This is a genomic window from Methylobacterium nodulans ORS 2060 (assembly GCF_000022085.1).
Taxonomy (GTDB): Bacteria; Pseudomonadota; Alphaproteobacteria; order Rhizobiales; family Beijerinckiaceae; genus Methylobacterium; species Methylobacterium nodulans.
In genome coordinates this window covers 225,763-341,105 of record NC_011892.1, presented here as the reverse complement: position 1 = coordinate 341,105, position 115,343 = coordinate 225,763, and the positions used below count along the sequence as shown (strand labels likewise).

Here is a 115,343-nt window from a genome sequence, read left to right as displayed (position 1 = left end):
GGGTCGGCCATGTAGGCCGACACGGCGGCGTCGAGTTGCTCGAGCGGGACGATGTTGCGGGCGATCAGGGTGCCGACGGTGGAGGTGTCAGTCATGCACGCCTGCTACGAGCGCCGAGGCAAGGCGTTCATCCGGACAATCGGACGGCGGAAGCTCATGTCCATGATCTGCCAAGGCTTGCCGGTTGGGGGCTGATCTGACGGATGGGGGTTTCAGCGCTCGTCGCCGTCTTGGCTACCAGTAACCGGCGTACCGTGCTCGGCTCCCGGACTGACCCGCGATCTCGATGCCTCGAGCTCCCGGCAGCGGGCATGCGAGAGACCGAGGACGACGCGGAGCCGCATTGCTACAGCGGTGCGATCTTCATGCTCGACATATGAATCTCGTACATCGCCCCCGGCGCACTGCCTGCGGCGAAGGTTTCGATCCCCTCCCAATTCGCGAGGATCCGCTCCGCTTGCTTAATAAGAGGAGCCTTCAATAAACCTGGTGCGAGGAAGAAACCTACAGAACGTGAGGATCTAAAAACGTGATACTCCGCTTTCTTCTTCTTAATGGCTCGACCACCAGAGATGACGACCCATCGTCCTTGTTTGCTCAGGTCCGGGATCCAGTCGATGTCCTTCACCGCGGGACCATAGAGGTCTCGAATGTGGACGATCTCGTGTTCTCCGGCGAACAAGCCATTCAGGCCGCACGCGAGCGCCTTAGGAAGGTTCTCGTCGATGAGGACCTTCACGCTGCCAACAGGGACTCTTCGAACTTCACGGCACCGCGGACGACTGAGGGCGCGACCTCATAGAGGCGCGCCACCCGATCGACGGAGCCTTCGGCCTTCACGGCTTCCGCGAGAGCGATCGTCGAAACGCCGTAATCAGCAGCAATCGGCTGGCCGAAGGCGCGCTGCGGATCGATGACGATCGAGTCCTTCCCGTGGAACGGTCGCCAACGGGCAACGACGTCATCGTCGATGTCGAGATCCCTGAAGGTTCGCTCCATCACGGCCTTGATGACGTATTGACCCTGCTTCAGGTCGAGGAACTCGCTCGCCTCCGAGGCCTTCAGGCTCTCAAGGAAGATTGTTCGACCATCAGTCCGAAACCGCGGGGTCGAGAAAGGCCGGTCGTCCTGGACGCACTTCCGTGCGTAATCCAGGCAGCTCCGGATCACGCGGAGGTCGAGCCCCTCCTTCACGAAGGCGTTCACGAAGCGGAGCTCGATCAAATCCCGGAAGCCAAGCTCGAGGCGATCATCCTCAGTCACTGGGAGCTCTGGTGTCCAGAGGGGCGGCATCTGCCCAGGCTTGCCGCCGGACTTGAAGGAGTACCCGCCAAGCCAACGGTTGATGTTGCGCGCCGGCATGCGCAGCAGGCGCGCGGCCTCCGGGACGGTGTAATAACCGATCCCGAGCGGGGGCGCCTCCGGGGCGTGCGAACTGGTGCGCTGGTGCAACATGGCCGTGTCCGCTCAGATGTAGCGTATCGCTACGCCGGCCGCCACGAAATCTGCCGATGAGACACCTCGTGGGGGCTGATCAAGCCCTGGTGGGCTCCCATGGTCAAATAAGCCCGCATTTCCCAAATGCGCACGCCGTGGGGTGACCTGGAGGACCGAATTTTGGTTATCCTAAAGGGAGTAGTCGGGCTCAGCGGAACTGGAGATGGACGGTGCAGCGGGTGAAGAAAACGATGCCGCTCTCCGGGTCACGTTCGATCCCGCCTGAAGCTGGAGTTCGACGCCACGCCACTTTCGCGCCGCGGCGGAAAGGTATATCCTATTCACCTGAGTTAAAGTCCTGCGTCGGACTCAGGCTCCCGACGATTTGTCGACGTCGCTCCTGTACCGCGTGCTCGCGTAACCCCGAGGGAGGAGCACATGGACAGCCGCACGGTCGCTCCGCCATCGCTCAACGACCTGCCGCATCCCGCGCAAGTTCCAAAGCGCCTTCATCAGGAGGGAGCCATGACCAACAGGCCTTCTTCGCCTTCCCGCGGTTTACGAGCCGTTTCAGCCGCCGCATTTGGATTGGTGCTCGCCGTCTTGGGTGGGATCGCCCTTGCCCAGCAGGACAAGTACACCTTGAAAGTGCCGGGTGGGCTCGCGTTCTCCGAGTTCAAGGGATACGGAGGCTGGCCGGTTGTTTCCACCAGTCAGAACGACAAGCTCGTCGCTGTGATCCTCGCCAATCCCGAGATGATTGAGGCCTACCGGGCCGGCATTCCGGACAACGGCAAGCCTTTCCCAGACGGCGCCAAGATGGCGAAGATCCATTGGACCCCGAAGAAGAACCAGTACTTCCCGGATACGACGGTGCCGGGCACCCAGCATGACGTGGACTTCATGGTGAAGGACAGCAAGAGGTTTGCGGATAGCGGTGGCTGGGGATGGGCCGCGTTCAAGTATGACGCCGCGTCCGACACGTTCGCGCCCAGCACCGAGGCCGATCAGCCGCCGCAGGCGAACGACGCCAAGTGCGGGTTCGCATGCCACACGATCGTGGAGACAAGGGATTACGTTTTTACGGAGTACGGAAAGAGGTGACTGGGCACAGGAATGTCATTACTGCCTTCTGCTCCGATGGTGCCTCCGCACGGCCGGATGGCACGTAGCGAACCTGCATGCCTCGACCACCACGCCCCCCAATTCTGCTCCGTGAGGTCCGCAAGGCTCAGCTGACGCTCTTCGTCTGCTGCCCGATTTGCAAGCACACCGCCAACATCCCGACGATGCAGCTGCGCCTGCGGAACGATCTGGACATGAATCAGGTCGGGCACCGGATGCGCTGCACGAGCTGCGGCCGGCGGGGTGGGATAACCGTCTATCCCGACGAACAAGGGTGGGTGCGCTGCCTGCGGAAAACGGGCCTGTCGCAAACGCGATCGCGCCGGCATTCACGGGTCGTTAGGCATACCCACCGAGCTTGCCGTCTCCGCTCCGGAGCCGGCCCATGATCCTCACCGCCCTCGCCCTCACGCTGAAGCGCCAAGCCCGCGGCGACTTCAAGGCTCGGCACTCGCATGTTTCGCATGCCGCCCTGCGGGTCCGGGCGCGTCAACGAAACCTCTGAGGACCGCTGCGTCAAGCCTGTTCTATTGAGTGCTGGTCGTCATCGTCCCGGTCCCCCCTCGTGTTGGCATTCCGGGGTGCCGAGGTGGAGCTCCGCGCGGCGAGGGTGCCCTCGCCAACCTCGTATCCGGCGGGACGGTGTCCGCGCCACGATCCCTCATTCGGGTCGGAGGAGTTCCGAGGCGAGTGGCGCCACTCTCCAGCATCGGCGCTGTCAGGCAGCCCACGCTTCGTCCCGGCCGCCGCTCCCTCGGTCCCACCGAGCCAGTTCCGCCCGGCGGGTCTGGCCCGATCCGTCGATCCGCATTCGCCGGGGCTCCGCCGGCCCGTTTCCCTCCCACCGTGCCGCTCTGGGGATTCCCACCGTCAGGCCGGCTTCAGCTCCATCCCCTGCGGCCCGGCGCCGTCCTGGAGGTATCGCCAGAGCGCGATCAGGAGCTTTCCGGCCAGTGCGACGATCATGACCTTGCGCAGCCGGCCGCGACAGCCGCCCAGGCGATCGTAGAACCAGCGCGCGCGCAGCCTGGCTGGTAGCGCAACCACATCCAGGCGCGTTCAACGCGCCTCGCGCGCAGCCGCCTGTTGCCGTCCTTGCCGATCCCCTGCTCGCGTTGCATGCCGCCGCTGCTGTAGGGCGTCCCGGTCAGCCCAGCGTAGGAGCCGAGCGCGCGGGCGTTGGATCAGGTTGAGGCGATCGAGGAGGCGCTCGATCTGCGCCCGAGCGTGGGGAGGAAGAGGCTGGCCGAGGGCGGTGCGCACCTGCTCCAGCCGCTCGCGGCCGTCGCGCCGGAGCGGGTTGTACTCGCCCGCGCCGAGCACGGTCAGCCCCGCCTCGATCCGGTTAACGATGGCCACCCGCGCGCGGCTCAACGCCTCGCGCTCGCGCCTGGGGCGGCGGGCCTCCCCGGTGACCTCGTCCGGCCCCGGCACCATGGATCAAACCCGCGGCTCGCCGCGCAGCCAAGCCAGGAGGGTGCGCAGCAGCATGTCCGCGTCGATGCGGTCGGACTTGGCCCGGCGCATGCGGCGGTCCACCGGCACGCTGGAGGGTTGCATGACGTGCACCTCAATACCATGCTGCCGCAGCCAGCGCGCAAGCCAGAAGCCGCTCCCGCCGGACTCGTAGGCGACGATGACGGGCGACACGGAATGGGTGGACGCGCTCTACCCCGCTGGTCGTGAGTCGACCTCCTGATCGCGGAAGCCTACACGGCCGAGCGGCCCGTTCGATATCATCTCGACTGGGCCACGCTGCGGAAGCACCTGCCTGCCATGGCCGCGAAGTCCATCCTGCTCACGCACATGAGCCCGGACATGCTCGACCGCATACCGGAGGGTTGCACGGCGGCCGAAGATGGAGGTGTGATCCTCCTGTGACGGTACCTCGCGCGTCACTTCAGAGGACCTTCAGCCCTTCAGGCGCTTGTTGCACTCCGAGTAGTAGCCGCCGCCCTTCTGGATCCAGTTCAGGCCGCCGTTGCCGGCGCCGCCCGCGGCCTTGTTGGCGTTGTCCTGATCCAGGCACGTCTTCTGCCGGGCCTTGCCGGCGGACTCATGAGCGTACTTGGGCGAGATCGCGGTGGGGAAGATCGCGCCGCCAGGCGCGGCCGTGACTGGCTTCTGAGCAGGGGCCGGCTTTGGGGCGAGCCCGGCTCCGATTGGCAGGCCAACGGTGGCGCCCGGTTGCGCAAGAGCCGGGCCGGTGAGCGCAGCGACGACGGTCAGAGAGAGTGTGGTCAGGCGCATGGGTACAGGCCTTGATAGAAGGCCGACCCTAGCAGCACGGACCTGAACGGCTTCCTTGACCGGCTACCTGGAACAGTATGTTTACTATTTGTTCTCATAAGGGCAGTCGGCGGCGCGCGGGTCACTTGCCTCGCCCACTACCCCTTCGTGATCGTGCGCGTGGCTTGCGGGATCTGCGCCTCCCGGCGGGGCTCGTATCGCCTCGCCCGGCTCGCGGAGACGTTCGGCGCTGACACGCCCCTGGAGCGGGTGCTGGAGGGCATCGTGGCCGACTGTTCATATCCGCCGCCGGACAAGGTGCGCGGGAACCAGTAAGCAGTTACAACGCCGACAGATTTTGAAATAAGATCCTCACGAAACGGAGCATGCAACATGGATCCGGTTGTTCATTTCGAAATGCCCTATGAGGACCGTGACCGTATGGTCCAGTTCTACGAAAGCGCATTCGGCTGGAAGGCACAGAAACTTGGCCCAGAAATGGGCAATTATGTCATCGTCACGACAGCCAACGCTGACGTCAAGCCAGATGCCCCACGGGGTTCTATCAACGGAGGATTTTGGGAGAAGAGAGCCGATTGGCCGGCACAGGTTCCTGCTATTGTCATCGGTGTGGGCGACATTAGGGGCACAATGGAGAAAATTCTGCGTGCCGGTGGCAAGATCCTAGGAGATCCTATGCAGATTCCCGGCGTCGGAGAGTATGTGTCGTTTCTCGATACCGAGGGAAATCGGGCTAGCTTGCTTCAACCTTCCATGTGAACGGCCGAAGAAAGTGCCTCGCGCGAGGAGATAGCTCAGCCTCCTCGCGCAATAGGGTATACCCTATCAGACGCAAGTGTCTCGTAAGAGCTTCTGTGAGACATCTGAGACACGGCTTTCCGCTCTGCTCCTATGCGGCTCTTCGGATGAGGCCTATGCTCGAACATCCGCTTTTCTATGCTGATCACGCATATCGGCTGCGGGTGGAATCGGATGTCAGCGACTGTTTGTATTCAGCGCCACGGCCGCGCGGATGAGCGCCTTCAACGCCGTTTCGTCGATCTGGACACCTTTTTCGATATCAATCGCGCGTCTGATGTTGCTTTCAAGGCTGGAGTTGAAGAGGCCTGACGGATCATCAAGCAAAGCGCCCTTCGCGAACGTCAGCTTCACTTTATCTTTGTAAATCTCGCCGGTGCAGATGATCCCCGCGTGCGACCAGACCGGGACACCGGCTGGATTAGATGGCTTGCGCCATTTCACCTCCTCGATGACATCGAGGTCGGCCTCGCGGATGAGATTGCGGATGCGCGCGAGCATCTCGCCGCGCCAATCGGCCAGCTCCGTAATCTTGACGTCAATCAGCTGAGATGCAGTCTTCGCATCCTTGGCGGCCGTTGCATCTGCAACCTCGGTCTTCTTGTCGGCCATATCACGATCCTGCCCAAGCGGTTCACCACCTAGAGCATTTTCTGTTCAGCTTGCAATTGCACTGCTGGCTTCCCAGCTGTGCTCAGGAGTGACGCGCTGGAGGGAGAAGCGATGCCCGCCGCCCTGTCTGCCGACCTGCGTGCCCGCGTGGTCGCCGCCCTGGAGGAGGGCTTGTCCTGCTCGCAGGTCGCGGCGCGGTTCGGCGTGAGCGCGGCCAGCGCCAGCCGCTGGCGCGCCAAGGCGCAGCGCACCGGCTCGCCGGCTCCTCATCCCATGGGCGGTGATCGGCGGTCCGCCCGCCTGGACGAGCACGCGCCCTTCCTGCTCGACCAGGTCGCCCAGAAGCCCGATCTCACCCTGGCTGACCTTCAGGCCAAGCTGCGCGAGCGCGGGGTGACGGCGGCGCTCGGCACGATCTGGCGCCTGCTGTCCCGCCACAAGCTGACCTATAAAAAAAGACGGCGCCTGCTGAGGAGCAGCAGCGCGAGGACGTAGGCGCCGCGCGGGAGGCGTGGTTCGCGGGCCAGCTCGATCTCGACCCGGAGCATCTGGTCTTCCTGGACGAGACCGCCGCCCCCACCAAGATGGCGCGCCTGCGCGGCCGCGCCGCACGGGGCGAGCGCTGCCGGATGGCGGTGCCGCTCGGGCACTGGGCGACCACCCCCCCTGGTGATGGGGCTGCGCGCCAGCGGCTTGGTCGCGCCGCAGACGCGCCGCGGGGCGATGACCGGGACGGCCGTCCGGGCTTATGTGCAGCAGGTTCTCGCTCCGGTGCTGCGTCCGGGCGATGCGGTGATCCTCGACAACCTACCGGCTCACAAGGTGGCGGGCGTGCGCGAAGCGGTCGAGGCGGTGGGTGCGCAGCTGCTCTACCTGCCGGCCTACTCGCCGGACTTCACTCCGATCGAGAAGGTGTTCGCCAAGCTCAAGGCTTTGCTGCGCAAGGCAGCGGCCCGCAGCGAGGCGGCCCTGCAGACGGCGATCCAGCGCATCCTGCGCTGCTTCATGCCCAAGGAATGCCGCCGCTCCATCGCAGCGGCCGGCTATGACGCCGATTGACCATGAGCCTCTGCCATTGCTACTTGAACAGAAAACGCACTAGAAAACGATCGGATACTGTTGGCGAATTCCGATCAGGCCCGCCGCGGAGCCCGTGACGGGACCAGCCTCACGACCGTGCAATGGCTGCGCCAGACGCCCGGCCGAAGAGCCACCCGAATTCGCAACAGTATCCGACCGTTTTCTTTACAAACCTGACTGCTCACTCACAATTTATCGTAGCGATCACTTGAGTGTAAAGAAAATACTTCAGAAAATATACTGCCCGAAAAATCGTCTCATGAAACTATCTTGGCGGACATCGTCTGCGTCAGAACTCCGGATCTGAAGCACGGCCGGAGACGCGGAGGGCGTCCGCCCACAGCTCGTCGAGCCACGCGTGGATGGCCCGGATCCCGCGCTCCTCGAGGCGGTAGATGCGCCGCGTGCCCCGAACGGTGTCGGTCACGAGGCCAGCGTCCTTCAGCACGCGCAGGTGCTGGGACACGGCCGGTCGCGTCACCTGTCAAGGCGCATGGGTCAGCACTCCGGGAGGTTGACGGCGAGACCGCCGGTCGAGGTTTCCTTGTACTTCACGCTCATATCGAGGCCAGTCTGGCGCATGGTCTCGATGCAGGCATCGAGGGGCACGATGTGGATGCCGTTGCTCCGGAGTGCGAGCGAGGCGGCGGCGACGGCCTTGATGGCGCCGAGACCGTTGCGCTCGATACAGGGAACCTGGACGAGGCCACGCGCCGGATCGCAGGTCATGCCGAGGTGATGCTCCAGCGCGATCTCGGCGGCGTTCTCGATCTGGGCGTTCGTCCCTCCGAGGGCGGCGCAGAGGCCGGCGGCGGCCATGGCGGCGGCGGAGCCGATCTCGCCCTGGCAGCCGACCTCGGCGCCGGAGATCGAGGCGTTGGTCTTGATGATTCCGCCGATGGCGGCGGCGGTCAGCAGGAAATCGCGGACGCCCTCGTGGGACGCGCCGACGACGTGATCGCGGTAGTAGCGGATCACTGCCGGCACCACCCCGGCGGCGCCGTTGGTGGGAGCGGTGACGACGCGGCCGCCGGCGGCGTTCTCCTCGTTCACCGCCATCGCGTAGACCGAGAGCCAGTCGTTGACGGTGTGAGGCTGGGCGGCGTTGGTGCCACGCTCGGCAAGGAGCGCCTGGTGGATGGCGCGGGCGCGGCGGCGGACGTTGAGGCCGCCGGGAAGCGTGCCCTCGGTGGCGAGGCCACGGTCGATGCAGGCGTCCATGACCGACCAGATGCGATCGAGACCGGCGTCGAGACCGGGGCCTTCGTTGGCGCGCTTCATCGCGGCGATGGGCAGGCCGGAGGTTTCGCCCATGGCGAGCATCTCGGCGGCGGTGGCGAAGGGGTAGGGGCGCGGGGTGGGGTCGGGGGCGGCGTCGCGGTGCTCGAGCTCGCGCTCGGTCAGGACGAAGCCGCCGCCGATCGAGTAGTAGGTCTCGGCGAGGTGGAGGTTGCCGACGGCGTCGAAGGCACGCAGGACCATGCCGTTGGCATGGCCGGGCAGCGGCGGGCCGTAGTCGAAGACGACGCCCTTGTCGGGATCGAAGGCGATGAGGCCGAGACCGGGGACGTCGATGTGGCCCGTGGCCCTGAGGGCGGCCTCGCGGCGCTCGGCGTCGTCGGGGTCGAGGGTCTCGGGGCGGAAGCCGAGAAGGCCGAGGATGACGGCGCGGTCGGTGGCGTGGCCCTTGCCGGTGAAGGCGAGACTGCCGTGCAGCGACGCCTCAAGCCGGGCGGGAGCGCCGGAGCCGGGCACGCTGTCCCGGCCCTCGCGGAGAGCATCGAGGAAGCGGGCAGCGGCGAGCATCGGGCCCATCGTGTGCGAGCTCGAGGGACCGACGCCGATCTTGAAGATGTCGAAGACGCTCAGGAACATCGGGCTTCCAAGGGTGGGCGATGTGCGGGAGCCGCAAGCCTGCGGCTCCCGTCAAGCTATTGATATGGATTGATTTTCCAAGGGCCATCAACGGCCCGCAAGGGAAGGTCGACCCCTCAGCCGGCGTAGATCGGATGGGCGGCGCAGACGCGGCGGACCTCGGCCAACACCTCGGCCTCGACGGCTGCGTCGCCCTCGGGGCCGCTGACCGCGAGGGCCTCGACGACTTTCAGGACCAGCTGACCGACGCGGATGAATTCAGCCTCACTGAGGCCGCGGGTGGTGCCGGCGGAGGTGCCGAGGCGGATGCCGGAGGTGACGAACGGCTTCTCCGGGTCGAAGGGGATGGCGTTCTTGTTGCAGGTGAGACCAGCCCGCTCCAGCGCCCGCTCGGCGTCGCGGCCCTTCACCCCCTTCGGACGCAGGTCCACGAGCACCATGTGGCAGTCGGTGCCGCCGGAGACGATGTCGAGGCCGCCAGCCTTCAGCGTCGCGGCCAAGGCCCGGGCGTTGGCGATGACGCGGGCGGCGTAGTCGCGGAAGGACGGCTGCAGCGCCTCGCCGAAGGCGACGGCCTTGGCGGCGATGACATGCATCAGCGGGCCGCCCTGGTTGCCGGGGAAGACCGCGGAGTTGAGTTTTTTCGCGAGCGCTTCGTCGTTCGTCAGGATGATGCCGCCGCGGGGCCCGCGCAGCGTCTTGTGGGTGGTCGAGGTGGTGATGTGGGCATGCGGCACCGGGTTCGGGTAGAGCCCGGCGGCGATCAGGCCGGCATAATGCGCCATGTCGACCATGAGGTACGCGCCGACCTCGTCGGCAATGGCGCGGAAGCCGGCGAAGTCGATCTCGCGCGGGTAGGCCGAGGCACCGGCGACGATGAGCTTCGGCCGGGTCTCGAGCGCACGGGCGCGGACGGCCTCCATGTCGATCAGCTGGTCGGACTCGCGGACTTGGTAGTCGACGACGTCGAACCATTTGCCTGACATGGTGACGGACGAGCCATGGGTGAGGTGGCCGCCATGGGCGAGGGACAGGCCCATGATGCGGTCGCCGGGCTGGAGGAGCGCGAGAAACACGGCCTGGTTGGCCTGGGCGCCGGAATGGGGCTGGACATTGGCGTAGGCGGCGCCGAACAGCCGCTTCACCCGGTCGATGGCGAGGGTTTCGACCTCGTCCACGTATTCGCAGCCGCCGTAGTAGCGTTTGCCGGGGTAGCCCTCGGCGTATTTGTTGGTCAGGACGGAGCCCTGGGCGATGAGCACGTCGCGGGAGACGATGTTCTCCGAGGCGATCAGCTCGATCTGGTTCTGCTGGCGGCCCAGCTCGCGGCCGATGGCGGCGGCGACGGCGTTGTCAGAGAGGCGGGCGGTGTCGAGCATGGGCGTTTCCCTAAGGTCTCAGAGTCCGACCGCGAGTTCGCGGGCGGCGAGATCGAGGAGGGCGCGGACGTGCGGCGCGAAGGAGCGCCAGACAGTCAGGTGGAAGCGGTCGCCGGCCTCGCGGGTAAGGACGATCTGCACAGTGTCGAAGACGGTGCGGGTGCCGGAGCCTGTCGGCATCCGCGCGAGGTCGAGCGGGCAGCCGGTGGCGAGCAGGTCGAGGACCGCGGGGCCTTCGAGCCGATAGGTGACCTCGCGGTCCGAGACCTCGACGGCGCTCATCGCAATGCGCGTCGCGAGGTCGGCCAGGGTGGCCGTAAGCGCGCCGGCCTCGGCTCCGGGCGCTTCGATCAGCCACTCGTCGGGGCCGAGGCAGAGGGCGCTACGGTTGCCCGTGGCCGTGCGGGCGCCGATCTTCGCCGGGAGAGCGAGGGCGGGCGCGGCGCCGGGATCGGCGAGGCGCAGCGAGATCCGGGTGGCGGGCGGCAACTCGGCGATCGCCACCGGGGCGAACTGGGCATTCATGACGTTCACGGGCGCTTCCTCTCAGACGCTGAGGCGGGTGCCTTCGGGGTCGTAGAACACGGTGCTCTTGACGACGCGGGCCTTGAGAATCCGGTCCGGCATCGGGATGTGCAGCATCTCCCCGTCGCGGGCGCGGCCGTCGGCGATGACGGCCATGGCGATCGAGCGGCCGAGCGCCTCGCTCCAGTAGGAGGAGGTCACGTGGCCGAGCATGGTCATCGGCTTCGGCTGGTTCGGGTCGGCGACGATCTGGGCGCCTTCCTGGAGGATTGTCTTCGGGTCCTCGGTCAGGAGACCGACGAGCTGCTTGCGGCCCTTCGCCACCATGTCGGGGCGGACGAGCGAGCGCTTGCCGACGAAATCATGCTTGGCCTTGCCGATCGCCCAGGAGAGGCCAGCGTCGTCCGGGGTCAGCGTGCCGTCGGTGTCCTGGCCGACGATGATGTAGCCCTTCTCGGCGCGCAGCACGTGCATGGTCTCGGTCCCGTAGGGACAGATGTCGTACTGCCGCCCGGCAGCCATCAGCTTCTCCCAGAGGGCGCGGCCGTGGCGGGCGGGGACGTTGACCTCGAAGCCGAGCTCGCCGGTGAAGGAGACGCGGAAGAGCCGGGCCGGGAAGCCGGCGACCGTGCATTTCGCCACCGACATATGCGGGAAGGCGGCGTCGGAGAGGTCGAGACCCTTCACCAGCGGCTCGAGCAGTTTACGGGCGTTCGGGCCGTTCAGCGCGACGGTCGCCCATTGCTCGGTGGTGGAGGTGAGCCAGACCTTGAGGTCGGGCCACTCGGTCTGGAGGTAGTCCTCCATCATGGTGAGGACGCGCGCCGCGCCACCGGTCGTCGTCGTGACGTGGAAGCGGTCGGCGGCGAGGCGGCCGATGACGCCGTCGTCACGGATGAAGCCGTCCTCGCCCAGCAGCAGGCCATAGCGGCAGCGGCCGATTCCGAGCTTCGCCCAGGGGTTCGTGTACATCCGCTCCATGAAGGTGACGGCGTCCGGGCCGACGACCTCGATCTTGCCGAGCGTCGAGGCGTCGAAGATGCCGAGCGAGGCGCGGGTGGCACGGCACTCGCGGGCGACCGCCGCATGCATGTCCTCGTCCGCCTTCGGGAAGTACCAGGCGCGGCGCCAGAGGGAGACCGGCTCGAAGACCGCGCCGTTGGCCTCGGCCCAGGGGTCGATGGGCGTCTTGCGCGTGACCTCGAAAGTGGCGCCCTGGTGGTAGCCGGCGAAGGTGCCGAAGGTCGTCGGCGTGTAGGGCGGCCGGAAGGTGGTCAGGCCGACCTGCGGCGGCTGTTTGCCGAGCGCGTCGGCAGCGATCATCAGGCCGTTGATGTTCGACATCTTGCCCTGATCGGTCGCCATGCCGTTGGTGGTGTAGCGCTTCACGTGCTCGATCGAGCGCATGCCCTCGCGGACGGCGAGGCGGATGTCCTTGGCGGTGACGTCGTTCTGGAAATCGATGAAGGCCTTGGCGGCGGCCGGGTTGCGGTCGGTCGGGAGCTCCTTGAGCGTGATGCCCGAACCGGTGCGGTCGGCGGTGACGCGGTGGGCCTGCGCCTCGGCCGCGCGGCCGGCGTCGCGGGCGGCCCGCGCTCCGGCGGCGGCGCCGTCGGTGAGCGCGGCGGCGATGCCCCAGAGGCCGCGGCCGGCACCGGCGATGTGGACGGCCTCGGACTTCTTGTCCGCCAGGAACGCCTGCAGCGTCTCGTCCCAGGCGAGGCTGCCCTTGGTATGGGAGAAGAGGTGCAGGCACGGGGTCCAGCCGCCGCACATCAGCACCGCGTCGCAGGCGATGCGGCGGGCGGCGCCGGCCTTGCCGTTCCGGACCGGGTTGACGCGGAGGGACTTCACCCGCAGGCGGCCCTCGGTCCCGGTGACGGTGTGGCCGAGCAGGAGCTCGATCCCCAAGGCGCGGGCTTTGTCGGTCAGGGCCAGATCCACGATCGGGCGGATGTCGACGATGGCCACGGGTTTCGCACCGGCCTCGGCGAGGTCGAAGGCGGCGTACCATGCGCTGTCGTGGGCGGTGACGATCGCGGTCCGGTCGCCGACCCTCACGCCGTAGCGGTTGAGGTAGGTCTGCGCGGCGCCGGCCAGCATGACGCCCGGGCGGTCGTTGCCGTCGAAGACCAGCGGCTTCTCCAGCGCGCCCTGGGCGAGCACGACCTGGCCGGCGCGGACCTTCCAGAGCCGCTCGCGCGGGGCGTCGGCGGGTGGGGCGGCGAGGTGGTCGGTGAGCCGCTGGGCGAGGCCGACGAGGTTCTGGTGGTAGTAGCCGATCGCCGTCGTCCGAGTCATGACGGTGACGTTCGGCAGCGCGGCCAGTTCGGCGAGGGTGGCGGCGAGCCAGTCCCAGGCCGGCTTGCCGTCGATGGCGACGGCGGGTTCGGACAGGAGGCTGCCGCCCGGCTCGGCGGTCTCGTCGACAAGCATGACGGACGCGCCGGAGCGGCCGGCGGCGAGCGCCGCAGCGAGGCCGGCGGGGCCGGCGCCGACGATAAGCACGTCGGTATGGGCGAAGCGGCTGGCATAGCGGTCGGCATCGGGCTCGGTGGGCGAGACGCCGAGGCCGGCGGCGTTGCGGATCACCGGCTCGTAGACGCGGTCCCAGAAGGCGCGGGGCCACATGAACGTCTTGTAATAGAAGCCGGCCGAGAACAGCGAGCCCAGCCGGTCATTGATGGACCCGACGTCGAAGGCGAGCGAGGGCCAGCGGTTCTGGCTCGTCGCCACGAGGCCGTCGCGGAGTTCCTGGATCGTGGCGCGGGTGTTCGGCTCGAACCGGCCAGGGCCGCGGTGGGTGCCCAAGAGCGCGTTCGGCTCGTCCGAGCCGGCGGAGACCACGCCGCGGGGCCGGTGGTACTTGAAGGACCGGCCGATCAGGTGGACGCCGTTCGCGAGCAGCGCCGAGGCGAGGGTGTCGCCGGCAAGTCCCTGGTAGTCCTTGCCGTCGAAGCTGAAGCGGATCGGGCGCCGATGATCGACGCGGCCGCGGTTCGGGAGGCGGTGGCTGGTCATTCGGTCCCTCCCGTGAGGCTCGCGAGGTCGGGGCGGGGCTCACCCGCCTTGTAGGTGAGAAGGAAGCGGTCGGAGACGGTCTCGCGCACCGCGTTGAAGAAGCGGCCGCAGCCATTGACGTGGCGCCAGCGCTCGAAGTGGTGGCCGCGCGGGTTCGAGCGGATGAACAGGAAGTCGCGCCACTCCTCGTCGGTGAGCTTCGAGGGGTCCTGCGGCCGCGCGATGTGGGCTTCACCTGCGTAGGCGAATTCGAGTTCCGGGCGGTCTTCGCCGCAATAGGGGCAACGGATCAGCAGCATGGGGCGGGTCCTCAGTGAGCGACGGCGGCCGCGGCCGCCTCGTCGATCAGCCGGCCGGTGGTGAAGCGCTCGAGGGTGAACGGGGCGTTGATCGGATGCGGCTCGTCCTTAGCGACCGTGTGGGCGAGGACATGGGCCGCGCCCGGCGTCGCCTTGAAGCCGCCGGTGCCCCAGCCGCAATTGACGTAGAGGCCGGGCACCGGGGTCTTCCCGATGATCGGCGAGCGGTCGGGCGTCACGTCGACGATGCCGCCCCACTTGCGCAGCATGCGCATGCGCCGGAAGATCGGAAAAATCTCGCAGATCGCTGCGAGCGTGTGCTCGATCAGCGGCAGGCCGCCGCGCTGGGAGTAGCTCACATACTGGTCGGTGCCGGAGCCGATGACGAGCTCGCCCTTGTCGGACTGGCTGATATAGGCGTGCACCGAGTTCGACATGACGACGCAGGGGAAGATCGGCTTCACCGGCTCGGAGACGAGCGCCTGCAGCGGGTAGGATTCGAGCGGCAGCCGGACGCCCGCGGTTTCCATGACGACCGAGGTATGGCCGGCGGCGGAGACCGCGACCTTCTTCGCGCCGATGAAGCCCTTGGCCGTCTCGACGCCGATCACCCGTCCGTCGGGGCCGCGGCGGATCGCCGTCACCGGGCAGTTCTGGATGATGTGGACGCCGCGTGCGGCCGCGGCGCGGGCATAGCCCCAGGCGACGGCGTCGTGCCGGGCGGTGCCGGCACGGCGCTGCAGCGCCGCGCCCATGACCGGGTAGCGGGCCGAGGGCGAGATGTCGAGCGGCGGGCAGAAGCGCTTCGCCTCCTTGGCGCTGAGCCACTGGTTGTCGACACCGTTCAGGCGGTTCGAGTGAACGTGGCGCTGGAAGGACTGCACGTCGTGGACGTTGTGCGCGAGCATCATCACGCCGCGCTTGGAATACATGACGTTGTAGTTCAGATCCTGGGACAGAGTCTCCCAGAGGTCGAGGGCGTGGTCGTAGAGGCGCGCGCTCTCGTCGTAGAGGTAGTTCGAGCGGATGATCGTGGTGTTGCGGCCCGTGTTGCCCCCGCCGAGCCAGCCCTTGTCGATCACCGCGACGTTGGTGATGCCGTGCTCCTTCGCGAGGTAGTAGGCCGCGCCGAGGCCGTGCCCGCCGGCGCCGACGATCACCACGTCGTAGGCGGCTTTCGGCTGCGCGTCCGGCCACTGGGGCGTCCAGTGCTTCTGGCCGGTCAGCGCGCCCCTGATGACCTGCGCGAAGGAGAAATGCGTCATGCGGCCCCCCGAAGTTTCTGGGTGCTGCATGCCGGATCCGGACGAATCGGGGCTGAACGGATCCGTCAGAAATGCTGTATGCTGGCGACAGTGAGGTCGGGATGGCAAAGCTGAGCGTCGGATTCATCCTTGCTCGACGGTTCACGCTCTGCGCCTTCGCGAACTTCGTCGACGTGCTGCGGCTGTCGGCGGACGAGGGCGACCGGTCGCGGCCGATTCTCTGCACGTGGCGCGTCCTGTCGCCGACGATGGACCCGATCGCGTCGAGCTGCGGCATCGTGGTCCAGCCGGAGGAGCGTTTGGGCGACCCGGCGCGGTTCGACTATCTCGTGGTCGTCGGCGGCTTGGTCGATGAGATCGAGAACCTGCATCCCGACACGGTGCGGTTCCTGGGGCGTGCGGCGGCCGCAGGAGTGCCGCTCGTCGGGGTCTGCACCGGCACGTTCATCCTGCACCGGGCGGGACTGATGCAGGGATATCGCGCCTGCGTCAGCTGGTTCCACCACGATGACTTCCTCGAGCGGTTCGACGGGCTCAAGCCGGTCTCGGATCAGATCTTCGTCGTCGACCGCGACCGGCTGACCTGCTCGGGCGGGATCAGCTCCGCGCATCTCGCGGCTTTCATCGTCGAGCGGCACCTCGGGCGGGCGCGGGCGGCGAAGAGCCTGCACATCATGATCATCGACGAGGCGATGGCGGCCGAGGAGCCGCAGCCGGGCATGCCGCTGGCGCTCGCCACCGACGATGCGCTGGTGCGGAAGGCGCTGCTCCTGATGCAGCAATCGATGGACGCGCCGCTTTCGATCGGGCGGGTCGTGACGCAGCTCGGGGTGAGCCGGCGCAAGCTCGAGCGGCATTTCCGCGAGGCGCTCGGCATGACGCCGCTCGAGGCGGACCGGTTGATCCGGGTCGAGCAGGCGAAACACCTGCTGAAGACCACAGGGCGGTCGTCGACGCAGATCGCGGCAGATACCGGCTTCTGCGACCTGCCGCACCTCATCCGGGTGTTCCGGGCGGTGGAGGGGACGACCCCGGACGCCTTTCGGCGGATGAGCGCGCCCCCCTGACCAGGACGTATGCGGATCATCCGCATACGTCTTCGATTTCAAGTATTGCGCGTAAATACTAAAAGTAGTATCCGATATTTATATAGATTGAACTTTTCCATTTGTTGTCGCCGCCCTGGGCAAGGCCGCTTACGTATTGACCCGCACCAACGTAGGGGTCATTTTTTCCTGTTACGAGTTCAGTATAAATAATCAGGCCCGGATCAGCCTTGAGAGTCCAAGCTCCGCCCACAACGAAACGCTGAGAGTCACGAAAGTTTTTCTGATCTTTAATATATCTGCTATAACTGAAGTATGGGACAAGGTTGAATGGTCCAACATCATCTTGAAGTTTATAGCTGACCTCGGCGGCGATGAAATTTCCGTGGGTCGCCATGTTGTAGGATCCGTCGTAGCCGCCGATTGTGATCAAATCGTTACGGATCGGGTTTTTCGGATTGATGTCCTGACGCGCAAAGATGCTTTTAAAACCCCATTGACCGCGGGTCGCATTGACATGAATGGCCTCCAACTGCTTTGTACCAGTTTGGCGCGTGGTAAAATTATAAATATCGGAATGCCAGATGGAAACTCCGGCAGCGAGGGATGCAAAATCGTTCTTTATAAAGAAGTACTCCGCACGGCCGACGATCATATTTTGCTCGGCATTGTCGGAGCCGAACGGCACATAACTGTCCGCACGCACGATGTTTGTCGAATAACGTGCACTGTCTCTGCTGATACCGAATGCGTTCGGGTTTGCTCCAGGATAGAAGCCCAATTGATAGTTGTACTCCGGCTCGACATGGGAGTATTTAACGCCAAAATTATAGACCTCCTCAATTCCCATCGCGAAGCCAAGCGTCTCAAGCCATGTCGTCGAGAAGTAAGGCACCAAGCCGAACGGAACCTGGTTCAGGCCGAAAGTGATGCTGTCGAAAGGGCTTAACTTGTAGCCAACGTAAGCGTACATTGGGAAATTGACCTCGCCAGGATAACCTTCGTATCCTGATCGCCGGCTGTACAGGAAGCTTGCGCCATAGAAACGATATTGCGCAGCTCCAAAAACGGTGTCGGAATCATACGCGAGCTTGAGACCAAGCGTGTCCCACGAGAGATGGCTGGAGGTTCGCCGATCGCCGCCAGGACGCGCATCGTCAAACCGGGCATCGTAACGCAGACGGAACGTTCCCCCGAATGTCCACTTTCCAATGCTGTCGGATCTTTCCGGTAGCGGGGGCGTCGGGTCCGCGACAGTGACCGGCTGCTCTCGATTGAGCCGGTTCGGCTCTGCATCGACCTCGACCTCTTGTGCCCTCGCTGGCGTCAGAGATCCTAGAGACAATACAATTACAGCCGCACGAGCGGTTAGCGGCATGTAGGAAATGCGCAACTTCTCCCCCTATTGTTCGATAAGCCGGTTTCTTATTTCCTTGCTTAATCTTTTCTCTATCCGGCGTCAGAGAAAGGCATGGTTTGCTTTGGTCGAGCGTCTGAGAGCCCGTTGGGAAAGAGCTATTTCATAGTGAACTTCCCGAATGGGATAGGGCCGTGGTCGCCCAGTCCCCGCTGCAACTGGAAGCAGTGGCGCCAATGTCAGCCACTCTTCATTCGTCATACGCAGGGATAACTTTGATCGCGGCGGTCATATTGCGGCCTATTTTCAGTGGTCCAGACCACGGAAGAGCCATCGATTCATTCAAGAAGGGCAGACATCCTCTAGCATCTCGGATTTTCTCTTGGTCACCCTTTCCCAACGGACTCTTAGTATCAGGGGTTTGCTGCTGGCTTGCCGGGCGACCAACGTCCCGTCGGAGACGGCGGACACGTTGGCAGACATCGGCCACTCCGCGGCGCAGCTCTCGCGCACCTTGATGGGCGAGCTTGCCGAGCGGCGGCGGACGGGGCCAGGGTTGCAGTCCTTACAAGGCGGCTGACGGGTCAGAACGGGTTGGGGACGGTCTGCCGGGCCACTCGCTCGCGCGGCGCCCGCGGGCGCGTCGGCCTGGCGGTCCGCTCCCCTGGCTTGGCGCCCGGGCGTGCGTTGACCAACTCGGCCTTGCAGTGGGTGGTCGGCGGGGAGCCGCAGACCTTATCCAGCATCCGCCAAGACACGCACTGGCCGTTGGGCCCGCGATAGCCCGGCCCGCCCTTGCAGCCGCAGCCGGAGCAGAACTGCGCCTGGGCCGGCCTCGCGCAGCAGGTCATTGCGAGCGCCAGGAGGACCACGATCCCGAGTAGCGCCAGAAGCGTGCCGAGGATGCGGCCTCGGCGTGGCGGGCGATCGTCGTCCATCATCGCCGCCTCTGCGGGAAGCGGGTCCAATTTGTCCCAGCCCAGCTTCGTCGCGGCGAGGGACCAGCAGGGTCGGAGCATCGTCGGTCGCTTCACAAAACTTTACATGCGGCCGCGAGAGGCGAAACGTGCCGCCCTCATAGTCCGGTCCTGATGACGCGCTGAGCGTCGAGGAAGACACGACGATGAGCAACGGTGCGATTACAAGCGAGCCCATGGATGCGCAGGCGCCCGCGCCGGTCCCGCGGCGGCGTTATCTCCGCCGAACCGTGCTGGCACTCGGTATCTTGATCGGTGGCGGGGCAGGCGGCCTTGCCCTCGCCAGGGGCGGTCCCTTCCATGAAGGGTTCGCCTCCTGGGATCCGGGCCAAAGGCTCGCACGCCTGCAGTTCATGGCGAAGCACGCCTTGGACGCGGTGGGCGCGACCTCGGACCAGGAGAACCGGATCCATGACATCATCGCCTCCGCGTCCACTGCGCTGGTGAAGGAGGGCGCGCCGACCGCCGACATGCGCAAGCGGCTCATCGACCTGCTGAAGGCCCCGACGGTTGACCCCGCCGCGATCGAGGCGCTACGGGCCGAGATGGTCCGCAGTGTCGACGCGCGCTCCAAGATCGTCGCTGGTGCGCTGGTCGACGCCTCGGGGCAGATCAGCGCCGAACAGCGTACGAAGCTCGTCGACCGCTTCACCACTATGATGGAGCAGCATCGCGGCTTCGGCCGGTGGCGGCATCACTGGGACGAGGATAACGAGCATCGCGACCGTATGCCCGGCGAGGCCGGACCTGGCGCCAGACCGGAGAGGAACTGAGATCTAAGGTGCGACCGCGATGGCCGAACGACTCCTCATCATCGACGACGATCGGCGCTTGGCGGCGATGGTATCGGAGTATCTTTCGGCTGAGGGCTATGCGGTCGCCAGCCGGTTCACTGCGCGGGAGGGCCACGATGCCCTCCGGCGCGAGCGGTTCGATGCCGTGATCCTCGATGTCATGCTGCCGGATTGCGACGGGTTCGAGCTGTGTCGGCAGATCCGAACGCACTCCGGCGTCCCGATCCTGATGCTGACCGCCAAAGGCGACGACACCGACCGCATCATCGGGCTGGAGATCGGCGCCGACGACTACCTGCCCAAGCCGTTCAACCCGCGTGAACTCCTGGCGCGCATCCGCGCGCTGCTGCGTCGGCAGCGCGCCCCGCAAGAGGCCGCGCTGCTCGATTTCGGGCGTCTGCAGATCGATCCGAGTTCGCGCGTCGTGCGGCTCGACGGGGTGGAGCGCCGGCTCACCAGCCATCAGTTCGACCTCCTGCTCGCCTTTGCGACCAATGCTGGGCGCGTACTGAGCCGCGAGCGGCTGATGGATCTGGTCAAGGGCGAAGAGTTGGACGCCTTGGACCGGTCCATCGACGTCCATGTGTCCCGCCTGCGGGCAGTGATCGAGGATGATCCCCGGCATCCGCGGCGGCTCATCACCATTCGGGGCGCCGGCTACGTCTTCGCCCGCCAGCAGGACGCCGAGCGATGAGGCAAGTGCGGCGCCGGCTGTTCTGGAAGGTCTACCTGACCCTGCTGGCGAGCCTGCTCGGGGCAGCCTTCGCCATGGCCGGTCTGTGGTGGGCCCTCGGCGAGTCGCCCCACAAGCGCTGGGAGATGCTGGAGGCCCGGATTGCGAGTGAGGCCTCAGCCCTCAGCGGGCCCTCCGCCCTGGCAGATCCGGCAGTCCAGCGCCTCAGCGAGGCCTTTGGCGCGGACGTGGCGCTCTATGACCGCAGCGGCGGCCTCCTCGCCGCCCGCGGGACCCGTGCTGTCCTCCTGGGCGGGGAATCCACCGGGCCGCCCGTGCGATGGGTGCTCCGATCCGCACTGCCGGACGGACGGACGCTCCTGGTCAGCATCCGTCCATCTCCGGGCACGCGGATTGCCCGCATCGTCTCCCTGACCCTCCTGGTCGCGGCGTTCGTCGGACTGGCTGCCTTCCCGGTGACGGCGCGGCTGACCCAGCGACTCGAACGGCTGCGCTCCGGGGTGGCACGGTGGGGTGAGGGCGACCTGCGCGTCCGCGTGGACGAGAGCGGTGGCGATGAGGTCGCCGCGGTCGCGCGCACGTTCAACCTCGCCGCGGGGCGCGTCGATGCTCTGCTCGCAGCGCAGCGGACGCTGCTCGCCAATGCCAGCCACGAGCTGCGCTCGCCGCTGGCGCGCCTGCGGATGGCGGTCGATCTCTGGTCGGCTCGCCCCGAGGGATCAGCCCGAGCCGAGATCGTGCGCAACCTCGCCGAACTCGGTGCCCTGGTTGACGAGATTCTGCTGTCGAGCCGCCTCGAGCACGCCCATGCCGACCTCGATCGGAGCGAGAGCGTCGACCTGCTCGGGCTGGCCGCGGAAGAAGCCGCCCGGGTCGGAGCAGAGGCCGAGGGCGAGCCAGTGAGCGTCTTCGGCGACGCGGTCCTGCTCGGGCGCCTCCTGCGCAACCTGCTGGAGAATGGCTTTACCCATGGTGTGCCGCCGGTCCGTGTGCACGTCGAGCCGCGCGGCGAGAAGGCCCGCATCGTGGTGAGCGACCATGGTCCTGGCATTCCGCCGGAGGAACGGGAGCGGGTGTTCGAGCCGTTCTACCGTCCGCGCGGCCGTGCCGAGGCAACCGGTGGCTGGGGGCTTGGCCTCGCACTCGTGCGGCAGATCGCGGAACGGCACGGCGGGCGCGCCGCGTGCGAGGATGGAGAGGCTGGTCGCAGCCGCTTCGTCATCGATCTCGACCGCAAACCGTGACGACAGGAGCAACGCTCTTCGGTTGGCGCGCCGCGAGATCAGGCGCGTCCGGTCCCAAACCTCACGAAGCGGACCAAGTACTTGGTCCGCTTCGCTCGGATCACAAGCGCAGCGTAATCAGTGCATGAGGTGCATCACCGCAAGCACGACGTAGCCGGCTGCGATGAGAAGGTAGGTAATGGCAACGACGTCCATACCTGCCTCCTTTCTTCACAAAGACGGCGCCCTTCACCGCCTTGGAGCGGTGATTTCTTCCGCCTGACAGAAGTCCCCCCAGCCGCACACGTGTAATTGGGCCTGCCGGCGGTTGCGGCCTGGATAGGGGACTCGCCGGCACGGCGTGCGGGTTGGACACCACAGCGCCGCTTGTCCAGAAACTATCATGCTCCCGGCATCGGAGAATCTCAAGAGCTATTACTGACCTCTGCGGCCAATAATTTGTCTATTACAACACCTTATATGTATCTTGCGGTGGCGACGTGCTGAGCACCGATTCTAGCCGTCGAGTTGCATGCTATGCTGCCGAGTGATACCGCCGAGCGGAAGTCCTGACCCTCGGCCGTAGAGCAAGACCGTGCCAGACACCGGATATGATAACGGCTTCCATACTGCTCCTTACACCTGGTGAATGAGACGGCCACCAGGCCTTCTGCCATGGGTACTTCGACAACCGCTTCGCCTCAGGCGGCTGTCAGCTGGCCTGTGCGCCCGCAGAAGAGAGTTCAGGCCCGGATCGTGATCTCAATCTTATCCGGTGTGACAATGAACATGGTGGCGAGGTCCTCTTTCCTTTCTTGAAGGGTGGGCTTGCGCGACGAGGCTGTCTCCTGTTCTCGACCGCAGGCGCGGCTATAAGCTTTGGTGCGGAAGTCAGAGCAGGACACCAGTGACTTTGGGCAGAACAGATTCAGTCTTCGCCTCATAGACAAGGGTCGCGACCTCCAGAAGCACGCAAATCCCGGACTGCACTAAGCGCCAGGTTGTCATACCGGCGAGCCGAAATACCTGCCCATCTAACCTGGAGAGTGAAGGATCGAGGTCTGGGCTCTCGGACGAAGATGGTCACAGGGACGCCTTCGGCAGCCACCTTCTGCTTCCAGCGTTCAACGACGAGATCCGTCTCGCCCGGCTCGTGCTCGGGCGGCAGCTGGCGCCCACGGATCCGTACATTCATCATCTCGGCCTGAGGGTTGCAGTGCGGCACCTCATCGAGCTAAATCAGCACCTAGTGCTCACCGTAGGGCTCCTTTCCGCCTCCAGTAGCACAATCTCAGGATCATCCGCCATGCTCAGCCTGGCACCGCACTGATGCCAGCACCATATCGAGAATTCATCAGAGTTGCTCACCAGCCATCCTGGCCTGCGCGGGTCAGGGCAACACCTCTTTGAAATTGCTATCGATGCTGACCGACATCACACCAACTCATGATCGCAGTTCGGCCTCCTCGCATGCGCTTGGTCGTGCGGCTCCAGCCCTTGAGGAGCATGCCTCCCACGGAAATGCGCCGAACTACGTGCGCATGCCGCTCAAGCGAGAGCTGCAGAGCATGCCGTTCGGCGAACGCGTGCGTGCCTTGATGGCCTGTGCCGACCATCACCTTGAGGAAATGGATCGGCTGGAGGACCCGGATCGGACTGACCCGCTGACCGAATGGGACCGCAGGCAACTAGCGAGTCATCGCGCCAGTCTGCGCCGTGTCCTTGAGCGTGCCGCCGAGTTCGGGATCAAGCTGACTGTTACCGACGAGTGGGTTTAGGCTTTCGGAGGAGCCCCCTCTCCTCTTGGTACCGTTGGCCGAGTTGGTTTGTAGCCCACCCAGGGGTGGATGATGTGGAGGGTACGCTTGTGCAGCGAGCACCCCATCCCGACCGAGGATGCCGATCAGGGCCCGGGAACTTGATTTCCCGAGCCGAGGCTGCGCTCACGGCCGAACGAGCCAGAAGCACAGCAACGGACTGGCAGGAGCCGGACGGCTACGATCCGCCCCATGTGCGATCTCTACAGCCTCTCCCGGTCGCTCGACGAGATCCGCCGCAGCTTCGGGGTCGTGCGCGACGAGACCGGCAACCTGCCGCCGCTGCCCGGCATTTTCCCCGACCAGATGGCAGCGGTGGTCCGGATGGCGGACGGCGCGCGCGAGCTGACGATGATGCGCTGGGGCTTCCCGCCCCCGCCGAAGCTCGGCACTCAGCCGGTCACCAACCTCCGCAACGTGACCTCGCCCTACTGGCGGCCCTGAAGGCGGGGTTCCGCTGCCTCGTGCCGGCCTCCTTCAGCGAGTACGCCGACACCAAGCCGCGCAAGACGCCGGTCTGGTTCGCGCTCTCGCAGGAGCGGCCGCTGTTCGCGTTTGCGGGGATCTGGCGGCCCTGGACGGGCGTGCGCGGGCCGAAACGGGAGGAGCCGGTCGCGGAGGAGCATCGGCTGTATGCCTTTCTCACGACCGAGGCGAACGGGGTGGTTGCTCCGGTGCATCCCAAGGCCATGCCGGTGCTGCTCACGAGCGAGGAGGAGTGGCGCACCTGGCTCGAGGCGCCGGCCGATGAGGCCTTGCAGCTGCAGCGTCGCCTGCCGGACGACCGGATGATGGAGGTGGCGCGCGGCGAGCGGCGGGACGCGGCCGAGTGATGGCTTCCTATGCGGGCCTCGCCAGCAGGTTCGCACTGCGGAGAAACATCTTCCGCACTGTGGCTAGGCAAGGGGTTTGGATGCGCCGGCCCACGGACCGTGCGGCAGCAGAACCAGCTGCTCGCCTCCTGCTTCGGCCTTCCCGTCACGAACAAAGCGTGAAAACGGGGTAGCCGAGCCGCTTCTGCGGCCCCGTACCTGAGTTTGCGACAAGCCCCCTCCCGGGCCCCCGAGCCCGCCTGCCACCACATTGCGTGACAATACCGGTCGGGCGCATCGGATGAGCATGACGGCTGCCGATGGTGCGCGTGAAGCGATGCTTCTGACGGAGAGCATGAGGCAATTCTCATAGGAAGCTCAGCAGCGTTACTTGCAGCTGCCGCCGACAAACTCAAGCTGCGCCGTATTGTAGATAACAAACCACGCTTCGGACCGGCCGCGGATGAGGAAGCGCCTGGCAAGCAGGGTCGGATATGTTAAAATTGATTCAGTCTTGGAGGGTCTCTCCATGTCCGCTCAAGCTGAACAGCTCATCGCGAAGTCTTGCACGCCGTGCCGCGGCGGCATTCCACCGCTCAAGCCTGACGAGGCCGAGACGCATCGTCATCAGACCCCGGATTGGGCTTTGCTCGACGACGCACACCGCATCGAGCGCAGATTCGCGTTCGACAGTTTTGCGGACGCGTTCAAATTCGTGCAGCGCGTTGCCGAGCTAGCTGAGACTGAAGGCCACCACCCAGATATCACCTTCGGGTGGGGGTACGCGACCATCTCGTTGCAGACTCATAAGATCAATGGGCTCCACGAGAATGATTTCATCTTGGCAGCAAAGATCGACCAGACGGCCATGACGGAGCACTAAAACACCATCATACGGACCTGTACTTAGCGGTTTGGCTTCGCGCGACGAAGTATACTTCCTGATCGCATGCAGGGTCTATAGCTGCTCGACGGCGCTGTATATACACCCTGGAGCGTCTCGCCTGGTTCTAGACCTCTGTTACGGGGCGTAGCAAAACGCGTAGCTCGACCTTATGATCCCAACGGCCCGGGCTGCCGACGCAGCGGGTGCTGCCGCATCGGGCCGTTGACCCATTTCGAAGTGTCGATGCCAAGCCAAAGGCTTTGTGGAGAGGCTTGGCGAAAATTCGAGAACGGAACCACCGGTCATTGACAAGGCCTGTTGGTATGAGACGTGCCGAGGGGTGTCTCACGCCTGCGTCTCGGAGGGGCATGCCCATCCGATACCCGATCAGCAGCCTCCGATGCTGCGCAAATGCGCCAAGCTTCACGGCATGCGCAGTCTAGGAGCCGAGCGCGACAGAGCTCGTGACGGCGAAGCCGGGCATTCGCCGTCACATCCCTTCCAGCGTCCAGCAAGACCGGCCTTCAGACATCAACTGAAGCTGAAGTTGTCGGCTGTGAGAGCGCGCCGGAGCGCGGCGCATCGACGAGGCCCTCCAGCCGGTGCACGGCGAAGCGCTGGCGCCACAGCGCCACGGTCTGCCGGCTCACACCCAGCGCCGTGGCCGCGGCCCAGATTGGTCGCGCCTGGCTCGGCACAGGCGAGGACGATGCGCACGCGTTGGGCGAGCGCCTGACCCGTGCCGTGCCCCGCAGCAGGCGGTGCAGTTCGGTGCGTTCATTCTCACGAAGGTTCAGCACCACAGCTTTGGGTCCGCGCGCCATGGCGCACCTCCGGGCTCGGCGCGCGCCAGCCTGTTCCCGCAGCCCGCAAATGCAAATAGAGTTCTAACTCAGACCACTGGATCTGGAAGATCGCTTCATAGACGCGGCGGCATAAGAGGTGCCGACACGATTTTCTGTGAACATGATCCCTACAGAAGCCATTATGATTAATGAAATCGCTAAACATTGTATAATTGTTATGACTTCTTGGAGCAGCAGGAAGGCAACCAAGGCTCCCACGGCAGGCTGTAGGCTCATGAGAATGCCAAACACTTGCCCAGTGGTACGACGAAGAGCAAACATTTCCAGCGAATACGGCAAGACGCTCGAGATGACAGCGATACCTAGGCAAGCGATCACGATGGGAGCGGCGAAGAGTCCGGCACCTGCGCTTGCCACTCCAAATGGTGCAACGACGATCGTTGCAGCAACCATCCCTAGAGATACAGCTTGACCGCCATTGATTAATCCAGCTCGTCGACCAAAAAGGATATATAAGGCCCAACACAATCCACCCGCACAAGCGTAGGCAACGCCGTTCAAATCCAAAGCTATAGTACCCTGCACAGGTAGGAGCAGAAACAGACCAGACACCGCAAGAAATATCCAAACGAAATCAGTAATACGTCTCGATGTCAGAAGCGCAACGCCAAGAGGTCCAAGAAACTGGATAGAGACGGAGATACCGACCGGAATGCTCTCGATCGATAGGAAGAATAGAAGATTCATCAATCCCAACGCAGCACCGTAAATACCGATAATCCAAGCCTCACGCACAGTGAGAGGAAGTCGCCAGGGACGCCAGATTGCGAGAAGGATGCCAGCGGCGAATGCTGTCCTTAGTGTCGTGACGCCAGACGCTCCTACCGAAGGAAAGAGGCTTTTTGAGAGGGCACCTGCACTCAGTTGTGCGATCATGCTACCCAGAAGAGCAAGGATGGGAAGAAGACTCGAATGCATCCGGATGTGGCCTAATGCCATTTTCTCAAACCTTCACGAGTCTGGTCTACATAACGTACGAAACTGAGCATTCTATTTGGCTGTCTGGACATTGACGAGGCATGACTGTCTCGTTGCCAACACTAACCTGAGTCAACCGGATGAAGCGGCCCAGTGCCTTCTTTTCTATCATTCAGCTCACTCATCCGGCGCCGCAACCGCAGTAGGATTATCCAACCAGATGATTGCTGCGACAATGTTAGAGTCGTTCCCTCAGCTCTGGAGCAAATATGATCAGCGATCGAGCACGAGATCGCTCAGAGGTTTTGAGCAGCAAGGTAGAAAAAATCCTGCGTCTATCTCGCGTTGACGAATTCCACCCTGGTGTTTCATATCAACAGTCCCTGAGAGAAGTTTGGATTTGCATGTTCCGCAGAGGCCGGTGGTGCAAGATGCTGGCAGCCGAAGTCCTGCTTCACGAGCAGATTTGAGAACAAACTCGTCACCGCGAACTCGCACTGTTCGATTTGATTTGGCGAAGCTGACGGCAAAGGATGCAACCTCCTGAACCTCGGACGCGGTCTCCGCTTGCGCCACAGTCTGCGCAACGTCCGGTTCGACCGCCAGAAGATTATCGAAGTTGAAGCTCTCGTGATGGTACTTATCTAAAGGGACCCCCAGGTCTGAGAGTCCGTTGGGAAAGGGTCATTTCATAGTGATTGACGCGAGAAGCCGAGTTATAGAGGCGAAAAGCATAGCCGCCGCCGAGATGTGAAGCAGCGTATCGTAATCCAGCTTGAGACGGCGCGACACCGTGAGAGCGCCGATGCTTTGCTCAATCCGCCATCGTTTCGGCAGAAGCACAAAGCCCTTCCCAAATTGCGGCCGTACGACCACTTCCACGACACGGCTCGTGCCAGCCTGAACCGCCTCAATGAAACGGGCCTTGTACCCACCGTCCACCACGATTGTCTTGATCCAGGGACAGAGACGAACCAAGCGCTTGACGAGCGGGATCCCGCCCTCTTGATCCTGAACGTTGGCCGGAGTGATCATCACCGCAAGCAGGCGTCCGTCGCTGTCGACCGCCAGATGCCGCTTGCGCCCCAGCACTTGTTTCGCCGCATCGTACCCGCGCTCGCCTTGCGGGGCGTCACACTTCACCGCCTGGGCATCCACAATCGCCAGCGTTGGACTGGCTTCTTTCCCGGACTTCTCACGATCCCTCATCACGAGATGATGGTTGATCCGGTCCATGTGGCCGCCATCGGTGAGCAACCGCCAGTAATCGTAGCAGAGACTGGCGGGCGGCAGATCCTTTGGCATGGCATCCCAGGGAATGCCGTACCGCTGCACGTAGCGGATGCCGTTCATGATGTCCCGAATAGGATAGGTCCGGGGCCGCCCGATCCCCTCCGCGACAGGAAGCAGTGGCTCCAGGGTGAGCCACTCGTCGTTCGTCATATCACTCGGGTATCTCTGGCTGCGACGATCATAGCGCGGCCGATTTGCAGCGGTCCAGACCAAGGAGGGGCCATTCATCCATTCGAGACGAGCAGACATGCTCTATCATCCCGCATTTTCTCTTGGCCACCCTTTCCCAACGGACTCTAAGATGGCTGGAGAGGTTGAGGCGCGATCGCAGGCCCGTGAAGGGCGGAGATGCGCCAACTGCTCTTGGTAACGCTTGGAGCGGCGAACAGGCCTGATACAACAGCGAGAAGCGAAGCTGTCAAAGAGCAGGGGAGGGGGCCTATGCTCGCCAGCTGATACTGGTTGCGTAGAGGCCCATCCTGCTCGGAACCGGATCCTTCTGCTCAACGCCTATTCCACTGAAAACTCGCTACGGCTGCGAGCAGGGTTGGCGTGAGCAGCGTCGCATCGGCTGTATTGAGGCTGTTGCGATCTCCTCAGGCCGCCCTGGTGGGCTGCGGCATCCAGATGAGCTTGGGCAGACTCGCCTTGCGGAAGGCGGGCAATTTCAATCCGAGCTGTTATCTATAAGGCTCACGCCTTGCCATTGCCCCGTGGTAACGAGGTGCCGGGCTGTCTCGCGAACTTCGTTCGCGACGACGGAGGCTGCCGGCGAGAGCAGATCCGCATTAATCGAGTAGAGGTAATTCCGCCGACTGAGACGCGCGTCCGAGATCGAGAGAGCACGCCATTCCTTTCGCCGCTTTCCGCCCAGTTGCAGTGATGAGATCGGCTTAATGGTCGCGCCAATCCCGTCGTAAACGCAGCTCATCACGAGCGACAGCGAGTCGATCTCAGCCACCACATGCGCTGTGAGGTTGCGCTCCTCGAATTCTGCGGAAATGCGGCGGCGCAGACCATGCGTGCCAGTTGGCAGGATGAGTGGCAGCGCCGCGGCTTCGGCAATCGTGATGCTGGTTCGATCGTGCGGCACCAACGGGCTGTTGCTGGGCAAGATAACGAACAGCTCCTCATCCAATAGAACGGTTGACGGTAAATCAGACGCCACATCACTGTTGAACAGAATTGCCAAATCCAACTGGCAAAGTCGTATCATGTGGGTGAGATGGCCGCTCATCCCCTCCACGACATTCAGCATGATGCCCGGGTACTTGGTTCGGATGCGTCGCACCAGTGGCGTACCGATGGCCAGAACAGTGGTGGCAGGCAAACCAATCGACACCATTCCTTCGATTTGGCCTGACTCTTGTCGCGCGATCGAGAGTGCTTGATCGAGTTGGCGCAGCATGAAGCGCGCATGATGGTACAGTGCGAGACCATTCTCTGTGGGTGTCACGCCGCGCGTCGAGCGGTGCAGCAGCGGCTTACCGACCTCGTCCTCGAGCTTGGCCAACTGCTGGCTCAGCGCCGGCTGCGCCACGTAGAGGTTGCGCGATGCCTTTGAGAGGCTCCCGCTCTCGACGATCTGGGCAAAGTAGCGAAGCTGTCGAAAATCCATGGGCCGGAACCGATGCGGGATACCGACGCTATAGGATCCGCTTATGGCCCACAACGGAAATCGGTATTTCGGTTAGAGCCGGTCCTTCACCTAGTCTGCTCCTGGAACGAGAACAACCGCGAGGGGACGTTCGACGATGGCGGATAGCGCGCCACACGGGTCACCGGGCCAACGCCAAGCCACGGGTCGGCTGCTGATCGCCGGTGAGTGGACGACAGGCGAGGCGAGCGCGCCCGTCCTGGACAAGTATCGCCTGCAGCCCTTCGCGGAAGTGTGCCTGCCGGGGCGCGAGCAGGTGCGCCGATGCATTGCCCGGGCTGACGCAGCGTTCCGCGCAAGCACGCTCGACAACCATGCGCGCGGTGCCGTGCTCGACCGCGCGGCCGCGCTGATCGAGCAGCGCAGCGAGGAACTGGTCGATATCCTGCGCCAGGAGGCCGGCTTCCCGCGAAGCGATGCTGCCGGCGAGGTCCGTCGCTGTGCGGCGACGTTCCGCCTGTCCGCCGAGGAGGCGCGGGACTTCGGCGGCGAGATTGTGCCGATTGAAGGCGCCGGTGGGCAGACCGGGCGCATTGGCTTCACCCTGCGCGTGCCGCTGGGCGTCGTGTGCGCGATCACGCCGTTCAACGCTCCCCTCAACACAGTCGCGCACAAGGTCGGCCCGGCGCTCGCCGCGGGGAATGCGGTCGTGCTCAAGCCCTCGATGCACACGCCGCTCTCGTCCTGCCTCATGGCGGAGGTGCTGATCGCGGCGGGCCTCCCGCCAGGGCTGATCTCGGTGCTGCATGGAGGCGCGGAGGTGGCGCAGTGGCTCCTCGACGAGCCCGTCGTGCGCTTCTACGCCTTCACGGGCAGCACGGAGGTCGGTCGAGCCATCCAGGAGCGGGTGGGCCTGCGCCGCACCCAGATGGAGCTCGGCTCGATCGCCCACTGTATCCTCTGCGCCGACGCCAATCTCCACGTCGCGCTGCCGAAGGTGGTCAACGCGAGCTTCCGCAAGGCCGGTCAGGTCTGCACCTCGATCCAGGTGCTGCTCGTCGAGCGCTCCCGCCTCGACGAGGTCGAGACCCGGCTCGCGGCCTTGGTGACTGCTCTCCCCTATGGTGATCCAGGGCGCCCCGACACGGTCGTGGGCCCGGTCATCAGTGAGGAATCGGCGAGGCGCATCGAGTCCTGGATCGGGCAGGCCCTGGAGGGTGGTGCTCGGCGGCTGGCCGGGGGCGAGCGTGTCGGCGCGGTAGTCCCGCCGACGCTACTCGGCGACGTCGATCCTGGCACGCCCATTGGCTGCCGCGAGGTCTTCGGGCCGGTCCTGTGCATCGCGCCCTTCGATACGCTCGACGAGGCGATCGCGCGAGTGAACGCGACCCCGTTCGGCCTCGCGACGGGGCTGTTCACCAACCGTCTTGACGCGGCGCTGACGGCGGCGCGCCGGCTCGAGGTGGGAGGCGTCCACATCAACGAGACGCCGAGCTCCCGCGTGGATGTGATGCCTTACGGCGGCACGAAGGACAGCGGTTTCGGCCGCGAGGGACCGCGCTATGCCGTTCGCGAGATGAGCGAAGAGCGCATGATCACGCTCTTCCCCTGAGCGAGAGACAATCACGAAAAGGTTTTGGCAATGCCACGGATGAAGGGCGGCGAGGTCATCGCCGAATATCTGGTCAAGCAGAAGGTGCCGTACGTGTTCGGTATCTGCGGCCACGGCAATGTCGGCATCCTCGATGCAATGCATGCAGTTCGCGACGAGGTGACGCTTGTCTCGCCGCGCCACGAGCAGTGCGCCGGCCACATGGCGGACGCGTATTTCCGCATCAGGCATCAGCCGGTCGCCACCCTGACTTCGACGGGGCCGGGCTCGGCCAACATGGTGATGTCGCTGGCGACCGCCCTGTCGGACTCCTCGGCCTTCCTCGCCATCACGGCCAACGTACCGACCTCCCAGGCCAACCGCGCGCCATTCCAGGAACTCTACGCCCACAACCAGGCCGACTTCGCCCAGGTGCTGCGGCCGGTGGTCAAGCGCAGCTTCCAGCCGAGCCGCGTCGACATGCTGCCGCTGGCCCTGCGGCAAGCCTTCGACACGATGGTCACGGGCCGGCCCGGGCCGGTGAACCTCGACATTCCCTACAACGTCTTCCAGGAGGAGGCTGAGACGGAGGTGCCGCCGCTCTCGCATGTCCACGGCGCGCACCGGCCGGCGGCGAGCGAGGCCGACGTCGCCCGGGCGCTGGAGCTGCTGGCGGCGGCCAGGAAGCCGGTCTTCTTCATCGGGCAGGGAACGACCCTGGCCGATGCCGGCCCGGAGATCAGCGCGCTCCAGCAGCGACTGGGAATCCCGGTCATCACCTCGCCCAACGGCATGGGCTGCGTGCCAGCGGACGATCCCCTCACCCTCGGCTTCATCGGCCGCAACGGTGCCTATCCGGCCAACCAGGCCGGCCGGCATGCCGACCTCGTCCTGTGCATCGGCACGCGCTTCGACGACCGCTCCTCCTCGACTTGGCATCCGGGCTATTCCTGGAACTTCCCCACGACGAAGCTGATCCAGGTCGACATCGATCCGGCGGAGCTGGGGCGCAACTATCCGCCGACCCTCGGCATCATCGCCGACGCGAAGGCCTTCGCCGGCCAGCTCAACGACGCGCTCGTGAGCCGGAGCGATCTCTCCCCCGAGACCTGGGCGACCTGGCGGGCCGAGATCGCCGGCTGGCAGGCGGAATGGGACGCCTTCGTGCGCCCGAACTTCAGTGCCATCACGACACCGATCCGCCCCGAATACGTCGTTGGCACGCTGCAGGCTGCACTGCCGGACGACGTGATCCTGTCGCTCGATTCCGGCGTCCACCACAACTGGTTCATGCAGTTCTGGAGGCCGCGCCGGCCCAGAAGCATGCTCAACAGCTGGGGCTACTCGTCGATGGGGTTCGGCGTCTGCGGTGTGCTGGGCGCCCAGCTCGCGGCGCCGGACCGCCCCTGCGTCGCGGTGGTGGGCGACGGCGGGTTCATGATGGCGCCTTACGTCGTCGCGACGGCTGTCGAGTACAACCTGCCCTGCGTCTGGATCGTCTGGAACAATTTCGCCTGGGGCGCGATCCGCGACCTGCAATACGGGCTGTTCGAGGGCCGCGAGCACGGCACCGCCTTCTACAAGGGGAACCAGGGACCCGGCGGCGAGCGCTACAATCCCGATTTCGCTGCCTGGGCGCGCGCCTGCGGCGCCGATGGCGTCACCGTGACACGAAGCCAGGACCTGGCGGGGGCCGTGGAGGCTGCCGTTCGGAACCGGCGCCCCTGCGTCATCGACGTGCACGTCGACGCCGAGGTCCGGCCGCCCTCCACCGGCACCTGGCAGCTCCCGCCGATTCCGTTCAAGGAGCCGGTTTTCGGCGCACCGTATCGCCCGTCCTGACGCCCGGACCGGGTCTCGGACCCGACAACCAGAAAAAATCCAAGGAAACGCTCAATGAAAAAGCCCAGCATGACGCAACGGCGTGCACTCGCCGCGATTTCGGCTGCCCTGATGCTGTCGGTTTCCGGCCGGGCGGCGCTCGCGCAGCAGGACGCGGAGCCGGTCCGAATCGGCATGATCTACGCGAAGCAGGGCCCTGGCGCCTCGATCGGCGAGTACCTCCAGCGCGGCAGCACGCTCGCGGTGGAGCAGGCCGGCCGCAAGGTCCTGGGTCGGCCGATCGAGCTGGTCTGGCTCGATGAGCCGAACCCGCAGGTCTCGCAACAGAACATGCAGCGGCTCATCGACGAGAACAAGGTCGTGGCGGTCGTCGGCGGCAACTACAGCTCGTCGGCGCTGGCTATGATGAGCGTCGCCAACCGCGAGAAGATCCCGCTGATCCTGACCGGGGCGGCGGCGAGCGAGATCACCGGAAAGAATTGCAATCGCTATACCTTCCGCACCCAAGCGACGGTGCCGGTGCAGATGCGCGGGCTAATGCCGTTCGTGTCGCAGATCGGCAAGAAGGTTTACTTCCTGACCGCCTCCTATGCCTTCGGCCAGGATATCCTGCGCTCGGGGCGTGGCCTGCTCAAGGAGGTCGGCGCGACCGAGGTCGGCGTAGACGAGGTTCCGGTCAACACGGCCGACTACAGCTCGTACATCCTCAAGATTCGGCAAGCACGTCCGGACGTCATCGTGGGCGGCCTCGTCGGCGGCGACTTCTCCAACTATCTCAAGCAGGCGAATGAGATGGGGATGAAGGATCGCGCCCGCTTCGCAGCGATCGCGGTGACCGACACCGATTTCTGGGATGTCGGGCCGGCGGCCTCGACCGGCATCTACGTCAAGCCATGGTACTACAACGACCCGACCAACACGGCGGCCGAGAAGAAGATGGTCGCCGATTTCGAGAAGAAGTACAACCAGCCGCCCTCCGACAAGACTTGGTCGGGCTGGATCGGCATGCGCGCCCTGCTCGAATCGATCGAGGCTGCGAAGTCGACCGACGCCAAGGCGATCGTCACCGCGCTCGAAAAGTGGAAGAACACGGACGGCGACATCCCTGCCTTCTTCCGCGAGTGGGACCACCAGCTGGTCCGACCAGCCGTGATCGTGCGTGTGAAAAAGCAGATCACTGACAAGTGGGACTTTTTCGACGTCGTGAAGAAGACCTCCGACAGCGAAGCGGAAACGCTCAAGGCGTTCGGCACCAAGGACGAGATCGGTTGCGCGATGCCACCGCTCTGACTTGCGCCACAACTCGCGACGGGCCGGCCAGCCGCCGGCCCTCTCCCGACCGGAGTAGGTCATGCTCGACGCTCTCGTCTCACAGACCGCCAACGGGCTGGTTCTGGGCTTCATCTACGTACTGATCGCTGTCGGCCTGTCGATCACCTTTGGGTTGCTCGGGGTGATCAACTTCGCCCACGGCGCATTTTTCGCGCTCGGCGCCTACGTCGCGTGGCAGATGTACCAGGTATTCGGCTGGCCCGCGGTGGTGCTCGCGCCGCCGATCGTCGGCCTCGTCGGCATGGCGGTCGAGGTCACGATCATCCGGCGCCTCTACGGTAAGGAGCCGCTCCTCAGCCTGATCGTCACCTTCGCGCTGGCACTCCTGATCGAGGCACTTATCCGCTTCGTCTGGGGCGCCGACGGCAAGCCGTTCAACCCGCCGCCGGTCCTCGTCGGCATCGTCGAGGCGGGTCCTCTGCTCATTACGACCTACCGTGTGGCCGTGCTCGTCGCCACGACCGCGACCCTGCTAGGGCTGTGGGTGTTCCTCGCCTTCACGCCCTACGGCCGCATCCTGCGGGCGGGCAGCCGAGATCCCGAGATGGTGGAACTCCTCGGCATCAACCTGCCGCGGGTGCTGACCGCGGTCTTCGGCCTCGGCTGTGGGCTCGCAGCGATCGCCGGGGTGCTGGCGGCCCCGCTCTGGACCGTCTCGCCGTCCATGGCCGCCAGCGCCGTCATGCCGGCTTTCGTGGTCGTGGCGATCGGGGGCCTCGGCTCGTTCCGCGGTGCCGTGGTGGCCGGCCTCGCCGTCGGGGTCGTGATGTCCCTGACCATCCAGTTCAAGGCGGAGGCGGCCGCCGCATCGATGTACGCCCTCATGTTCGCGGTGATGCTCCTGCGCCCCCGCGGCCTGTTCGGCGAGCGTTGGGAGCGTTTCGAATGAGAACCGGACCATCCGCATCCCGCCGGCTCTGGGAGCATCCGATTGTCGTCCTGACGGCGGTCCTGCTCGCGGCCTCCGGCCTCGCCCTCGCCTGGGGCATGCCGATCCAGCGCATCACGCAGATCGCCATCTACACGCTCTACGGCGCCGGGGTGAACTTCCTCATCGGCTATCTCGGCCTAGTCCCGTTCGGCGCGTCGTTCTTCTTCGGCTGTGCCGGATATGCGCTGGCGATCACCTCAGGCGCGCTTGGCGGCAGCGAGATCAGCGGCCTCGTCATCGCGGCGGGTTTCGCTCTGATCCTCGCCGCCCTCGTCGGGTCGGTGATCCTTCGCCGCCGGGGGCTGTACTTCTCGCTCCTGACGCTCGCCTGCTCGCAGATCGCGTTCGAGGTCGCCTTCAAATGGACATCGGTCACCGGAGGCGAGAATGGCCTGCAGAACGTCCTCCGGCCGCTGTTCCCGAGCGCCCTGGCGTTCCACGCCTTTACGGTCGCCGTTGTGCTGGGGCTGCTCTGGGGGCTGTGGCGTCTCGCCCACGCGCCCTTCGGCCGCCTGATGCAGGCCTTGCGCGACAATGAGCAGCGCGTCGTCAGCCTCGGCTACGACACCTACCGGACAAAGCTCATCGCGCTCACCATTGCGGGTGGTGTCATCGGCGTCGGCGGTGGACTCATGGCGCTGCTGCTGCAGGGTGTCTACGCCAACAACCTCGACTGGCAGCATGCCGGCGACGCCGTGCTGATGGCGGCGCTTGGCGGCGTCCACCACTTCCTCGGACCGCTGTGGGGCGCGATCGTCTTCATCGTCCTCGAAGATCGCCTGAGCGCGATCACCGAGAACTGGTGGCTGATCTTCGCGCCGCTGATCATCGTGTTCGCGCTGCTGTCGCCGGAGGGCATCCAGGGCATCTTCCAACGGTTAGTGGGCCGCAATCGCTGGACGCTCACCCGCGACGGAATTCCCGAGCGGCCGGCCCGGATCGTCCCATACGCGCCAGGTGGCGCCGTGACGGGGCGGGACGGCGGCACGCCGATCCTCGTGGTCCGGGGCCTGTCCAAGCGCTTCGGCTCCATCGTGACCCAGAACGACGTCTCGCTCGAGGTAAGCCGGACCGGCCTGCACAGCCTCATCGGCCCCAACGGCGCTGGAAAAACGACCTTCTTCAACCTGCTGACCGGAATCATCCGGGCCGACGCCGGCAGCATCCAATTCGAGGGCCAGGAGATCGGCCGGCTGCCGCCGCACCGCCGCGCGCGGCTCGGCCTCGCCCGCTCCTTCCAGATCCTCAGCGTCTTCCCCCACCTCACCGCCTTCGAGAACGTGCGCATTGCCGTGCAGGCGGCGGAAGGGCACTGGTACGGGTTCTGGCGCGACGCCTACGACGACGAGGTCGCCAACGGCCGGGTGTGGTCGCTCCTCGACGCCGTCGGGCTGGCCGGGCGCGCGGACGAGCTCTGCGCCTCCCTCTCCCATGGCGAGAAGCGTCTGCTGGAGATCGCCGTGTCGCTCGCCACCAACGCCAAGCTCCTGCTGCTCGACGAGCCTCTCGCAGGCCTGGCGGAATCGGACCGCAAGGTCGTCAGCGCGCTGATCCGGCGGCTGGCGCAGTCGCACGCGATCCTGCTGATCGAGCACGACATCGACCGCGTGCTGGCGATGTCCGACCGCATCACGGTGCTGCACCAGGGCCGCCTGATCGCCGACGGAAAGCCCGCCGAGGTTGCCCGCAACCCGGACGTCGTCACGGCGTATCTCGGGCGAGCCCATGGTGCGCCGCCGCGCCGGGTCGGCCAGATGGCCACCCCGCCTGTGCCCCGCCCGGCCGCTGCTCCGCTTCTGCAGCTGGAGGGCGTCAGCGCCGGCTATGGCGGGGGTACGGTTCTGGACGGCGTGAGCCTGACCGTCCAGGCCGGTGAAGTGGTGGCACTGCTGGGCCGCAACGGCGTCGGCAAGACCACGCTCTTGCGCACCATCACCGGCACGCTGCCGGCGAGCGCCGGCCGGATCCTGCTGGACGGTCGGGAGATCGGCGCGCTGCGCCCGGATCAGATCAACCGGCACGGCATCGCGCTGGTGCCCGAGGGGCGCCGGCTGTTCCCGAACCTGACCGTGCAGGAAAACCTGAAGCTCGCGATGCGGCCGGGCGGCACCTCGCAGGAGGAGATCTGTGACCTCTTCCCGAAGCTCCGCGTGCTGATGCGCGCCCGCGCCGAGAACCTGTCCGGCGGCGAGCGTCAGATGGTGGCCATCTCGCGTGCCCTGATGATGCCGAGCCGGCTCATCCTCCTCGACGAGCCCTTCGAGGGGCTGGCCCCCGCGGTGGTGCAGGAGGTGCGCGAGGCGGTGGCCAAGCTCACTGCCCGGGCGAGCCTCATGATCGTCGAGCATCATGCCGAGAGCGTGCTGGCCATGGCGGACCGGGCGTACGTCCTCGTGAACGGGCGGGTGGCCTTCGGCGGCAGTGCCGGAGAACTCGCAGCCGATACTGCCCTGCAGGAGCGGCTGCTCGGCGTTGCCCAGGTTTCGGAAAGCGTCGCGCCGCGCGACGGCCTGATGATCGAAGGAGCCGCATGATGGCCGGTGCCATCGGGATCAACACCTACAGCTACATCTGGACGGTTCCGGCCGCGGAGAGCGTCCGGCGCCTCGCGGACCTGGGCTATCGCACCTTCGAGCTGGTGATCCATCCGGGCCACCTGCCCCTCGACGGGTTCTCCACGGCCGATCGCCGGCACCTTGTCGCCGTGCTGGACGAGGTCGGCGCGACAGACTGCGCCCTCAACTTGCCGAGCCTCGACCACAACCTGGCGAGCTCCACCCCACGGGTGCGGGCCGCCTCGGTGCAGATGTTCCGCGATGCGATCGACCTTGCCTCCGACCTCGGCATCGGCTGGCTCGTCACGGTCCCGGGGCGCATGAGCCCGCTGTTTCCACCGGGGATCTCTGAACGCACCGCCTGGATGCGGGAGAGCATCGAGGCGCTCCTGCCCCATGCCGAGGCGCGAGGCGTGGGGCTGGCGGTGGAGAACATCCCGATCGCCGCATTCCCCGACGCCGCCTCCCTCGGCGATTTCGTGCGCAGCTTCGCCTCGCCCAAGGTGGCCGCCTGCTACGACGCGGCCAATGCGCACTTCATCGGCGAGGATCCGGTCGCCGGAATGCACAGCCTGTCCGACTGCCTCCGCATCCTGCACCTCTCCGACACCGGGCGCACCGTCTGGCGGCACGATCCGGTCGGGACCGGCACCGTCCCGTTCGCGGAGGTGGCGCGGGCCGTGACCTCCATCAACTTCACGGGGCCCTGTATGCTGGAAATCATCGATCCAGAGCCGGAGGCCGCGATCCTGCGCAGCCACGACATCCTGGCCGCCCTCGGCTGCGAAGCGTGGCAGAAGGAAGCCCAGGCATGACCCGGCGCGTTCTCGTGACCGGCGCGGCCGGTCTCCTCGGGCGCTTCGTCGTCGACGAACTGCTTGCTCACGGCGCCTTGGTGCGCGGCCTCGACCGCCGGGCCGGTACGGCTCCGATCGAGTGGCACGTCGCCGACGTCACCGATCCACAAGCCGTGGCGAAGGCGGTTACCGGGACGGACGCCGTCCTGCACATCGCGGCGGTGCCCAACATCTGGTCCGGCGACGGCCAGACCATCATGCGGGTGAACACGCTGGGCACCTACACGCTGCTGGATGCGGCCGAGGCAGCGGGCCTCAAGCGGTTCGTGTTCTGCTCGAGCGACTCCGTGGCCGGCTACACCGTGCGCGAGGGCCGCATGCTGGCCCCGCTCTACGCGCCCCTCGACCTCGACCATCCCTTGCGCGCAACCGATCCCTACGGGGTCAGCAAGGTGCTCGGCGAGGATCTCGCCCGCGCCCATGCCTATCGCGGCATGGCGGTCGTGGCGCTCAGGACCGTCTTCGTCGCCTATCCGGAGATGGCGGGCGAGATCATCGCTCGAGCAAGGGACCCGGAGAACTATCGCGGCCCTGCGGTCGGCGGCCCCTCATCGGCCGGCGGCGGCCCGCTCCACCACCACATCGACCCACGTGACCTCGCCCGCGCCTTCCGGCTCGCCCTGGAGCTGCCGCTGGAGCCCGGCGCCTTCGAGCGCTTCTACCTCTCGGCCCAGGTGACGCTGTCGCCGGAGCCGACCCTGGACCGGCTGCGCCGCCTGCACGGCAACGACGTCGAGATCCGTCAGCCCGAGATCTACGAGCGGCAGCCCTTCGCTCCCCTCTACGACCTGACCCATGCCGCCGACCGGCTCGGCTTCCTGGCCGAGCACGACCAGCGCCACCTCGTCACTGATCTTCCCCAATGATCCTGAGGAGCCTCCCATGGCAACCGTCATCAAGGAACCGAACGCCTTCGCGCACGCCACCGCGGAGAAGCACGCCGTGACCCGCAACCTCGCCGAACTGCCGTGGGTGCAGTACCCGGGGCACTTCAACCAGGCCCTGTCCAAGGCGATCGTCACGCCTGAGACCGTCGGCAGCCGGTTCTTCGACCACCGCATCTCGTCCTATGAGCCCGGTGCCCACGTGGAGAGCCACTCCCACGCGGTGCAGGAGCAGATCTACCATGTGCTCGCAGGCGAGGGCGTCCTGATCGTTGATGGCGAGCGTCGGCTCGTCCGGGCCAACGACGTCACCTACATCCCGCCGGGCGTCATCCACGAGTTCCACTGCACCGGGACCGATCCGCTCGTCTTTTTGGTGATCACGAGCCCGCCGACCGACGAGGAGCCGCAGCCGCGGTGACCAGGAGCAATCGGATGTCGAAGACAATTCTGGTCACGGGCGGCTGCGGCTGGCTGGGCAGCGAGATCGTCCGGACGCTGCTCGCCCGTGGCGATTCCGTTGTGGCGACCGATCTCGCGATCTCGCCCGCCCTGTCGGCGCTTCTCGCCCGGGAGCCGCGGCTCGCCGCGGCAGCGGCCGACCTTGGCGAGTGGCCGCAGGTGCTGCGGCTGTTCGAGCAGCATCGGGTGGATGCGGTGATCCACGCGGCCGCGATCGTCGGTGTCGTTCAGGCCGCCGACATTCCCCTCAAGGCGCTGCGCGTCAACGTCGAGGGGTCGATCAACCTCTTCGAGGCGATGCGGCTGCACGGGGTCAAGCGCGTCGTGCACGTCAGCACGGAGGAAACCTACGGCGATTTCCAGGCGCCGATCATCGACGAGGAGCACTCGCAGAAGCCGGTCAGCGTCTACGGGCTGACCAAGCTCGCGGTCGAGCATTACGGGCGGGTCTACTCGCGCGAGTCCGGGCTCGAATGCATCAACGTGCGCACCTGCTGGGTCTACGGGCCGCATCTGCCACGCCTGCGGCTGCCCCGGACCTTCATCGAGGCGGCCTTGCGCGGCGAGGCCTTCCACCAGCCCGACGGCGGCAACTTCGCCGTCGATCAGGTCCACATCTCCGACACGGTGGCCGGCATCCTGCTGGCCCTCGACAAGCCGCAGCATCGCTTCGATGCCTACAACGTCGCGACCGGCGCCGCCCCGAGCATCGCCGACACCGCCGAGGCGGTGAATCGCGCCATCCCGGGCGCGCGCATCACCGTGGGCGATTGCGGGCCGTACTACCACGGCGGCTCCGTGCTCAGCGCCCGGAAGGGCGCCCTCGACATCCGCCGCGCCGAGGTCGAGCTGGGTTACCGGCCCCGCTACGACATCCAGCGGGGGATCGAGGCGACCATCGCGGTGACGCGGGGGGAGCCGGTGCCCGCCTTGTGACGCGAACGGGCGCGCCGGATATCGATGCGCCCGCCAATGCTCCACTCGGTCGCCGCATCAAGGCCATGTCATGACAGCTTCTTCTTCCATCGCCCTCGTGTTCGGGGGCTCTCGCGGCATCGGCGCCGCCTGCGTCGACGTCCTCGCGGCCAGCGGCTGGCAGGTCGCCTTCACGTATGTCAGCCGCGCCCCCGAAGACGCTCCGCACCGGCACTATCCCGCCGACATCCGCGACGCCGCCGCCGTGGCGCGGGTCTTCGACCGGGTGGAATCCGATCTCGGCGCGGCCCCCACGGCCATCGTGGCGAATGCAGGCATCAACGTCCCGGCCGCCCCCATGGCGCAGTTCGACCCCGACAACTTCCGCCAGCTGGTCGAAGTCAATGTGGTCGGCGCCTTCAACATCCTCGCCGAGGCGGCCCGGCGGGTTCGGGATGGCGGCGCCATCGTGGCGGTGACGACGTCGCTCGTGCGCCACGCCGTGCCGGGAACCGGCCCTTACACCGCCAGCAAGGCGGCGGTGGAGAGCATGGTGCGCGCCATGGCCAAGGAACTCGCTGGCCGCCGCGTCCGGGTCAACGGCGTGGCGCCGGGGCCGGTCGACACCGACCTCTTCAACGCCGGCAAGACCGAGGAGGCCAAGCAGCGCATGGCGGCCTTCAGCCCCTTCAACCGGATCGGCCGGCCCGAGGAGGTGGCGCAGGTCGTGCGCTTCCTGCTCTCCGAGGAGAGTTCCTGGGTCCACGGTCAGATCGTGCAGCCGAACGGTGGCATGGCGTGAGCGGGACTATGGACAGCGCATGGGACGTGATCGTCGTCGGCTCCGGCGCCGGCGGTCTGACAGCGGCCAGCATCGCGGCAGCAGAGGGCTGCTCGGTGCTCCTGGTGGAGCAGGCCCCGGTGGTGGGCGGAACCACCGCGATCTCGGGCGGGATGGTCTGGATCCCGGGCAACGGCAAGGCCGCGCAGAGCCCCGACCGCCTCGAGGCTGCCCGGATATACCTGGAACACACGGCGCCACCCGGCGACCGGCAGCGGCTCGAGGCCTTTTTGGCCAGCGGTGCGGATGCGGTGCGGGATCTCGAGGCACGGACCGCGCTCCGGCTCCAGCCGGTTCCGACCTATCCCGACTACTACCCGGACCTGCCAGGGGCGACCTCCAGCGGCCGGGTCCTGGAGCCGGAGCCCTACGACGCCGGCCAGCTCGGTGATGCCTTCGCGCTCCTGCGCGACCCACTACCTGAGTTCACGCTGTTCGGCGGCATGATGATCAGCCGCCAGGACATCCCGCATCTGAGGCGCGTGGGGCGCTCCTGGCGCTCCGCTTGGCACGTGGCAAAACTGCTGCTCCGCTACGGGGCGCAGCGCCTGCGTGCGCGCCGCGGAACGACGCTCTATCTCGGCAACGCACTCGTGGCGCGGCTGCTGCAATCCGCCCGTGACCTCGGGGTGACCATCCGGACGCGAACCTCGGCCGAGCGCCTCGTCACCGACCGTAGCGGCCGGGTCGCGGGCGTGGAGCTGGTGGATGGCGAGGGCCGCCGCACCACGGCCCAGGCGCGGCGAGGGGTCGTCCTCGCGACGGGCGGGTTGTCGCACGGCGGCGCGATGCGCGCCTCTTACGTGCCGACCGCGGCCGGCACGCTGACGGCCACCGTCGATCCCGGCAAGGCAGCGCGTGGGGCGCGGCTCGCCACCGAAGTGGGCGCGCGCCTATCCGAGCCGACGGAGCAGGGGGCGTTCTGGGTCCCGGCCTCGACCTTCACCCGCCGAGACGGGAGCCGCGGGGTCTTCCCCCACACCGTCACCGACCGGGCCAAGCCCGGGCTCATCGCGGTCGGGAGCGACGGCCGCCGCTTCGTCAACGAGGCGGTCTCCTACCACGAGTTCGTCCGTGCTCAGCTCGCGAGCGCTGGCCGGGCCGTGCCGGCCTGGCTGCTGTGCGACCGCCAGTTTCTCTGGAAGTACGGGCTCGGCAAGGTGAAGCCGTTCACGCGCTTCCCCGGGGCCGACATCGCGAGCGGCTACCTGAAGCGCGGATCGACCCTGGCGGACCTCGCCGCAGCGATCGGCGTCCCGGCGGCTGCGCTCGCCGACACGGTCGAGACCTTCAACCGGGATGCGAGGTGCGGCGAGGACCCGGCTTTCGGCCGCGGGCGCGACATCTACCAGCGGCACCTCGGCGACGCCGACCACGCTCCCAATCCGTGCGTGGCGCCAATTGAGCACGCTCCGTTCTACGCGGTGGCGGTGTGGCCGGCCGATCTCGGCATGTCGGCCGGCATCGTCACGGACGCGCAGGCCCGTGTGCTCGGTGCGGACGGATCGCCGATCCCGGGCCTGTTCGCCTGTGGCAACGACATGGCCTCGATCATGCAGGGCGCCTATCCAGGGCCAGGCATCACCCTCGGCCCGGCGCTCACCTTCGGCTGGATCGCCGGCCGGGGGGCCGCTTCGGCGCTCCGCGAGCAGACCGAGCAGCCGACCGCGGGTGAGCCGGCGGCGCTCAGTCCGACTGGTACATCCTGATCCGCGTCTTGAAGGAGGCGCGGATATGGGCGCGGGCGGCCTCCTCCGCGCCATCGCGGTCATGCACCCGGATCCGCGCCACGATGGCCGCGTGCTCGTCGACGGCTGGCTCCGCGCGGCCCGGCTCGGCGAGGGTGGTGCCGGCAAGCAGGACCAGGGACAGGCGCATGTTCTCCAGCATGCCCTGCAGGAAGCGGTTGCGGGCGCAGGCGTGGATCTGCCGATGGAAGAGCCGGTTGGTCCGCGCGAGGATTCTCGGATCGTGGGTCAGCGTGCGGTCGCGGGCGACCATCTCTTCCAGCACGTCGATCTCGGTGTCGCTGGCGTGGGTGGCTGCGAGGCGAGCCGCCATGCCTTCGAGCACCTCCCGCAGGTCATAGAGCTCGGTCACCTGCGCGTATCCGAGCTTGGTGAGCGTGGCGCCGCGGTGCGGCTCGTGCGTGACGAGCCCATGGGATTCGAGCCGCGCCAGCGCCTCGCGGATCGGCGTCCGGCTGATCGCGAAGCGCTCGGCCAGCTCCGCCTCCCGCAGCCGGGTGCCCGGCGTCAGCTCCCCGTCCTCGATGGCTCTGAGGAGAAGTTCGTACGCGCTCATGCCGTTCGGCTGATCCGCGGGCTTCCACACATTCATCCTGACCGCCTCCGCACTGGCCACGCACGATAATCGATCGCGGAAAGCCGCACGCGTATTCTGTTGCATACAATAGCATACAATGGCATGGATAGCACACGCGTTGCGTTCGGAGCCGCAGGCACGAAGCACCGGGCCCATGCCGTCAGCCGGCTCGAGAGAGGGACGAATGGCAGCCATCGACATCGACGCGAGCCATCCGGGGTTGCGGTCGCGTGCGAGGGGCATCCTGCCTGCGCCATGCGGCAGCCCAGCGGACGTCTTCGGCACCGCGACCCTGCCCGTCTCGACGAGACTGATCGTCCGCTGCGCTGGCGCATGCGGGATCGATCGGTTGCTCACCCCTCGGAGGGCGCTCTGACATGAGACCGACATCCCAGCGCTACGACGTCCTGGTCATCGGCGGCGGCAACGCCGCCCTGTGCGCCGCCATCAGCGCCCGGCGGGAAGGGGCCTCAGTCCTCGTTCTCGAGGCCGCCGACGCCTTCTGGCGCGGCGGCAACACGCGCCACACCCGCAACATGCGGTGCGCCCACGACACGGCCACCGAGATCCTCACTGGCCCCTACACCGAGGAGGAGTTCTTCGAGGACCTCCTGCTCGTCACGGGCGGGCGCACCGACGAGGATCTCGCCCGCCACATGATCCGCGAATCGAAGGAGATGCTGACCTGGATCGAAGAGCAGGGCGTGCGCTGGCAGCCGTCCCTCGGCGGCACGCTATCGCTCGGCCGCACGAACTCGTTCTTCCTCGGTGGCGGCCGCGCGATGCTGAATGCGCTCTATGCCACCGCGGAGCGGCTCGGCGTCGAGGTCCGCTACGAGGCCGAGGTGACAGACCTCGAGATCGAAGACGGGCATTTTCTTTCCGCCACGCTCCGCGACGGGGAGCGGATCCGCGCTGGCACGCTGGTCGCGGCAGCGGGCGGCTTCGAATCCAACATCGCGTGGCTGAAGCGCTACTGGGGTGAGGCGGCCGACAACTTCCTGATCCGCGGTACCAGCAACAACAAGGGCACCATCCTGAAGCTGCTCCTCGACAGGGGCGTGCAGGAGGTGGGGGACCCGACCCAGTGCCACGCGGTCGCCATCGACGCACGCGCGCCGAAATATGACGGCGGCATCATCACCCGGCTCGACTGCGTGGTATTCGGCATCGTCGTGAACAAGCACGCTCAGCGCTTCTACGATGAGGGCGAGGACATCTGGCCCAAGCGCTACGCCATCTGGGGCCGGCTTGTCGCCGCCCAGCCCGACCAGATCGCCTACATCATCTTCGACGCCAGCTCGCTCGAGCTGTTCATGCCGTCCCTGTACCCGCCCATCCAGGCGCGAACGATCCCGGAACTGGCCTTGGCCCTCGGGCTCGACCCGGATGCGCTCGCCCGCACGGTGGCCGACTTCAACGCCGCCGTCCGGCCCGGCACCTTCGACGACAAGATCCTCGACGATTGCCGCACCGAGGGACTGACCCCGCCGAAGTCGCATTGGGCGCGGCGCATCGAGACGGCGCCATTCTACGCCTATCCGGTCCGGCCGGGCATCACCTTCACGTATCTCGGCACGCGGGTGGACAAGCAGGCTCGCATGATCATGGCGGACGGCACCCCGGCCGCGAACATGTTCGCGGCCGGCGAGATCATGGCCGGCAACGTGCTCGGTCAGGGCTACGCGGCCGGCATCGGGATGACCATCGGGGCCGTTTTCGGCCGCATCGCCGGACGGGAGGCCGCGCGCCATGCTCGCAACTGACACCAAGACCTCGGGCACCACCGCCCACCACGCGAGCGCTGCCCTGGCCGAGGCCGACCGCCTGATGACTGTGTGCAACTCCTGCCGCTACTGCGAAGGATTGTGCGCGGTCTTCCCGGCGATGGAGATGCGCCGCTCATTCTCGGACGGCGACCTCAACTATCTCGCCAATCTCTGCCACTCCTGCGGCGCCTGCTTCTATGATTGCCAGTTCTCGCCGCCACACGCCTTCGACGTGAACGTGCCGCGGGTGCTGGCGCAGGTGCGTAACGAATCCTACGCGCATTACGCGTGGCCCCGCGCCCTGGCGCCGCTATTCGCGCGCAACGGCACCGCTATCGCGCTGATCACCTCGGCCTGCGTGGCCGCCTTCCTGTTCGGGTTCATGGCCCTGAACGACCCGAAGGTGATGTTCGGTGCGCAGCTCGGCGAGGGCGCGTTCTATCGGCTGATGCCGCACAACGCGATGGCATTCCTGTTCGGTGCGGCGTTCCTCTACGCCCTCGTGGCGCTCGGCCTGGGGCTTCTCCGCTTCTGGCGCGACATCGGCGAGACGCGGGCGACGCTGCAGGACGTTGGCTACAATTGGCAGGCGACGCAGGACACCCTGCGGCTGCGATATCTCGACGGCGGCGGCGCCGGCTGCATGAACCAGGACGACAACCCGTCCAAGGACCGCCGCCGGTTCTATCATCACCTGACCTTCTACGGCTTCATGCTGTGCTTCGCCTCGACCTCGGTGGCGACGCTCTACCACTACCTGCTCGGCCGCGAGGCGCCCTATCCCTGGTGGGACCTGCCGGTCGTGCTCGGCACGCTGGGCGGCATCGGGCTGGTGATCGGGCCGCTTGGCCTCCTGCGCGCCAAGGCGGTGCGGGACGAGACCATGCGGGCGCCGGAAGGGCGTGGGATGGAGAACGCCTTCACCCTCATGCTGTTCGCCCTCGGCACGACGGGGCTGGCGCTCCTCGTGCTGCGCAGCACGCCCGCGATGGGAACGCTGCTTGCGGTGCATCTCGGCGCGGTGTTCGGCTTCTTCGTCACCATGCCGTACGGCAAGTTCGTCCACGGCCTGTACCGCTACGCGGCGCTCGTCCGCTTCGCCAAGGAGCGCAAGGCCCTGCACGGCCCGTCTCCCGCCGAGTGCGCCGTCGCCGTTCCCAACCCCAAAGCCGGGCGGTGAGGGTCTCGCCAGCCGACGAGGGCCGGACCTCCTGCGCCTGTGCAGGATGAACCGGCTTGAGCGGTGCCGAATCGTCCTGACGAATACAGCACGGAGGAAATGGATGCAGGTCACGGGCATGTTGCACGGCGCCAAGCTCTTGCAGTTCGCCGGCTTCCCGACGGCCGAGGTGCTCGGCCCGGACACCAGCGAGGAAGAGATCAAGGGCCTGATCGACCGCCACGGCTCGATCTTCATCAAGCCGGTGTTCAAGGGCGGCGTCGGCAAGAAGGGCAAGGCCGGCCTCGTCGGCCGCGCCTCCGACCTCGGGACAGCCCTGCGCGAGAAGGAGCGGCTCTACTTCGTCGAGCACTGCCACGGCGCGCCGCCTGCTGCACCGAGCGATGCTGGGACAGCCGCATCGCCTCCGGCAGCGGCACGCCCTGCCGGCCCGCCTCGGTCATGAACCCCGAGCGCAGCCCGTGCGCCGAGAACAGCGCCGGGTCGAGTCCGGCCCGCGCGCAGCGCGCCTTCAGGATCGCGTTCACGCCCTGCGGATCGAGCGCCGTGGCGCCCAGCCGGCCCCAGCGGTCGATGCGCCGGAACACCGCGCCCGCCTCGATCCAAGCCGCCGTGAGCCAGTCCAGCAGCGCCTGGGCGGCCCGCCCGATCACCACCACGCGCGCATCCTCCTCCGCCGTCGTGGTCTTGGTGCGCCCGAGCCGGATCGTGATCTTCGGCACCCTGGGACTGTCCGGATCCGCCGGATCCAGGAGGACCGGCGCCTCGCGCACGAGATCCTCGACGCGCAGGCCCGCCACCTCGGCCCGCCGGCGCCCCCCTGAGGCGAAGGCCACCAGCAGCAGCGCCCCGTCACGCCGGTCGACCAGCTGGTGGTCGAACAGGCAGGTCGCGAGCAGCTTTTCCACGACCGCAACGGTGACCGGCCGCGCGCTCTTGCGGGTGCGGGGCCGCCGGCTGGCGCGCACGGCAAGCGAGAGGGCGGTGCGCAGGCGTGGCGCCTTGAATGGCCCGTCGAGGCCGCGGAAGCGGTGCAGGGTCGACCAGTGCGCGAGGCGCCGGCGCACGGGGGCGACGGCGTGCGGGCCCGCGACCCGCAGCAGGCCGCGGGCGCGCAAGTCGTCGGACACTGGGGCGGGCATGCCGTGGCGGGGATCGCTCTCGCGCTGGACCGGATCCCAGAGGTGGTGGGCGACGAACTTCAGCGCCAGGGCTTCGGTCGCCGGCCAGGGCAGGGGGTGGCCGGTGGCGGCCCGGCACCAGGCTTCGAGGTAGCCGAGGTCGGAGGCGAGCGCCCGCAGGGTGTCGGCGCCCATGCCGGTGCGGGCGAGGTGCTTGAGGGTGGCGGTGTCCTCGTCGGTGAGGAGGGCGGCGAGACGTTCGCGGGCGTCGAAGGGCAGGATCCCGGCCAGCGCGTCGCGCACGTGGCGGCGATGATCGACCGCATCGCCATGCAGGTCCGCGTCGAGAAGCGCGGGGCCGGCCGCAGCACGGTGCGCGTGACCGATGGCACGCCCCTGCACTGAGACGACGAAGCCGCGTCGATCAGGGGCCGCTTGAGAATGGCGGATCGAGGACGAGACGCGCGATGCCGGGAAGCGCTTGCGCCTCCAGACGCTCGACGGTCATCGCCTGCACGAGCAGGGCCTCGGTGAGGTAGGCATCGTATTTCTCCCGCATCGGCTTTACCGCGAACCGGGCGAGTTCGTGGCCGTCGGGAGGCGGCGAACCCGCGATCTCCGCGAGCGCGGCGCGCAGGTTGCGGGCGGAACAGTCCCGCACCTCGATCACATGTTGAAACGGTGAGGCTTGGAAGTGGCGCGTGCGAAGCGCGAGGGTCAGGGTTTCGAGCTTCGGACTGCCGGCCCAAGGAAAGATCACGCAATCGCCCTCGACCTCGACGATGGAGCCACGATCGAGGCCGAACGCGAAGAAGGCGTCCCGCGCCTGACCGAGAAGGGTGCGTGCGCCCGCGTCGAGGAAGGGTGGGACATGCGTGCCCGAGAGGCACGCCCGCATCGCCGCAGCAACCCTGTCGTGGAGACCGGCCCCGCTGCCATCGAAGCGGGGCGGCAGCGCCGCATTCGTCGGGATGACCACAACCACCTTGGCGCGCTCGTCGACGGTCTCGATGCACCATCGGCGCCCGGCGAAGATGATGGTCTGCCCCGGTGCGAGGGTAGTGTCGAGCGGGACGGTTCCGAGAGGGCGGCTGCCTTCGACGATCCGGTACTCCTCCGGGCTCTGGAACACGGCGAAGAAGTCGTGCCCGGCTGTGAGGCGCTCGCCCCTCGGGCCGAGCATCAGCAGTCCATCGGGGGACATCTCCACGAGTTCCGCCTCGGGACGTGCCATGCTCCGGAGCACCTCGACGAAGAGGTCGCGGCTCACGTTGCGGAAGGGGCCGTGTTCGCAGAGGAGCTGCCAAGCCGTCCCGGGACGCAGCCCACCAGTCTGCACGATGAGGGCGAGCGTCTGGTGGACCAGGGTGGAGAGATGGAGGCCCCGTGTTCGCGGCGGCTCGCACCAGCGCTCCAGCAACAGCTCGACCATCGCCACGGCCTGCACGAGGTCGAGCCTGAGGCGGTCGGCCGGGTGGAGTGTCGGCCCTGCCTCGTCCTCGATCACGTAGATGCGCAGGACCGCCGGCTTGCCCGGCCGACGCCCGGACCGACCGAGGCGCTGCCGCAGCGAGGATACCGACCAGCCCGGTCCGATCTGAGCCACGCTCTCGACATCGCCGATGTCGATGCCGAGTTCCAGCGTGGTGGTCGCCACCGCGGTCGTCGGGCGCGCGTCCTCGCGCAGGCGAAGTTCGACGGTCTCGCGCTCGGCGCGTGACAAGTTCCCGTGATGCGCGAAGAACTCGTTGGGCAGGCGGGCCGCTTCGGACAGCGCCCGAAGGCGATCGGTGTAGATCTCGACGTTCTGCCGGGAGCCGGCGAAGAGGAGATTGCGACGGCCGCGCAGAACCTCGAAGAGATGCCGGGCCACCGGCTCTTCCACCAGCGATGCGGTCTGGATCGCCTCGACCGCGCAGAGATCGGGGACGGCCGATGCGGCTTCTCTCTCCTCATTCGGCCCGGGACCGGAGGGCTGCTGCAGCCTATCCTTCGGCGGCGCGGTCGGCTGCCGCAAAGGACGTTCGTAGCCGCGAATCTGCAGGAGCAGCTCTGTGCCCCCCTCCTGGCTCTCCACCAGGGTGACGGCGTCGGACGCTCCCGGGCGCAGGGCCTCGCGGGCGAGGTCCATGTCGCCCAGGGTTGCCGAGAGTCCGACCCGGTCGATGCGGTCCCGTCCTGCGCAAGCCTCGATGCGGGAGAGGACGGATTGCAGCTGCCGCCCCCGCTCGGTGCCGATGAAGGCGTGAAGCTCGTCGATGACGATGGCGTCGAGCGCTCCGAACAGGCGGGGAGCCTCCCGCCCCCGCCGTACGAGCGTCGCCTCCAGCGATTCGGGCGTGATGAGGACGACCCCCTGCGGCCGCTCGCGGGCGCGGCGTTTCGCGTCGGCCGAGACGTCGCCGTGCCAGCGATGCAGGGGCATGTCGCAGGCCTCCAGCAGGCTCTCCAGGCGCCGGAACTGATCGTTGATCAGGGCCTTGAGCGGGCTGACGTAGAGCAGGGAGAAGCCCGGCCGTCCGCCATCCCGCTTCGGCAGCACCCTCGACAGCAGCGGCAGGAAGGCGGCCTCCGTCTTGCCCGCGGCGGTCCGGGCGGCGAGGATGACGTCGCCCCCTGCGAGGATCGCGGGGACCGCCCGCTCCTGCACGTCGCGCAAGGTCGACCAGCCCTGCTGCCAGATCCAGCGCCGGACCGGCTCCGCGAGCCGATCGAAGGCACGCGAGGCTTCTTCCGCGCGGCCCGCCGCGACCGGAAGCTCGACCTGCCGGGTCACAGCCGCAGCCGGGCGAGCTCGTCATCGGGCTGGCCCGCCGCGGCACCGTCCTCGGCCGGCAGCGCCAGGTCGTCGGTCGCGCCCGCATCTTCCGCAACGGCAACGACGCCCAACCGCTCGCGCCAATCGGCGCCGGATTCTGCTCCAGCACGGCGAGAAGATCGACGAAGGCTTTCACCGTGTTGCGGGGCGTGCGGAAATAGGCGTCGCCCACACGCGCCCGGCAATGATCGAGGAAAGCGTGCAAGGCCTCGTCCGGCACGAGATTACGCGCCGGATCTCCACCTGCGAACACCATGCGCAGCCGCTCCAGCAGGACCAGCATCTCCTCGGGCGTGAGGTTCTGAAGCCGCACGACAGGGCCCGAGAGGTCGACGAATCCTTCGGTGGCGAAGCTGTTGCCGGCGAGCCGGGACTGCAGAGCCTCGTAGGAATACAATCCTCTGCGGGTGTCGAACAGGAACTCGGGCGTGCCGCCGAGGACGAAGCCCAGGCCCTCGACCGTCCCTTGCAGGACATCGTTGAGCATGCGCAGGATCTGCTCGTAGTTCTGGTTGCGGGCCTGCGCGCTCTGGAGCTTGTAGAGGTTCACCAGCTCGTCGAGACAGACGAGCAATCCGCCATATCCGGCGAGCCGCACGAAACGAGCGAGCAGCTTGAGGCTGTCGTAGACCGAGGCATCGTCGATGATGTTGCGCACCCCGAGATCCTGACGCGCTTCCGTCTTGGTGGTGTACTCGCCGCGCAGCCAGCGCAGGGCATTGGCCTGCCGGGTCTCGTCGCCTTCCTCGTGGGCGGCGGCGTAAGCCGCCACCACGGTCGCGAAGTCGTAGCCTCCCACCTGCTCCTGCAGGTCGACGAGGCGGGCGCGGATCCGGGCCTCGGTCCCGCGTCCGTCCCGCTTACCCTGTTCGATCGCCTGCGCGATGAAGCGTTCCAGCACGTTGCGCAGGGCACCCCCGTCCGGCGCGGTGCGGGTGGCGAGATTGCGCGCCAGCTCGGCGTAGAGCGTGCGCGCCTGCCCGCCCGTCGCGTGCAGGCGGCGGTCGGGGGCGAGGTCGGCCTGGAGAACGACGAGGTTCTTGGCGAGCGCGAGCTGGCGCACCAGGAACAGGAAGAACGTCTTGCCGGCCCCGTACTCCCCGATCACGAAGCGCATGGTCGCGCCGCCCTCGGCGACGCGGGTGACGTCCGCGATGAGCGCCTCGATCTCCCGCCTTCGCCCGACCTGGATGTGTTGGAGACCGAGGCGCGGGACGACGCCGGCCCGCAAGGCGCTGAGGATGGTGTCCCGGTCGCGGGGCTTGATGAGGGGAGGCTTCATCGGAGAGGTCATGCGGCTGCGGGCAAGGATGCGGGGATGAGGTGCAGGTTGATCAGGATGGGGTCTCCTTCCTCGACGAGGACGTCGTCGAAGCGATCGAAGGCCCACCGGTTGAGGTCTTCCATCGCGGCACCTGGCATGAGGCCGAATTCCCGTGCGAGCCGGTCGAACGCGGCCCGTGGCCAGGCGGCGCGCCCGGCGAGTTCGCGCAGGAACTGGTCGTAGCGGGCATCGAGACCATCGAAGACGCCGTCCATCTCCGCTGCCTCACTTGTCTCGGCCGATGGAGCCGCCATTGCCGGGAGGTTGTCCCCGCCATCGGCCATCGCCTCGAACACGCCGGCCAGGACGGAGCTGATCGCCGCCGTTTCGGCCCGGATCGCCGCAAGACGGTCGATATCGGCCGGACCCGCCGCGGCGGGTGCCGTCGCGCTCGCGGCTCCGTCGATCGGTTGCGGCGCGCGATCGTTGACGGGCTCGGGCGGCGTCAGGGTGCCCGGCAACGCCTCGGAAGGCACGGCGGGAATGGCATAGGTTTTCTCCTGCACCGGGCCGGCGACGACCCGGACCGGTTCATCGGCCGCCCCGGACGCCATGTCCGGCGGCGCGGGATCGCGACCGGCCCGGTGGAGCCCTGCGTAGAGGCGATCCCGTTCGAGACCGAGCTGCCGAAAGACTTTCTCCAAGAGGCTGACCTCCGCCCGATGATGGGTCCCGTCGCTGGAGGCCACCCGCACCAGGGCATCGCCGACCGCCTGCCGATGATGCTCGCCGAGATCGGACAGCCGCGCGCGCAGCGACGACAGCTCCACCGGATTGGCTTCGAGCCAGCGCGCGTCGGCAGCAAGGCGGCAGCGCTCCGTCGGCGAGGTCCCGGGCGCGCCGGAGGCCATGTCCCGCAGTGCCGCACGCTCGTCGGCGGAGATCACGCCATCGGCCTTGGCGATCAGCACGCCGACGGACAGCGTTAGGAAGGCTGCCATGTAGGCGTCCGACGGACCCACGACCGTCTCGCACGGAGCATCGAAGGGAAACAGGAGGATGCTGGACGTTCCGGCCGGGAGGCGCGTCGGAAAACGTGGGTCGGGAACCAGCCCCAGGCCGAAGCGGCAGAGGATGTCGGCCAGATTGCGCAGGCGCGCCGGCGTCGCCTTCTCCGCCGTTTGCCCGGACACCTGAATGCTCACCTCCGCGAAGGGAACGGGCAGGCTGTCATGCGCTCGCGCCGAGAGCCATTCCAGGCTTTCGCCGGCCGGCCCGGTCAGCGCGCGCTCGCGCAGCAGGCCGGGCGGCAGCAGGGCGACGGCCTGGAGCATCGGGGCCGCCGCCTCGCCTGTGGTCCGTCCAAGATGCCGGCTGTAGGCGTCCAGCCGGTCGGTGCAGATCTCCAGGAGTTCACGGCCCAGGGCGAGCGGTTCGGGGTAACGCGAAAGATCGGGCAACCTTCCGAGCCGCTCTGCTCCGAGAGTGGCCGTGAACGTTCCGCTTGCCGCGTGATACGCGATCGGCGCGGCCTTGCCCTGGCGGGGCTTCACGACGAGCCCCCCGGACGGATGCCGGCGGCGAAATTCGTCGGCGAATCCCTGCCTGAGGTAGTCGAAGGCGCGCCGCGCCGCCGTGCGGACCCGTGTCTCCGGGTGCGCCATCGTCCAGGCGAGAAGCCAGTCGCCTTCGATGGGCTGGCCGGCCCGGATGCGACGCCCGATCGCGATGCTGACGGCGGGCGGCAGGCTGCCGCCGCTCGGAGCGAAAACGGGCAGTGGATCGTCGTCGGGACCGAGATCGAGGATATCCAGCGCAGAGAGGAGTTCGCCCGCGTAGCGGCGGAAGGACCCGTTGTGCCTATAGACGGCGAGTAGCCGCTCCACCTCGGAGCGGATGGCGGGGCGCTCCTCGGCCGATCCGTCCAGCACCGCGCGCCGTTCCAGGCCGTAGAGGTAGACGAAGACGTAGCCAATATAGGTGCCCGGATCCGAGCGCTCGCCCGAAAGCCATTCCAGCAGGGCGCGCCGCGACGACGGACGCATGCTCTCGTAAGCTGGCCAGTAATCCATGTACTGGCCGCTGATATCGGCGTTGCCCTTGGCGACGGGAAGCCTGGGATCGATGAGGCAGTTGTCGCTGCGGCCGAACCCGGTAGCAGATGGAAGGCTGTCTCCGACATAAACGAGGCCTGGCAGGATGAACCCGGCCACCGTCGCGATTTCATCCTTTGCGACCCAAACCTGATCGCCCGCAGTCCGATGCGGCGACGAAGGCGGGGGGCGGGAGCCCGAACGGGCGGACGATGCAGCCGGGGCATCTCCTCGCTCACGCCGCTCTGCTGGCAGCTTCGGCTCTTCCCGGGGAGAGTCCCAGAAGATCTCGAACCTCACGCTCCCGGCCGGCAGGATGCCCGGCATCGCGGCATCTGTCGGGACCGGAGGGATGGCGATGGAACTCGAAGCGGGTGTCTTGCCGATCGGGAGGCTCTCCGGGCAAGAGTCGGACGTCGTGGCGGAAGCAGGGATAGCAGGAGCGAATTCCTCCTGCTTTGGCTCCGCTATATCCCGTGGGGACAGAGGGGGAGCCGAAGCAGTATCCGGTGCCGGATCCTCCATCGGAGAGGCGGCTTGGCTCCGTGCCACAGCCGCGTCCGAGTCGGGCGAAGCGTCATTCGACCGAGGCAGGTCAGCCGGTGGAACGCCCTGGAGCGGAGGGAGCGCCGGCACCGGGAGGAGCGTAGCCGTCGAGCGGGGAGGGGACCCCTGATCCCGATCATCGGCATGATCCTGCGCCTCTGTCACGCCGGAACATGCCGAACCGGCTCGCGGCCCGACTGTCTGCCTGTTCTCGCAACGCCGCCGGCGCAGGCGCATCCACAGAGCCGCGAACATCCATACGGCTCCCAATCCGCCAGGAATCAGCAACCCGAGCCAAGGCTTCAGAACCGCGCCGACAGAATGTGCGGAGGAAGGCGCAGTCGACGCGCTCGCCGTGGCCGAACCCATGGGAGCGCTGACGTGAGCCGACGTTGCACGCGTCGGCTCATCGAGCGCCGCTGGCGCCGACGGGCCGGATGCGTCTCCTGAAGCGAGGACCGGGTCGGCAGCAAGGGGCGGTTCAAGCGTCTGCTGCGGGGGCAACGGCCGGGGCTGGCTGTCGGGCATCACAGGGCGTGAGGATGTCGTCGCGGAGAACGGAACCGCTTCGGGCACCGCCGTCTGCCGCCGCTGCCGCAATCGAGCCGTGGTGGCAGGATCGGCCCGCCCCGTTTCGGGCAAGCCTTCGGCCCATTGGAATCGCTGCAGGGCCTGTAATGACTGCGGGCCCCAGCGACCATCGAGAGCTTTCAGGTCGGTCTGGATCGCACGAGCCTGCGCGGTATTCCTGCCTGGCTCCGCCAGAGCCAATTTCGGAGCGGCACTCGAGGCCACGATAGAGATTGAACAGAAAATAACGGATGCCGGCAGCATCGCCCGAGGTTTTTTTGCCACCAGCCCCCCACTTGCTCCGACTGTGCAATCTGCCGACACTCAGCTGTTCACTGCAGCCCTTTCGGCACACTATCGCAGGTTGTCCGAGCAATCCAAGATGGCTGGCTTGAAAAAGCTGATCCTGCGATGGAGTCGAGTTCGTTTCGTCATGGATCCACTCCGCAAGAGAGCCCGCCTGCTACAGCGCTCTGAGAGTCCGTTGGGAAAGGGTCATTTCATAGTGATTGACGCGAGAAGCCGAGTTATAGAGGCGAAAAGCATAGCCGCCGCCGAGATGTGAAGCAGCGTATCGTAATCCAGCTTGAGACGGCGCGACACCGTGAGAGCGCCGATGCTTTGCTCAATCCGCCATCGTTTCGGCAGAAGCACAAAGCCCTTCCCAAATTGCGGCCGTACGACCACTTCCACGACACGGCTCGTGCCAGCCTGAACCGCCTCAATGAAACGGGCCTTGTACCCACCGTCCACCACGATTGTCTTGATCCAGGGACAGAGACGAACCAAGCGCTTGACGAGCGGGATCCCGCCCTCTTGATCCTGAACGTTGGCCGGAGTGATCATCACCGCAAGCAGGCGTCCGTCGCTGTCGACCGCCAGATGCCGCTTGCGCCCCAGCACTTGTTTCGCCGCATCGTACCCGCGCTCGCCTTGCGGGGCGTCACACTTCACCGCCTGGGCATCCACAATCGCCAGCGTTGGACTGGCTTCTTTCCCGGACTTCTCACGATCCCTCATCACGAGATGATGGTTGATCCGGTCCATGTGGCCGCCATCGGTGAGCAACCGCCAGTAATCGTAGCAGAGACTGGCGGGCGGCAGATCCTTTGGCATGGCATCCCAGGGAATGCCGTACCGCTGCACGTAGCGGATGCCGTTCATGATGTCCCGAATAGGATAGGTCCGGGGCCGCCCGATCCCCTCCGCGACAGGAAGCAGTGGCTCCAGGGTGAGCCACTCGTCGTTCGTCATATCACTCGGGTATCTCTGGCTGCGACGATCATAGCGCGGCCGATTTGCAGCGGTCCAGACCAAGGAGGGGCCATTCATCCATTCGAGACGAGCAGACATGCTCTATCATCCCGCATTTTCTCTTGGCCACCCTTTCCCAACGGACTCTGAGAGCCTTCTCTGATTGGGGTCGTTTAGGTCAAGCTGCTCGTTGTGGTTTCTCCGGCTTGTGTCGCCCCGTGGGTCACACGCTTCTCTTCGCGGTCGGCGCTTGGCCGCCGCATGATGGGGTCAGGAGGGCGAGGCGTCTCAATCTGTTTCACGACCTTGCGGGTTTGCACCCGCAGGTTCTGGACTCTCAACGAGATCGCCAGGCCCATCGTCCCCACGGGAACGATCCGGTTCACCCTTTCGGGTTCATGCGTGGTGTTTTGCCCTCCTGTTTCGCGGTGACGGCGTCATCCTGCGAGCGTGGCACCCTCTGCGGGCTCCTTACCCCAGCGGAACGCGGTGCCGTCGCTCCACATGCGATGGAGGATGACGGCGAGCTTGCGGGCGACCGCGACGCGGGCGCGGGCCATGCCGCGACGCCTGGCGATCTTCATCCCCCAGGCGCGCAGGCTCGACCATTTCTGGCTCCGCACCAGCAGCGTATGCGCCGCCTCGTAGAGCGCGGTGCGCGCGAGTTCGTCGCCGCAACGGCTGATCTTGCCCTGGATGTCGGTCTCGCCGGACTGGTAGCGCGCCGGCGTCAGACCGAGATGGGCGCCGACGTCGCGCGAGCGCCTGAACCGGTCGGGCCGGTCGATCGTCGCCCGGAAGGCAAGCGCGGTGATGGGGCCGACGCCCGGCACGCTCATCAGCCGCTGGCAGACCGCCTCTTTCTTGACGAGATCCATGACCTGCTTCGTCAAGCCGGCGAGTGCGGTCAGCATGCTGGCCAGCACCTCCAGGAGCGGTTCGACGAGCTGCGTCATCAGGGGCACGCCCTCGGCCAGTTCGCGTACGCGGCCGGCGAAGGCTGCACGGCCAGGCGTGCCGAGCTTGAGCCCGGCTTCGCGCAGGATCCCCCGCACCACGTTCTCGATCGAACGCATCTCGTTGAGCACCGTGCGGCGCGCCACCAGCAGCGAACGCCACAGCCGGCACTGACGGCTCTTGACATGGACCTACCGGAACCAGCCCGTCCGCATGATCTGCGCCAGGGCGCGTGCGTCGTTGCGGTCGGTCTTGTTGGGCATCGTCTTCATCGCGGCATTGGCCTGGCGCGTCTCGATGCAGATCGCCGGCAAGCCCGCCTCGCGCAGGCCGTCGTGCAGCCAGGCCGTCAGCGAGCACGCTTCCAGGCCGATGCGCTCCAGGGGCAGGCCGATCTGGTTCAGCGCCTGCACCAGCGCGCCAGGCTCACTCGCCGCCCGCGCCTCCCGCACGATCCGACCCGTATCGTCGACAACGCAGATCGCGGTCTCTTCCAGCGAAACGTCCAGTCCGGCATAATACTTCACGGCTGCTCCTTCCCGATGCTTGTGGCCGCTCAACACGGACCACGTTCCAACATCCCGAACGGAGCAGCCACCCTCGGCTAAGACCCCAATCACCCCATCTGTTTGAGGGGAGTTCTTAAGCGGGATTGTTGAGGGCGTTGGCGGCCATGAGGCTGGCGGCACACATGAGACGCCCTGTCGCGCCATCGAGGCGACCCGCCCGCTCGCGGTGGAGGCCGCCCCAGTGGCCGAGCCAGCCGAACCGATCGGAAACGTGCCGCCCGCCGAGGCGGAAGCCCGCTATCATGCTCAGGCCGAGGCGCAAGCCTTGGCCGCCTGACCCAAACCAAACAGCCTCCGGGAAATCCGGCGCGGTTCACCCTTTCTGGGTCCAGCGTCGGAAGCGCTGGAACACGGAGTTCCATTTCCCAAAGCTCGCCGGCAGATCGCGCCAGGGGCTGCCCACCCGAGCCATCCAGAAGAGGGCTTCGACGAAAAGGCGAGTATCCGCCGCTGTGCGGCCCGGATCCCCGGCCTTACCCGGAAGATGAGGGGCGATGCGCTCCCACTGCTCATTGCTCAACGTCAACTGATCCATCGGCTCCATCCACGGAGGGAGCTTTGGCAAACTTGCCTTGCCTCAAGCTGGCGTATGTCAACAGCCCCTAACCTTGCCTCCAACCTGAGAGGCTGTGAATCTTTGGCATGAAGAAGGCAGCCGGCGCGGGTTGGGCTGTGATTCCCTGCGCCGGCTGAGTCGCAGGAGATGCCGGTGTCGGGTGACGGGCTGTTTGGCGAGCTTCCGGACATGCGGCGGGCGTCTGAACCCGCCTCGGGGGGAGCACCTCGCTTGCGGGAGCCGCGCCGGGATCAGTTTGACTTGCGGGTGGTGAACCTCGAGAGCCTGCTTGGCGAGAGCCATCCGGCGCGGGTGATCTGGGCCTATGTGGCCGGGCTCGATCTGAGCGAGCTTGAGGCGCGGATCAAGGCGCGGGCCGCCCGGCCGGGCCATCCGGCGACGTCGCCGCGGCTGTTGTTGGCGCTGTGGCTGGTGGCGACCAGTGACGGGGTCGGCAGTGCCCGGGCGCTGGCGAGCCTGTGCGCGCAGCATGATGTCTACCGCTGGCTGTGTGGGGGCGTGTCGGTGAACCATCACACGCTGGCGGACTTCCGGGTCGGGCAGGCCGCTCTCCTCGACCGGTTGCTGGCCGAGCATCTGGCGGTGCTGGTCCAGGCCCAGCTGGTCGATCTCGCGACCCTGGCCAAGGACGGCATGCGGATCCGGGCGAGTGCGGGCGCGGCCTCGTTCCGGCGCGCGGCGACGCTCGATCAGCATCTTGCCGCCGCGCAGGCGGTGGTCGCGCACCTCAAGCACGAGGTCGAGGCGAACCCGGATGCCAGCAACCGGCGCCTCAAGGCGGCCCAGGAGCGCGCCGCCCGCGAGCGCAGCGACCGGCTGCACGCGGCGCAGGCGGCGCTTGGTGCGATCAAGGAGCAGCGTGAGAAGCAGCGCCGCACCGGCACGAGGCCGAAAGAGCCCCGGGCTTCGACCACCGACGCCGACGCCCGGGTCATGAAGATGGCCGATGGCGGCTTCCGCCCGGCTTACAACGTCCAGGTCACCAGCGTGGCCGGCGCGCCGATCGTGATTGGCGTCGATGTTCGCACCATCGGCTCCGATCGCGGCCTGATGCGGCCGGCCCTGGAGCGGTTCCGGGCCCGCCAGGGTCACCTGCCCATGCAGCATCTCGTGGATGGCGGCTTTACCAGCGCGGACGATGTCGAGTGGGCGCATGCCGAGGGGGTCGCGGTCTCGTGTCCCCCCACCTGCTCCAAGCACGGCACCGATCCCTTTCTGCCGCGCCGCGGCGACGGCCCGGGGGTAGTGGCGCGCCCGGATGGCAAGCGAACCCGGCCAGGCGCTCTATCAGCTTCGCTCGATTTGTGAGTGCATCCACGCCCGCCTGCGCAACTGGAACCTGCGGCAGCTGACCGTGCGGGGCATCGAAAAAGTCTGGGCCGCGGTGCTGTGCTACGCGCTCACCAACAACGTGCTGCAGAGGCATCGCCTCGCCCGCGGATAGCCCGGAGATCATCCCACCGGAGTGCCCATGGAATTCCGTTCTCCGATGCTCTGCCGGCGACCGGAATTCCATGGGCACTCCGGTATCTCACGGCCCGCCAACAGCCCGTCCGCTCCAAGGAGCGAAGCCCTTGTCTGCCCACGCCCCAAACGCCCGAAAGATTCATACGCTGTGGCGGTGAATGAACTCGCAGCGGTTGTGTGGCTTGGTGGGCACAATTCTTGCATCGGTTTAAGGCAGCCACTCAACTCACGCCATATCAGTACGTGCTGCGACGGCGAATCCAAAAAGCAAGGCAATATCAATCTGGTTTCGGACTTGATTCGCATCGATCGCGATTTTATATGATTTTGTGAATCAGGCCCACTTCACGTCGACTTTCAAACTCCTTGTTAACGTGACTCTCGGTGGGTTTCGGTGCGCAATGCGATCAGCCTGGCGCCAAGCGGCGCAAATTTTGATCCGAACTTGAAAATCGCGCGACCAATCTGAAATACACCGCGAATTGCGCCCGCTATAAGTGGGACTCACTGAGCGTGGGGGCTGCGCACAGTCCTGGCGATTCATTGTCGTGCATAGAGAAGCAGTGACAGCAGAAATCGTAACTCTCCACCGGAGAGAAACCGAGGAGATCCATTGGAGAACTCGAGGGTCGTTTAACAAAAGCAGTAACACGCCCGCTTTGAGGCCGCCGTGACAGTATCTACTACTTCCGAAAAAGGACCTCTTCTGCGCATAAAGAAAGAAGTCTTCAATTATACGTTTGATAAACCACCTGTTGCTGAATTCGTTAGATTATTTCACGTCGTGATACACGCCGCAGGATCGCTTTTGCCGATCAAAAACTCAAATAATTTCATATGGTTGAGAGTGTTCCTTGGGGGCCTGGGCGCCGCCGGGCAGTCACTCTTTGCTCTCCCTCCTGGCTGGTTCGATGTCGTTGGGGCGCCTGATGCGTGGTGCCGGGGCGGTATCCGATGATCGACGAGGTCCCTGATTCTCGAAAGCGTGATGCTGACACGGTCGATGTCGAGGGCGCCCCGAAATCATCGTGGCAATCGGCGCCGGAGCCATCTCCGGCTTCATCATGGGAGTTTTTGTCCATGGAGCCATCTCCGGCTCCATTGCCACCTACAGGCATCGCTGTTCTGTCCGCCGGCATCAGCTGGTGGATGCGAGATGCGTGATGAAGTCGCCGCGCTCCTTCTCCGGTCATAGGGGCAACCCGCGCCTGCGCGAGACGCCAGGGCGTGTCGCTTTCGGGCGTCGCGAGCGCTCGCCCGAGCATGAGGCTCCCTTCCGCAAGGCGCGGCTCGACATTCTCGGCGCGGAGCTGAGCCTGCTCCTCGGCGGCGAAACATCGGGCGAGCCCGGCTTTGTCTCGGTCGTTCCGGGTGATGAGCCGGCGTTGTCGATCGGTTGCGAGGAGACGCGGCTCTCGGTCGAGATCGACCCGCCGACCGGATATTTCGTGCTGCACGAAAGCGGCCTCAATAGCTGTTCGGTTGGGACGGCGAACGAGGAACGGTTGCTCGATCACATCATCGAGCGGATCGCCACGCTGTCCGGAGACCTCACGCCCCATACGGCCGATGTCACCGTCGCCATGCTGGTCGGGCGCAGCCTGGAAGAGGTCGAGCGGCACCTCATCCTGCGCACGCTCGTGCTTTTCGCCGGTGCTCGCGCCGAGACGGCCTTCGCGCTCGGCATCGACGGGGTCGAGCTGCACGCCCGGGTGCGGCGCGATCTAAAGTCGGCGCCGGCGGCGTCCAGGGGGCCGCAATGAGTGCTCCCATCCTTGGCAACGTTGTGGGCAACGCGGGCGGTGGGCCGGACGCGGGCTCGGCGGCCATTCGACTGGGATTTGCCGCTGAGCCCATCGTTGATCTCGCGGTCTGCGGCGCGCCGCCGCTCTATAGCGAATGTCTCGTCCGCATGATGGTTGCCGAGAGCGTGCTGCTCAGGGGCGCGGAGATCGTCGAGGATATCGAGGCGGCCGGCAGCATTGGCCTGCTCGACGCGGCCGTGGTCGATCTGGTGCTCGACGCGCTCGCCGAGGAATCCCATGTCATCCTCGGCTGCAATATCTCGCCGCGCACGCTAGCGGATGCCGATGCCTGGGCGTGGGTCATGCGCCGGATCGAGGTGCGTTCATGGCTTGCCAGCCGGCTCGTCCTCGAAATCACCGAGAGCTGCCTGCTCAACGAGCTTGATGGTGTGGCCGAACGCCTCGGTCAGGCGAAGCGCCTCGGCTGCCGGCTGGCGATCGACGATTTCGGGGCAGGCTTCGCCACATCCGTCTATTTGCAAGGTGTCGATGTCGCCTGGGATATCGTCAAGATCGATCGCCTTTGTTTTGCCGATCTGCGCAACACGCCCTCGGGTCGCGTGGATCTGTGCTCCCTGTTCTCGCTCGCCAGAGCCTTCGCCCCCCTCGTGGTGGTGGAAGGGATCGAGACCAGGGAGCATTTCGACGCCGCCCGCGCGGCTGGTGCGCAATACGGCCAGGGCTGGATGTTCGAGGGGCCGGTCCGGCACCGCTGGGCGACATCCGGCGACGATATCGGGGAACATCTCGCCGCCGCCATGATGGCGCATGGTGCGATCGTCCGCCCGTCGGGGCCTGCGCCGACAATTGTTGCGCCGGCTACACCGAGGCGGGGCGATCCACCGGAGCCCGGCGGGACCTATCTCCTCTCGCGCGTCGATCGCATCGGCGACCGGGTTCGGGCGCTCGTCGGTCGCGCGAAAGCCGGAGGGGTGTCTTGACCGAGCAACCCCGGCTTCCGCTGATGTCCCTGCCTCTTGGCTCGCGGACGTGTGAGCGTATCGCGAGCAAGGCGCGTTCCGTCGAACAGGCGATGCGCGAGCGCTTTGCCGCCCAATGGTCGGCGGCGCAGATCGACCTTCTCTATCTCCATTATCTCTATGGCGTGGTCATGACCGCGCTGCCGGACGCCGAGCCGCGCGTCCAGATCGGCTTCCTGCGCCATCTCGCGGGCCGGTCGCTCACCACCGATGCCGTCACGACGGCGCTGCACGCGTGTCCCGCGAGCGGCGATCCATCATCACTCGCGCGCTCACAACCGCCGAAACCATCGGACAGCGCGACGCGCAGGCCATTTGCGACGACCCCGACCCAGGGTCGGTCGAACTCATCGAACCCAACGTCCATCCAATTCGGCGCGCCCCATGAGCACGTCCATTCGACACGTGAAGGAAAACCAAATGAACAAGGGGGCATATAAGCCGAACTGCGCGGGCGGCGGACTGCTGGAAGGCTATAGCGGTGGGCAGCGCCGGCGCGTCATGGCGGTGCTCCGCTGCGCCCATCGTGTGCTCGGCATGCGGCGAAAGCGTTTAGGTCTCGGTCCGCTCGGATTGTCTTCGGTGACGGTTTCCCGCTCGGGCGCAAGTGTCCTGCTTCTCGCGGCCGCATTCGGTGCTGCTGCCCCTCATCCGGCGGAGGCCAACACGATATGGAGTGTCCAGGGCTGCACCACATTTAACTCGGGGCAGGTGGGAAATGAGGGTAACCTCGGAGGCACGAATAACAATCCGGCCGATGGCAGCGGAACCTTTTCGACGATAGCTGGCTGCGACGCCAATGGAAATGGTCTACTTGGGGTGACCCTCTACGGTACCAGGACTAGAGCCACTGGCACCGGTGCGGTCGCGATCGGCTATAACGCCTCAGCAGCCAAATGGGCGGCGGCCTATGGCCTTGACGCCGCTGCATCGGGGATGGGGGCAACTGCGCTCGGTTTTAGCGCTGTCGCCAGTGGTGCGAATGCCGTGTCGATCGGCAGCGCTGGCGGAGACGGCACGACTGCGCTTTCCGTCGCCAACTCCACCACGGCTTCCGGCGCAGGCGCCGTCGCCATCGGCAGCAATGCCGTTAGCGGCGCAAAGGCAACGGCGACGGACAGCATCGCTTTCGGCGGTCAGTCCATAGTGTATGGCGGTGCCACATCCGCTATCGCGGTTGGCCGAGGCGCCTCCGTTAACGGCGCCTACGCCATCGCCTTGGGTGATGGCACCAGCATCGATGGCGCCGGCTCGATCGTGATCGGCCGTGGCGCGAACGCAACGGGTGGTGGTTCGGATACCAACGCCATCGCCATCGGCGTGGGTGCGGTCAGCTATAGCAATAGCGTGGCGCTGGGTGACGGAGCCTCGGCGGACCAGAACACCTACCTGAAGCAAAACGGAGCCGTTGCCATCGGCCCTTCGGCCTCTACCGCTGACGGTACCACGCGTGCCGTCGCCCTGGGCTCAGGTGCCGCGGTAAGTCCCGTTTCGGGCGTGATCGATGGAGCCATGGCACTCGGCGCGGGCGCGAGAGCCAGAAATAACGGCGCAGTCGCGATCGGCAAGGCATCGACGGCGTCGGGCGCCGACTCGATCGCCCAAGGCACCAATGCCACGGCGGCGAATACGAACACCATTGCCATCGGTAATGGCGCCCAGGCCACGGGTTCTCAGAGCATCAGCATCGGCACGGGCAATGTCGTTAGCGGAGCGAACTCCGGCGCCATCGGCGACCCGACCACCATCACCGGCAGCGGCACCTACACGCTGGGCAACAACAACGGCACGGTGGGCGCCAACGAGTCGGGGATCTTCGGCAACAACAACACGCTGCCGGCCGGATCGGACAACAGCCGCATCGTCGGCAACAGCAATACCGTCAACTCGGCCAACGTCATGGTCATGGGCAATGGCGTGACGGTGGGCACCGGTCTCTCCGGCGCTGTCGTGCTGGGCAACAGCTCGACCGTCTCCGCGGCCGTGGGCACGCCCAATACCACCATCAAGGGCACGACGTACCCCTTCGCTGGCGGCGCGCCGGCCGCTGGCGACGTCGTGAGCGTAGGCTCCGGCACGGCTCCGCGTCAGATCCAGAACGTCGCCGCCGGCCGCATCAGCGGCAACAGCACCGATGCGATCAACGGCTCGCAGTTGTTTGCGACCAACCAGGCTGTGGGGACGTTGGGCACGCAGGTGACCAACCTGGGCAGCAGCACGGCGACCGCGCTGGGCGGCGGGGCCACGTACAACGCGACGACGGGCACGGTCTCGGCGCCGTCCTACACCGTCAATGGCAACACCTACACCAATGTGGGATCGGCCCTTGGGGCGGCGACCACGCACTACTACAGCGTCAACGACGGCGGCACGGCGGGCGGAAACTACAACAACAATGGCGCGACGGGCGCGAAGGCGTTGGCGGCCGGCGTGGATGCCTCGGCCACCGGAGCCAGTGCCATTGCCATCGGCGCGAGTGCCGTCGCCTCCGGCACGAACAACGCCATCGCCATCGGTACGAGCGCCGCGGCGTCGGGTAATCGCACGATTTCGATCGGCAACCTGGCCGGCACGGGATCCACCGGCTTTGACAACCTCGCCATGGGTGTCCAGTCCGGGCAGAACAACAGTTCGAGCGTCAACACCGCAATCGGCTTCCAGGTCGGCAACAGCGTTTCCAGCACGGGCAACGTGGCGCTCGGCAACCTGGGCGCCGGCAGCAATGTCTCCAACACCAGCACCCAGTCGCCCGTGTTTGCCGCGGTCACAGGCAACAACGTGGCTGTCGGCGCCGTCGCGGGCCAGGGCGTAAAGGGCGCGTTGAACGTCGCCATGGGCTGGAAAGCCGGCCAAATCGTCGACGGCTACAACAATGTTGGCGTAGGCGCACTGGCCGGTTACACGACCACCGGCAACAACAATGTCGGCCTGGGCACGTTCGCCAGCTCGACGGTGGCCGGCCACCGCAATGTCGGCGTGGGCAACAATGCCGGTTCCAGCGTGACCGGCGCGTCCAATAGCGGCATCGGCGATAATGCCGGCGTCACTGTGAAGGGCGATGCCAACTTTGCGGGTGGTCTTGGGGCCGGCAACTCGGTCACGGGCAGCAGGAACATCGCGCTGGGCAACCTCGCCGGGAGCAACATCTCCGCCAGCGATGCGATTGCCTTGGGCACCCAATCGCTGGCCGGTGCCAGCAGCGCGATTGCCATCGGTAATGGCGCCCAGGCCACGGGCGCGCAGTCCATCAGCATCGGCACGGGCAACGTGGTCAGCGGCACCAACTCGGGCGCCATCGGCGACCCGACCACCATCACCGGCAGCGGCACCTACACGCTGGGCAACAACAACGGCACGGTGGGCGCCAACGAGTCGGGGATCTTCGGCAACAACAACACGCTGCCGGCCGGATCGGACAACAGCCGCATCATCGGCAACTTCAACACCGTCAACTCGGCCAACGTCATGGTCATGGGCAATGGCGTGACGGTGGGTACGCTGCTCGATGGGGCTGTTGTCCTGGGTAATCGCTCCACGGTGTCGGCGGCGGTCGATACGCCGAGCGCCATCATCAACGGCACGACGTACACCTTCGCCGGCCCCGCGCCGGCCGATGGCGACGTCGTGAGCGTGGGCCCCAATTTTGCTCCGCGTCAGATCCAGAACGTCGCTGCCGGCCGCATCAGCGGCACCAGCACCGATGCGATCAACGGCAGCCAGCTCTACGCCACCAACCAGGCTGTGGGGACGTTGGGCACGCAGGTGACCAACCTGGGCAGCAGCACGGCGACGGCGCTGGGTGGTGGGGCCTCGTACAACTCGACGACGGGCATAGTGTCCGCGCCGACCTACAATGTGGGCGGCGGCAGCGTCTACAACACCGTGGGCGACGCGCTGGCGGCGATCGACGTCACCGCGAACAAGGGCTGGCAGCTCCAGGCCAACGGCGACACCGCCTCGCAGGTCAAGCCGGGCGACACCGTGCAGCTCCTCGACGGCCAGAACATCAAGGTGACCCGCAGCGGCACTGAGGTCACCATCGCCACCGCCAATGACCTGACCGCGACGAGCCTGACCACCGGCAATGCGAAGCTCGACACCAGCGGGCTGACGGTCGCCGACGGCACCAACACGACCAGCTACGGCGCCAACGGCTTTGCGATCACGAACGGGCCGAGCGTGACGGTCGCCGGGATCGACGCCGGCGGCAAGAAGCTGACCAACCTGGCGGCCGGCACCGTGTCCGCGGCCTCGACCGAGGCGGTGAACGGCTCGCAGCTCTATGCGCTCGGCCAGTCGGCGACGACGGTGCTGGGCGGCAACGCCGCCTACACCACCACCGGCCAGCTCACGATGAGCAATGTCGGCGGCACCGGCCAGAACACCGTCGACGCCGCGATCGCGGCGGTGAACACCACCGCCGGCAAGGGCTGGCAGCTCCAGGCCAACGGCGACACCGCCTCGCAGGTCAAGCCGGGCGACACCGTGCAGCTCCTCGACGGCCAGAACATCAAGGTGACCCGCAGCGGCACTGAGGTCACCATCGCCACCGCCAATGACCTGACCGCGACGAGCCTGACCACCGGCAATGCGAAGCTCGACACCAGCGGGCTGACGGTCGCCGACGGCACCAACACGACCAGCTACGGCGCCAACGGCTTTGCGATCACGAACGGGCCGAGCGTGACGGTCGCCGGGATCGACGCCGGCGGCAAGAAGCTGACCAACCTGGCGGCCGGCACCGTGTCCGCGGCCTCGACCGAGGCGGTGAACGGCTCGCAGCTCTATGCGACCAACCAGACCCTCTCGACCGTCGCCTCCAACACCAGCAGCTATCTCGGCGGCGGCGCCAACGTCGCCACCGGCACGGCGCCGAGCTATGCGATCGGCGGCAGCGTCTACAACACCGTGGGCGATGCGCTGGCGGCGATCGACGTCACCGCGAACAAGGGCTGGCAGCTCCAGGCCAACGGCGACACCGCCTCGCAGGTCAAGCCGGGCGACACCGTGCAGCTCCTCGACGGCCAGAACATCAAGGTGACCCGCAGCGGCACTGAGGTCACCATCGCCACCGCCAATGATCTCAGCGTCACCAGCCTCACGGCCGGCAATGCGAAGCTCGACACCAGCGGGCTGACGGTCGCCGACGGCACCAACACGACCAGCTACGGCGCCAACGGCTTTGCGATCACGGGCGGGCCGAGCGTGACGGTCGCCGGGATCGACGCCGGCGGCAAGCCGCTGACCGGCGTCGCGGCCGGCACCGTGTCCGCGGCCTCGACCGACGCGGTCAACGGCTCGCAGCTCTACGCCACAAACCAGAACATCACCTCGCTCCAAACCGATGCGCTCCGGTGGAACTCGTCGCTTGGCGCCTACGACGCCAGCCACGGTTCCGGCTCGGCGCAGAAGATTACCAATGTCGCCGCCGGTGCCCTTTCGTCGTCCTCCACGGATGCCGTGAACGGCTCGCAGCTCTATGCGGTGTCGCAGAACATCGCGACCCTCAACGATAGTGCGGTAAAGTATGACGACGCCAGCAAGGGCAAGATCTCGCTGGCCGGCCAGAACGGCACGACGATCACCAACCTGAGGGCCGGGACGGTCTCGTCTACCTCGACCGACGCCATCAATGGTTCGCAACTGTACAACACGTCGAAGAGCGTGGCGACGGCGCTGGGTGGCGGCTCGACCGTCAATTCCGACGGCACCGTCAGCGCACCGACCTTTACGATCCAGGGGAGCAACTACAACGATGTCGGCTCCGCCCTGGGCGCAGTCGACGGTAACCTGACGACGCTGAACACACAGGTCGCCAACATCAGCAATGGCGGCGGCATCAAATACTTCCACACCAATTCGTCGCTGGCCGACAGCCAGGCGAACGGGATGAACAGTGTAGCGGTTGGTCCCACAGCGGTCGCCGCCGGCGAGAACAGCATCGCCACTGGCAACAACGCCCAGGCCCAGGCCGACAATGCGGTGGCGCTCGGCGCCAACGCCACGGCCAGCAATGCGGGCGATGTCGCGCTCGGTTCCGGCTCCACGACGGCGAAGGCCGTCCAGACGTCGACCATGACCGTGAACGGCAACACCTATAACGTTGCCGGCACGGCCACCGCGACCGTCTCGGCCGGCTCGGTCGGCGCTGAACGGACGATCACCAACGTCGCCGCCGGTCGTGTCAACGCGACTTCGACCGACGCGATCAACGGCTCGCAGCTCTATGCGACCAATCAGGAGGTCGCGAGCCTCGGCGGCCAGGTCACGACCGCCATCGCCGCCACGAAGAACGCCGTCCAGTACGATACGGACGGCAATGGCAACCGGAAGAACTCCATCACGCTCCAGGGCGGCGACGCCAATGCGCCGGTGCTGCTCTCCAATGTGGCGGCCGGCGCCGGCGACACCGATGCCGTCAACGTCCAGCAGCTCAGGAGGAGCGCCGCGAGCACGCTGGCGTCGGCGAATACATACACCGATGATCGCACATCCTACGCGATCTCGACGGCAAACGCTTACACCGACAACCGTACATCCTACGCGATCTCGACAGCGAACGCCTACACCGACGTCAGGTCGGCCCAGACCCTCTCGGTGGCGAACGCCTATACCGACTACAAGTTCGGCCAGTTGAGCGGCCAGATCGGTGAGGTGAGGAAGGAAGCCCGGCAGGCGGCCGCGGTCGGTCTGGCGGCAGCATCGCTCCGTTACGACGATCGTCCCGGCAAGCTGAGCGCGGCGATCGGTGGCGGTGCTTGGCGCGGTCAGGGCGCCCTGGCGGTGGGTGTCGGCTACACCAACGATGACCAGACGGTGCGCGCCAATCTCTCGGCGTCGACTGCGGGCCGCGAGTGGGGCGTGGGCGCGGGCCTGAGCTTCACCCTCAACTGAGAGGGGGTGCGATGTTCGTGAGGATCATGACCCGCGCCGCTGTAATATTGTTGGTCCTGATCCTTGCGGGCCTGTCCGGCGGCGGCACACATGCCGCCGGACAGAAACGCAAGGCGGTGCCGGTTGCCCCCCAGACGACGGCCTCAGCCGTCCAGCCGGCGCCATCTTACACCCTTACGCCGGGTTTCAGCGTGAAGCTCCCCGATGTAGCGCTGCCGGCGGACGTGCCGCTCGGCCAATATCGCAGAGTCATCCGTCCGTTTCCGAACTGGACGCTGATCTGCGACGAGAACCTCGAGAAGAAGCAGAAGGTCTGCAACATCTCGCAGACCATCGTCGGCCCGGACGGTGCGACCGTCTTCAGTTGGTCGCTTGCCGCCACGCTGGAGGGCCAGCCCTTCTTTATCCTCCGCATCCCGCCGGGTGTCGGCCCCAACGCCACGCTCGGGCTCGATCTCGCCGATGGCGCCCCGCCGATCACCGTTCCGATCAAGGGCTGCGACGCGAAGATCTGCATCGCCTATCTGCCGGTCGGCCAGCGCCTGCGCACCGCCGCCGCGAAGGGAGGTCCCGTGCAGGTCTCCTATGCCAGCGACTCGCTGCCCAATGCCGTTTCGTTCCGTGCGCCGCTTGCCGGTCTTACCGCTGCGCTGTCGGTGATCTGAGCACGCGGTCCGACTTCCCGCCGGCATCGTGACGGCCGGCTATTTGAAAGAAAAAGATCATGACCAACCAAATGCAGAGCATCCACGAGCGCATCATGACCGCGCGGCGCGCTACCGATAATGGCCGCGGCGGGCTCTCCGGGCTGGATGATGCGGCTTCCTCGCGGCGGCGCTGGCTGCGGCCGCTGCTCTACGGTACCACCTGCGCCATCCTGCTCGCCGGCGGCGGCTTCGGCCTCTACCAGTTCCCCGTCTTCGCGGAGACGGCCGCGCAGCAGGTCACGGGCAAGCCGAAGGCCGCGCCACAACCCGCGCCGCGCCGCGCCCAGCCGGACAACGCCGCGACCCCGGCCGCTGCCGCCACCGCCCCGGCCGATCTATTCCTGACCCATGCCAACGAGTTAGGCGTCAAAACCTGCGCCGCTACTTATGCCGGTCTCGGTAAGGCACTCACCGAGGGGACGCAGTTCACGGTACAGACCCAGACAGCCAAGGCCGATGCCGACCGTTATGGTGTCCAGGGTGTCGTCGGCATGGCCTTCCCTTCAGGCAAGGGCGGTTACAGCGGTACGGCCGCAGGCATCGTCTTCGCCGCGCCCACCGCGCAGGGTTGCGAGGGAGACATGGTGCGCGTCGTGCCCTTCGCGCAGAACTGCCAGGCCGCCGCCGCCTTCCTGCCCAAGGGCAGCCAGCCGCTTCAGCCACTCTCCGGCATTGCCATCTATGCGCTGTCGACCGGCGGCCAGGCCATGCTCATGCCGAGCGGCAATGGCTGCGTCGCCATCTCCATCCTGCGCTCGACAAGCTGATCCATGCCGACGTTGCACGAAAACTCAAATGACGTGCCACCCCCGACGCGGCCTTGCTCGACGTGCGGCGCGCCAACAACCCCGTCCGCAGGGTGGTCCGGCAGATGGACGCGCTTGGCCTCTGGATACCCCGCGTCGGGCTGACGGTCGGCTGGGTGATGCCGATGGTGATCGGGCAGAGCCGAGCAGGTGTCCGGTCGCCGACTTCGTTGCGCTGACAGCTATCGAGGAATCGGCGCCGAAGACCCGTTTGATCGCTTCGAGTTCCCCGAGATCGCCGACCGGCGTGGAGGTCGCATGCGCATTCAGATGACGAACCTCGCCCGGCGAAATCCCGGCCTGGGCGATCGCGATCTGCATGGCCCGGCGCGCCCCGTCGCCATCCTCGGGACCGGACGTGACGTGATGCGCATCCGCCGTCGTGCCGTAGCCGACGAGCTCGGCGAACGGCTTTGCGCCGCGTGCCAGCGCATGGCTCAACTCCTCAATGACCAGGATTCCGGCCCCTTCGCCCATGACGAAGCCATCCCGCGCCATGTCGAATGGCCGTGAGGCTTCGGCCGGCGTGCCATTGAAGCCAGTGGAAAGAGAGCGTGCTGCAGCAAAACCACCGAGACTGACGATGTTCATGCACGCTTCCGTGCCACCGCAGACGGCGATGTCGGCCTCATTGGCGCGGATAAGACGAGCCGCATCGCCGATCGCCTGGATGCCGGCCGCGCACGCTGTCACCGGCGCGCCCAGTGGGCCTTTGAAGCCATGGCGGATCGAGATGTGGCCCGCCGCGAGATTCACCAGGAACGAGGGGATCGTGAACGGCGACAGGCGACGGACGCCGCGCGAGTCCACCGTACGTACCGCCTCGGTGATGGCTGGGAACCCGCCGATGCCCGAAGCGATGACCGTGGCCGTGCGCAGGCGCTCCGTTTCCGAGACGGGCTTCCAATTCGCCTGCGCCAGCGCCTCTTCTGCCGCCGCCAGCGCGAAGAGAATGAACCGGTCTACCTTGCGCTGATCCTTCGGCGCCATGACGGCATCCGGATCGAAACCGGCGTCCGGATCTTCTTCCGCAGAGGGCACCGCCCCACCGACTTTCGCCGGCAGATCTCCCACCACATCGTCCGAAAGCCTCCGGATGCCCGAGCGGCCGCCCAGGAGGCGCGACCAGGACGCTTCGACACCTGCGGCCAACGGCGTGACCGCGCCCAGACCTGTGACCACAACCCGACGCATCTATCCTCCTGTCGATTCCGGTACGCCGCCAGAGCCGTCCGGCTCCGCTCGGGGCTGGCGCAGCGCAACCGGAAGAAAGACCAGAAGGGCAAGCGCCGAACCCGTGGTCAGGACGACCGCAAGGGAAACGGGCGGCGGAAAAGGCAGGACGCTGGCGAACGACGCGCCGATGGCGGCGCAGCCCATCTGCAGGAAACCGAGCAGCGCGGATGCCAGCCCGGCCTGGTGCAAGAAGGGATTGAGCGCAATCGCAGTGCCGAGCGGATTGATCAAACCCATGCCGAACAGATACAGCGCGATGGCCATGGTGAAGGTCGTGAAGGCAGGTGCGGCGGCGAAAGCGAACATGACGCCGCCGCCGGCGAGCGCGATGAGGCCGACGACGCTGACGGTACGCTGACCCCGGCGATGATCGAGCCGCGGTGCGAGAAACCCCGCCACGAAGACGATCAGAACCGTCGTTGCGAAAGACAATCCGAGCTGGAAGGCGGTCAGAGGCCCAGTTCATTCATCAGCACGCCGGGCGCGGCAGCGAAGAAACTGTAAAGCCCGCCGATGACGAGGCTCACCGCAAGCGCGGGCAGCAAGAAGCGAGGATCGGCGGCCAAGCGACCATAGGCGGATGCCACGGCCGAAGGTGCCAGGGGCGTTCTGCGGCCGACAGGATGGGTTTCGCCAATGCGGCCCAGATAGTTCAAAGCGAGTACCACCCTAAATGTCGCAACGACAAGGAAGGTGATCCGCCAGCCGGACAGGCCGGCAAGGACACTGCCGAGCAGAGGCGAAAAGCCCGGCGCAGCCGCCCCGGCGATCATGGTCAGCGCCAGAGCCCGGCCGAGGGCCTCGCCGTCGAAGAGCTCAGGTGCGATGGCGCGCGACAGGACTGAGGCCGCGCAAGCCCCCAGCGCCTGAATGACCCGGCCCAGAACCAGCAGAGGCAAAGTGCCGGCCAGGGCACAAACGACACCACCGGCGGCGAATACGGCAAGGCCTCCCAGAACCAGCGGTTTTCGGCCGAAGCGATCGGAGAGCGGGCCGACCGCAAGCTGCCCGAGAGCGAAGGCAACGAAGAAGCAGCTCAACAGGAAACCAAGTTCCCGCGAGGACATCGCAAGCTCGCCGCCAATCTGCGGAAAGGCAGGAAGGATGATGTTGGTGGCGAGTGCGCCGAGCGCAGCCAGGCCGGCGAGCAGGAACAGAATCCCTCCAGTCACACGGCGCCCGGAAGACGCGGTCATCACGGCTTCCTGCCCGGGCCCAGGGATTGCAGGGTTATGCTGTGCGCTTCGGCCGGAGACACCGTCATTGGCGCGGTCCCAACTGGGCATCGCCGGCAGACGACGCCGTCAGCACGCTCTCGGCGGCCGCCTGCAGGAACCGCTTCGACAAATGCTCGTCGTTGACGGCCCGCGAGAGGACGACCGCACCGACCATGGTTGAGAGAATGGCCATGGCCTTACCGCTGGGCTCTTCGCCGTCGGTATCGGCAACCCAACGACCGAGCAACTCGAGGTACTTTCTGATCCCAGCTTCGAATGACGCCTTTACGTCGACGCCTTGTCTGGCAGCATCCGAGCCGAGCGCAACGACCGGGCAGCCGTCCATCTTCTCTTCTCGATGTTCCATGCTGAGGTAGAACGCGACCGCCGCGCCAAGCGGGTCTGTTGGGTTTGAAGCAGCTGCGGCTTCCCATCGGGCGAAGGCGCTCTCCAACGCCCGCTTGGACGCCTGTGCAGCCAAATCCTCCTTTGAGGCGAACTGCTTATAAAACCCGCCTTGGGTCAGCCCGGCCCCCTCCATCAGGCCCTTGAGGCCGATGCCGTCAAAGCCGTGCTCCCGAAAAAGGCGGCTGGCGACATCGATCACGGTTTGCCGGTTTTTCTCGGCCTGAACGCGACTCACGCGCATTGCCGACCTCCATAATGAGATTGCGTTCGCCATCTATATTCGGTATAGAGTGCGAACGCAATCTAATTTGGCGAGGCCACGGGCATGAGAAAGAGACCCGCTATGGTGCTGGGGAGCGTCCTGGTCGCAGGGGTGGGGGCGGTCGCTTTCGCCAGCGTTTCCCTGCGCACGCAGGAAGCCTCTGCCGTGACCGACCCGAGGCAGGATCCTCCGATCGTCAGACTGGCAACGGCAGCTGGAGTGACCGGATCCGAACGCGGCTTCACCGGCACCATAGGGGCGAGGGTGCAGAGCAATCTCGGCTTCCGCGTCCCCGGCAAGGTCGTGGAACGGCTTGTGAATGTCGGTCAGCAGGTCAAAGCCGGTCAGCCGCTGATGCGGATCGACGAAACCGACCTTCGCCTTGCGCTCACGGCGAAGCGCAACGCCGTCGCGGCGGCTCACGCATCTGTCGTGCAGTTGAAGGCGGACGAACAGCGATACGCTAGTCTGCTCACCAAAGGATGGGTCTCCCGACAGCGTTATGAGCAAGCGAAGGCCGCGTCGGATACAGCCGAGGCGCAGCTCGCCGCCGCCGAAGCCGAAGCACGGGTCGCCGAGAACGAGGCGACCTATTCCGTCCTGCTGGCGGACGCGGATGGAACGGTGGTCGAAACCCTTGGCGAGCCGGGCCAGGTCGTCTCCGCCGGCCAGGCTGTGGTCCGGCTTGCCCAGGCAGGGCCCCGCGAAGCGGTGGTTGCGCTGCCCGAAACGATCCGGCCGGCGATCGGCTCGGTGGCCGAGGCCAGCGTGTATGGGGGCGACGGACGCCGCTATACGGCACATCTCCGGCAGCTGTCGGATTCCGCCGATGCCCAGACCCGCACCTACGAGGCGCGCTACGTGCTCGATGGCGCCGCCGCCGCGGCACCGCTCGGCGCGACGGTAACCATTCGGCTTGCAAGCCAGGCGAGTCAGCCGGAAGTTCAGGTGCCGCTGGGAGCCGTGCTCGATGATGGCGAGAAGACCGGCGTTTGGCTCTTGGATCGCGCCACCTCGACGGTGACGTTTCGGCCCGTCAAGCTTGTGCGTGTGACCAGCGAAACAGCCGTGATCTCCGGACTGAGCTCTGGTGATCCGGTTGTTTCCCTCGGCGCTCATCTCCTGCGGGAGGGCGCTCGCGTCAGGACTGCTTCTCAAAGCAGGAGCAACCGATGAGCCTCAATCTTTCCGCGATCGCGGTTCGCGAACGGGCCGTCACCCTGTTCACCATCCTCTTGCTGGTGGCCGCCGGCGCCTACGCCTTCATCATGCTCGGCCGGGCGGAGGACCCGAACTTCACCATCAAGACCCTGACGGTCACGACGGCATGGCCGGGCGCGACCGCGCGCGAGATGCAGGACCTGGTCGCCGAACCGTTGGAGAAGCGGCTTCAGGAGCTCACCTGGTACGACCGGGTCGAGACGACCACGCGGCCGGGCTATGCGTATATGACGGTCACGCTGAAGGACAGCACGCCGCCGTCGGTCGTGCAGGAGGAGTTCTATCAGGCCCGCAAGAAGCTCGCGGATGAAGCCCGCAACCTGCCGTCCGGCGTCTACGGCCCCTTCGTCAACGACGAATATTCGGACGTCAGCTTCGCCCTCTACGCGCTCAAGGCCAAGGGCATGCCGATGCGTGAGCTGGTCCGGCAGGCCGAGGTGATCCGCCAGGACCTCCTGCACGTGCCCGGCGTCAAGAAGATCAACATCCTCGGCGAACGACCCGAACAGATTTTCGTCGAGTTCTCCTATGCCAAGCTGGCAACCCTCGGCGTCTCGGCGCAGGACATCGTCGCCGCGTTGCAGCGGCAGAACACCGTCACCCCGGCAGGCTCGATCGACACGCGGGGGCCGCGGGTCTTCATCCGGGTCGACGGCGCTTATGACAGCGTTCAGGCGATCGCCGACACGCCGATTGTCGCGGCGGGGCGGACGCTGAAGCTCTCCGACATCGCCGAGGTCCGCCGCGGCTATGAGGATCCTCCCACCTACCTCATCCGCCGTCAGGGCGAGCCCATCATCATGCTCGCGGCGGTCATGCAGGAGGGCTGGGATGGCCTCGCGCTCGGCAAGGCTCTGGAGGACAGGACGGCGGCCATCGCACAGACGCTGCCGCTCGGGATGACGCTCGACAAGGTGACCGACCAGGCCGTCAACATCACCTCGGCGGTCGATGAATTCATGATGAAGTTCGCGATGGCGCTCGGCGTCGTGCTGCTGGTGAGCCTCGTCAGCCTCGGCTGGCGCGTCGGCATCGTGGTGGCGGCGGCCGTCCCCCTGACGCTCGCCGTCGTCTTCCTCATCATGCTCGAGACCGGCCGGTTCTTCGACCGCATCACGCTCGGCGCCCTCATCCTGGCGCTCGGCCTTCTCGTGGACGACGCCATCATCGCCATCGAGGTGATGGTGGTGAAGATGGAAGAGGGCATGGACCGCATCAAGGCGGCGGCCTATGCGTGGAGCCACACCGCGGCGCCGATGCTCTCCGGAACGCTCGTGACGATCGCCGGCTTCCTGCCGGTGGGCTTCGCGCGCTCGACGGCCGGCGAATATGCCGGCAACATCTTCTGGGTCGTGGGGTTCGCGCTCATCGTCTCCTGGATCGTCGCGGTGGTCTTCACGCCTTATCTCGGCGTCAAGATGCTGCCCGCGATCAAGCCGATCGAGGGCGGTCATCACGCGATCTACGACACACCGAATTATCGGCGCCTGCGACGGCTCATCACCTTTGCCGTGCGCCACAAGTTCGTAACCTGCGGCATCGTCGGCATCGCCTTCGCGCTGTCCGGCGTCGGCATGGGGGCCGTCAAGCAGCAGTTCTTCCCGACATCCGACCGTCCCGAAGTGCTGGTGGAGGTTCGACTGCCGGAGGGCACCAGCATCGAGACGACGACAGCCACGGTCGAGAAGCTCGAGCACTGGCTGGACAAGCAGCCCGAGGCCAGGATCGTCACGAGCTATGTCGGTCAGGGCGCTCCGCGCTTCTTCTTCGCGATGGCGCCGGAGCTGCCCGATCCCGCCTTCGCCAAGATCGTCGTGCTGACCCCGAACGCCGAGGCGCGCGAGGCGTTGAAGCATCGGCTGCGGGAAGCGGTGGCACAGGGGCTTGCACCCGAGGCCTATATCCGCGTCACGCAGCTCGTGTTCGGCCCCTACACGCCATTCCCGGTCGAGTTCCGGGTCATGGGACCTGACCCGGCGCAACTCTACGGCATCTCCGAAAAAGCCCTCGATATCATGCGGGGCATCCCGGACGTGCGGCAGGCCAACCGCGACTGGGGCAATCGCACGCCCGTGCTTCGCTTCGTCCCGGATCAGGATCGACTGAACCTCATCGGTCTCTCGCCGACGGAAGTGGGCCAGCAGCTCCAGTTCCTCCTCACCGGCATTCCGGTCACGCAGGTCCGCGAGGACATCCGCAATGTCCCCATCGTGGCACGCAGCGCCGGCGGCGAGCGGCTGGATCCGGCGCGCCTGGCGGATTTCTCGCTGATGAGCCGGGACGGCCGCCCGATCCCGCTCGATCAGATCGGCCATTCGGAAACCCGTCTGGAAGAACCGATCCTGAAGCGCCGCGATCGCACCCCTGTTATCACGACCCGCTCGGACATCAACGAGGCGACCCAGCCTCCGGAGGTCTCCAAAGAGATCATGACGGCTCTTCAGCCGCTGATCGCCTCCCTTCCGGCCGGCTATCGCATCGAAATGGGCGGATCGATCGAGGAGGCCGGCAAGGCCAACGCCGCGCTGGGCAAGGTCTTCCCGGCCATGATCGCCGCCACGCTGATCGTCATCATGCTGCAGGTGCGATCCTTCTCGATGATGACCATGGTCATGTTGACGGCGCCGCTTGGCCTCGTTGGCGTCGTGCCGGCGCTGCTCGCCTTCAACCAGCCCTTCGGATTCAACGCCATTCTGGGCCTGATCGGACTGGCCGGCATCCTGATGCGCAACACGCTGATCCTGACCGAGCAGATCAAGGAGAACCGTGCGGCCGGCCTCGACGACTACCACGCCGTCATCGAGGCCACGGTGCAGCGCACGCGGCCCGTGATCCTGACTGCACTTGCCGCCGTGCTGGCCTTCATCCCCCTTACGCACTCCGTTTTCTGGGGATCGATGGCCTATACGCTGATCGGCGGCACGGCGGTCGGCACGGTGTTGATCCTGCTCTTCCTTCCCGCGCTCTACGCTGCGTGGTTCCGGATCAAGCCGACAGCGGATGAGAGCCATGAGACTTCGACGGAGGAACCGGAACTGCGCACAGCAATGGCTGCCGAGTAGGGCTCTGCCGTCGGGGGAGATGGGTCAAGTTCTCGCCCGCTGGCTTTGGCTGAACTTACCGCTTGACGGTTTCTGCCGCTAACTTGGGTATGGCGGTCTGTCCACTGGGAGCGCGAGAAGGGACGCGCGCGCCATGGCGCAATCGGCGGGCAGAAGGAGAGGGATTCAAACTCCGTTTAAGGGAGGGCTATGGAGTAAATACAGTTCTCATCTTCACTTGAGACGGCACTGCACTTCGTCGCCAAGCCCGTTCCCTGCCTGATCGGAAAACGTGGAAGAGGGGGTCTGTCGCAAACGCGATGACGTTCACCAGTCGTTAGGCATACCCGCCCAGCTTGCCGCCTCCACCCCGGAGCCGGCCCATGATCCTCAACGCCCTCGCCCTCACGCTGAAGCGACAGGCCCGCGGCGACTTCAAGGGCCGGCACGTCCAGGCAACCCTCATCGTCCAGGCCGTCTCCTGGTATCTACAGTACGCCCTGAGCTACCGTGACATCGAGGAGATGCTGCTGGAGCGCGGGTTGAAGGTGGACCACTCCACCATCAATCGCTGGGTGCTCGCCTATGCACCCGCCCTCGAGCGCCGGCTGCGCATGTTCCGCAAGCCGCATTGCGGGTCCGTGCGCGTCGACGAAACGGACATCAAGATCCTCGGCCAGTGGCGGTATCTCTACCGAGCCATCGACAAGCACGGCGAGCCGGTCGACTTCCTGCTCACCGCCCAGCGCGATCTGGACGCGGCCAAGCGGTTCTTCCGCAAGATGCTGCAGGATCAGCCGTTGCTCGCCCCCGACCGGATCGGCACCGATGGCGCCGGCCCGTACCCGCCGGCCATTGTTGAGAGCCGCAAGGAGGGCCTGCTGCCGCGCACGCCCATCCACCACGTCACCAAGCACCTGCAGCAGGGGATCGAGAGCGACCACTTCCGGGTCAAGCGGCCGATGCCGCGGGTGGGCGGGTTCCGCTCCTTCACCACGGCCCGGCGCACGATCCAGGGCGTCAAAGCCATGCTGTGGCTGCGCACGGGCTTCGGGTTTTCAGGCGCGTGGACCGTGCGCGAGCAGAATCAGCTGCTTGCGCATTGCTTCGGACTTCCCGTCGCGAACAAAGCATGAAAGCGGGGCCATTGAGCCCCTTCTGTGGCCTGGACCCGAGTTTGCGACAAGCCCCCGCGTCGGACAAGGCCCGGCACAATGACCAGCTGATCAGCGTCTTGTAGCGTCTCACCGACCGCCTCGAAGATTTGGAGGAAAGCGGCCGCGGGCCTCAACACGGCCAGCATCGCGGCTCCCGCCGCGAGCAGCATCATTGCTGACCGACCAAGCCCGCCCAGCCTCCGCCGCGGCGGGCTTCTCAATTGGGGGGAACGCGTCAAGCGGTCCGACCACGCCCCTCTGCGGACGCTGAGCCGACGGCCGCTTCGCGCCACGAGCCTCTTCTGCGGCCCACCACTGAGTTTGCGAGAGGCCCTCTCTGCCAGGAGGATATCGCTTTCCGTTAACGTTCCTGACTGACTTCGACGATCACGCGATGGACCTCGTTGCGTGCCCCGTCCATCGGCTGCATTCGGCCTGCTGCGTCCGTCGCACGGCATATCAACATCGTGGGACCCGCCGTGGCAAAGGCCCAAGGACAGCGCCATTCCTGCCATGCACGCCCGTTCCTTGGTCCCAGGGCTGCGCCGACCCAAGTGCGTCCAGCATCACCGCTCACCTTGACTTCAACTACCGGCGCATCTCCCCAGGCCCAGCCACGGATCTCGGCCCGCCTCGGCACGGGCGTATTAGGTGCGGGATCCACGATGATGCTCTCCGGCTCCAGTCCGTAGACCGGGCGCGTCGTGCCGTCCGGAAGCGGGTCGTTGTAATACAGGGTCGTGAATAGGCCGTCGGCCCGGCGGTCGGCGAGCGTCAGGCGCCACAGCCACTTCACCGAGTTCGTGCCGTAGAACCCTGGCACGACCAGCCGGACGGGGCCGCCATGTCGGTTCGGCAATGGATCGCCGTTCAGCCGTGTCGCAAGGAGGACATCGGCGTCCACGCGCGCGAGCGGCAGGTCCTTCCGGAAGTACGGCACGTGCGTCCCGCCAAACGTGCCGCTATCGGCGCCATCGCTCCAGAGATGCGTGGCTCCGGACTGGACGCCGGCCTCCCGCAGAATGTCGCCGAGACGAACGCCCCCCCAAACCACACAGGCTACGCGCCGCGTCGCGACCGTCGGAGCCGTCGGGCTGCCGGCACACTGATGGACGGCCTCGATCTGTGCGGGCAGGAAGCGCGCGAGATCCTCAAGACGCAGCTGGAGCGGGCGGTCGACGAGCCCGCCCACAGTCAGCTGCCAAGCCTCCGGCGCGATCCGCAGGACGCCCAGGTGGGCCAGCATGAACAGCTTGTCCGTCGCCGTCACCGCCGCCGTCATCTCGTGGGGCTGGAGCGGGATGTCGCGAATGAGCCCGTGTGCCTCATACAGGACCGGCGGGCGGCTCGCGTCCGCAGCGTCCGAGCTCGGCAGTGAGTGCGGGCCCGCCTGGGCAGATGCTCGGTCCATGATCCGCTCCTTCAAAAAACATCATAAGCTGCCTCGCGAAGAGGCAGAGCCTGGGATTTCTGCACAGACGCTTGCAGCCTTCCGGGATCGCGCCGGCTCATTTTCCACTCTACGGGTCGAGTAAGTGCAACTCCAACCGGAGAGTGTCATGGCAGCGGCCAATATTGAGAGTTACGCGGGAGCCCCGGCGGATGCTCCGGGGATGGCAAGCTCAGCCGACCGCCGCGAGATGCGCAAGGTCATCATCGGCAGCTCGCTTGGCACTGTTTTCGAGTGGTACGACTTTTTTCTCTACGGCACACTGGCCGGGTTCTTCGGCCCGTTGTTCTTCTCGCCAGCCCTTGGGGAAACCGGCGCGTTCCTGGCCAGCCTCGCGACCTACGGTGCCGGCCTCGTCCTGCGCCCCTTCGGATCGTTGTTGTTCGGCCGGATGGGCGATACGGCCGGCCGCAAGATGACCTTCCTGATCACGGTCGCCCTAATGGGCATCGCGACGGCCGGCGTCGGCCTGATCCCGACCTTCGCGCAGATTGGCATCGCCGCCCCGATCATCCTCGTCACTCTGCGCTGCCTTCAGGGATTGGCCATGGGGGGCGAGTATGGCGGTGCCGCAACCTACGTGGCCGAACACGCCGTCAAAGGGCGCAGCGGCCGGGCCACCGGTTGGATCCAGATCTGCGCCTCCGGCGGCTTCTTTCTCTCCCTCCTGGCGGTCTTCGCCTGCCGCGGCCTTGTTGGCGCCGACGAGTTCAGGGCCTGGGGATGGCGCCTGCCGTTTGTGGCCTCCGTCGCGCTGCTCGCCATTTCCATGTTCATCCGGGCCCGCCTGCACGAGAGCCCTGTCTTCAAGGCGATGAAAGCCGAGGGCAAGGCGTCCAAGGCGCCGGTGGCCGAAGCCTACGGCGTGGCCCGCTGGCGCAACCTGATGCTGCTCAGCCTGTTCGGCTGCGTCGCCGGCGTCGGGGTGGTCTGGTACGCCGGACAGTTCTACGCCCTGTTCTTCCTGCAAAAGGTGCTCAAGGTCGACTTCGACACCGCGACCGCCTGCATGGCCGTGGCGCTCGCGCTGGCGACGCCCTTCTTCGTCCTGTTCGGCGCGCTTTCCGACCGGATCGGCCGCAAGCCGATCATCATGGGCGGCATGCTACTCGCCGCGGTCACGTATTTCCCGCTGTTTGGGGCGCTCACCCACTACGCTAACCCCATCCTTGAGCGCGCGACGGCCGCCGCGCCGGTGGTTATTCGCTCGAACGACTGCCACCTGCTGCTGCTGAGCGGGCCGCAGACTGACTGCGAACGTGTGCGTGAACTGCTCAACGTCGCCGGCGTGACGCACCGGGTCGAACCCGGCGAGGGGGCAGGCGCGACCACGCAGGTCGGCACCGCCACCGTGACGGGCTATGACGCTCCGGCTCTCACGGTCGCGCTCCGGGCGGCGGGCTATCCGGCGGCCGCCGATCCGGCGCAGGTCAACACCGTCATGGTGACGGTGATCCTGTTCGTGATGGTCCTGTTCGTCTGCATCACCTACGGACCAGTGGCCATCTACCTCGTGGAGTTGTTCCCGGCCCGCATCCGATACACGGCGCTCAGCATGCCCTACCACATCGGAACAGGGTACTTTGGCGGGTTCATGCTGTACTTCGCGACGCTGATCTCCACGACAACGGGCAACATCTATGGCGGCCTCTGGTATGCGGTAGTCATCGCCGTCGCGAGCACGGCCATCGGGCTGTGGAAGCTTCCGGAGACTCTAGGACGCGACATCCGCGCCTGAACACCGTCAGCAGACAGGACGGCAAGACGGCCTCGGCCCTTCAGGTCCGGGGCCATTCTGCGCTGGAACGGCCCTCTGAGCGTTACTTCCTCCATCCAGGGGGACGGGCTAGGCTCTGATCGTGCCTGGGGTCAGAGCACCGCATGTTCGACTGGAACGACCTTACCTTCTTCCTGGAGCTCGCCCGGCACGGCCGGTTGATGCCGGCCGCGCGTCGCCTCAAGGTCGACCACACGACGGTCAGCCGTCGCATCGCCGAGTTGGAGCGCAATCTCGATTCCAGGCTGTTCCAGCGCTGCTCCGGCGGCTTCGTGCTGACCGAGGCCGGTCACAAGTTGTTCGTCATCGCCGAGGCCATCGAGCAGAAGATGCTTTCGGTCCCGGAAGCGCTCGGCTTGCAGGAGGCGGGTCAGCTGCTGGGACGTGTGCGGGTCGCCACCATGGAAGGCATCGCCGCGTTCTATTTGGCAGCCAAGTTCAGTGAATTCGCCGCGAGCATGCCCGGCGTCGTGGTCGAGCTCGTCACGGAGCGGCATCTGATCAACTTGACCAAGCGCGAGGCTGACATCTCGGTGTCCTTCGTGCCGCCTCAAGGCCCGCGCCTCCTGGTGCGGCGGGTCGGCGAGTTTCGCTTGGCCTTGTTCGCGTCCGAGCGCTACCTGGCCCGTCGCGGCCGGCCGGCGACGCGCGCCGACCTTCAGGATCACGACTTCGTCGATTACGTCGAAGACTTGGTAGCCATCGAGCCTGTGCACTGGCTGCTTGAAGTGCTAACGCCGTCGAATGTGGTCTTCCGCTCCACCAGCATGGCCGCCCAGCAGACCGCTGTCGCTTCGGGCGCCGGGATGGCCCTCCTGCCGCTCTTCTCGGCCAAGACCAACCCGGCGCTGATCCCAGTGTTGCCGAATGAAGTGGTGGTGCGCCGCGACCTCTACCTCGGCGTGCATGAGGACATCGAGTATGTCGGCCGCGTCCGTGCCGTGACCCGCTTCCTCACCAGCCTGTTCACCCAGGAGGCAGCCTACCTGAACCAATTTTGAGCATGGGTCGGCACAAACGCAGCGCCCGTTGCAGATTTCCCGTCTTCGCTGAACAGGCGATCTCTGTTGGAACAGCGGCATCCCAATCTCGGAGCCGCGCCAATGCCAGCACAGTATCCCCAGTTCAAGGCAGCCGCCTGCCACGTCGCCTCGGTCTTCCTTGACAGCACCGCCTCAGCCGAGAAGGCAGTCACCCTGATCGGCGAGGCCGCCCGGTCAGGTGCGGACCTCGTGGTCTTTCCCGAAGGCTACATGCCCGGCTTTCCCCTGTGGGCAGCCCTGCGAGCGCCAATCCACAACCATGACCTGTTCAGGCGTCTGGCGGCTCAGTCCGTCCGCCTCGACGGTCCGGAGATCGGCGCAGTGCGTGCCGCCGCTCGGCGTCACGGCGTTCTCGTCTCGCTGGGGTTCAGTGAGAGCACCGAAGCGAGCGTCGGCTGCCTGTGGAATTCGAACGTGCTGATCGGGCGTAACGGAGCGATCCTCAACCATCATCGCAAGCTCGTGCCGACCTTCTACGAGAAACTCGTCTGGGCGAATGGTGACGCGCGAGGCCTCCGCGTGACCCCCACCGAGATCGGCCGGGTCGGCATGCTGATTTGCGGCGAGAATACCAACCCCCTGGCCCGCTATGCGTTGATGGCGCAAGGTGAGCAGGTCCATATCTCGACCTACCCGCCGACCTGGCCGACCCGTCCGCCGGGCGAGCGTGCCGCCTACGACCTTGCACGGGCCATCGAGATCCGCGCCGGGGCGCACGCCTTCGAGGCCAAGGTGTTCAACATCGTATGCTCCGGGGTCCTCGACGGGGTTGCCAGGGCGATCCTCTGCGACGGTGATCCGGCCCTGGCCGACATCGTCGAACGGACGCCCGCGGGGGTGTCCATGGTCCTGGGCCCCACCGGAGTGCACGTCGCAGAGCCGCATCAGGGAGACGAGGGGATCGTCTACGCCGAGATCGACGTCGCGGCCTGCGTTGAGCCGAAGCAGTTCCATGACGTGGTCGGCTACTACAATCGCTTCGACATCTTCCATCTGAATGTCGACCGCTCGCCCCGCGAGCCGGTCAGCTTCGAGGCCGCGGCCGCTCAGCCAGCGGGGTACGCCGCAGACCGCGGCGGCACCGGCCCGGTACCCTTCGGCTCCAGTGCCGTGGCGTCCGGCCCTGACGATGAGGAGCCGGCGCTGGTCCATCCGTTTCGCCGCGTAGGCAACTGAGGCGTTCCGGGCGCAGCCAAGCCTTGCCGCAAGGCTGCACCGTTCCAGGCGATCTGAGGCCCGGCGACCTGTTCGCGAAGCCTTCACATGAGCTGACGGAGAGGTGTTATGCGTGCATCCGACAAATATGCTTATTCAGAAAGGAAGTATCAGTTCGAGAAACTATGTAATAGGCGCTCACGCGTAGCGGCTGCGTTGAGTTTCGTAATGATCCTGATGTACTTTAGTTTTATGGCGATGTTCGCCTTCTCAAAATCAACGATGGGCATAATCATAGCCCCTGGCTTATCGCTCTGCATCCTGCTTGGGGCGGGCGTCATTGTTGGTTCTTTTGCCCTTTGTTTCGGATACGTCGTCTGGGCGAACCGAGTTTACGACCCGTCTGTTCGCCGCATCATGGATTAAGGAGCGGACAATGCAGGCAGCGAACAATCCACTCGCCATAACCTTCTTTTTCGTATTCATGGCGCTGACGCTCGGCATTACGTATTGGGCCGCGCGTCGGACGCGGACGACCGAGCAGTTCTTCGCCGCCGACGGGCAAATCACCGCGTGGCAGAATGGCTGGGCGCTGGCCGGGGACTTCCTCAGCGCGGCGGCGCTGCTGGGGATTGCCGGCATCATCACGTCGAATGGCTTCGACGGACTGATCTATTCGATTGGCTTCCTGGTCGGTTGGCCCATCATCTCCTTCTTGATCGTCGAGCCGTTGCGCAACCTCGGAAAGTTTACCTTCGCCGATGTCGTTGCCTATCGCCTGCAGCAACGCCCTGTGCGTATGGCCGCCGCTATTGGGACGCTGACCGTTATCCTGCTGTATTTGATCGCCCAGATGGTCGCGACAGGCTCGCTGATCAAACTCCTCTTCGGCTTGCCCTACGTTGTCTCGGTCGTCGTGGTTGGAACGGCCATGCTCACGTACGTGATATTCGGTGGCATGCTGGCAACCACGTGGGTCCAAGTTATCAAGGCCGTGCTCCTGTCGCTCGGCGGCCTGCTCCTGGCGGTCCTGGTGCTGGCGCACTTCGATATGAACCCGCTGCATCTCTTCTCCGCTGCGGCCGACAAGTACGGTGAGCACGTCCTTCAGCCCGGCGCGAAGGCTGCCGGAAGCGGATGGGACGCGATCTCCCTCGGCGTCGGGCTGATGTTCGGAACCGCTGCGTTGCCGCACGTCCTTATGCGGGCCTTCACGGTTCCGGACGTCAAGGAGGCCCGGATGTCGATCCTGTATGCCACCGGTATCATCGGCTCGTTCCACCTCCTTGTCTTCGTGATCGGCTTCGGGGCGATGGTCCTCGTCGGGCCCGAGGCCGTGACGAAGGCCGGCGGCGGCGGCAATATGGCAGCCCCCCTCCTCGCTCTTACGGTCGGTGGCAGCGGGTTCTTCGGCTTCATCTGCGCGGTCGCCTTCGCGACGATGCTCGCGGTTGTCGCCGGGCTGACGCTCTCCGGGGTGGCCACAGTCTGCCACGATCTCTGGGTCAACGTCGTTCGCGGTGGCCATTCGCCGGAGCGCGAGCAACTCACGGTCGCGCGGATCGCAACGGTCGTCATAGCCGCCCTGGCAGTATTTCTGGGTATCGTCTTCGAGGGACAGAACGTCGCGTTCATGGCAGGGCTCGCGTTCGCCGTCGCCGCCTCCGCCAATTTCCCCGCCCTGCTGCTTTCTATCACCTGGAAGCGGTTCACGACCTCGGCTGCCGTCGCCAGCATCCTCTTCGGCACATTCTCGGCTCTCCTGCTGATCTGGCTCTCGCCTACGGTCCAGGTGGACGTGCTGGGACGAAGCCTCGCCGATGTCTCTCAGGCTTGGTGGTTCGTTCCCCTGAAGAACCCGGCCCTCATCAGCATGCCTCTTTCCTTCCTCATCGCGGTCGTTGTCTCGCTCGTGACCGACGAGGACGGTGCTGAGGGCACCTTCCATGAGATGCGGCAGCGGATCATGTTCGGTGCATCGCGGGACACATACTCGGAACGGTAACGTCCCGGCCGAGCCTCTGCGCAATGAGGACAGGGTGCCCTTCGACACCCCGTCCTTCCGTGCATGGAGCGCAGCCTTCCGTAGCTTCAGCAGGCGATACTTGGAGGAGACTGGTCTCACTCGTGTCCGAGCGGTCGAGCGGCTGAGGGTTGAAGCCGCCTGCCAGACGTTGTCAAAGGTACGTTAGCCAGTGAAGCGCATCTCGCAACGGCGCGGCTTCGGCTTCGAGGAAACCATGCGCCGCAGCTTCCTACGTTTGCTTGCCATCCCCCAGGATTACCGCGCGATTCAGGTCGTGAACCCTCAGCAGTGAAGCATCAGAATAAGGCGCGCGGGCCCTGGTCATGTCGTCGATCAGAACCCCTACCTTGCGCGCTGCATCCCGGTCGGATCCCTTGGCGACAGGTGGTGCTCAAGGAAGTCACGGGTCAAACGAGCGACCTCATCGGCCTGCTCGTCGAGCGCGAAGTGGCCAGCGTCGAGGATGCGGATTTCCGCGTCGGGAAGGTCACGCTTGTACGCCTCTGCGCCTGGGACGATGAACGACGGATCGTAACGCCCCCATATGACCAGGGTTGGCGGCTTGTGTTCACGCATCCATGCCTGCCAGGCCGGATAGGACGCCACGTTGGTCCTGTAATCATAGAACAGCGCTCCCTGGATCTCCCGGCTGCCCGGCCGCGACAGCATCGCGTACTCATCCATCCAGGTGTCAGGGCTATAGCGTTCGACGTTCGGGCTGTTGCCGAGATGGCGTTGCTTCGCTCCCTCGAGCGAGGTGAACGCATCGAGCTGCCCGGGATGGGCAGCGGGATCCCGCCAGTAGTCGGCGATTCCCTTCCACTTCACGCCTAAGCCCTCGGCATAGGCATTGGCGTTCTGCACAATAAGCGCGCGAACCTGCTCAGGGTGGGCGAGTGCGATCCGGAAGCCGACGGGGCCGCCGTAGTCCTGCATGAAAAGGACGTACTGGCCGACGCCAAGCTTCGTGAGGAGGTTGTGCGTCGTCTCTGCAAGATGATCGAAGGTGTAGCAATACTGCGAGGGCGGTGGTGCGTCGCTGTGCCCGAACCCCGGATAATCCGGGGCGATGAGGTGATAGCGGTCCGCCAATAGCGGCAGCAGTGGATCATACATTCGTGATGAGGAGGGATAGCCATGCAGGAGGACGATTGTTGGCGCGTCCTTGGGGCCGGCCTCTCGATAGAAGATGCTCACGCCATCGACCTCGGTGCGATGGTAGGTCGTCGTCACCGAGACGGAGGGAACGGCCTGCGGGCTAGTGCTGGCGATGGATGCCGCGGCCAATCCTGCGAGCAGTGTGCCTGAGGTCATGACGATCTCCTTCTTTGAAGACGAAGTGTGTTCACATCTCACGGATCAGCTGAGCGAGCAGGTCAGCGGCTGGCATCTCGCGAGCCAGTGGTGCTCCCTGCCCAGCCCACTGCGCGGCCGCCGCATCGCTCCCCTGGGCCGCTGCAGCGGCATGCAGGAGTTTCGCGGCATCGTAGGCCAGCGGATAGGCGCAGGCCGGCGGGCTGCCGGGCGTCAGGCCGTGAAGGATCAGGCGGTTCACCAGCCCGCGCGCAGGGCGGCCCGAGATCGCCGAGGTCAGACGCGTATCGTAGGCCCGCTCACTCCTGAGCGCCGCGCGGTAGGCGGCGTTGGCCGCGCTCTCCGGGCACAGGATGAAAGCCGTGCCCAGCTGGGCGCCGGCCGCGCCCAGGTCGAGCGCCGCCCGGATGCCGCGCCCCTCCATGATCCCGCCCGCGGCCAGCACAGGCCGCGTGGTCTGCCGGATCAGCAGGCTGACCAGCACGCTGGTGCTCAGCGCCGGGTCATGCGCCTCAGGATCGAACATGCCCCGGTGGCCGCCCGCTTCGATGCCCTGCGCCACGATCACGTCGATCCCGGCTGCCTCGATCTGTGCGGCTTCCTCCGGGTTCGTTGCCGTGGCCATGGTTTTGATGCCGGCATCACGGAACGCGGCGAGACGGCCCGCCTCCGGCAGACCGATGTGGAAGCTGACCACCGGCGGCCGGGTCTCCAGCAGCAGCTGGAAGGCCTCCTCATCCTCCAGGTGGCTCTTGTAGATCTCCCGGACGGTTTCCGGCACGGTCGCGCCGAACTCCGCAAACAGCGGCGCCAGATGCGCGAGCCAGGCGCTCTCGCGTGCGGTGTCGCGCGGCGCCGGAGGATGGCAGAACACGTTGACGTTGAAAGGCCTGTCGGTCCGTGCGCGAGTGGCCTCGATCATCTGCCGTGCCTGGCTGACCGTGCTGGCCCCAATACCGATCGAGCCCAGGCCGCCGGCATTGGAGACGGCTGCCGCCAGCTCCGGCGTGGAGACGCCGGCCATCGGCGCCTGCACGATCGGGTATTTCATCTCCAGCAGATCAAGAAAGTGCGCCGTCAAAGACATGATGCCCAATCCTTTCACGGATGCTGCCTGTTGTCAGTCAGTTCCTCGCTGCCGCTGACGTTTCTCCATCACATCATGGTTGGATGACCGGGGCCCACCACTGACACCTCGGTCATGCTGAACGTGCGCAGCGTCCGCGGCACAACAATAAAGCCCCACAGATCACTGCTGATGTCCACATCGAGCGTGCCGAACCCTACTGTAATCTCGGCCCAGTCGGGCGCTTGACTGCAGGCAGTCACTCTAGTTTGGACATGTTCAATCAGGCGTGGCGCGCGGACTTCGTCCGCCGGCGCCTGCGCGTAGAGAGCGATCTTGTCCTCATCCAGCGCCGCGATGATCTCGCGGATCCGCGCGTCCACCGCCGGGGCGACCGCCTGTCTGGCGAACAGCTTGTAGATCATGGGGAGCGTCCCGGGCTGCAGGCCTCGTGGCGGCGCGGACAACATCGTGAGACAGCATGTAGGCGCATCACGCCGTCATGAATAATGATTCCTGCAGATGCCCCTCATCTGAAATCATGATGCCTTTCCAGCGCAGAACACCGGCCACGGCGGAGACCGTGGCCGGCGCAGGCAGGACAGGGTCGGCGGCCGCTCACGCGGCCTGCTGCGCCTCAAAACGCGCGCGGTCGCTCGCACCCTGCGCACTGCGGTCCAGGCGCGACACCAGCCAGCAGGTGACAAGGGCCAGCGGCAGGGTGACCAGCGTCGGCGGATCCATCGCGAACACCGGCGCCGGGTTGCCCAGCACCTTCACCCAGACCGCCGGTCCGAGCAGGGTCAGGCCAAGGGCACTCAGGAGCCCGACCGTGCCACCCGCCACGGCGCCGGCCGTGGTGAGCCCCCGCCAGTACAGGGCCAGCAGCAGGACCGGGAACGTCGAGGAGCAGGCCACCGCAAAGGCGAGGCTGACCATGTAGGCGACGTTCTGCCCCTTGAAGGCAATCCCGAGCCCGATGGCGATCAGGCCGAGCACGAAGGTTGCCATGCGCGAGATCCGCACCTCGCTCCTCTCATCGAGCTGCCCGCGGCGGATCACGCCGGCATAGAGGTCGTGGCTGACCGCCGAGGCGCCGGCCAGCGTCAGCCCGGAGACCACCGCCAGGATGGTCGCGAAGGCCACCGCCGAGATGAACCCCATCATGGCGTTGCCGCCGACCGCATGGCTGAGGTGGATCGCGGCCATGTTGCCGCCCCCGCGCAGCGCGCCGGCTGCATCGATGTAGGCCGGGTCCCCGGCGGTCAGGGTCATGGCGCCGAAGCCGAGGACGAACACCAGGGCGTAGAAGTAGTTCATGAACGTCGCCGCCCAGAACACCGAGACGCGCGCTGCACGGGCATCCGGCACGGTGAAGAAGCGCATCAGGATGTGCGGCAGCCCCGCGGTCCCGAGCATCAGGGCCAGACCCAGTGACAGGGCCGAGAGCGGGTCCTTAGCTGACGCCTGCGGCGCGAGGATCGCCGCGCCCTTGGGGTGGACTGCGGTGGCCCGGGCGAGCAGGGCGCCGAAGTCGAACCCGAACGCCGCCAGCACCAGCAGCACGATCAGCGTGGCGCCGGCCAGCAGCAGCCCGGCCTTGATGATCTGCACCCAGGTGGTCGCGACCATGCCGCCGAACATCACGTAACAGATCATCAGCACGCCGACGACGAACTCGGCGTAGAGGTAATCGAGCCCGAACAGGAGCTGGATCAGCTGGCCGGCGCCGACCATCTGTGCGATCAGGTAGAAGGCGACCACGACCAGGGAGGCGCAGGCGGCGAATACCCGGACCGGTCCCTCCGCCAGGCGGGCACAGACCACGTCGGTGAAGGTGTAGCGGCCGAGCTTGCGCAGCCGCTCGGCCAGCAGGAACACCACGATCGGCATGCCAGTGGTGTAGCCGATCGCGTAGATCAGCCCGTCAAAGCCCGAGGTGAACACCAGCGCCGTGAGCCCCAGGAACGCGCCGGCCGACATCGCGTCACCGGCGATGGCGAGGCCGTTCTGAAAGCCCGTGATGCTGCCGCCAGCGGCATAAAAATCGTCCGCCGACTTGGTGCGTTGGGCCGCCTGCCAGGTGATCCAGAGGGTGAGCACGACGAAGGCGAGGAAAAGCCCGATCGCCGTCAGGTTGACGCCGGAGGTTTCTCCGGCGGCAGCCCAGGCCGGCTGGGTGGACAGGGCAGCGGTCAAGGCCAGCGCGGTGCGCGCGGTCGGCCGGTGCAGGATCATGAGGCTCACTCCCCCGCCCGGCGCGCTTCAGCGCGGTTGACCACCAGCACGTACAGGCCCGTCAGCACGACCCCGAGCACGATGACGAACAGGCCGTAGGCGAATGCCCAGGTCACCGTGCCGCCGCTCACCACCGGTTCGGCGAGCAGGGCCGGGGCGAAGGCGCCCATGGCGACGAAGCCGAAGTAAACCAGAATGAGGATGGTGGTGAGGATGGCACCCAAAGAAACGTTCTGCGCGTCAGCAGTGCGCAGGTGTATTGGCTCTGTGCGCATAGTGTAGCGTCTCCAATAATGAGAGGATCACCGCAGCAAAGGCATGGATCGTGCCAGTTGATACGCTTACAAATACGCTACTTACTTTTATAAATACCAAAAGCCGCGCAGGGTTAGTCCAGCACGGCACAATGATGCCTGGAAGGAGCTGGTCAGAGTTCGCCGGTCAGGAACTGGGCACGCCCGTGGCCGAACGACCAGTCGTCGTCGGTGTTGCTGACCATCGAGACGACCACGTCCGTGGGGGAGATCCCGCAGCGGGCCTGCAGGTTCTCACAGAGCAGCCGGTAGAAGGTTTCCTTCATCTCCCGGCTGCGCGGCCGGGTGGTCACCTGCAGCACGACCCGCTTGTCGGTCCGGGGAATGCCGAGGCCGGTGTCCTCCACGACCAGGTGCGCGGCCGGGTGCTCGTGCACGATCTGGTAGCGATCGCCGGGCGTGACCTGAAACGCCTCCAGCATGGCATCGTGGGCAGCATCGAGGAGCACTTGCAGCTCCTCGGGGCTGCGGCCTCCGACAAGATCAAAGCGAAGAACGGGCATGGGGCCTCCTGGGTTTTCAGGGGTCAGACGACAACCGCCCGCATGACGCCGGTCAGCCGCGCTTCCGTCTCCGCCGCGAGGCGCGCCACGAGCTCGCCGGCCGGCGGCAGGTCCTGGACGAGCCCGATGGCTTCGCCCACGGTCACGTTCGAGACGTCGTAGTCACCGCTCCGGTCGGCGGCCTCGACCTTCTCGCGCTCCCCGGCCGCGAGACCGCGCAGCTCGTCCTCGCGCCCGTGCCAGGTCTCGATGAACCTGTTGCGCATCAGCCGGCCGGTGTACTCGGCCGGCCAGGGCCGGTTGCGGACGATGTCATAGACGGAGGTGCGCACCGTCTCATCACCGGTGGCGGCGACCACACGGTCCTTGGCGGCCGGGTGGATCAGGGCTTCCTGTGTTGCCCAGAACCGGGTGCCGAGGAGCGCGCCGTCTGCGCCGAGCATCAGCGCCGCAGCAATGCCCCGGCCATCGGCGATGCCGCCGGCAGCCAGCACCAGCGCCTCCGGCCGCGTGCGGGCCACCAGGTCCACGACGCTCGGGACAAGGGTGATCGTGCCGCGGGTGGTCAGGCCATGGCCGCCGGCATCGGTGCCCTGGGCCACGAGCACGGACGCGCCGACGTCAAGGGCGCGCCGCGCATGGTCGAGGTTGTGAACCTGACAGATCAGCGGAACGCCGGCCGCATGAACCTTCTCGGCGAACGGCGCCGGATCGGAGAACGAAAGCATCATGGCCGCAGGCTTGCGCGCGAGCGCCAGATCCAGCAGCTCCGGGCTCTTCGCCATCGACCAGGTGATGAAGCCGCAGCCGACCCGCTGATTACCGGCCTTGGCGAACTCGGCCTCGAGGATCTCGCGGTCGCCGTAGCCGCCGCCGATGAGACCCAGTCCACCCGCGGCGCTCACCGCCGCGGCCAGGGCACCGCCCGCGGCGGGGTCCATCGGTGCCAGCACGATGGGATGTCTGATCCCGAAGAAGTCAGTCAGCCGGGTGCGCAGCGCCATGTTCCCTCCCGTGCTCGGGCAAGGTCTCAGCGCCAGCCCGTAGCTGGGATATTTCTGTAGCCGGATGAGGCCGTCTCGAATAATGATTAGTTCAGATGACCCCCATCTCGGATTGCGATGCCATGAACAGCACCGACCTGATGTTTTTCGCGGCAGTGGCCGAAGCGGGCGGGATCGGCCGGGCGGCAACCATCCTCAACACCGTGCAGTCCAACGTGACCGGGCGTATCCGGGCGCTGGAGCAGGCGCTGCACACCCCGCTGTTCTACCGGGGCACCCGCGGGGTGACCCTGACCCGGGCGGGTGAGCGGCTGTTGCCCTACGCGACACAGGTGGCGCGCCTGCTGGCCGATGCCGAGCAGGCGGTCCTCTCCGACGAAACCCCCCGCGGCCCCCTGCGCCTCGGCTCCATGGAAACCACCGCGGCCCTGCGCTTGCCCAAGCTGCTGACAGCCTATGCCAGCTGCTACCCCGAAGTGGACATCGAGCTGGAGTTGGGACCGACCGAGGCGCTGATCGCGTCTGTGCTGGAGCGGAAGATCGAAGCGGCCTTCGTCTCGGGACCGGTCAGCCAGGACGACCTGGCGACCCTCCCCGTGCTGGAGGAAGAGCTGGTGCTCGTGGCCGGAGCAAAGATCCGGAGTCATGACGACGTGATCGCCATGCTGGCGAGCAAGCGGGAAGCACGTGTGCTCGTGTTCAAGACCGGCTGCTCCTACCGCCTGCGCCTGGAGGGAATTCTCGCGGCGCATGGGCTGGTGCACGTCCGCCGGATGGAGTTCGGCACGCTGGACGGGATCATCGGCTGCGTCGAAGCCGGAATGGGCGTGTCGCTGCTCCCGCGGGTTGTCGCCGCGCCGATGCAGCGGACCGGACGCGTCTCCATCCATGCCCTCCCCGAGGACGCGGGAAGCGCGCAGACGTTGCTGGTCTACCGGAAGGACAGCCTGCTCACGGCGGCGTTCGAGAGGTTCCTGGATCACACATTCAAGGTGTTCGATCTGCTGCCCCGGGATGCTGCTCCGGCCAGCGAACACGTGCTGAGTTGCCCGACCAGCTGAGCAACCCTCACTGCAGGGCAGATCCTTCCGCCGAGGCGCCGGCCACTTCCGGGGCGCGTTCTCACACCAAAAACGGCCAAGCAGAACTCAGATATCGGGCAGCTGACACAATGACCGCATCAAGGACCGACAGTCTCGATCTCACGGCTGTGCGACGTGACACCCCGGGGGTTTTGCACCGCATTCACCTCAACAATGCCGGCGCTGCTCTGATGCCAGCCCCGGTGTTGCAGGCTGTCACGGACTATCTCGGGCGAGAGTCCGAAATCGGCGGTTACGAGGCGGCGGCTGAGCAGGCCGGTCAGCTTGATGACGTCTATAACAGCATCGCGAAGCTCGTCGGCGGCCATCGTGATGAGATCGCTGTCACTGAAAATGCGACGGTCGCCTGGCAACGCGCCTTCTACGCGATGGACTTCCAGCCGGGTGACCGCATCCTGACGACGAGCGCTGAGTTTGCCGCCAATTACATCGCGTTCCTGCAAATCGCGAAAAGGTTCGACGTCACTGTTGATGTCATTCCGAACGATGATGCCGGCGCACTGGATCCTACTGCTCTTGAAAGGATGATCGACGGCAAGGTTCGCCTCATCGCCATCACCTGGATCCCCACAAACGGTGGTCTGGTCAATCCAGCCGTCGAAGTCGGAAAAATCGCGAACGCGCACGGCATCCCTTATCTGCTCGATGCGTGCCAGGCGGTCGGCCAGATGCCTGTCGATGTTGATACCCTGGGGTGCGACATGCTGACGGCCACCGGCCGCAAGTTCCTGCGCGCCCCTCGTGGCACCGGATTTCTCTATATCCGCAAGACACTGCTTGATCGGACCGAGCCCGCGATGCTCGACCTGTTCGGCGCCAAGGTCGTTGAGCTTGGCGATTACGAACTTCGTCCCGACGCGCGCCGGTTCGAGACCTGGGAAACCAATTACTCAACCCGCCTGGGGTTGCGCGCCGCGGTCGATTACGCGCTCGCCATCGGACTTGAAGCGATTGAGGACCGATGCCGCAGGCTCGCCGACCTCCTGCGCGCTCACCTCGCGGCGATACCGGGCCTGCAGCTGCGCGATCTAGGCAGCAGGCGATCGGCCATCATCTCGTTCACGCTCGATGGTGTTGAGGCCGCGCTGGTCATGCAACAGCTCAAAGAGAAACAGATCAACGTCTCGGTTTCGCCGCCATCAAGCACACCGATTGACGCCTCGGCCCGACATCTACCCCCCGTTGTGAGAGTTTCGCCTCACTATTATAATTCCGAAGATGAAGTCGAAACGTTCGTTGCTGCGGTCAGAGCGTGCGCCCAAGACGTTACGTGAAAGATCTTCTGAGTTTCTCTGCTAACGACATCCAGGGCATCTGGATAAGAGGCCACAAAGACCGATCCTCCCGCCCGCTCCCGGCACCAACCAACCCGCCGGCACCCTGCTTGAGTGGCCCGATCCCGCTGAGCAGTGGCCGGGCCCGTCGCCGATCACCTGCACCGCCACGACGCCCCACACGCCTTCCCACCCGGATGCCCCGCTCAATCCCCATCGCTCGGTCGGCACGCGCAGTTCGTTGTTCCGCGGTTTCTTCCTCGGAGGCTTTCGGACGCCGGCCCTCCGCAGCGTCAGATCCGGGCCGGCGTCCGAAACCCTTCACAGAAGCGGACATTGGCCAGAGCAGATCTGAACGTCGGTAGTTCAGTCCAAGCCGAACGTCCGCGACCTGCGGCTGGCTCTCCCTACAAAGCGATGCTGTAAGCCGCTGAGCCTACGGATTATCTGCGTTGATCATCGGATTGGCGCGGAGCCGCTGCACGGCCAGATCGATGAACGCGCGCACTTTGGCTGGCGCCCGCCTGCCATCGGAACTCACGACATGGATCGGCATCGCCTCCTCCTCTTGATCGTCAAACACGGTCCGGAGACGGCCTTCGGCCAAGGCGGGCGCGACTTGGTAAGATAGAAGGCGCACGATCCCGTGTCCGTCGATCGCGGCCGCGAGCGCCGCATCGATCGTGGTGCAGATCAGCCGAGGACGAACCGTCACAGCTGTCCGCCTCCCACCACCGAACCGCCACTCGGCCAAGCCTCCGACGCTCGTTGAGCCGATGACGGCGTGATCGTGCAAATCGCGAGGTTCTTTCGGTGCCCCATACCGATCGAGATAGCTCGGTGCGGCGCAGACGACCCGACGGACTGTGCCGACCCGGGTGGCCGTCAGACCTGAATCGGCCAGGTGCCCGATTCGTACTCCGACATCCGCGCCTTCCTCGACCATGTTGATCACCCGGTCGACGAACAGCGCGCGTGCCGTGACAGCGGAGTAGCGCGAGAGATACTCGGTGATGACGGGTAGCACGTAGATGCGACCGAACTGGACCGGAGCGGTGACTGTCAGCAGGCCGGAGGGCGTCGCGTAAGATCCCGCTGCGGCGGCTTCCGCCTCCTCGATGTCTGCAAGGATGCGGCGGCAATCCTCCAGGTAGCGACCGCCCGCCTCCGTGAGCTTCACCGACCGCGTTGTGCGCGTCAGCAGGCGGGTCCCGATCAGATCCTCGAGTGCCGCGACCGCGCGGGTCACCGCGGGCGGGCTCATGTTGAGCTGACGCGCGGCTCCAGAAAAGCCGCCGCTATCGGCCACCCGCACAAAGATCCTCATTGCCTGCCAGCGATCCATGGCAATGCCTCTCAGCCCAGTCGCTGCGGAGCCATTTATTCCATTTCGAGCAATAGTCGATTGCCAAATATGCCGGTTCACACGGTGTGGAATAACAGTTTCCCTCTCGCCACGGTCGACATCGCCGCCCTGTACGAGGAGAACCGCCGTGAAGCTCTACCACCGCTCGCTATCCGGGCACGCCCACCGGGCGCGCCTGTTCCTCTCCCTCGTCGGCGCACCTTGCGAGATCGTCGAGGTGGATCTCGCCAAGGGCGAGCACAAATCGCCGGATTTCCTGAAGCTTAACCCATTCGGCCAAGTGCCCGTCCTCGAAGACGAAGGGACGGTCATCCCGGACTCGAACGCCATCCTGGTCTATATGGCAAAGAAGCTCGGCCGTACCGACTGGCTGCCCGACGATCCGGTCGGGGCGGCATGCGTGCAGCGCTGGCTGTCGGTTGCGGCTGGTCAGATCGCCTTCGGCCCGGCTGCCGCCCGCTTGATCACCGTGTTCGGCGCTGCCTTCAACGCCGATGAGGTGATCGCCCGCGCCCACGCGATCCTCAAGCTCATCGATGCCGAACTCGCCGCGCGTTCCTGGATCGCCGCCGACCGCCCAACCATCGCGGACGTCGCGCTCTACAGCTACATTGCTGCGGCGCCTGAAGGAAACGTCGACCTGTCTCCTTACGCAAACATCCGCGCTTGGCTCGGCCGCATCGAGGCACTGCCCGGTTTCACGCCCTTCACGAAGACGGCAGCCGGTCTGAACGCAGTCGCCTGAGCCTCAGTCCCTTCTAGGAGCATATCATCGTGAGGACGGCCGAGCCCTGCCCAGCCGCGCCCTGGCACGAGGGTGAGATTGCGATCCAGAACAGCCTCGGCGTCGCCGAGCGCATGGAGGGGCTCGGTCATCGGGTGATCCGCGATCACCTGATCGAGCAGCACCAGAGCTTCTATCCGCAACTCCCGTTCGTGGTGCTGGGGGCAGTGGATGCGAGTGGCGCTGTGTGGGCAACGCTGCGAGCCGGCAAGCCAGGCTTCCTCCATGCGCCCGACCCGTTCCACCTCCGAGTGGAGGCGGCGCGCGATCCCACCGATCCTGCCGATGCTGGCATAAACGACGGTGCGGCGGTCGCGCTGCTTGGCATTGAACTCGCGACGCGGCGCCGAAACCGTCTGAACGGAACGGTCCGAGATAGCGGACCCGACGGGTTCGCGATCGAGGTCGAGGAGAGCTACGGCAACTGCCCGCGATACATCCAGCCACGCCGCAGCACCTTCGTGCCCGACTCAGGGGTTATTGCGGCAGCCCCTGCGGTGTCGAGCCACCTCGACGATCGCGCCCAAGAGATCATCGCGGGGGCCGATACCTTCTTCGTCGCCACCTACGTGGAACGGGACGGCGGGCATCGGCAGGTCGATGTCTCGCACCGTGGTGGTCGTCCCGGCTTCGTACGGATCGGCAGTGACGGCGTCCTCACGATCCCAGACTTCTCCGGCAACCGGTTCTTCAACACGCTCGGGAACATGGTGGTGAACCCGCGCGCCGGGCTCGTCTTTGTGGACTTCGCGACCGGCAACCTTCTGCAGATGACAGGCCAGGCAGAGGTCATCCTAGAAGCGCCTGAGGTTGCGGCCTTTGAGGGCGCCGAGCGCCTGTGGCGGTTCCGGCCGGAGACGATCGTGTTCCGCGCCAAGACCCTTCCGCTGCGCTTCTCGCTCGTCAAGGGGTAGAGGTTTCAGGAGCCGCGGCGCGGCATATCAGTGGCCCCTGTCCAAGGCTGTGCGCCCCTGATCCGTGATGCGCAGGTCACGTGCCTCAGGCCGTACTCCACCCAGCCCTGCGCGACCGCATTGGACGCCAGCATTGCGATGTCGCCGAGACCGCGTGATCGAAGCTCTGCGAGCGGTACCCACTCGCCGGCCTGCGAAAGGATCACCAGCAGTGCTCGTTCACGTGGGTTCATGCCGTCCTCGCCAGCATGGTCGCGGTCCTCACCGCCTCCAGGCGATCTAGCGCCCGAACTCCCAGACGGGGATCCTGAAGCCGCTGGAACCATTGCGGGCCGCCGCGCGATAGGCCGCAGACACGGGTCCTTCTTCCAGCGCCGGCCGGGTCCTCCTACCCCGAGCCGGCGCTCCTTTGCGCGGGAAGGGAACCGCGGGCTCTGCCTGACAGCGGCTAGTCGGGAACATGGCTCGGGGTCGCGCGATTGACCCGCGACGCAGAGCACTTCCTTCGACGCCGGCCGGGACTCCCGAGCCGGCCTCTTTTTACCCGGCAGGTGCGGGCAGAGCCCTTGGAACGCCCCCTCAAGCCCCGCCCGCAGCCCGCCGCCAAGAGGAGGCACGGCGACGAGCCGGCGCAAGGTTAGCACAGTCCAGCGATGCGCCCGCGAGGCCCCGCCGGAGGCCGGTCAACTGGCCCTCGACAGGCGGCCGGTTCCAGGCCCGCGCGAGATCTTCGGGGGACTGTCCGGAGGGACCGTAACGCGTTCCAGAGTAGGGGATTATGCGAATGGGACCGCCCTCGCGCCAGGGCAATCGCATGAACTCTGACGGGCGCCCGGCGCTGGCGGTGATGGCGTCAGATGGCGCGCTTCCGGCAGGAGGCGCGCCATGATCGAGGGCTTGGTCGAGCCGTTCGCGACGCGGGAGGATCCACGCCGCCCCGGCAAGATCGAGCACCGGCTGGGGGACATCCTGGTGATCGCGGTCTGCGCTCGGGGCCGAGGCCGAGCCGTTCGAGGACAGCGCTCTCTCCGGCCGCTGCACGGAGGCGTGGCTGCGCGGCGTCCTGGAGCTGCCCGGCGGCATCCCCTCGCACGACACGGTTCGCCGCGTGGTCATGCTGATCGACCCGGACGGGTTCGAGCGCGGCTGCCTGGCCTGGGGGCGAGGAGCGTTCCGGTCCGATGCGGACAGTGCAGCCGCCGGACCTGAACAGGTCGCCGTGGATGGCAAGGTGATCCGTCGGTCCTTCGACCGCGGCCGCTCGCCCTTGCACCTGGTCAGCGCCGACGCGACCGGACGCGGGCTGGTGCTGGCCCAGCGCGCCGTGGACCAGAAAGGCGGTGAGCCCGCGGCCGTGCTGGAGGGGCTGCAGCTTGACGGCTGCCGGGCCTGGACGCGCGCTCGTGTCGGCGCGAGGTGGCCAGCCAGATTCTGGCACGCGGGGCCGCCTACCTGCTGACGCTCAAGGCCAATCAGGGCAAGGTCCACGAACGAGGTCCGGGCCTGGTGTGCCGCGCACGCCTTCGCCCGCGGGGCCGTCCGGCGGCCCTGTTCCGACGCGTGCGACGACACCCCTGGTCGTCTGGTACGCCGGCGCGTCTTCGCCTGTCGGGACGTGAGCTGCTTGGCCACGCTGCGCACCTGGCCGGGGCTGACGACGGTGCTCGCGACCGAGACCCTCCGCGGCGGGAATGGCACCGACAGCGTGCCGGCGCAGGTCCGCCACTCCCTCGGCAGCTCGACCGCGCCGTCCGAGGTGCTGGCCCAGGCGATCCGGCGCCACGGGGCCCTCGCGACCGGCGAGCCCTGGGTCTTGGAGGTGAGCTTCGGCGAGGAGCGCAGCCGCGTGCGCGAGCGCTGTGCGGCGCGCCACCTCGCGCTCCTGCGCCGCGTCGCCCTTGATCGACCGCGGCCTGGGACGACGCCGACATGGCCCAGCTGCTCACAGGGTAACTCGTCTCATGCGTTTGCCCTGGGCCGGACCCGAGGGCTTCGACGCCCGCGCCTACGAGGTCGCGGTCCTGGTGCATCTGCGCGACCGGCTGCGGGCAGGCGACGTCTGGGTGGAGGGCAGCCGCGCCCATCGCACCTTCGACGACTACCTTCTGCCCCGGCCCACCTTTGCCGTGATGCGCACCGAGGGCCGGCTCGGGCTCGCGGGTGCCGGACAGCTTCGCGGCGTGGCAGGCCGAGCGCGCTGCGAGCCTCGAACAGAAACTGAGCGCTCTGAGCGCCGCTGCTGCCAAGAATGAGTTGCCCGACGCTGCCATCAACGCGGACGGGCTCACCGTGTCGCCGGTCCGCCGCGAGGAGCAGGACCAAGCCAAGGCTCTCTCGTCGCGGCTCTACAATCTCATGCCGCGCGTGCGCATCACGGACCTGCTCGCGGAGGTGAACGCCTGGACCGGGTTTGCGAACCGCTTCACGCACTTCCGCACGGGCGAGCCCGCCGCGGCCGAGGAGCCGGCGCTAATGGGCGCAATTCTGGCGGACGCCACGAACCTCGGCCTCAACCGCATGGCCGAGAGCTCGCGCGGCGTGACGATCCACCAGCTCAACCTGGTGATCGAGCGGCACGTCCGTCCGGAGACCTACGCGGCGGGCGTGGCCGCGATCGTCGATGCTCAGCACGCCGAGCCCCTGTCGGCGATCTGGGGCGTGGGCGACACGTCCTCGTCGGACGGGCAGTTCTTCCCGGCGGGTGGTCGGGGCGAGGCCGCGGCCGACTACAACGCCCGCCACGGCTCGGAACCGGGCGCGGTGTTCTACGGCTTCATCTCGGACCGCTTCGCCTCGTTCTACTCCAAGGTCATCCCGGCCGCGGCGAGCCAGGCGCCCCACGTGCTCGATGGGCTCCTGCACAACGAGAGCGCGGTCGCAATCGGGGAGCACGCGACCGACACGGCTGGCGCCGTCGAGAGCGTCTTCGCGCTGTTCCACCTCTTCGGCTACCGCTTCGCGCCCCGCATCCGGGATCTGGGCGAGCGCAAGCTGTTCGTCATCGACAAGGGGGCCGACTACGGCGTGCTCGCGCCCATGATCGGCGGTGCGGTCGACCTGGCGCTCGTCGAGGAGAACTGGGGAGAGGTGCTGCGGCTTGCCGCCTCGATCCGCGCCGGCACGGTGCCGCCGTCGGTGATCTTGCGCAAGATTGCGGCCTTCCCGCGCCAGAATGCACTCAACAAGGCGCTGCGGGAGATCGGCCGCGTCGAGCGCTCGATCTTCATGGCCGACTGGGTGATGGACATCGAACTGCGGCGGCGCTCGCACGCCAACCTCAACAAGGGGGAGAGCCGGCACGCCCTGGCGCGGGCGGTGTTCTTCCACCGCCTGGGTGAGCTGCGCGACCGCACGGCCGAGGCCATGGCCTATCGCGCGTCGGGGTGTCGATCGACGCGCCTTCGCCGGCCAGTACCTTCAGACCAATGTTCCGCTTCGTCAAGTCATCGACCAGATTGACGAGATGGCGCAGATCGCGGCCGAGCCGGTCCAGCTTCCACACGACGAGTGCATCACCTGCACGCATCGCTTTCAGGCAAGCATCGAGGCCGGGCCGGTTGTCGCGGCGGCCGGATGCTGCATCCTCATAGATATGTTCGGGCAGAACGCCGGTCTTGATCAGCCCGTCCCGCTGAAGGTCATGAAGCTGGCTGCCATCGGCTTTCGACACTCGCGCATATCCGATCAGTGCTGTCATTTATACGGTCAATGGCGAGCGGGATGTCGGCGTGGGTGGTCTTGCGGATAGGCTTGCCGTCGTCCTAGTCGCCCGCTTCAGTCAGCTTGAAGGGTATAGGTGCTTGAGTTTGAGGCGAGCTATGGCTGTTGTGAAGTGCCAGTTGGCCTTGGCGTGATTGGCATTTCGCTCCTGGTCCCAGGCGGCGACTTCGTCGATGAGGGTTTGCTTGTCGGGGATGCGGCGGTCGAGGCACTGGGATGATCGGATGCCGAGTTCGGACGCCGCCCGATCGAGCCAACTGCCGTGCTTCGGCGTGTAGTGCCACTCGAAGCGTTCGACCAGGCGCCTGGCCTCGGCAGCGGGAAAGGCCTCGTAGAGTGACGCCTTGCTGTGGATGTTGAGCTTGTCCTGGACCAGACCGATGGTCCGGGCACGAGGGAAGCGGATATCGGCCAGATCTTGCAAGACCTGGGCATAATCCACCGCGGTATGGCGATCGGTGACCTTGACATGGCGCCAGCCCTCGAGTGGGGCAAACATCATGAACAGATTGGCGGTGCCGTTGCGCGCGTACTCATGGTCGAAGCGGGCCGGGCGGCCTGGCTCCATCGGGATCGCGGGGCCGCGTGTACACGGCCAGCACGTCTTCCATCGCCGCTACGAACGCGCTGTTGGCCTTCGGTGGAATAACCCAGCATGGCCGTCGATGCGGCTTGAGAGCGTTGTTTTAAGCGTCCGCCCGATCGTCGAGTCGCTGGCGCGATCGACAATGCCGAGGTCCACGACCTTGCTCTCCAACAGCCGCAAGGCCCTCTTCCACCACCTGCTTGCGCACCCGGTAAACCATCGAAGCGCTGGTCTCCAGAGCCTCGATGATCCGGCTGTCGCGCCAGCCTTCACCGGCTTCCGAGACAGCGGCCTTCAACAAGATCCCAGCCTTCAGCAGCCTTTGCGCCGGGCTCTTTCCCTTCCTGAGCAGGGCCTCGAGCTGCTCGCGCTCATCGGCGCTTCATCGCACCACCTAGCGCTTTACCGAAATCTCCTTCGCAGCCATGCTTCCCTCCGCCGCCACCGTGGCGATAAAAGCGACGCACCAGATCCTTCAAATTGGTTGAAGCGAGCGACTAGGAGCCCGTCCGAGTAACGGTTTGATGCGTTGGGACTAAGGTTGAGATCTGGGCGGATGGCTCCTGCGCCACAGGCTCAGCGCGCGGCCTGCGCCAGCTTCAGGAGGTTATGGGCGGTGCAGATCATCGCCCACTCGCCGCGGACCTGATCGAGCCCACGTAGCAGGAACTGTCGGAAGCCTCTGGCCTGCTTGATCTGCCCGAACACCGGCTCGACGACCTGCTTCCTGAGACGGTAACGGCTCCGGCGCCCAGCCCGCTTCAGGCGGACGGCCATCGCGCTCATCAGGGGCATCTTCGTCAGCCTCCGGCGACCTGCTGCATCCGCCTCGCCGTGACGGGCACGGCCCGGAGCGAGATAGGCTGTGATCCGTCGCTCCTGCAGCGCGGCCAGGTTCGCCTCGGTGGCAAAGCCGGCATCTCCGGAGACCTCCCGCGGCTTGCGCCCGAGATGGGTGCAGACGCCGTCGACGAGCGGCACGAGAGCGCGCGAGTCGGCGGGGTTCGTCACGAGCCGATGCGCGACGATCACCTGATGGGCCGCATCAACCGCAATCTGGCCGTTGTAGCCCTGCACGAACCCGTCGCGCGTGGGCAGGATGCGGCTGTCCGGGTCGGTGAAGTTGCGCTGCGCCCGGTCGGGCGGACCGCCGTCCTCGCCCCGCAAGGGCCGACCTTGCCAGCGCATGCCCGACGAGGCCCCCGGCCCGTCCTCGTCCTCCGGATCGGGCGGATCGGCAGCCTCTGCCTCCAACGCGGCCTTGGCGGCGCGGATCGTCTCCAGCCGCCGCTGCTTGTCGGCCATCCAGGCCGGTGTCTCGTCGCCACGATGGTCGGTCCCATGAGCCCGATCCTCCGCCGCGTCGGCCTCGCGCGCTTGATCCAGCCAAGCCTCGACCTCGGCGGCCAGCGTCGACTCGGCCGCCTTCATCCGGCCGTAGCTCATCGCCTTGTGGCGCGAGGCGTTGGCCTTCAGCTTGGTGCCGTCCACCGCCACGTGGGCAAAGCCGACCAGCCCGGCCGCCCGGCACAGCCGCAGCACCTGCACGAACAGGTCCGAGAGCGCCGTCAGATGCCGCTTGCGGAAGTCAGCGATGGTGCGGAAGTCGGGCCGGTTCAGGCCGGTCACGGCCATGAAGTCAACCCGCTCCTCGCAGGCGCGGGCGAGCTGACGCGACGAGTACAGACCGCGGCTGTAGCCGTAGAGGAGCAGGGCCACCATCATGCCGGGATGGTAGGGCGGGTAGCCGCGCTCCTCGGTGTAGGTGTCGAGAATGGCTGAGAGGTCGAGCGCCTCGCGCACCGTATCGCGCACGAAGTGCGCCATGTGCCCGGGCGGCACGAACTCATGCAGCGAGGGTGGCAGCAGCCAGCCCTGATCGACGTCCCAGGAGCGAAACACCTTGGCCATGAGCCGAGTGAATCATCCCAAAGCGCCGCCGTCGAGGTACTTACTCGGACGGGCTCCTAGGGCAATGTTGATGCGGCGACGGCCTCGGACGGGTAGCGGGTGAAGGCGTCGATGCCGACGGTGCGACTGGTCAGTCTTCCCCCTACGAGTTCCGTACTGGAGGCGAAGAGTGCCACGATCCGCAGCGTCGGCGTCGGCGTCGGTGTCGGCAGGACGACCTCACACCCGGGAACGTCCGTCAAACATTTCGCCGCACCTTTGGCACGCCAATCCGGTTGCAGCAATTACGCAAGCAACTGAGGCTCCGTCTTGCCGTACTTGATGCTACTTTCTTGCGGTCGCCAATTCCCAGTTGTTTCCTGCCGGCCCTGAAGCAGAAAGCGGGGTGCCTCCGCATGGAGAGTATCAGCGGCAGCCTTGGACAGTTCGCCGATTTTGCCCTTCTTCATCCGGTTGACAATGAGGCCAACCCGTGTATCCGCAAAGTCGCGCAACATGTCGTAATCTCCATCACTATCGCCCGCAACAAGGATCGGACCATAGCCTTTCTTGGACACCAATTCCCGCTTGATGACGGCGGTCTTTCCTGGCCCCCAATTCAATGGCCATCCTTTGCGATAAGCATTTTTAAAAACATCTCCTTCTTGCTCTAAACGTAATCCGAGAACATGGCTCCGCTGAATATTGTATCCATATTTCGGAAATGTTGCAAATACAGCCACTACATCTTCTAACGATGCGGTGCTAACGTAGACATCGATGCCATTGCGTTGGAGTGTATCCATCAGCCCACCCACCTCAGTGCACAGCCGGATGCCGTGGAAATGGCTGACGCTCACGACACCGGCTCTGCCGGCCCGGTCGACCGGGCTGGTGTACTTTGTCCGCACTAGTGCTGCCCCCAGCGCGGCGTCGTTGGAAGCTTCGGCGAGACGTGACACGTCCGGCACAGTCATGTTAGTGAGCAGGTATATCACCCATGGATAGCCGATGTCAACGCCATGAGTATCGTTGACTGCCTCGTATAGAAAGTACAGCTTGGCTCTAAAATCTTCGAAATGCGCCGTTTTAACAATGTCAGCGAGCGGTTGGGATCCGGACAACCCCTTGTAGGCTCCGTGCAACCACATGTAATCTGCATCGAGGTCGGCACAGATCGCATCGAGGTCGACGGTCGTGCCGGCGGCGTTCTTGTAATCGTCAGAAAATTTTCCTGGCGGGACGTTCTGGCGAATAATCTCAGCGAATTCGGCTGGAGTGAGCTTGAAGGACAGCGTGTTGATCTGATACATCAACAGCGCTTCCTGGCAGTCATTCATGATGCTGGTGTTGTCCCAGTCGAACACTGCATAGGGCCGGCGACCGGGATTGTAGTTTGGTGAAGTGTTACCGTGCTCCGCGATCAGCCGCGACACGGCAGCATGGTTGCGGGGCGCCCACTTCGCCCGATCAAGTCCGACCTTTTCATCGGCCTGCCCTGTGGCTCGGGCGGTCGTCATTGCGGCTCCGGCTGCCGTCGTCGCCAGCATTAGGCCGCCCAGGAAGCCTCGGCGTCTCACGGAGGTTTGTCGAGGGGCGTTGGTCATATCGTTGCTCCTAAAGGATAGAACAAGGGGAAGGAAGTGGCGCGCCTCAGACCAGCCGGAACTTTTGCAGGACGAGGACGTCGTCCTGCCGACGGATAAAGCGGAACTCACAGAGATGCGCTGCCATCGGCGAGTTTATCTTCTCCGCTTTGACGCGCGATTAGACTCGCAGCCACGGCCAGCGCCATGATGATGAAGAAAAAGATGAAGATCAGCGGATTGTAAACCACCAAGGCGAGGAAACAGACTGTGGCAAGAATGAGTGCGAAGGCTGGGGCATAAGGATAGAGAGGCGCCCGGTAGGGCCGGGCGAGGTTCGGTTCGGTGCGGCGGAGCCGGAACAGTGCGGCCATGCTGACGATGTACATCGTCAGGGCGCCGAAGACCGCCATCGTCACGATGCTGGCGGTGAGCGACTGGCCGGCGATGCTGACGAGATTATCGCTGTAGATCGCTGCGATGCCGACCGCGCCGCCGGCTAGGGTCGCGAGATGCGGCGTCTGGAAGCGCGGATGCAGCCGGGCGAAGACGTGGGGTAGAAAGCCAGCCCGGGCAAGAGCGAAGATCTGGCGTCCATACCCCATAATGATGCCGTGGAAGGAGGCGACAAGGCCGAACAGGCCGAGCCAGACCAGCATATGCAGCCAACCACTCGAATCGCCGACGACGCGCTTCATCGCCTGTGGTAGCGGGTCATTGAGGTTGCTCAGCACACGCCAGTCTCCGGCGCCTCCGGCGAACAGCATGACGCCGAACGCAAGTGCGGTCAGGGTCAGGACGCCCGTGATATATGCTACCGGGATCGTCCGCTTGGGATCTTTCGCCTCCTCGGCCGCCATAGCGACACCTTCGATGGCGAGAAAGAACCAGATCGCAAAGGGAATTGCCGCAAATATCCCGCCGATTGCGGCTGGGCCGAAGGTGTCCTGCCCGGCCCAACCACCAGCGGTGAAGTTGGAGACACTGAAAGCGGGTGCGACGACGTTCATGAAGATGAGGAGCTCTCCGACCGCTAGGATCGTCACCACCAACTCGAAAGTCGCGGCGATTTGCACTCCAATGATGTTGAGCGCCATGAAGACAAGATAGGCGCCCAGCGCAGCGTGCTTGGGGTCAAGGCTTGGATACTGCACGTTCAGATAGGCGCCAATGGCGAGCGCAATCGCCGGTGGCGCGAACACGAACTCGACCAGTGTCGCAAATCCCGCGACGGCGCCACCGGCATCGCCAAACGCACGCAGGGCATATGCAAAGGGGCCGCCCGCTTGCGGGATCGCCGTCGTGAGCTCGGTGAAGCTGAAGATAAAGGTGACGTACATCAACGCCACTGCCAGAGTAGTCACAAGAAAGCCCAGGGTGCCAGCCTGGGCCCAGCCGTAGCTCCAGCCGAAATACTCGCCTGAAATTACCAAGCCAACAGCAATTCCCCAAAGATGGAACGCGTTAAGACCCTTGTGTAACTTGACGTCGGTGCCAGACATGTTTGTACCCCCCTACTGATTTGTTAATCATCATTGAGCGATTATTTCCGAACGCCTTCCATGTCAAGACGAGGAAAGTTTAGGTGCGCCGGCGCCGCTTTCTAAGATGGACGGCATGTCGTCCTTCAGCGCCACGCCGGAATACTGGCGGCGCAGCGCCTCGCGGGCGAGCCAGCCGAGCTTGCAGGCGGCCTGAGTCGAGGACAGGCCGCCGTTGGGATGAATATTGGAGATGCAGTTCCGCTCAGAGTCCTGCCGGCCGGGACGTGGTCCAAAAGTGAGATAGATCCCAATGCTGTCTGACACTGTCAGGCCGGGTCGCTCGCCGATGATCATCACGCAAAGGCGCGCTCCGAGACGAGCAGCGATATCGTCGCCGAGTGCGACGCGTCCCTGCACCGCGAGAACAATCGGTCCGATGTCCCAGTCGGCTAGTTCGGTGGCACAGGCATGAACAAGAGGAGCAGCATGCGCTTGAATGCCCGTGGCAGACAGTCCGTCGGCGACGACGAAAACAATGTCCGCAGGTTTCAGACCCTCAAAGGCTGTGAGGCTCTCGGGGCTAAGCACTCGGCCAAGGTCTGGACGCCGCAGGTAGGTACCGCGATCGGGCACATTGCTGGCGACAGCAATAGTCCGCAGCGGCTGCAGCGCCCGCGTGAGAGCAGCCACGTCAAGAGGTTCGTGGACGGCATCACGCGCCAGGGCGTGGGCGTACTGAAAATCAAGCACGCCACGTGTGGGGATGGCGTTGCCGCTGCGCCCAAGGCCAATGCGTGCAGGCGTTACGCCACGCAGTGCAGCCCATGGATCTGCAATGGATCTCCCCGAGGAAGGCGGAGCAGGCTCTTTGACTGGCTTGTTCATGCCGCCCGCCCATCGATGAGCCGCCCCATAAAGCGCGCTTCGAGCTGCGTTTGATTGCGGGCGGCGGTCCTCCCGTCGTTTACACCCATCTCTTGGAGCCACGCCTCGAATTCAGGGGCCGCGCGAACCCCCAGCAACGAGCGGAGGTAGAGAACGTCATGGAACGAAAGGCTTTGATAGTTTAACATTATGTCATCGGAGCCGGGAATTGCGATGAGAAACGTGCATCCGGCGGCCGACAGCAACGTCATAAGGCCATCCATGTCATCTTGATCTGCTTCGGCATGATTGGTGTAACAGACATCACAGCCCATCGGCAGACCAAGCAGCTTGCCACAGAAATGATCTTCTAGTCCTGCACGGGTGATTTGTTTGCCATCATACAAATATTCAGGACCAATGAACCCGACAACAGTGTTCACTAGCAGCGGCGCGAAGGCCCGTGCCACGGCATAGGCGCGGGTTTCGACGGTCTGCTGATCGACGCCGTGATGAGAGCCGGACGAAAGCGCTGAGCCCTGGCCAGTCTCGAAATACATCGCATTTTGCCCAACCGAACCTCGATTAAGACCGCGTGCAGCGTCGTAGGCTTCGTGCAGAACGTTAAGGTCGACTCCGAAGCCACGGTTCGCGGCTTCCGTACCGGCGACCGACTGGAACACGAGATCGACCGGTGCGCCCCGGTTCATGATCTCGATACAATTCGTGACGTGTGTCAGCACGCATGTCTGGGTGGGAATGCGGTACTCCTGACGCACAGCATCCAGCATTTCCATCAAAGCGATGGCATTGGAGACACTGTCCGTTGCGGGGTTGATGCCGATGACGGCATCGCCAACGCCGTAGAGCAGGCCATCGAGCACACTTGCCGCGATGCCGCGTGCGTCGTCTGTGGGATGGTTCGGCTGCAGTCTCGTCGCCAGCCGCCCTCTGAGACCGAGGGTAGTGCGAAACGCGGTCACCACTCGACACTTGCTTGCGACGCTGATCAGATCCTGATTGCGCATCAGCTTCGAGACGGCCGCAACCATCTCGGGCGTAAGACCGGGCGCCAGGGCAGTCAGCGCGGTCTCGTCAGCGGCCTCGGAAAGGAGCCAGTCCCGCAGCCCGCCGACAGTCAGTGACGCCACCGGTGCGAAAGCGTTCCGGTCGTGGCTATCGATGATGAGCCGGGTCACTTCGTCATCCTCATAAGGAACGACTAAGTCCTCCAGAAATGTCATGAGCGGAGTGTCCGCCAGGACGAAGCGCGCAGCCATGCGCACTTTCGAATTCGCGGCAGCGATACCGGCGAGTTCGTCGCCCGACTTGAGTGCTGAGGCGGCTGCGAGGACGGCTTTCAAATCCGCAAACGTATGTCGCTCACCACCTAGCGTGCACTGATAAGTAGCCATGGCCTTATCCTCGCGCCCACGGAAGGCCGAAAGAGAACCGGGAGCACAATCAGCGATTGCAGCGTATCTGGTATGCACATTAGCACCCTCATGGCCGGGAACGGTTGACCGTAGCTGCCGGAAAATTGACAGCTGGCGCCATCGCAGTTCGTTTGTTGACGCCGTGAGGCGCTTGCTCGATGGTACGGCTCCGCGGAACGGCCTGAAAATTGCCTTGGCTGGACCGCTAGGATCGTGGGCATGAGAGCTCCCCTTGGAAATGCCGGGCCGGCAAAGCTCCTATCGGCCGCCGCCACAGGGTTGGTTGGCTTTATTCAGTCTCGCCGTCTCTGCCTGGACAGTGTTCTCGGTAGCGTCGGAGTTGATAGTCGCCACTTGGGTGATCCGCTTGCAAAGCTGGATCTGCGCAAATATTGTGATTTATTGGATCTTGCGGCCCGCAGATCAGGTGATGATAACTTTGGTCTTTCCTTTGGGCAGCAATTCCAGCCTGTCCAGCTCGGCTTGATTGGGTATATTGCGATATCGTCTGACAACGCCCTGCATGCAGCAGAGAATCTGGCTCAATATTTCAGGTATCATCAGCAGTTGACTTCCACAAATCTTAGCTTCTCAGACCCTTTCTATAAACTGACTTATCGCATCGAGGATCCCCGAATATTAAATCGTCATCAAGACGCAGTCCTGACGCTAGGCATGTTCTGCAACGTTTTCAGGCATTGTTCCGGTGCAGACTGGTGTCCAGACGAGCTCCATCTTGAGCATGCCAGAACGGGAAATTGGCGAGATATCGAATCTGCATTTGGTGCGCCGGTGCGCTTTGAGTGTCGCACAAACGCACTCTTGTTCCGTCCGGAACGAGTAGTCAGTCGGATGCCTCAAGCCGATTCCAACCTGTTAAGTCTTCTATGTCGAAACATAATGACACTCGGACTTGAAGTGCAGAGGACGTCTGCTGCGATCAGAACAGAGGGATATATAAGGCAAAATATAGCTGCTGGCAACTTGTCTCTTGAACACGCGAGTCGATCTCTTTCGATATCAAGCAGAACCCTGCAGCGTAAACTTGTAGAAGAAAATATAACTTTTGGATTACTAGTAGAAAATTTTCGTAAATCGGAATCACGCAATAAACTTCTTTCGAGTGAAATGGGAGTTTCGGATATTGCTTATGATTTGGGCTACTCGGAGACCAGCGCATTCGTTCGTGCGTTCACCCGTTGGTACGGAATATCTCCATCGAAATTTCGAAAAATGCACCGCATTTGAAGTGAGTCCCTGCTGCACTTGGAACCGAGCGGGCGCGTCCATGGCCTTAAGTCGGCTGCGCAAGGCGCGCGAGGCGTAGACCGGCACATCCATCGAGACCAAAGCCCATCTCCCCTGGAACTTTCCCCCGCACTCGGTGTGATTCGGCTCGCCGCCCTGTCGCGCGTCACGATTCGCAAACTTTACACCGAGCCTTGTTGGTCGAGCCTCACGCAGGCTGGCGGTGGGGTCCTCGCTCTGAGTCTGTCCTCGGGTTTGAAGCTCGAGGGGGCTGGATTGGCCGCTCCCGTTCCGCTGCGATGGGACTTCGACGCCGAGGCTCTGCGCCGCTTGGCCAGAGCGTCGCATGATCCGGCTCAAACCCGCCGTCTGCTGGCGCTCTCGGCGATCTACGCGGGCAGTTCGCGCTCGCAGGCCGCCGCGCTCGGCGGGATCTGGCTGCAGCCTGCCCGCAGCAGCTGCAACCCCGGGCGCGGCGCCCGGCGGAACGCGTCGGGACCGGCCCGGCGGATGGACGGGGCCATGACACAGAGGCCGGCGAAGCTGCGCACCGGCACTAGTATTACAGTTGCGGCCTACGGCTGACGTGCGCGCGTTGAGCAGCAGCCTGGTGGGCGCGACGCCATGCGGACCAAGCCAGTATGAAGGCCGGCTCAATGCGCCGCTGCGCCAGCCGCATCGCCCCGCGCCGGATCTCTTGGATCGACCAGGGCACCAGAGAGCGTGGCGATGACCGCCGTTTTTGGGGGAGCGCCATTCGCCAGCCGGCGCACCCGGGCCAGCAGGGCAAAGGCCAGCATCACCAGCGAGACGTGCCGGTGCCAGCCATGCCAGGACCGGCTCTCGTTGGGGGCCAAGCCGAGTTCCGTCCTGGCGGTCTCGAAGGCGTCCTCGATGGCCCAGCGCCGGCCCTCCACCGCCACCAGCCTCGCCAGGGGCGCCCCGGCTGGGCACCAAGTCGTGAAGTAGGCCAGAGCCCCATCCGAGAGGCTGCGCCGCACCAGCAATCCGCGCGTCCACAGACTCTCATCGAGGGCTGGATCCAGGGCGCTGGCCGGCAGGGTGGCGAGAGGCAGGTAGGCCCAGTCGCACAGGCGCGCGCCCTTCGTGCCCGCCCCAGCAGACAGGCGGATCCAGTCCGTCTCTGAGAGGCCCTTGGCGATCTCCTCGGCCGTGCCGGCAACCTCGCGTTCCGTGATCCAGGACCAGACGCCACGGCATCGTGATCTCGATGTCCGGCAAGGGCAACTGCTACGATAACGCGAGGGTCGAGAGGTTCTTCAAGACGCTGAAAAGCGAGCTGGTCCGGCGCAGCGCCTTCCAAACGCGAGCCGAGGCGACCGACGCCCTGGCCCGCTCCATCGACGGCTTCTACACTCCCCGCCGGCGCCATGCCGCGCTCGGCTTCGTCAGCCCCGTCCAGGTCGAGAGGCGGTGCACCGGCTCAACCGCTCTCCACTCAACCGAAGCAAGTCCACTGTGTACCGACCTGACGCACGATCCCGAGCAGGTCGTCGCCTGGTTCGTGCGCCGCTGGAGCGTCGAGGTGACCTTCCAAGAGCTGCGGGCACATCTGGGTGTCGAGACCCAGCGACAATGGTCTGACACAGCGATCGCCCGCACCACGCCCTGCCTGTTCGCGCTGGTCTCCAGCGTCACGCTGCTGGCCAGCCGAGTTCCCGCTCGTGCCAGGTGTCAGGTAGTGACGGCGGCATGGTACCTGAAGCCGCGGCCGACCTTCAGTGACCCCTGGCGGTGGTGCGCCGGGTGCTCTGGCGCGAGCAGAGTTTGAGAACGTCACGCCGCCGCGGACACCGAACAAAACGCCGCTTCGCTCTCCCACCACCCTGGGACTACGCCCTCTGCCACGCCGCCTGAAGGGCCAAAGTCGAGCTGAGTGCCGACGGACAGCCGCTGAGCCTCGGGGAAATGGTCGGCAACGCGCCACGTGCTTCCCTGCAGCAGTCATGTTGCCGCCGATACGGGGGTGCCGGGAGCTTAGCTTTGGACGGCAGGGGAGGGAACCCGACGGGTCACATGCCAGCTGACGATGGGCGCTGACCTCAAATCCGGGGTTGTTCGGCAATGCGCCACTTCCGGACCTTCGACTTGTGTCGTTGGGATGCCCGCTGGTCACCGGATAGCAGAGCTATCAAAAGTCATCGTGCCATTCGCATAAGCTTGGCGTATGCGCGTGGCGGACTCATCGAACTCGTAGCGTCGCAGCTTCGTGATCAAGTCCTCGAGTGTCGTATGCAAGGCGCTCGTTCAGTTCGGCGATTAGCGTGACCGCTGCCTCAGCAATAACGTTGCCGACAGGGAAGATCCCGAGGCTCTGGCCTGCCGCAAAGCCGCGAAGTCGCCCGGCGGGATCACGCCGCCTAGGGGGAAAGAGGTGGCCGGAATCTGCGCCGAAGTCGAGATAGGCGAACGCAAGGCGATCACCTTCCGGCCCTGGTCGTGCCCGTCTTGACCCGTGTTGGCGGTCAGGATGCGGGAATGGCGCTTGTCCGCCTCCCCGAAGCAGGTAGTATTTCCCAATTGTCGATGTGGATTTTTAGTTCTTGGCGCAGTTTTTTTATCAGATCAGGTGATGGCTGCTGGAGAGGTGGAAGCATACGCGGCGCATTCACGCCGATTATGTCCATAACAGACTTCATCGGGCCGGGGCTGGTCTCGGCGAAGGCCAGGTTCATGAGGGGGATAAGGCGACGGTGCAGAGCTAACGCCTCCGCCGTGCGGCCGGCCGAGGCCGCCTCGTGAATCGCCCGCCACGCCCTCGGTAGGATGTTCGCCGT

General features: G+C 65.8%; 81 protein-coding genes and 19 pseudogenes (2 of these 100 only partly in view). 50 read left to right on the top strand and 50 right to left on the bottom strand.

The window, feature by feature from the left end:
• From MNOD_RS37825 to MNOD_RS37815, 3 genes are all read right to left on the bottom strand, one after another.
• A protein-coding gene (locus MNOD_RS37825) for a hypothetical protein (protein ID WP_015934220.1) crosses the window boundary here: on the bottom strand, positions 1–95 show its 5' end (the start). Its footprint begins 121 nt before the window's first position; 95 of the gene's 216 nt are visible here — the first part of the coding sequence; it begins with the start codon at positions 93–95; its stop codon lies beyond the left edge, outside the window.
• A gap of 251 nt (positions 96–346) precedes the next feature.
• On the bottom strand, positions 347–739 hold the full coding sequence (locus tag MNOD_RS37820; protein WP_015934219.1) for a PIN-like domain-containing protein: 393 nt from the start codon (positions 737–739) through the stop codon (positions 347–349).
• On the bottom strand, positions 736–1,455 hold the full coding sequence (locus MNOD_RS37815) for a MerR family transcriptional regulator (RefSeq protein ID WP_015934218.1): 720 nt from the start codon (positions 1,453–1,455) through the stop codon (positions 736–738). Before MNOD_RS37815 ends, MNOD_RS37820 begins: the two co-directional genes overlap by 4 nt.
• A gap of 507 nt (positions 1,456–1,962) precedes the next feature.
• On the opposite strand from MNOD_RS37815, the gene MNOD_RS37810 reads away from it, so the two are divergent.
• Complete coding sequence (locus tag MNOD_RS37810; RefSeq protein WP_015934217.1) at positions 1,963–2,541, top strand: cytochrome P460 family protein; 579 nt, start codon at positions 1,963–1,965, stop codon at positions 2,539–2,541.
• Between the two features lie 891 nt (positions 2,542–3,432).
• Here the strand turns inward: MNOD_RS37810 and MNOD_RS49690 are convergent.
• A pseudogene (locus MNOD_RS49690) lies at positions 3,433–4,227 on the bottom strand (transposase); the annotation flags it as partial.
• A 246-nt stretch (positions 4,228–4,473) separates the two neighbouring features.
• Positions 4,474–4,812 carry a hypothetical protein gene (locus MNOD_RS37800; RefSeq protein ID WP_015934215.1) on the bottom strand — a complete coding sequence of 113 codons (339 nt, stop codon included), beginning with the start codon at positions 4,810–4,812 and terminating at the stop codon, positions 4,474–4,476.
• Between the two features lie 159 nt (positions 4,813–4,971).
• On the opposite strand from MNOD_RS37800, the gene MNOD_RS37795 reads away from it, so the two are divergent.
• Both MNOD_RS37795 and MNOD_RS44910 read left to right on the top strand, forming a co-directional pair.
• Positions 4,972–5,127 carry a hypothetical protein gene (locus MNOD_RS37795; RefSeq protein ID WP_244424845.1) on the top strand — a complete coding sequence of 52 codons (156 nt, stop codon included), beginning with the start codon at positions 4,972–4,974 and terminating at the stop codon, positions 5,125–5,127.
• A 57-nt stretch (positions 5,128–5,184) separates the two neighbouring features.
• On the top strand, positions 5,185–5,571 hold the full coding sequence (locus MNOD_RS44910; protein WP_015934214.1) for a VOC family protein: 387 nt from the start codon (positions 5,185–5,187) through the stop codon (positions 5,569–5,571).
• Positions 5,572–5,787: 216 nt separating this feature from the next.
• On the opposite strand, the gene MNOD_RS37790 is transcribed toward MNOD_RS44910, so the two are convergent.
• Positions 5,788–6,222, bottom strand: a complete 435-nt coding sequence (locus MNOD_RS37790) for a DUF1801 domain-containing protein (RefSeq protein WP_015934213.1) — start codon at positions 6,220–6,222, stop codon at positions 5,788–5,790.
• A 111-nt stretch (positions 6,223–6,333) separates the two neighbouring features.
• Between MNOD_RS37790 and MNOD_RS44905 the strand changes: the two are divergent.
• Positions 6,334–7,281: pseudogene (locus MNOD_RS44905) on the top strand (IS630 family transposase).
• Between the two features lie 310 nt (positions 7,282–7,591).
• Here the strand turns inward: MNOD_RS44905 and MNOD_RS37775 are convergent.
• The 7 genes from MNOD_RS37775 to MNOD_RS37745 form a co-directional block, all read right to left on the bottom strand.
• On the bottom strand, positions 7,592–7,783 hold the full coding sequence (locus MNOD_RS37775) for an ArsR/SmtB family transcription factor (protein WP_050783599.1): 192 nt from the start codon (positions 7,781–7,783) through the stop codon (positions 7,592–7,594).
• Positions 7,784–7,800: 17 nt separating this feature from the next.
• Entirely contained in the window at positions 7,801–9,177 is a 1,377-nt protein-coding gene (locus MNOD_RS37770) for an L-serine ammonia-lyase (protein WP_015934211.1), read from the bottom strand.
• A 116-nt stretch (positions 9,178–9,293) separates the two neighbouring features.
• Positions 9,294–10,556, bottom strand: coding sequence for a serine hydroxymethyltransferase (gene glyA, locus MNOD_RS37765; protein WP_015934210.1), 1,263 nt, complete (start codon positions 10,554–10,556; stop codon positions 9,294–9,296).
• Between the two features lie 18 nt (positions 10,557–10,574).
• Complete coding sequence (locus MNOD_RS37760) at positions 10,575–11,081, bottom strand: sarcosine oxidase subunit gamma (protein WP_043753797.1); 507 nt, start codon at positions 11,079–11,081, stop codon at positions 10,575–10,577.
• A gap of 21 nt (positions 11,082–11,102) precedes the next feature.
• Positions 11,103–14,102 carry a sarcosine oxidase subunit alpha gene (locus MNOD_RS37755; protein ID WP_015934208.1) on the bottom strand — a complete coding sequence of 1,000 codons (3,000 nt, stop codon included), beginning with the start codon at positions 14,100–14,102 and terminating at the stop codon, positions 11,103–11,105.
• Positions 14,099–14,401: a sarcosine oxidase subunit delta gene (locus MNOD_RS37750; protein ID WP_015934207.1), complete on the bottom strand. Its 303-nt coding sequence runs from the start codon at positions 14,399–14,401 to the stop codon at positions 14,099–14,101. The genes MNOD_RS37755 and MNOD_RS37750 overlap by 4 nt, the downstream gene beginning before the upstream one ends.
• A gap of 11 nt (positions 14,402–14,412) precedes the next feature.
• A complete protein-coding gene (locus tag MNOD_RS37745) occupies positions 14,413–15,666 on the bottom strand; it encodes a sarcosine oxidase subunit beta family protein (RefSeq protein WP_015934206.1) in 1,254 nt (417 codons plus the stop codon).
• Between the two features lie 101 nt (positions 15,667–15,767).
• Here MNOD_RS37745 and MNOD_RS37740 point away from each other — a divergent pair, with 101 nt between their 5' ends.
• A complete protein-coding gene (locus MNOD_RS37740; RefSeq protein ID WP_043753794.1) occupies positions 15,768–16,733 on the top strand; it encodes a GlxA family transcriptional regulator in 966 nt (321 codons plus the stop codon).
• Between the two features lie 58 nt (positions 16,734–16,791).
• Here MNOD_RS37740 and MNOD_RS37735 read toward each other — a convergent pair whose 3' ends face one another.
• Both MNOD_RS37735 and MNOD_RS37725 read right to left on the bottom strand, forming a co-directional pair.
• Positions 16,792–18,090 (bottom strand): hypothetical protein, encoded by a 1,299-nt coding sequence (locus tag MNOD_RS37735; protein WP_015934204.1) that lies wholly within the window; start codon positions 18,088–18,090, stop codon positions 16,792–16,794.
• Between the two features lie 563 nt (positions 18,091–18,653).
• Positions 18,654–19,010 carry a hypothetical protein gene (locus MNOD_RS37725; protein WP_015934202.1) on the bottom strand — a complete coding sequence of 119 codons (357 nt, stop codon included), beginning with the start codon at positions 19,008–19,010 and terminating at the stop codon, positions 18,654–18,656.
• Between the two features lie 182 nt (positions 19,011–19,192).
• Between MNOD_RS37725 and MNOD_RS37720 the strand changes: the two genes are divergently transcribed.
• From MNOD_RS37720 to MNOD_RS37695, 7 genes and pseudogenes are all read left to right on the top strand, one after another.
• Positions 19,193–19,819 carry a periplasmic heavy metal sensor gene (locus MNOD_RS37720; RefSeq protein ID WP_015934201.1) on the top strand — a complete coding sequence of 209 codons (627 nt, stop codon included), beginning with the start codon at positions 19,193–19,195 and terminating at the stop codon, positions 19,817–19,819.
• Between the two features lie 19 nt (positions 19,820–19,838).
• A complete protein-coding gene (locus MNOD_RS37715; RefSeq protein WP_015934200.1) occupies positions 19,839–20,534 on the top strand; it encodes a response regulator in 696 nt (231 codons plus the stop codon).
• The gene (locus MNOD_RS37710) at positions 20,531–21,778 is read left to right on the top strand and encodes a sensor histidine kinase (RefSeq protein WP_015934199.1); all 1,248 of its coding nucleotides are present in this window, start codon (positions 20,531–20,533) and stop codon (positions 21,776–21,778) included. The genes MNOD_RS37715 and MNOD_RS37710 overlap by 4 nt, the downstream gene beginning before the upstream one ends.
• A 1,400-nt stretch (positions 21,779–23,178) precedes the next feature.
• Positions 23,179–23,535: a hypothetical protein gene (locus MNOD_RS37705; protein WP_015934198.1), complete on the top strand. Its 357-nt coding sequence runs from the start codon at positions 23,179–23,181 to the stop codon at positions 23,533–23,535.
• A 231-nt stretch (positions 23,536–23,766) separates the two neighbouring features.
• A pseudogene (locus MNOD_RS37700) lies at positions 23,767–24,407 on the top strand (SOS response-associated peptidase).
• A gap of 57 nt (positions 24,408–24,464) precedes the next feature.
• Positions 24,465–24,569, top strand: a pseudogene (locus MNOD_RS47565) (IS6 family transposase); the annotation flags it as partial.
• 346 nt (positions 24,570–24,915) lie between these two features.
• Positions 24,916–25,269: a 4a-hydroxytetrahydrobiopterin dehydratase gene (locus MNOD_RS37695; protein WP_015934197.1), complete on the top strand. Its 354-nt coding sequence runs from the start codon at positions 24,916–24,918 to the stop codon at positions 25,267–25,269.
• Positions 25,270–25,826: 557 nt separating this feature from the next.
• Here the strand turns inward: MNOD_RS37695 and MNOD_RS44900 are convergent.
• The 5 genes and pseudogenes from MNOD_RS44900 to MNOD_RS37685 form a co-directional block, all read right to left on the bottom strand.
• Positions 25,827–26,096: pseudogene (locus MNOD_RS44900) on the bottom strand (helix-turn-helix domain-containing protein); the annotation flags it as partial.
• 63 nt (positions 26,097–26,159) lie between these two features.
• Positions 26,160–27,077, bottom strand: coding sequence for an EamA family transporter (locus MNOD_RS44895; protein WP_015934195.1), 918 nt, complete (start codon positions 27,075–27,077; stop codon positions 26,160–26,162).
• Positions 27,078–27,329: 252 nt separating this feature from the next.
• On the bottom strand, positions 27,330–27,554 hold the full coding sequence (locus MNOD_RS49680; protein WP_244424869.1) for a 2Fe-2S iron-sulfur cluster-binding protein: 225 nt from the start codon (positions 27,552–27,554) through the stop codon (positions 27,330–27,332).
• A gap of 186 nt (positions 27,555–27,740) precedes the next feature.
• Positions 27,741–28,598 carry an IS5-like element ISMno12 family transposase gene (locus MNOD_RS37690; RefSeq protein WP_015927380.1) on the bottom strand — a complete coding sequence of 286 codons (858 nt, stop codon included), beginning with the start codon at positions 28,596–28,598 and terminating at the stop codon, positions 27,741–27,743.
• 418 nt (positions 28,599–29,016) lie between these two features.
• A complete protein-coding gene (locus MNOD_RS37685; RefSeq protein WP_015934194.1) occupies positions 29,017–29,967 on the bottom strand; it encodes a LysR substrate-binding domain-containing protein in 951 nt (316 codons plus the stop codon).
• Positions 29,968–30,103: 136 nt separating this feature from the next.
• On the opposite strand from MNOD_RS37685, the gene MNOD_RS37680 reads away from it, so the two are divergent.
• The 11 genes from MNOD_RS37680 to MNOD_RS37630 all read left to right on the top strand — a co-directional run bounded on the left by MNOD_RS37680 (position 30,104) and on the right by MNOD_RS37630 (position 43,865).
• Entirely contained in the window at positions 30,104–31,558 is a 1,455-nt protein-coding gene (locus MNOD_RS37680) for an aldehyde dehydrogenase family protein (RefSeq protein ID WP_015934193.1), read from the top strand.
• 30 nt (positions 31,559–31,588) lie between these two features.
• A complete protein-coding gene (locus MNOD_RS37675; protein WP_015934192.1) occupies positions 31,589–33,379 on the top strand; it encodes a thiamine pyrophosphate-binding protein in 1,791 nt (596 codons plus the stop codon).
• Positions 33,380–33,433: 54 nt separating this feature from the next.
• The gene (locus MNOD_RS37670) at positions 33,434–34,669 is read left to right on the top strand and encodes an ABC transporter substrate-binding protein (protein ID WP_015934191.1); all 1,236 of its coding nucleotides are present in this window, start codon (positions 33,434–33,436) and stop codon (positions 34,667–34,669) included.
• A gap of 61 nt (positions 34,670–34,730) precedes the next feature.
• Positions 34,731–35,600 carry a branched-chain amino acid ABC transporter permease gene (locus MNOD_RS37665; protein WP_015934190.1) on the top strand — a complete coding sequence of 290 codons (870 nt, stop codon included), beginning with the start codon at positions 34,731–34,733 and terminating at the stop codon, positions 35,598–35,600.
• The gene (locus MNOD_RS37660; RefSeq protein WP_015934189.1) at positions 35,597–38,176 is read left to right on the top strand and encodes a branched-chain amino acid ABC transporter ATP-binding protein/permease; all 2,580 of its coding nucleotides are present in this window, start codon (positions 35,597–35,599) and stop codon (positions 38,174–38,176) included. The genes MNOD_RS37665 and MNOD_RS37660 overlap by 4 nt, the downstream gene beginning before the upstream one ends.
• The gene (locus tag MNOD_RS37655) at positions 38,176–39,012 is read left to right on the top strand and encodes a sugar phosphate isomerase/epimerase family protein (RefSeq protein ID WP_015934188.1); all 837 of its coding nucleotides are present in this window, start codon (positions 38,176–38,178) and stop codon (positions 39,010–39,012) included. Before MNOD_RS37660 ends, MNOD_RS37655 begins: the two co-directional genes overlap by 1 nt.
• Positions 39,009–39,920, top strand: a complete 912-nt coding sequence (locus MNOD_RS37650; RefSeq protein ID WP_015934187.1) for an NAD-dependent epimerase/dehydratase family protein — start codon at positions 39,009–39,011, stop codon at positions 39,918–39,920. The genes MNOD_RS37655 and MNOD_RS37650 overlap by 4 nt, the downstream gene beginning before the upstream one ends.
• 16 nt (positions 39,921–39,936) lie before the next feature.
• Positions 39,937–40,359 (top strand): cupin domain-containing protein, encoded by a 423-nt coding sequence (locus MNOD_RS37645; RefSeq protein WP_015934186.1) that lies wholly within the window; start codon positions 39,937–39,939, stop codon positions 40,357–40,359.
• 14 nt (positions 40,360–40,373) lie between these two features.
• Entirely contained in the window at positions 40,374–41,336 is a 963-nt protein-coding gene (locus MNOD_RS37640; protein ID WP_015934185.1) for an NAD-dependent epimerase/dehydratase family protein, read from the top strand.
• Positions 41,337–41,406: 70 nt separating this feature from the next.
• The gene (locus MNOD_RS37635; protein WP_015934184.1) at positions 41,407–42,117 is read left to right on the top strand and encodes an SDR family oxidoreductase; all 711 of its coding nucleotides are present in this window, start codon (positions 41,407–41,409) and stop codon (positions 42,115–42,117) included.
• 8 nt (positions 42,118–42,125) lie between these two features.
• Positions 42,126–43,865 (top strand): FAD-dependent oxidoreductase, encoded by a 1,740-nt coding sequence (locus tag MNOD_RS37630; protein WP_015934183.1) that lies wholly within the window; start codon positions 42,126–42,128, stop codon positions 43,863–43,865.
• On the opposite strand, the gene MNOD_RS37625 is transcribed toward MNOD_RS37630, so the two are convergent.
• Positions 43,843–44,496, bottom strand: coding sequence for a GntR family transcriptional regulator (locus MNOD_RS37625; RefSeq protein WP_015934182.1), 654 nt, complete (start codon positions 44,494–44,496; stop codon positions 43,843–43,845). The genes MNOD_RS37630 and MNOD_RS37625 overlap by 23 nt on opposite strands.
• A gap of 362 nt (positions 44,497–44,858) precedes the next feature.
• Here MNOD_RS37625 and tcuA point away from each other — a divergent pair, with 362 nt between their 5' ends.
• Complete coding sequence (gene tcuA, locus MNOD_RS37615) at positions 44,859–46,247, top strand: FAD-dependent tricarballylate dehydrogenase TcuA (RefSeq protein ID WP_015934181.1); 1,389 nt, start codon at positions 44,859–44,861, stop codon at positions 46,245–46,247.
• Positions 46,234–47,430 carry a tricarballylate utilization 4Fe-4S protein TcuB gene (tcuB, locus tag MNOD_RS37610; RefSeq protein WP_015934180.1) on the top strand — a complete coding sequence of 399 codons (1,197 nt, stop codon included), beginning with the start codon at positions 46,234–46,236 and terminating at the stop codon, positions 47,428–47,430. Before tcuA ends, tcuB begins: the two co-directional genes overlap by 14 nt.
• Before the next feature lie 248 nt (positions 47,431–47,678).
• Here the strand turns inward: tcuB and MNOD_RS37605 are convergent, their stop codons facing one another.
• The 7 genes and pseudogenes from MNOD_RS37605 to MNOD_RS37570 all read right to left on the bottom strand — a co-directional run.
• On the bottom strand, positions 47,679–48,854 hold the full coding sequence (locus MNOD_RS37605; protein ID WP_341874501.1) for a tyrosine-type recombinase/integrase: 1,176 nt from the start codon (positions 48,852–48,854) through the stop codon (positions 47,679–47,681).
• A 121-nt stretch (positions 48,855–48,975) separates the two neighbouring features.
• Positions 48,976–51,327, bottom strand: coding sequence for a DEAD/DEAH box helicase (locus MNOD_RS37600; RefSeq protein ID WP_015934178.1), 2,352 nt, complete (start codon positions 51,325–51,327; stop codon positions 48,976–48,978).
• A pseudogene (locus MNOD_RS44880) lies at positions 51,324–52,651 on the bottom strand (ATP-binding protein). The gene MNOD_RS37600 and the pseudogene MNOD_RS44880 overlap by 4 nt, the downstream one beginning before the upstream one ends.
• Positions 52,652–52,659: 8 nt before the next feature.
• Positions 52,660–56,106, bottom strand: coding sequence for a TerB N-terminal domain-containing protein (locus MNOD_RS47560; protein ID WP_198157687.1), 3,447 nt, complete (start codon positions 56,104–56,106; stop codon positions 52,660–52,662).
• Between the two features lie 231 nt (positions 56,107–56,337).
• Positions 56,338–57,195: an IS5-like element ISMno12 family transposase gene (locus MNOD_RS37590; RefSeq protein WP_015927380.1), complete on the bottom strand. Its 858-nt coding sequence runs from the start codon at positions 57,193–57,195 to the stop codon at positions 56,338–56,340.
• Positions 57,196–57,533: 338 nt separating this feature from the next.
• Positions 57,534–58,580 (bottom strand): annotated as a pseudogene (locus MNOD_RS37580) (IS110-like element ISMno22 family transposase).
• Positions 58,581–58,938: 358 nt separating this feature from the next.
• Positions 58,939–59,157 (bottom strand): annotated as a pseudogene (locus tag MNOD_RS37570) (IS5 family transposase); the annotation flags it as partial.
• 168 nt (positions 59,158–59,325) lie between these two features.
• On the opposite strand from MNOD_RS37570, the pseudogene MNOD_RS37565 reads away from it, so the two are divergent.
• From MNOD_RS37565 to MNOD_RS37540, 7 genes and pseudogenes are all read left to right on the top strand, one after another.
• Positions 59,326–60,643: pseudogene (locus MNOD_RS37565) on the top strand (IS1182 family transposase).
• A 1,051-nt stretch (positions 60,644–61,694) separates the two neighbouring features.
• Positions 61,695–62,429 (top strand): hypothetical protein, encoded by a 735-nt coding sequence (locus MNOD_RS37560; RefSeq protein WP_157091801.1) that lies wholly within the window; start codon positions 61,695–61,697, stop codon positions 62,427–62,429.
• The gene (locus MNOD_RS42165) at positions 62,426–63,412 is read left to right on the top strand and encodes an EAL domain-containing protein (RefSeq protein WP_015934173.1); all 987 of its coding nucleotides are present in this window, start codon (positions 62,426–62,428) and stop codon (positions 63,410–63,412) included. The genes MNOD_RS37560 and MNOD_RS42165 overlap by 4 nt, the downstream gene beginning before the upstream one ends.
• The gene (locus tag MNOD_RS48520; protein WP_015934172.1) at positions 63,409–63,891 is read left to right on the top strand and encodes a hypothetical protein; all 483 of its coding nucleotides are present in this window, start codon (positions 63,409–63,411) and stop codon (positions 63,889–63,891) included. Before MNOD_RS42165 ends, MNOD_RS48520 begins: the two co-directional genes overlap by 4 nt.
• Positions 63,836–70,345, top strand: a complete 6,510-nt coding sequence (locus MNOD_RS37550; RefSeq protein WP_198157686.1) for a hypothetical protein — start codon at positions 63,836–63,838, stop codon at positions 70,343–70,345. Before MNOD_RS48520 ends, MNOD_RS37550 begins: the two co-directional genes overlap by 56 nt.
• An 11-nt stretch (positions 70,346–70,356) precedes the next feature.
• Entirely contained in the window at positions 70,357–71,010 is a 654-nt protein-coding gene (locus MNOD_RS37545; RefSeq protein WP_015934170.1) for an invasion associated locus B family protein, read from the top strand.
• A 59-nt stretch (positions 71,011–71,069) separates the two neighbouring features.
• Positions 71,070–71,819 carry a hypothetical protein gene (locus MNOD_RS37540; protein WP_015934169.1) on the top strand — a complete coding sequence of 250 codons (750 nt, stop codon included), beginning with the start codon at positions 71,070–71,072 and terminating at the stop codon, positions 71,817–71,819.
• Between the two features lie 24 nt (positions 71,820–71,843).
• Here MNOD_RS37540 and MNOD_RS44860 read toward each other — a convergent pair whose 3' ends face one another.
• The 3 genes and pseudogenes from MNOD_RS44860 to MNOD_RS37520 form a co-directional block, all read right to left on the bottom strand.
• Positions 71,844–73,052 (bottom strand): beta-ketoacyl-ACP synthase, encoded by a 1,209-nt coding sequence (locus MNOD_RS44860; protein ID WP_015934168.1) that lies wholly within the window; start codon positions 73,050–73,052, stop codon positions 71,844–71,846.
• Positions 73,053–74,290, bottom strand: a pseudogene (locus MNOD_RS37525) (multidrug effflux MFS transporter).
• A 64-nt stretch (positions 74,291–74,354) separates the two neighbouring features.
• The gene (locus MNOD_RS37520; RefSeq protein ID WP_015934167.1) at positions 74,355–74,960 is read right to left on the bottom strand and encodes a TetR/AcrR family transcriptional regulator; all 606 of its coding nucleotides are present in this window, start codon (positions 74,958–74,960) and stop codon (positions 74,355–74,357) included.
• 84 nt (positions 74,961–75,044) lie between these two features.
• Between MNOD_RS37520 and MNOD_RS37515 the strand changes: the two genes are divergently transcribed.
• The 3 genes from MNOD_RS37515 to MNOD_RS37505 all read left to right on the top strand — a co-directional run bounded on the left by MNOD_RS37515 (position 75,045) and on the right by MNOD_RS37505 (position 80,379).
• Positions 75,045–76,157 (top strand): efflux RND transporter periplasmic adaptor subunit, encoded by a 1,113-nt coding sequence (locus MNOD_RS37515; protein WP_015934166.1) that lies wholly within the window; start codon positions 75,045–75,047, stop codon positions 76,155–76,157.
• The gene (locus tag MNOD_RS37510) at positions 76,154–79,264 is read left to right on the top strand and encodes an efflux RND transporter permease subunit (protein WP_015934165.1); all 3,111 of its coding nucleotides are present in this window, start codon (positions 76,154–76,156) and stop codon (positions 79,262–79,264) included. The genes MNOD_RS37515 and MNOD_RS37510 overlap by 4 nt, the downstream gene beginning before the upstream one ends.
• A 362-nt stretch (positions 79,265–79,626) precedes the next feature.
• Positions 79,627–80,379 (top strand): IS6-like element ISMno36 family transposase, encoded by a 753-nt coding sequence (locus MNOD_RS37505; protein ID WP_015934164.1) that lies wholly within the window; start codon positions 79,627–79,629, stop codon positions 80,377–80,379.
• Positions 80,380–80,761: 382 nt separating this feature from the next.
• Here MNOD_RS37505 and MNOD_RS37500 read toward each other — a convergent pair whose 3' ends face one another.
• Positions 80,762–81,826 carry a molybdopterin-dependent oxidoreductase gene (locus MNOD_RS37500; RefSeq protein WP_157091798.1) on the bottom strand — a complete coding sequence of 355 codons (1,065 nt, stop codon included), beginning with the start codon at positions 81,824–81,826 and terminating at the stop codon, positions 80,762–80,764.
• Between the two features lie 214 nt (positions 81,827–82,040).
• Here MNOD_RS37500 and MNOD_RS37495 point away from each other — a divergent pair, with 214 nt between their 5' ends.
• From MNOD_RS37495 to MNOD_RS44850, 6 genes and pseudogenes are all read left to right on the top strand, one after another.
• The gene (locus tag MNOD_RS37495; RefSeq protein ID WP_244424842.1) at positions 82,041–83,588 is read left to right on the top strand and encodes an MFS transporter; all 1,548 of its coding nucleotides are present in this window, start codon (positions 82,041–82,043) and stop codon (positions 83,586–83,588) included.
• A 143-nt stretch (positions 83,589–83,731) separates the two neighbouring features.
• Entirely contained in the window at positions 83,732–84,628 is an 897-nt protein-coding gene (locus MNOD_RS37490; RefSeq protein WP_015934161.1) for a LysR family transcriptional regulator, read from the top strand.
• A 102-nt stretch (positions 84,629–84,730) separates the two neighbouring features.
• On the top strand, positions 84,731–85,846 hold the full coding sequence (locus tag MNOD_RS37485) for a carbon-nitrogen hydrolase family protein (RefSeq protein ID WP_015934160.1): 1,116 nt from the start codon (positions 84,731–84,733) through the stop codon (positions 85,844–85,846).
• Positions 85,847–85,954: 108 nt separating this feature from the next.
• Positions 85,955–86,251 carry a DUF485 domain-containing protein gene (locus MNOD_RS37480; RefSeq protein ID WP_015934159.1) on the top strand — a complete coding sequence of 99 codons (297 nt, stop codon included), beginning with the start codon at positions 85,955–85,957 and terminating at the stop codon, positions 86,249–86,251.
• Positions 86,252–86,261: 10 nt separating this feature from the next.
• Positions 86,262–87,830, top strand: a complete 1,569-nt coding sequence (locus MNOD_RS37475; protein ID WP_015934158.1) for a solute symporter family protein — start codon at positions 86,262–86,264, stop codon at positions 87,828–87,830.
• 79 nt (positions 87,831–87,909) lie between these two features.
• Positions 87,910–88,143, top strand: a pseudogene (locus tag MNOD_RS44850) (GlxA family transcriptional regulator); the annotation flags it as partial.
• Positions 88,144–88,193: 50 nt separating this feature from the next.
• Here the strand turns inward: MNOD_RS44850 and MNOD_RS37470 are convergent.
• The 7 genes from MNOD_RS37470 to MNOD_RS37440 form a co-directional block, all read right to left on the bottom strand.
• Complete coding sequence (locus MNOD_RS37470; protein WP_015934157.1) at positions 88,194–89,165, bottom strand: alpha/beta fold hydrolase; 972 nt, start codon at positions 89,163–89,165, stop codon at positions 88,194–88,196.
• A 31-nt stretch (positions 89,166–89,196) separates the two neighbouring features.
• Positions 89,197–90,252: an NAD(P)H-dependent flavin oxidoreductase gene (locus MNOD_RS37465; RefSeq protein ID WP_015934156.1), complete on the bottom strand. Its 1,056-nt coding sequence runs from the start codon at positions 90,250–90,252 to the stop codon at positions 89,197–89,199.
• 68 nt (positions 90,253–90,320) lie between these two features.
• Positions 90,321–90,656 carry a hypothetical protein gene (locus tag MNOD_RS37460; RefSeq protein ID WP_015934155.1) on the bottom strand — a complete coding sequence of 112 codons (336 nt, stop codon included), beginning with the start codon at positions 90,654–90,656 and terminating at the stop codon, positions 90,321–90,323.
• A 193-nt stretch (positions 90,657–90,849) separates the two neighbouring features.
• Positions 90,850–92,469 carry a cation/acetate symporter ActP gene (gene actP, locus MNOD_RS37455; protein ID WP_015934154.1) on the bottom strand — a complete coding sequence of 540 codons (1,620 nt, stop codon included), beginning with the start codon at positions 92,467–92,469 and terminating at the stop codon, positions 90,850–90,852.
• A 5-nt stretch (positions 92,470–92,474) separates the two neighbouring features.
• Positions 92,475–92,744 (bottom strand): DUF485 domain-containing protein, encoded by a 270-nt coding sequence (locus MNOD_RS37450; RefSeq protein WP_015934153.1) that lies wholly within the window; start codon positions 92,742–92,744, stop codon positions 92,475–92,477.
• Positions 92,745–92,896: 152 nt separating this feature from the next.
• Entirely contained in the window at positions 92,897–93,286 is a 390-nt protein-coding gene (locus MNOD_RS37445) for a tautomerase family protein (protein WP_015934152.1), read from the bottom strand.
• A 23-nt stretch (positions 93,287–93,309) separates the two neighbouring features.
• Positions 93,310–94,290 carry an NAD(P)H-dependent flavin oxidoreductase gene (locus MNOD_RS37440; protein WP_015934151.1) on the bottom strand — a complete coding sequence of 327 codons (981 nt, stop codon included), beginning with the start codon at positions 94,288–94,290 and terminating at the stop codon, positions 93,310–93,312.
• 122 nt (positions 94,291–94,412) lie between these two features.
• Here MNOD_RS37440 and MNOD_RS37435 point away from each other — a divergent pair, with 122 nt between their 5' ends.
• Both MNOD_RS37435 and MNOD_RS37430 read left to right on the top strand, forming a co-directional pair.
• Positions 94,413–95,351 carry a LysR family transcriptional regulator gene (locus tag MNOD_RS37435; RefSeq protein WP_015934150.1) on the top strand — a complete coding sequence of 313 codons (939 nt, stop codon included), beginning with the start codon at positions 94,413–94,415 and terminating at the stop codon, positions 95,349–95,351.
• 110 nt (positions 95,352–95,461) lie between these two features.
• Entirely contained in the window at positions 95,462–96,667 is a 1,206-nt protein-coding gene (locus MNOD_RS37430) for an aminotransferase class V-fold PLP-dependent enzyme (protein WP_015934149.1), read from the top strand.
• Positions 96,668–97,103: 436 nt separating this feature from the next.
• Here the strand turns inward: MNOD_RS37430 and MNOD_RS37425 are convergent, their stop codons facing one another.
• Complete coding sequence (locus tag MNOD_RS37425; protein WP_015934148.1) at positions 97,104–98,012, bottom strand: LysR family transcriptional regulator; 909 nt, start codon at positions 98,010–98,012, stop codon at positions 97,104–97,106.
• A 148-nt stretch (positions 98,013–98,160) separates the two neighbouring features.
• On the opposite strand from MNOD_RS37425, the gene MNOD_RS37420 reads away from it, so the two are divergent.
• The 4 genes and pseudogenes from MNOD_RS37420 to MNOD_RS37405 all read left to right on the top strand — a co-directional run.
• Entirely contained in the window at positions 98,161–98,778 is a 618-nt protein-coding gene (locus tag MNOD_RS37420; RefSeq protein WP_015934147.1) for a glutathione S-transferase family protein, read from the top strand.
• Between the two features lie 113 nt (positions 98,779–98,891).
• Positions 98,892–99,731 (top strand): pyridoxamine 5'-phosphate oxidase family protein, encoded by an 840-nt coding sequence (locus MNOD_RS37415; protein WP_083786735.1) that lies wholly within the window; start codon positions 98,892–98,894, stop codon positions 99,729–99,731.
• A 1,000-nt stretch (positions 99,732–100,731) separates the two neighbouring features.
• Positions 100,732–101,190: pseudogene (locus MNOD_RS49670) on the top strand (ISAs1 family transposase); the annotation flags it as partial.
• Positions 101,191–101,725: 535 nt separating this feature from the next.
• A pseudogene (locus MNOD_RS37405) lies at positions 101,726–103,115 on the top strand (Tn3 family transposase); the annotation flags it as partial.
• Here MNOD_RS37405 and MNOD_RS44835 read toward each other — a convergent pair.
• The 7 genes and pseudogenes from MNOD_RS44835 to MNOD_RS37380 all read right to left on the bottom strand — a co-directional run.
• A pseudogene (locus MNOD_RS44835) lies at positions 103,108–103,428 on the bottom strand (recombinase family protein); the annotation flags it as partial. The pseudogenes MNOD_RS37405 and MNOD_RS44835 sit on opposite strands and share 8 nt — an antisense overlap.
• Positions 103,429–103,509: 81 nt before the next feature.
• Positions 103,510–104,389: pseudogene (locus MNOD_RS45890) on the bottom strand (transposase).
• 224 nt (positions 104,390–104,613) lie between these two features.
• A complete protein-coding gene (locus MNOD_RS37395) occupies positions 104,614–105,948 on the bottom strand; it encodes an IS1182-like element ISMno38 family transposase (RefSeq protein WP_012631034.1) in 1,335 nt (444 codons plus the stop codon).
• A 284-nt stretch (positions 105,949–106,232) separates the two neighbouring features.
• Positions 106,233–107,534: an HAD family hydrolase gene (locus MNOD_RS37390; RefSeq protein ID WP_015934144.1), complete on the bottom strand. Its 1,302-nt coding sequence runs from the start codon at positions 107,532–107,534 to the stop codon at positions 106,233–106,235.
• A 107-nt stretch (positions 107,535–107,641) separates the two neighbouring features.
• Positions 107,642–109,015, bottom strand: a complete 1,374-nt coding sequence (eat, locus tag MNOD_RS37385) for an ethanolamine permease (RefSeq protein WP_015934143.1) — start codon at positions 109,013–109,015, stop codon at positions 107,642–107,644.
• Between the two features lie 63 nt (positions 109,016–109,078).
• Positions 109,079–109,882 (bottom strand): ethanolamine ammonia-lyase subunit EutC, encoded by an 804-nt coding sequence (gene eutC / locus MNOD_RS44830; RefSeq protein ID WP_015934142.1) that lies wholly within the window; start codon positions 109,880–109,882, stop codon positions 109,079–109,081.
• On the bottom strand, positions 109,879–111,276 hold the full coding sequence (locus MNOD_RS37380) for an ethanolamine ammonia-lyase subunit EutB (protein ID WP_015934141.1): 1,398 nt from the start codon (positions 111,274–111,276) through the stop codon (positions 109,879–109,881). Before MNOD_RS37380 ends, eutC begins: the two co-directional genes overlap by 4 nt.
• 240 nt (positions 111,277–111,516) lie before the next feature.
• On the opposite strand from MNOD_RS37380, the gene qhpR reads away from it, so the two are divergent.
• Both qhpR and MNOD_RS47555 read left to right on the top strand, forming a co-directional pair.
• Entirely contained in the window at positions 111,517–112,545 is a 1,029-nt protein-coding gene (gene qhpR / locus MNOD_RS44825; protein WP_015934140.1) for an AraC-like transcriptional regulator QhpR, read from the top strand.
• A 237-nt stretch (positions 112,546–112,782) separates the two neighbouring features.
• A pseudogene (locus MNOD_RS47555) lies at positions 112,783–112,998 on the top strand (IS630 family transposase); the annotation flags it as partial.
• A 200-nt stretch (positions 112,999–113,198) separates the two neighbouring features.
• Here MNOD_RS47555 and MNOD_RS37370 read toward each other — a convergent pair.
• A pseudogene (locus MNOD_RS37370) lies at positions 113,199–113,750 on the bottom strand (transposase family protein); the annotation flags it as partial.
• 2 nt (positions 113,751–113,752) lie between these two features.
• Between MNOD_RS37370 and MNOD_RS47550 the strand changes: the two are divergent.
• A pseudogene (locus MNOD_RS47550) lies at positions 113,753–114,004 on the top strand (integrase core domain-containing protein); the annotation flags it as partial.
• A gap of 744 nt (positions 114,005–114,748) precedes the next feature.
• Here MNOD_RS47550 and MNOD_RS49665 read toward each other — a convergent pair.
• A pseudogene (locus tag MNOD_RS49665) lies at positions 114,749–114,930 on the bottom strand (hypothetical protein); the annotation flags it as partial.
• A gap of 101 nt (positions 114,931–115,031) precedes the next feature.
• Positions 115,032–115,343: the end of a 4-hydroxy-tetrahydrodipicolinate synthase gene (gene dapA / locus MNOD_RS37360; protein WP_015934137.1), read on the bottom strand. 630 nt of this gene lie beyond the right edge of the window; 312 of the gene's 942 nt are visible here — the last part of the coding sequence; its start codon lies beyond the right edge, outside the window; it ends in the stop codon at positions 115,032–115,034.

Excerpts from the sequence above, each read along its gene's own strand:
- MNOD_RS37815 (WP_015934218.1), bottom strand. The coding sequence starts at position 1,455 with ATGTTGCACCAGCGCACCAGTTCGCACGCCCCGGAGGCGCCCCCGCTC.
- MNOD_RS37810 (WP_015934217.1), top strand. The coding sequence starts at position 1,963 with ATGACCAACAGGCCTTCTTCGCCTTCCCGCGGTTTACGAGCCGTTTCA.
- MNOD_RS37800 (WP_015934215.1), bottom strand. The coding sequence starts at position 4,812 with ATGCGCCTGACCACACTCTCTCTGACCGTCGTCGCTGCGCTCACCGGC.
- MNOD_RS44910 (WP_015934214.1), top strand. The coding sequence starts at position 5,185 with ATGGATCCGGTTGTTCATTTCGAAATGCCCTATGAGGACCGTGACCGT.
- MNOD_RS37790 (WP_015934213.1), bottom strand. The coding sequence starts at position 6,222 with ATGGCCGACAAGAAGACCGAGGTTGCAGATGCAACGGCCGCCAAGGAT.
- MNOD_RS37770 (WP_015934211.1), bottom strand. The coding sequence starts at position 9,177 with ATGTTCCTGAGCGTCTTCGACATCTTCAAGATCGGCGTCGGTCCCTCG.
- glyA (WP_015934210.1), bottom strand. The coding sequence starts at position 10,556 with ATGCTCGACACCGCCCGCCTCTCTGACAACGCCGTCGCCGCCGCCATC.
- MNOD_RS37760 (WP_043753797.1), bottom strand. The coding sequence starts at position 11,081 with ATGAATGCCCAGTTCGCCCCGGTGGCGATCGCCGAGTTGCCGCCCGCC.
- MNOD_RS37755 (WP_015934208.1), bottom strand. The coding sequence starts at position 14,102 with ATGACCAGCCACCGCCTCCCGAACCGCGGCCGCGTCGATCATCGGCGC.
- MNOD_RS37750 (WP_015934207.1), bottom strand. The coding sequence starts at position 14,401 with ATGCTGCTGATCCGTTGCCCCTATTGCGGCGAAGACCGCCCGGAACTC.
- MNOD_RS37745 (WP_015934206.1), bottom strand. The coding sequence starts at position 15,666 with ATGACGCATTTCTCCTTCGCGCAGGTCATCAGGGGCGCGCTGACCGGC.
- MNOD_RS37740 (WP_043753794.1), top strand. The coding sequence starts at position 15,768 with ATGGCAAAGCTGAGCGTCGGATTCATCCTTGCTCGACGGTTCACGCTC.
- MNOD_RS37735 (WP_015934204.1), bottom strand. The coding sequence starts at position 18,090 with ATGCCGCTAACCGCTCGTGCGGCTGTAATTGTATTGTCTCTAGGATCT.
- MNOD_RS37725 (WP_015934202.1), bottom strand. The coding sequence starts at position 19,010 with ATGATGGACGACGATCGCCCGCCACGCCGAGGCCGCATCCTCGGCACG.
- MNOD_RS37720 (WP_015934201.1), top strand. The coding sequence starts at position 19,193 with ATGAGCAACGGTGCGATTACAAGCGAGCCCATGGATGCGCAGGCGCCC.
- MNOD_RS37715 (WP_015934200.1), top strand. The coding sequence starts at position 19,839 with ATGGCCGAACGACTCCTCATCATCGACGACGATCGGCGCTTGGCGGCG.
- MNOD_RS37710 (WP_015934199.1), top strand. The coding sequence starts at position 20,531 with ATGAGGCAAGTGCGGCGCCGGCTGTTCTGGAAGGTCTACCTGACCCTG.
- MNOD_RS37705 (WP_015934198.1), top strand. The coding sequence starts at position 23,179 with ATGCTGACCGACATCACACCAACTCATGATCGCAGTTCGGCCTCCTCG.
- MNOD_RS37695 (WP_015934197.1), top strand. The coding sequence starts at position 24,916 with ATGTCCGCTCAAGCTGAACAGCTCATCGCGAAGTCTTGCACGCCGTGC.
- MNOD_RS44895 (WP_015934195.1), bottom strand. The coding sequence starts at position 27,077 with ATGGCATTAGGCCACATCCGGATGCATTCGAGTCTTCTTCCCATCCTT.
- MNOD_RS37690 (WP_015927380.1), bottom strand. The coding sequence starts at position 28,598 with ATGTCTGCTCGTCTCGAATGGATGAATGGCCCCTCCTTGGTCTGGACC.
- MNOD_RS37685 (WP_015934194.1), bottom strand. The coding sequence starts at position 29,967 with ATGGATTTTCGACAGCTTCGCTACTTTGCCCAGATCGTCGAGAGCGGG.
- MNOD_RS37680 (WP_015934193.1), top strand. The coding sequence starts at position 30,104 with ATGGCGGATAGCGCGCCACACGGGTCACCGGGCCAACGCCAAGCCACG.
- MNOD_RS37675 (WP_015934192.1), top strand. The coding sequence starts at position 31,589 with ATGCCACGGATGAAGGGCGGCGAGGTCATCGCCGAATATCTGGTCAAG.
- MNOD_RS37670 (WP_015934191.1), top strand. The coding sequence starts at position 33,434 with ATGAAAAAGCCCAGCATGACGCAACGGCGTGCACTCGCCGCGATTTCG.
- MNOD_RS37665 (WP_015934190.1), top strand. The coding sequence starts at position 34,731 with ATGCTCGACGCTCTCGTCTCACAGACCGCCAACGGGCTGGTTCTGGGC.
- MNOD_RS37660 (WP_015934189.1), top strand. The coding sequence starts at position 35,597 with ATGAGAACCGGACCATCCGCATCCCGCCGGCTCTGGGAGCATCCGATT.
- MNOD_RS37655 (WP_015934188.1), top strand. The coding sequence starts at position 38,176 with ATGGCCGGTGCCATCGGGATCAACACCTACAGCTACATCTGGACGGTT.
- MNOD_RS37650 (WP_015934187.1), top strand. The coding sequence starts at position 39,009 with ATGACCCGGCGCGTTCTCGTGACCGGCGCGGCCGGTCTCCTCGGGCGC.
- MNOD_RS37645 (WP_015934186.1), top strand. The coding sequence starts at position 39,937 with ATGGCAACCGTCATCAAGGAACCGAACGCCTTCGCGCACGCCACCGCG.
- MNOD_RS37640 (WP_015934185.1), top strand. The coding sequence starts at position 40,374 with ATGTCGAAGACAATTCTGGTCACGGGCGGCTGCGGCTGGCTGGGCAGC.
- MNOD_RS37635 (WP_015934184.1), top strand. The coding sequence starts at position 41,407 with ATGACAGCTTCTTCTTCCATCGCCCTCGTGTTCGGGGGCTCTCGCGGC.
- MNOD_RS37630 (WP_015934183.1), top strand. The coding sequence starts at position 42,126 with ATGGACAGCGCATGGGACGTGATCGTCGTCGGCTCCGGCGCCGGCGGT.
- MNOD_RS37625 (WP_015934182.1), bottom strand. The coding sequence starts at position 44,496 with ATGAATGTGTGGAAGCCCGCGGATCAGCCGAACGGCATGAGCGCGTAC.
- tcuA (WP_015934181.1), top strand. The coding sequence starts at position 44,859 with ATGAGACCGACATCCCAGCGCTACGACGTCCTGGTCATCGGCGGCGGC.
- tcuB (WP_015934180.1), top strand. The coding sequence starts at position 46,234 with ATGCTCGCAACTGACACCAAGACCTCGGGCACCACCGCCCACCACGCG.
- MNOD_RS47560 (WP_198157687.1), bottom strand. The coding sequence starts at position 56,106 with ATGCTGCCGGCATCCGTTATTTTCTGTTCAATCTCTATCGTGGCCTCG.
- MNOD_RS37590 (WP_015927380.1), bottom strand. The coding sequence starts at position 57,195 with ATGTCTGCTCGTCTCGAATGGATGAATGGCCCCTCCTTGGTCTGGACC.
- MNOD_RS42165 (WP_015934173.1), top strand. The coding sequence starts at position 62,426 with ATGAGTGCTCCCATCCTTGGCAACGTTGTGGGCAACGCGGGCGGTGGG.
- MNOD_RS37550 (WP_198157686.1), top strand. The coding sequence starts at position 63,836 with ATGAGCACGTCCATTCGACACGTGAAGGAAAACCAAATGAACAAGGGG.
- MNOD_RS37545 (WP_015934170.1), top strand. The coding sequence starts at position 70,357 with ATGTTCGTGAGGATCATGACCCGCGCCGCTGTAATATTGTTGGTCCTG.
- MNOD_RS37540 (WP_015934169.1), top strand. The coding sequence starts at position 71,070 with ATGACCAACCAAATGCAGAGCATCCACGAGCGCATCATGACCGCGCGG.
- MNOD_RS44860 (WP_015934168.1), bottom strand. The coding sequence starts at position 73,052 with ATGCGTCGGGTTGTGGTCACAGGTCTGGGCGCGGTCACGCCGTTGGCC.
- MNOD_RS37520 (WP_015934167.1), bottom strand. The coding sequence starts at position 74,960 with ATGCGCGTGAGTCGCGTTCAGGCCGAGAAAAACCGGCAAACCGTGATC.
- MNOD_RS37515 (WP_015934166.1), top strand. The coding sequence starts at position 75,045 with ATGAGAAAGAGACCCGCTATGGTGCTGGGGAGCGTCCTGGTCGCAGGG.
- MNOD_RS37510 (WP_015934165.1), top strand. The coding sequence starts at position 76,154 with ATGAGCCTCAATCTTTCCGCGATCGCGGTTCGCGAACGGGCCGTCACC.
- MNOD_RS37505 (WP_015934164.1), top strand. The coding sequence starts at position 79,627 with ATGATCCTCAACGCCCTCGCCCTCACGCTGAAGCGACAGGCCCGCGGC.
- MNOD_RS37495 (WP_244424842.1), top strand. The coding sequence starts at position 82,041 with ATGCGCAAGGTCATCATCGGCAGCTCGCTTGGCACTGTTTTCGAGTGG.
- MNOD_RS37490 (WP_015934161.1), top strand. The coding sequence starts at position 83,732 with ATGTTCGACTGGAACGACCTTACCTTCTTCCTGGAGCTCGCCCGGCAC.
- MNOD_RS37485 (WP_015934160.1), top strand. The coding sequence starts at position 84,731 with ATGCCAGCACAGTATCCCCAGTTCAAGGCAGCCGCCTGCCACGTCGCC.
- MNOD_RS37480 (WP_015934159.1), top strand. The coding sequence starts at position 85,955 with ATGCGTGCATCCGACAAATATGCTTATTCAGAAAGGAAGTATCAGTTC.
- MNOD_RS37475 (WP_015934158.1), top strand. The coding sequence starts at position 86,262 with ATGCAGGCAGCGAACAATCCACTCGCCATAACCTTCTTTTTCGTATTC.
- MNOD_RS37470 (WP_015934157.1), bottom strand. The coding sequence starts at position 89,165 with ATGACCTCAGGCACACTGCTCGCAGGATTGGCCGCGGCATCCATCGCC.
- MNOD_RS37465 (WP_015934156.1), bottom strand. The coding sequence starts at position 90,252 with ATGTCTTTGACGGCGCACTTTCTTGATCTGCTGGAGATGAAATACCCG.
- MNOD_RS37460 (WP_015934155.1), bottom strand. The coding sequence starts at position 90,656 with ATGATCTACAAGCTGTTCGCCAGACAGGCGGTCGCCCCGGCGGTGGAC.
- actP (WP_015934154.1), bottom strand. The coding sequence starts at position 92,469 with ATGATCCTGCACCGGCCGACCGCGCGCACCGCGCTGGCCTTGACCGCT.
- MNOD_RS37450 (WP_015934153.1), bottom strand. The coding sequence starts at position 92,744 with ATGCGCACAGAGCCAATACACCTGCGCACTGCTGACGCGCAGAACGTT.
- MNOD_RS37445 (WP_015934152.1), bottom strand. The coding sequence starts at position 93,286 with ATGCCCGTTCTTCGCTTTGATCTTGTCGGAGGCCGCAGCCCCGAGGAG.
- MNOD_RS37440 (WP_015934151.1), bottom strand. The coding sequence starts at position 94,290 with ATGGCGCTGCGCACCCGGCTGACTGACTTCTTCGGGATCAGACATCCC.
- MNOD_RS37435 (WP_015934150.1), top strand. The coding sequence starts at position 94,413 with ATGAACAGCACCGACCTGATGTTTTTCGCGGCAGTGGCCGAAGCGGGC.
- MNOD_RS37430 (WP_015934149.1), top strand. The coding sequence starts at position 95,462 with ATGACCGCATCAAGGACCGACAGTCTCGATCTCACGGCTGTGCGACGT.
- MNOD_RS37425 (WP_015934148.1), bottom strand. The coding sequence starts at position 98,012 with ATGGATCGCTGGCAGGCAATGAGGATCTTTGTGCGGGTGGCCGATAGC.
- MNOD_RS37415 (WP_083786735.1), top strand. The coding sequence starts at position 98,892 with ATGGAGGGGCTCGGTCATCGGGTGATCCGCGATCACCTGATCGAGCAG.
- MNOD_RS37395 (WP_012631034.1), bottom strand. The coding sequence starts at position 105,948 with ATGGCCAAGGTGTTTCGCTCCTGGGACGTCGATCAGGGCTGGCTGCTG.
- MNOD_RS37390 (WP_015934144.1), bottom strand. The coding sequence starts at position 107,534 with ATGACCAACGCCCCTCGACAAACCTCCGTGAGACGCCGAGGCTTCCTG.
- eat (WP_015934143.1), bottom strand. The coding sequence starts at position 109,015 with ATGTCTGGCACCGACGTCAAGTTACACAAGGGTCTTAACGCGTTCCAT.
- eutC (WP_015934142.1), bottom strand. The coding sequence starts at position 109,882 with ATGAACAAGCCAGTCAAAGAGCCTGCTCCGCCTTCCTCGGGGAGATCC.
- MNOD_RS37380 (WP_015934141.1), bottom strand. The coding sequence starts at position 111,276 with ATGGCTACTTATCAGTGCACGCTAGGTGGTGAGCGACATACGTTTGCG.
- qhpR (WP_015934140.1), top strand. The coding sequence starts at position 111,517 with ATGAGAGCTCCCCTTGGAAATGCCGGGCCGGCAAAGCTCCTATCGGCC.